This window comes from Streptomyces sp. WMMC1477 (assembly GCF_027460245.1).
In the GTDB taxonomy this organism is placed as follows: domain Bacteria; phylum Actinomycetota; class Actinomycetes; order Streptomycetales; family Streptomycetaceae; genus Streptomyces.
The window spans coordinates 1-113,708 of record NZ_JAPZBD010000003.1; the positions used below are offsets into that span (position 1 = coordinate 1).

The following is a 113,708-nucleotide window of genomic DNA, read 5'->3' on the forward strand; positions in this document are numbered from 1 at the left end:
GTCTCCCGTGGTGGCTGATCGCCGAGAGGGGGCTTGGCTTTCCCGAAGAAGGCTTCCTTGCGCATGCAGTGGAGTGGGTCTCCCCACTGAGGCGGATCGACGGTGACGACAAGGATAGGGATGCTCTATCCGGCCTCGTCGGTTATGTGCACGTAGGTGCAGTCCCAGCGGATCCTGTCGCCCACGAAGTCGGTGATCCACTTGTGGAGCTCGACCCGATCATGCTCAATGACTCCGTGGTAGCCGTCCGGGTCTGCCCCGACGACCAGGTGCCCGTACCCCTCGGCGTCTTGCTCGGCGTCGTCGGGCATCCGGTTCGCGAACCCGATGATGGCGCGCGCCACGTGCGCCCGGCCGTGCTTGTCGGCCTTGTTCTTCGGCTGGAAGTCCAAGGTCGACTTCCACTCCAGCCAATGCTTCTCGTCCGCCGCACTCGCTCTGCGCACCGCCTCGACGAGCGTCTTCTGTGTGGCCGCGTCACGCGCCGCGCGGCGGCTGTCGTAGTCCAGCGCCATGGCACCCTCCTAGCCCCACGCTACGTCAGCGCTCCGACAGCCTCGCGCGTCCGCGACCCGGCGCTCTCCGCCATGCATCCTCCCGCCGGTTAGGTGGACCATGCGGCACGCAGGCATAGATGACCGGCGGGCGGTCAGTGCTCGACTGTGATCACGATGACGATGAAGCGGGCCGCGACCGCTGCGGCGGTTCTGACGCTGCCCTTGGCCGCTCCGGTCTCCGCGACCACGCACCCGGCCGGACAGCCTGGCGCAGCAGCCGGGGGTGTTCCGCTGCGGGAGGCCGTCGCTGCGTTGCCGGTCGCGGCCGAGCAGCGCGAGGGGTATGACCGGGGCCTGTTCCGGCACTGGATCGATGAGGACGGCGACTCGTGCTCGACCAGGGCGGAGGTGCTGCTGGAGCAGGCGGTGGTCGCGCCGGAGCAGGGGGATCGGTGCCGACTGACCGGGAGCCGCTGGTACTCCTACTTTGACGACCGCTATGTGGACGGGTCCCGGGGACTGGACATCGATCTTGGTGCACCTCGCTGAGGCGTTCGATTTCGGGGCCTACGCCTGGACGGCGGAGCGGCGGGAGCGGTGCGCCAACGACCTCGGCGATGAACCCGCTGGGAGCTGACAGTGGACCCGGTGGAGGCCGGACGCGCTGTCCCGGGCTGCGGAGCGGTGTCCGAACCGACCCATTGCCGTGGAGCCTGGCGAGTAGCCAGGCTCGTCTCGCTTCACTGGTGGTGCTGGATCCGTTTTGTGGGGGACGACGCGGAGTCTCAGCACTCCGTCTGTGCCGCCTGTCGCGTAGAGGCGGCTGTCGGGTGCCAGAGCGGCGGCGGTGATGGAGCCCTGATGCTCGCCGGGAAGTACAGCGATCGGGCTCCAGGTGGCGGTGTCCCACAGGCGGATGACGCAACTGCGGTCCCGATCGGTCTTTCGACGTGGCGACGTGCCCGTGGACGGCTACTAGAACGTGTCCCGTCCGAGGAGAAGGTAACGCTGCGCACCTGCTGCCCGTCGCAGCTGAGCGGCTCGTGGATCATCTCCTGGCTGGCGGCGTCCCACAGCTGAAGGTCCGTGCCAGCGGTCACCAGCTCGCGGCCGTCGGGGGTGAAGGCGACCGCGCAGACGGCTCCTTCATGGCCCCGCATCGGGCTCGCCGATCTTCCCAGGAGCCGCAGGGTCCCACAGTTGAGCGGCCCCGGTCGTTGTGACCGGTGAGCAGCAGTCCGGCCGAAGAGATCACCGGGCGGGCGCTGAGGTTCGCGCCCAGGGGCTTGCCGACCCTGCGCGGTGCGGCGGGATCGGTGATGTCCCACAGCCGGAAGGTCTTGCTGACCGTGACCAGCAGGCGCCCGTCTGAGGAGAAGGCCACCTGCCAGGGTGTGCGGGGGTCATTGCCATGGCCGTCGAGCGGCTCGCAAACCAGGTTGCGGGTCGTGAGGTCCCACAGGCGTGCGGTGCCGTCCTCGCTGACGGTGGCCAGCAGCCGACCGTCCGGGGAGAAAGCCACCGCGCGGACGAAGTCGATGTGCCCAAACAAGGGTGGGCCCTGCCGCTGCTGGGTCACGGGTGTCCCACAGTTGTACTGTCCTCGGGCCGTGCGCAGTGGCCAGCTGGGTTCCGTCGGGTGAGAACGCGGCGGCCCCGTACCCCCTGGGTGTCCTTCGCCATCGGGTGCATCGGGATGCCCTCGCCGCGGCGTACCGCGGTCTGGAGTACCTGCGCGGCCAGGGCGCTGCCTTCCTCCGGCCCGGGGCCGGGTGCGGCGCGTCTGGTGATCTTCTGGTCCTGCTGTGCCCGGCGAAGTTGCTGCCAGCACTGCCGCCAGGTGTCCAGGCCAGGGTGCTCACGGGGCGCGATCTTTCCAGTGTCGTAGGTGATCAGGATCCGCACCAGGGCCATGAAGTAGTCGTATCCGGGCAGGGAGAGGCCCCGCAGGGCTGAGCTGACACCGGAGGGCGACAGGCTCCGGTCGCGCGGAGCGCGGGAAGCTATTTGGTCCAGCGTCGGTGAACCGTGCACTGCCTGCAGGGTGCGCAGTTCTGCAGCGGCCTCGCGCAACTGCTCCTCAAATGAGTGCCCCCGCCACACCCCTGATGCCCTGACTCGGCTTCATCATCGGCCCCCTCTCCCCTGAGAGATCCCAGGCTAGAGCCATGTTCTTGCAGTACGTCGCAGAATTTCGAGGTCTCTTGCATAGCAGCGCAGAGCCCTGCAGGAACATTGTCGTGCGGGCGGGTACGGCGTTCTTGTCTCGATACGGCACCTGAGCGGCGCTGTTCCTACCGTGAGGCCCACGGCTTACCGCCAGGCCGGGAGACGCGTCGAGAAGCAGGCCCCCGCAGGGCTTTCATTCCTGACAAGGCGTCCAGCGGTAGGCCAGTCACACATGAACCTCACGGAGGGCTTCCGCATGGACAGCACAACGCTCGCGTCGGCACCCACGGAGCGGCGCCGGAGCGCTTTGGGACCCAGCACCGCTCCAGGCGGGGAGAAGGAAGGTTCCCTGTCGCTCACAGCGGATGCCTGAACGGGAGCCAGCGGCCGGACAGCCGTGTGATGAGCGGCCATGAGCAGCGCTGACACTGCATTGCTTTCCGTGGCCGACGCGGGCATGCCCTGGCCTATCGTTGCGCTCTTGGGCATAGCCACCCTGGCCCTGACCGCACTCAGGACGGTCATCCCGCAGCATTCCCGCGACCGCCTGATCTGGTGGCAAGACCGCCGACGGCACCGGGAACGGCTCCAATCTCTGCAAGACCGCAAAGCGAAGCAGGAGGAGTGACCAGTACGCCCACCGTTTCCCCGGCTTGGCGCACCGGACCCGACGGGCCGAGGCCAACCGCCGTGCAGGAGCGGCTCCTGGCCGCAGATCATGCCAGGCTACCCGCGGGGGCTGGGGCGGCTCAGTGACGCGGCGGGGGGATGCCGCGAGGTCGGGCTGTGGCCTCAGGCGCCGTGGCGGCGAGGCAGGTGAACGCGGGCGGCAGCGCGGCGTGAGCGGGGACGTGCTGCGGCAGGGGACCGGCGGCCCCGGCGGGCGGCAGGCAGGATGCGCGGCGTGGCCACGGCGGGAGGCCGGCGCTCGGGAGAGCCAGGCGACGATATCGGCTTGCACGGAGGAGCCGGCGCGGCGGGTCACCTCGTCGCGGGCGGCTCCGTCGCCCGCCTGTATGCCGCCATCGTGCGCCGCCCCCGGGTGGTCCAGGGAGGCGGGAAGTCGGCGCTGGTGAGGGGCCAGTGAATTTCCGCGGCGTGCTGCTTCTGAGGCATGCGGCGGGCGGAGGGGATGCGGGGGTGGTGGGGGACGGTTGAGGTGGGCGTAGTCGGCAGGTTTCGGCGAAGTCGGTGAGGTTGGTGTAGCCGACGGCTTGGGTGGTGGTGGCTGAACAGGGGCGCTGCGGTGTCTTCCAGCAGGGTCCGCAGGTAGGTGGCGGCTTGGAGGAGGGGGGCGGCCCAGGCGGGGACGGGGTGGGGGTGTCCTGGTGAGCCGGGGTACTCGGGGGTGGGGGAGCGTGAGGGTCGCGGCGTCGCGGGAGAGGCCACGACTGCGGGTGGCGTCGAGCTGGCCGAGCCGGGCGGCGGTGAAGACGGCGGTGGCCAGCTGGGCGGCGAGGTGGGGGTAGGCCGTGGCGGTGTCGAGGCGGTGGGCGACTTCCCCGGCGGTGGCCTCCGGCACGGGGGCGGGCAGGCGGGGGTGCGTGGCGGGGCTGTCGGTCATCAGGGGCAGGAGGTTGGGCAGATTGAGCCAGCGGCCGGACAGCGGGCGCCGTGGGGGTGGGGGTGGCGGTGAGGGGTCCGGGGTGCCGGGGGTGAGAGGCAGGACGGCCTGGGCTTCGGCGAAGCGGTGGGGAACGCCGGCCAGCGCTTGGTGAAGGGATGGGGTGGGGGTGGCGCGGTGGCAGACCAGGCTCAGGCGGATACCGGTGCGCCGGCGCAGCTGGAGGAGGTGTTTGCCAGCCGCGTGGGCCGAGGAGGTGGGCGCGCAGCCAGATCAGGTGGGTGATCTGGTGGGCCAGGAGCCAGGCGGTGGCGATGGCCCAGGGGGTGGTGGTGTCGTGGTGGTGGCGTCCGGGGAGGGGGACGGGTTTGTCGAGGGCGGCGAGGATGTCGTAGGCCGCGGCGAGGGCGGAGTCGGTGGCGGGGGTGGGGTGGATGGTGATCTGTCCGGCGTCGGGGTTGTGGGCCAGCAGGGCGGCGCGGGTGTGGGATGCGTCGTCGCCGGGGTCGGTCACCACGGTGACCGCGGGCGGATGGGGGCAGGTCAGCATCAGGCGCGGGTGCGGGTGGAGAGCTTGCTGTAGGTCCAGCGCAGCAGGTCGTCGCCGACGGTGGTGCGGCCGGTTTCTTTCATGCCGACGGTGAGGTGGTGGGTGATCTTGGCCCAGGCGCGGAAGTTGCCGTGGGCCGCTTCGCGGTCGCAGGTGGCGATCAGTTCGGGGTCGGTGTCCGCCCAGACGGGGTGGAAGGCGGGGATGACGGTGAGGACTTCCTCCATGGGCATGGGGTTGATCTCCTGCCAGGAGTAGACCCGGGATTCGAGCATCGGCTCGCTTTGCAGCATCTCGAAGCAGCCGTTGCCGCCGGTGAAGATGATCGTCAGGTCGGTGTCGGTGTCGGTGTCGTCCCACAGGTAGCGCAGGTACTCGAAGCAGAGTTTGGACAGCCACTGGGCCTCGTCGCACACCAGCACCCGTGGTTCGGTCAGCGCCGCGCGCAGCATGCGGTCGAACTCGATCGCGTGGGCGGGCGGGCGGCCGTGGAGGCCCAGGGCGTGGAAGAGCTCGTGGCGCAGGTCGCGGGTGCTGGGGCGGGCACGGAACTGGATGCGGTGGGTGCGGGTGGGTGCCAGCTCGCGCAGGGACGCGTTGACGGCGAAGGACTTGCCGTGCCCGGTACGGCCGTAGACGCAGATCATCGCTTTGGCCTCGATCGCGGCCCGGATGTCCTCACGCACGCGTAGCAGGGCTTTGGTGCCGACGACCTGGGCGCCGGACAGGCGCATGTAGTGGTCCTCGCGCTCCCTGGGCAGGCGGCCGGTACGGCCCGCGGCAGAAGTCATCCGTCCTCGCTCTCTCGGGCGGCCGGGTCGCCAGCTCCCGTCGCATGCCGGTGCTGTGCCTCGGGCCCGGCGGCCTCGTATGGGGTGGTGTCGGCAGTGGTCGGGCGGCGGGGGCGGGCCCAGGTCGGGGGCGGCTCGCGGGGCGGCACCAGATCCGGCAGCGCCCGGGCAGCCAGGTCATGGGCCCGCGCGTCATCCAGCTCGGATGCAGCCTCTTGGGCGGTCAGCGCGGCGTTGCGCCGAGGGGCGGCGGGGGTGGTGGCGGCGCTGTAGCGGGTACGTCGCAGCCGTTCGGCGGCTTTGAGGTCCGCGCGGCGTGCTCTGGCTGCAGCGTCCCGGGCGGCAGTCAGCGCCTTGCGCTGTTCCTCGGTGGCCTGGTCGGCCAGATACGCGGTGCCCAGATGGCGGCCGGGGTCGGCCGCGTCGAACACCTCGATCTGTACGTCGTCGTGGGGAAGGTGCCGCACCCTCACCCTGGTGCCGACGTGGCCGACCATCCACGGCGCGATGTAGGCGCGGCGGCGCCAGGTGACGCCACTGGTTGAGATCTTTCGCGTCCTACCGTCGTCCTCGAGCGCGAAGTACGCCAGGTGCTGGGCCGGCACGTCCTCGATCGGGGTGGGGTCGGCCTCCCACGCCTGCTGCGGAGTGATCTCGCCTCCCAGTCCCGCAGGGTGATGCTGGGTATTCCACCAGCGCACCCAGTCCAGCAGCACCTCGACGAACGCGGCGAAGGACAGCAGCGGCGTCGAGCCCTCACCCTTGCGGGAGCCGGCCGGGCGTGCGCGGCGGGTGTAGCCGGGAAGGGAGACCAGCAGCATCTCCTCCACCGCGTCGTTCAGCTGCTCGATCGTGCCTTTCAGATGAGGGCTGTAGGGCGGCAGGTCATACACCGGAACAGCGAAGTTCCCCAGAGCCTGGGTGACCGTCTTGCACAGGAATTCCTTACCGCGGTCAACCCGTACCAGCGACGGCAGGCCGCCGAAAGGGAAAGGCTCCACGCGGCTGATCCCAACACGCAACGCGGCCAGGACCGCATCCCGAGACGGCTGGTGGGGCGTGACCGCAACCCCCGTGACCGCTCTCGTCGCACAGTCGATGAACCACGTGATCCACGGGCACTGCGCACCACCCTCGACATCCACCCGCACCGGGGCGCGCTTGTGGTCTCCCTCCCAGCAGGCGTTCCGCCACTGCCGCGGCCGGCGCCCGAACACGTCATACCGCCGCCGCTCCCGCTCCCCTCCCCGCAGCCCAGCCCGCTCCCCCGCCGACAACTCCCGTGCCACCGCCCGCTGCAGCGCACGCAAAGACGGCACGACCGCGCCCGGATCACCCTCCGCCTCAGCCACAAGCTGCCGGTGCACCGCGGCCACATTGCCACCCCACAGTGCCAACAACGCCCTGGTCCTCGGGGTCACCATCACCGACGCCCGCACCCGGGCTGTCAAACGACCCTCCCGCCGCGCCACGGCCACCCAGTTCCACACGGTCCGCTCAGACACCCCCACGGCGCCAGCCACCAGCCGTACATGAGCAGACGTCAACTCACCCCGGCCATCCAGCGCCATCAACCGCGCCACAGCCCCCGACCGCGACACCAGAACCGACATAGCTTCAGCACAGTGGTCCTGACCACCCACCACCCACTCCTTCAGACGACACCCCCCTATGAACCCCGGGGGTCACCACTGACGAGCCCACCCTGTCCACCCCCGCACGACACCAACCCGCACACCAGCCGACAGCACACGAAACAGTGCAAACCGGCAGCACAACGTTTCAGCACGGCATGACTACTGAAATCCCCTCACACCGCCTGCCACCCACATGCTTTCCAACACGACACACAAACTTCAGCGAGAAACGACACCAACCTTCAGCACACCCGCGACACCACCCCACCACCCCGACCAGCACAAACCACCCACCCGACCACTGAAACCAAGTGACACCCGACCACTGACAAACAACTGGCGCCTAACAGGGCGCGGCGTGGGGTGCTGGAGCGGGCTGTGTCCGGTGAAGGCTTCACGGGTCCTTTTCTGCCGGTGTTTGACCTGCTGGTGGTGGATGAGGCGCACCGTACGTCGGGTGATCTGGGGAAGTCGTGGGCGGCGGCGCTGGATCAGCAGCGGGTGCCGACGGCACGCCGGCTGTTCATGACGGCGACGCCGCGGCTGTGGGAGGCGCCGCCGGCGTCCGGCGGGGAGGGCCGTCTGGTGGCCTCGATGGACAACGAGGCGCTGTACGGGCCGATGCTGTTCGAGCTGGAGTTGATGGAAAGTGTCGAGAGGGGGTTGCTGGCGCGGTGGGAGATCGACGTCCTGGAGATCACCGACCCCCAGGCACCCGGCCCGGAGGCAGACGCTGAGGAAGTGCAGGGGCGGCGCCTGGCCGCGCTGCAGGCCGCACTGCTGACCCACCTGGACGACGTCGGCGGCCGGTCCCTGCTCACCTTCCACTCCACAACACTGGCCGCCATGGCCATGGCCCGCTCCCTGCCCGGCACAGCCGCCGAACTCCACGCCGGCGACCCAGCCTCCTACCCAGCCCGAGTGGGGTCGGAGTGGCTGTCCGGAGAACATCCCGCCACCTACCGGCGAGAAGTGCTCGGGCGGTTCGCCGACGGCATCACCGACGACGGATGGGTCGCCGACGCACAGATCCTCGCCTCCTGCCAAGTCCTCGCCGAAGGCGTCGACATCCGCGGCCGCGCCGGCGTCGACGGCGTCGTCCTCGCCGACCCACGCTCCTCCCCCGTCCAGATCGTGCAAATCCTCGGCCGCGCACTGAGACAGGAACCCGGCGAAGGCAAAGTCGCCCGCATCATCGTCCCCATCTACCTCGCGCCCGGCGAGCGGCCCGAGGCGATGATGACCTCCGGGGCGTACCGCCCCCTGGCCCAAATCCTGCAGGGCCTGCGTTCTCATGATGCCCGCATCGCCCAACGACTCATGCTCGCCACCCGCACCGCATCCGGCCAACCCACCAACGTCCTCGAACTCGACCCGCACGCCCCGAAACCCACCAAGGCCAGCCACCACGCGGGCGGGACCGACGACCACGACCAGGAGCAGCCGGACGACGGCCAGGCGCAGCGGGGCGAAGTCGGCCAGGGCGAGGACGGCCCGGAGCAGCCGGGCGACGGCGAGCGGGACGAGGAGCAGCAGGACGAGGGGCGGGGCGCGGCGGCCGGCGAGGGTGCGGAGGTGCCCTTGCTGCGGTTCTCCCAGCCGCGGGACCCGGCCGTCATCGCCCGCTGGCTGCGCACCCGCGTCATCCAGCCCGACAGTGAGATCTGGCTGACCGGCTACGAAGCCCTGCGGGAATGGGTGGACCGGCACGGCGACGCCCACGTGCCGACCGGCGCCGTCATCCACGTGGACGCCGGCGACACCGCGGGCAGAGGTGGGCGCAGGGCGTATCCGGTCGGGCAGTGGGTCAGCGAGCAGCGGCGTGCCTTCTCTGATGGGGTGCTGCGTCCGCACCGGTGGGAGTTGCTGGACGAACTCGGCATGGTCTGGGACGTCGCCGACGCACGATTCCAGCACGGGCTCCTCGCAGCCCGTGCCTATTTCGAGGAATACGGCACGCTGTGCGCACCACGCGACGCAGTAATGGACGGATTCGCCGTCGGGCAATGGCTGGAGAATCTCCGTAAGGGCGTCATGGCGGTGACGGATGAGCGGGACAGAGCGCTGCGGGAAATCGACGAGCACTGGAAACCGGAATGGACGGTCTCCTGGCAACGCCGCTACGCCGCCCTCGCCTACCTCCTCCACGGCGAAGACGGCACCCCGAACGTGCCGCCGGGGGTGCGGGTGAACGGGATCGACGTCGGCACCTGGTTGCAGCGGCAGACTTCACCGGCTGGCTGGGCGCATCTGGTGGCCGGACAACGGGAGCTGCTGGAACGGCTCGGCATCCCCGCCGCCCCCACGCCGACAGCCGGAGCCGCTGACGGCGCAGCGCATGGGGAGGCGCCGGCGCCGGTACCCGGCCTGGAAAAGACATGGACAACTTCGAACGCGGCCTGGCCGCCGCACGCCAATACCTCGCCCGAGAAGGCCACCTGAAGGTGCCGAGGAAGCACGAAGAAGTCCTCCACCCCGCCAACGAGGACGGCACGGAGTCAGAAGACCGGACCCCCGTGGCCGTCCGGTTGGGGGTGTGGACCAGTAACCAGAAGGCACGCCGCGCCCAGCTCGCCTCCGCCCGACGTCAAGCCCTCGCAGACCTCGGGTTCGCATGGGCGCGATGAGTCCCCGTCCCCGGCCCAGCCGCAATGGGCTGCGCTCGCCGGTCCAGGCTGAAGCCTGTGTCCCGAAGGTTTGCTACCGGGGCACGTTGCGCCCATTACCGGATGGGCGGATAGGCCGTTTAGCTCTGCGTGCACGATGTGGGGTGGAAGGAAGCGAGGCTGGGGCGTTCCGATGTCGAGTCGATGGATGTGCTGTTCCAGGCTGCGGACAGGACGACGGTGTGTTCGAGGTGGTCGACGGCCGCCGCTGAGGTGGACTTCGAGCGCTGTCCCCCGTTGAGGCCGTTCCCGATCCGTAGAGGCAAGCGGCTGGCGCCGGGGTGGTGGTGGTCGGCCACCACCGGGCGGCTGGTGCACTACGGGTCCGCAGCAATGCGGCTGCATGTGATGCTGCTCGACCGTGACCCGCGCGTTAGTGGCCTGGCTGCCCGTCCGCTGGAGTTGCGGTGGCGCGAGCGTGGTGAGACGCGCATGCATGCTCCTCAGCTCATGCTTCGCCTGGCTGATGGCGAGGGTGTGCTGGCCGACTGCAGGGCCAGCCAGGAACTTTCGCAGCGCCAGCGCTCCCTCGCGGCGGTGGTGGGGGAGATCTGTGGGGCAGTGGGCTGGCGTTACTGGGTGTTGGGGCCGGTGAATCCGGTTTACCGGCGCAATGTGACCTGGCTGGCCCGATACCGGCACCCGCGATACCACGGTGGACAGCGTCTGGCCGCCGCGCTCGAGGACACGTTCGCCCATCCGGCGCCCCTGTGGGATGGCGTACGCGCAATCGGGGACCCGCTGCTGGTGCTTCCCGCGCTGTTCCATGCCTTGTGGGCGGGACAGCTCGCGGCGGATCTGGCCGCGGCAATGCATGAGCGGATGCTGGTGTGGACGCAGGTGGAGCGGTGAGGGCGGGCAGCGGGGGGCTGAGCGGGCCGGTCGTGGAGCTAGGGGCGCGGGTCCGGTTCGGTGGCCGTATCTGGACGGAGGCTGCCCTTGCTTCCGGTCAGGTGCAGTTGGTCTCCGAGAGCGGTGATGTAGCGGCGCTGTTGCTGTCGCGGCTGTTCGCCGATGCGGAGTTCGAGGTTCTGGATGCGCCAAGCATGTCCAGGGTGCCGCCGCTGGGGCTGATGGAGTCGTTGCCTGACGCAGTACGGGAGCGGGCGCTGGCGTGCGAGCGGCACGTGCGGGAGGTGGAGACGGGGTGGCCGGATGGAGGCGGCGCAGCGGGTGCTCCGCGGGCGGAGTACGACCCTGTGCGGACCTTGGCGCAGCGGGAGGAGGCAAAGGCGGTCGAGTTGTCGGATGCGGGGATGCCGACCAGCGCGGTCACGGTCCGGCGGATGCGGAGCCGTTACCGCCAGCAGGGGGTTTGGGGGCTGGTGGATCGCCGGGCCACCCGGGTGCGGTCCGTCCATGGGCGTGCTGACGAGCGGGTGGTGGCTGCTGTACAGGAGGTGCTGGAGGTCGGTCGGGAACGCTCCGATGGGACGCTGGGGCGGCTTCGGATGTACACCGAGCGGCTGTTGGCCGAGCGGTACGGGAGCGGGGTGGTGAAGCTGCCGTCGAGGGCAGCGTTCAACCGGCTGGTGCACGCTCTGGCTGATGGGCAGGGCCTGCTGGGCAGCGCGCGGCAGCGCCGGTGGCGGTCGGCGCGGCCGGCTCCTCCGTTCGTGCCGACGACGGTGATGGCGCCGGGTGAGCTGGTGATGATGGACAGCACCGTGCTGGATTGCTTCGTGGTGCTGGATGACGGGGTGGTAGAGCGCCCGGAACTCACGATCGCGCTGGATGTGGCCACCCGCAGTATCTGTGCAGCGGTGCTGCGTGCGAAGGGGACCCGCAGTGTGGATGCGGCGCAGTTGCTGGCGCAGATGATGGTGCCGGCGCCGATGCGGCCCGGTTGGCCCGAGGCGCTGGCGATGGAACACTCGGTGGTCCCCTATGAGCGGCTGCTGAGTGTCGACGCCAGGTTGGAAGGTGCCGCGGCGCGGCCGGTGATCACGCCGCAGACGATCGTGGTCGACCAGGGCAATGTGTTCATCTCGTCCTCGTTCATCGCCGCGTGCGAGTCGCTGGGCGTTTCGGTGCAGCCCGCGCCGCCGGGCAATGGGCCGGCCAAGGGGCACGTAGAGCGCACCTTCTCCTCGATCAAGACGCTGTTCGTGCAGCATGTGGCCGCCTACACGGGCTCGCACACCGGCGAGCGCGGAAAGGACGCCGAGGGGGAGGCGGTGTGGACGCTTTCCCAGCTGGCCGAGATGTTCCAGGAGTGGATCATCTGCGGGTGGCAGGAACGTGAGCACGATGGACTGCGGCACCCGATAATGCCTCGCTGTGCGCTGTCGCCGAATGAGATGTGGGCGGCGCTGATCGCAGTGTGCGGCTACGTCCCGGTTCCGCTTGGCCACGAGGACTACATCGAGCTGATGCCCCTGAAGCGACAGAAGATCAACGACTACGGCATCCGCATCGACTATCGCACCTATGACCACAAGGTTCTCAATCCCTACCGTGGCCAGGGCTCGCCGGCAGCGGATGGACTGTGGGAGATCCACTACGACCCGCACGATCCCGTGCAGGTCTGGGTACGCCTGCCGAAGCCCGACCAGCCGCGCGGATATGGGTGGGAGGCGGTGCCGTGGATCCACCACACCCTGGTCAGCGCCCCATTCACCGACTTCACCTGGCAGCACATCAAGCGCACCGTCGCCCGCCGCGCAGACCGCGTCCAGCACGAACACGACCTGGCTCTCGCCCTGCGCGAGCTGCTGGAACGGGTCGCCGCCGGACATGGCACCCGCCGGGAGAGGGTCGTCGTCGCCCGGGCCCGCACCGCCGCGACCGATGGTGCGGTGTGGGCGACCTTGTACGAGCAGTCGGAGGCGGAAGCCGATGAGCCCGGGGAGGACCTCTTTGACGACAACGAGGACGACGAGGAGCCCTTGACCAACGACGGCGCTCTGAGTGTCTGGCCGACTGAACACACACCGCTGAGCGGCGCCCCAACCGGCGCGGGGCAGGAAGCCGGCGTGCCTGCACCGAGGCGTCCCCAGGTCACGGTCTACGACCCCGTCGAGGAATCTCTACGATGGTGAGCCCGCTCTCCCACAAGGCCGTCGGGTTCGCCCCGCTGGCCCCTCCGACCGTATGGGAGGGATGGGATGCCTTCGTCCACCGAGCCCCGGCGCCCGCGCGCGACGCCGCCGACCCCGCCTGGTCCCAGGAGGAGCGCGAGGACTACCACTCCGAACTCGCCGTGATGCGCACCCCTGCCATGGACAGCGTGTTCACTGCCGTACGCCGACTGTTGCTGGTCAACCGCCGCCAGCAGGCCGGCGCCCGGCGCGGTTTGATCATCTCCGGTCCGGCTACGACCGGGAAGACCACCACGATGATGGCGCTCGGGCGTTCCTTCCATCTGGCCGAGGCCCGCCAGCACCCCGGCCAGGACGGCAGAAGACCGGTGCTGTTCATCAGCGTGCCGCCGGCCGCCACCCCGAAGATGCTTGTCAGCGAGTTCGCCCGGTTCCTCGGCATGCCCGTCACCGACCGCCTCAATCAGACCCAGATCACCGGTGCCGTGTGCGACCTGCTGTGCGAACTGGGCACCCAACTGGTCCTCATCGACGACGTCCACCTCCTGGACACCCAGCGGCGCGCCGGTGCCGAAACCTCCGACCAGCTCAAGTACCTCGGCGAACGCATCCCGGCCACCTTCGTGTACTCCGCGATCGACGTCGAGGCCTCCTCACTTCTCAGCGGAGTGCGCGGCGCGCAGATCGCCGGCCGCTTCAAGATCTTCCGCCACCGACCGCTGGCGTATGCCACCGAGCAGGACCGGGCGGTCTGGGACGACCTCGTGCGGGCCGTGGAGGACCTGCTGAGGCTGCGTGCACACCGTCCCGGAACACTTGTCAAGCACGCCGCCTACCTCCACACCCGCACAGCAGGGCGGATCGGCAGCCTCTCTCACCTCCTCCGCGAAGCCGCCCTGGTCGCCATCACCGAAGGCACCGAACGCATCACCAAGCAGCTGCTGAGCGAGGTGGAGCTCGACGCAGCCGCCGAAACCCAGGCCCGGCCGGCCCGGCCCGCACGACGGGAGTAGGAGCATCGCATCCGGCGTGGCACACCAACGCAGCATGACCGCGCACGGCCGCGCGCCGGGGAGCGGGCTTGGGGGACGCAGGCCCGCAGTGTCAGGCGCGGTCGTGCCCACCATCGGCTGCGGCGCAGCAGGACGAGTGGCTCCGCTGCAGGGAGAGCTGACGCTGTCGTTCTTGAACAGACTCGCCGCCCGCTACCACCTCACCATCCGCGATCTCCTCGCCGCCGTCACCGACGTCGGCGGCCTGCAAAACCTCACCGGCATGCTGCACCCGGACAGCGAGATCCACCTCAACGCCCAGGCCCGCAACCGCGTTGCCACGCTGTGCCGTGTTGCGCCGCACGTGCTCGAGCGCGCCCTGCCCGCATGGACACGGGAAGAGCCGTGCGGCAAGTACGGGGACGGCCCGGTCGGGCGGCTGACGCGTGGTGAGGAGGCCGTCGCCGCGTGGGGACCGGCCTGTCCTGCCTGCGCTGCCGCCCGCACCGGGCGCCGCACGCCCGCACGCCGGTATCTGGCGCCAGAGGAGCGCGTGTGTGCGCGCCACCAGTACTGGCTCTTGTACGTTCCCGGCACCAGCGGCCTGCCCGTGCCCCTTGGCCGGTGCCCGGAGGTGATCGAGGCCCAGCAGCGGCATGTCCGGCTGCTGCGCCGCTCCCCGACCGGGGCGCAGGCCTTCGAGGTCGCACGCGCCGTGACCGGCTTCTGGTGGGGGCAGCCCTGGTCGAGCGAGGAAGAGCTGTGGCCGGTCCGTCTTGAGGCCACTCGTGCCGACGGTGCTGACGCAGACCGGTGGAAAGTGGCGGCGCGCGACCTGATCACCTATCCCGAAACCATCGCAATCGCGCGGGTCCTGGCCAGCCCCCACTGGCAGCAACAGACCATCGCAGAGGCGCGCGGGCATCTCCCCTACCGTCTCGGTGAGATGCCCGCGCTGCTGGACGAGCTCGCTCGCCAGCTCCAGCGGCCCTGGGTCGCCCGCCACCTCGCCACCGTCACCCGCGGGCCATTGTTCGTCTGGGCCCACACCTGCGTCCGTACACGCCTCGCCCCGAGATCCACGGCACAGCACTCGCTGTGGCAGGTCCACTCGTCGCACCGGCCCCGCCCCCTCAGCGACCTCCTCGATGCGCGAGGTGACCGCGACAAGGGTGGGCTGCCAGCACCAGAGCCCCTCAAACGGCTACGCGGCCACAGCCTCCATGCCGAGCGCGCCTTCGACAATGGCCTCGCACACGCCCGCCTCTACCACCAACAGCACGGGCACCTGGCGGTCCCCAAGGAAGACGCTTGGGGGGATTACCCGCTGGGCACGTGGCTGTCCAACCTGCGCAACCGCCACACCAAAATGCCCACCCACCAAGTCACCGCCCTGAGCAGCATCTACCCCTGGTGGAACGCACCGTGGAGCACCCTCTGGCAGCGCACCTGGCACCAAGCCCGCGATCACGCCGGGGCCGCTGGCGGGCTCGAGCCCGCCAGCGGCTTTCCCACCACCAGCTACAGCCTGGGCGAATGGCTGTACCTGCAGTGCACCCGCCACCCGTTCCTGCACCCCGAACAACAACGCCTGCTCACCCAGATCGGTATCGACGCTGCCGCGGCGGCCGAAGCCCGGCCCAGACGACGCAACCTCAAGGCCGCCGCCGAAGAAGCCCTCGCCCACGCACGCTCCTACGCCGCCGAACACGGACACCTCGCCCCGGTCAGCGTGACCACCGTGCACCACGGATACCCGCTGGGCCGGTGGCTCGCCGGCCAACGAAGCCGGCAACAACGCAAAGTCCTGTCCCCCGAACGGCAACAGGCTCTCCATGTCATCGACCCTTGGTGGTGCCCGCCCTGGAACCTGCGCTGGCAACGCAACTACTGCCGCGCCCGCGATGCCGCAGCGGGCCGCCTCCTCCAGGCCGAGAACGGCTTCAGGGACCTCGACGACTCTGCCGCCGCCGACTGGCTGTGGCGCCAGTGCGCCACCTACGACGAACTCAGCGAGGAGCAGCGACAACTCCTCGCCGACATCGGCATCACCGCCGAAACAGCCCAGGCCCTGCGCCGGACGCACCCACTCATTGCTCTAACGGCACGATCCGAGACCGCGGGCCAGGGTGTGCACGACAAGCCCGTGCGGCCGGCAGGAAGAAGCCCGGGGAACCGCACACGTCCCCCTGGCCGGCCACACTCCGCCGATCCGCAGCATCCCGTCGAGTCCCACAGCCGACGCGGGCACAGACCCGATACGAGGCCAGGTTTCGACGCGGCCCTGGCTCACGCCCGGTCCTGGCACGCCGAGCACGGCCACCTCGCCGTTCCCCGTGATACACGGCACGACAGCTACCCCCTGGGCGCGTGGCTGTACAGCCAACGCAACCGGGCCAAGCAACGCGCCCGCGCCGGACTCCAGCCCTCGCCCCACCTGGCCGAACTCGCTGCGATCGACCCGTGGTGGAACCCGCCCTGGGACACCGTCTGGCAGCGCAACTACTACCGCGCCCGCGACCACATCGCCGCGGGCGAGCCGTTCGACCCCGTCGCCCGCATCCCCGCGGCGAGCACCGTCCTGGGCAGCTGGGTCACTCGGGCATGCCTGCAGTTCCGCCAGCTCCACCCCGGCCAGCAGCGTCTGCTGAACGCCATCGGCATCACCGCGCACACAGCGAAACGGTGGCCGCCCAGCCCTCGCCCCCGGCCCCACGCAGAAGCCCTCACCCATGCCCGCGCCTGGGCTGCCGAGCACGGCCACCTCTGCCCACCGCTCAAGACCGTCCATGACGGCTTTCCCCTCGGCGAATGGCTCAACCGACAGCGCGAACTCGCGAAGAAACGCAGCCACCCCTCCCCCACCCAGCAAGCACTCGCCACGATCGACCCCTGGTGGAACCCTCCCTGGCCCATCTTGTGGCAGCGCAACTACCACCGCGCACACACCCACGCCCACACCCCCGCCACCCGCGGCTGGCTCGACAGTCAACGACACCGCTGGCCACTCCTCCACCCCCACCAACAACACCTCCTGACCCGCATCTGCATCCATCCGACCGCGTGACCCGCCACGACTGAGCTGCTGCGGCATAGTCCGCAGGTGCGCTGGACCGCGTCGCGTTCCCTACAACCCCGGGCGAGGGGGCTTCGTCCACCTTGGCGAGCGGGCGGTCAGGTGCAGGGCCGGCTAACTGTTGCGACCGCCGGGCCACCGGCAGGGCTACTGTCTGGACTCCAATTCGCCGCCACCGACAAAGCCAGTCAAGTCACCAACATCCGCATAGACGAAAGCGCTGGATGCCACACGCAAGGGTGGTGGGACAGGCTTCAGGTACGTCCTCGCCGCACCGAGACGGCTGCGCGGCTTGTCAGAGGGGCGTGGAAGCATAGGGCTGTGAGCGGCGTAGACACGGTCCGGGGTATTGCGTACCAGCAGGCGCAGGGGGTGCTCCAGGCAGTCGGGGTCCTAGAGGACCCCGACCTGGGCGGTCTTCGGGTCGAGGGCACCGACGACGCTGTCGACATCGAACTGCTCGGACGTGATGGAACCCTGCGCCACGCGATCCAAGTCAAGGTGCGCGCCACCGACTACACGTGGGGCGAGTCAGCGCTGCTCACCGTGCTGAAACGCTGGGCTGTGCTCCCCTCGGCCGCGCATGCATCGTTCGAGTTCCTCACGGATGGACGACTCGGTCCGAGCGGCCAACGTGTGCAGCAGGTCCTCACATCTGCGGCGGAAGGGGATACCGATGCCCTCGCCCGACTGCTCGGTGTAGGCATGGACGACCCTGTCTACATAGCACTGGGCAAAGCGACGATCCGTCAGGACCCGTCCAACACCGGTGCTCTGCTGGCACGTGCCGAGCGTCAAGTCGCCGCGATGCTGCCCTCAGCTCGCACAGACGAGGATCTGCGGGAACAGGCAACAAAGGCTGTCGACCGCTTGTTCCGTGCTCTCTTCGACTTCACCAGCAACCCCGAACCGCACCATCGCGAGATGGATCGCCAGATCATCGCGGCGCTTCTAGGCGTCCCCGCTGAACAGTCTCCTGCACACCGGTGGGCAACTGCACGGGCAAGCTACCTGGAGGCAGCTACACACAGCGTTGTGCAGGACGCGATCGTGCCTTCGGTCGCCGACATGCAAGTGCAAGTCCCCTCTCTCTCCCGACAGCACGAACGGAGAGAAGGAGCCGTTTTCAACCTGCCTGTAGAGGACGGTGCTTGAGGGCCGGGGGCGGTGTCCGAACGTAGAGAAGCTCCTGGTAGACGGGTTGTCGACCAAGACCACCTGTCCGCCCAGGAGCTTCCGCGTGCTTGTCTACCCATCCGGGCTCGATCTGTCCAGCTCCACCCTGCGCTTCCTCGCCGACCAGTTGGCCGCTCGGCGGCGCGAGCAGGGCACCCGCTGGCGCCGGCTCCCGGCTGGACGGCAGGCCCTCCTCGTCCTGGCCCATCCGCGCCGCGGAGACACCTACGCCCAGCTCGCCGACGGATTCGGTGTCGGGACCGCCACGGTCTACCGCTACATCAACGAGGCCGTACAGGTCCTGGCCGCCCTCGCGCCCACCCTGGAGCAGGTGATGCGGGCGGTCCGAGCGAAGGCGTACGTGATCCTCGACGGGACGCTGCTGCCGATCGACCGGATCGCCGCCGACCGGCCCTTCTACAGCGGCAAGCACAAGAAGCACGGGATGAACATCCAGGTCCTCACCGACCCCTTCGGCCGCCTGCTGTGGGCCTCGCCCGCGCTGCCCGGGGCGGTGCACGACATCCGCGCAGCCCGCACTCACGGCCTCCTCGCCGCCCTCACCGAGGCGGACGTGACGTGCTTCGCGGACAAGGGCTATCAGGGTGCCGGCCCTGTGGTTCGGGTGCCCTTCCGCGGTCGGTGGGAGCTCCTCTCGGCCGGCAGCGGGCGGTGAACGTCGCCCACGCCCGGACCCGCGCCGTCGGCGAGCAGGCCATGGCCACCCTCAAGAACTGGCGGCTGCTGCGGAAACTGCGGTGCTCGACCACCCGCATCACCACCCTCGTGCAGGCCATCCTGACCCTGCATCAGGCCAGCTCAGAACGAGGATGAAAAACGCTCACTGCCCGGCAACCGCAACGACTGCAAGGCATGGGACCTGTCCGGCGCGAAAGCCGCCGTCGGCAAGACCACGGTCATCGCCGACGGTGGCTACCGGGGCACCGGCCTGGTCATCCCACACCGCCGCGAACGCGGCCTGACCGAACTCCCGGCCTGGAAAGAGGAACACAACACCTCCCATCGCAAGGTCCGCGCCCGCGTCGAGCACGCCTTCGCCCGCATGAAGGGCTGGAAGATCCTGCGCGACTGCCGCCTCAAAGGCGACGGCGTCCACCACGCCATGCTCGGCATCGCCCGCCTGCACAACCTCGTCCTTGCCGGGTGACGTAGAAACCGGCAAGCCACCAGGCACGTCAGAGATCATTTACGGGACAGCCCTTAGTACTCCAGTGCGGTTTCGTGATCTATCCAGCAGGTTCGTCGGCGGATCGCCGTTGGTAGTGGCTGTGTCGGACTGTCGCCTGGTGTTGTCTGCGCCAGTTGGACCAGTGCAGCAGCCTGGTAGCTGTCACGGGCGGCGGGCCGAGGATGAGAAGGCGAGTTCGCCGGTGGTGCGGTTGCGGCGGATGAGCAGGTGGCGGTGTTCGTCGGTGCCGATGTGGATCCAGGCCCAGTCGTAGTGGCGCGGGCCCTTCGCGCCGGGTCCGGCGCTGTGCCGCTGCCAGGCGGTGGCGGGCAGGCGTTCGGCGACGGTGTCCGCGCGGACGGGGGTGCGGCCGTGGTTGATCCGCACCCGCGTCGAGCAGGCGACCGCGAGGACGTAGCCGGTGGCGTGTGCTTCCAGGGTGGCGCGGAGCCGCGGGTTCTGGCCGTAGGCTTCGTCACCGGTCACCCACGCGGTCTGTATCCCGGCGTCCAGCGCGGCGGCGATCACCTCGCAGGCCAGGCGGGGCTTGGTCGCGAACCGGGCTTCTTCGGGTATGCCGGCCGCCCGGCGACGTTCGGGATTGGCGCACCAGGACTGCTCGGGCAGGTAGAGGCGGCGGTCTATCAGGGCCCGGCCCCGGTTGGTGGCGTAGGCGAGGAAGACGCCGACCTGGGTGTTCTCGATGCGGCCCGGCGGTGCCGGTGTACTGGCGCTGCACTCCCGCCGAGGCGTGGCCCTTCTTCACGAAGCCGGTCTCGTCCACGATCAGCACCGCGTCGTCGGTGCCGAGGTGTTCGACGGCGTAGGCGCGCAGGTCGTCGCGGACGGCGTCGGCGTCCCAGCGGGCATAGCGCAGCAGCCGCTGCATCGGCCCCGGGCGGACGTGTCCGGCCTGTTCGTCCAGCTGCCAGCAGTTCTTCCGCTCCGTCTTCGACAGCAGTCCGAGCAGGTAGGCGCGGGCACTCGCCCTCGGCTCAACCCGGCCGAAACGCCCTGCGATCCGGGCCATGACCTGGTCGAACATCTCCCGCCAGCGGTCAGGGTCTACGCTGTGGTCCGCGGCCACCGCACGATCTTCGTTTGTCCACACACCAACCGATGATCACGCGGTGGCCGTACCCGTTCCCAGCCGGGTCCGCGACAAGATCGCGAAACCAGACTGGAGTACTAGAAGCCGTTTTGACCCGTGGCTATGCGCCCATGCGAGCTGCCCCACACCCCACACCAGTCAACGGCGGGCCGGGCACCGATGGCTATTCCGTAGATGCCGGGGACATCGTGGTCAACTGCCCCCTACTGAGGTTGAACTCGTGATGTTGCATGGTTGCTCAGGTGGGTCTGATGGTCAGGCCGGTCTCGGCGAGGCAGCCGTCTATGAGGTCGCTGCGGTACTGGATGTGCCGTAGGCCGCGTCGGATGCGCTGGACGAGGTGTTCGGGGGTGTGGAAGGCGACGTTGGAGAGCCAGCCGCGCCGCAACAGTGACCAGATCCCTTCGACGGGGTTGAGGTCGGGTGCGTAGGGCGGCAGGTAGTAGATGGTCAGCCAGTCACGGGATGCGGCGAACTCCCGCAGGCCGACGGCCTTGTGAACGTTCAGGTTGTCCCAGATGAGCACGATCGGGCCGCCGAGCTGCTGGTGGGCGGCGATCAGCAGGTCCCGGTAGTCGCGCCAGGAGAAGCTCTTGCGGCCGTCGCGGCGGCCGTCGTCCCGGCGTGGCCGGTAGATCAGCCGGATCTGTGGCCGGGTTTGTAGCAGGTCAGCGCGGCGATGGATATCCGTCTGCGGGACCGGCCGCGGACCCGCACCACCGGGGTCCGGCCGCGCTGTGACCAGGTCTTCGCCTGCGGCGGCGTCATGGAGAATCCGGCCTCGTCCTCGAAGACGAGCCAGGCTCCACGGGCCGCCGCGAGTCTTCCGCGCAGGGCCACACCTCCTTGACCCACCCGGCCACTGCCTCGTCGTCCCGCTCGACCGCGCGGCGGGCCGGGACCTGGCAGGACCAGCCGTTTCGCACCAGCAGCTTGCGCACGCCCTGGATGGTGTAGGTCCGGTGGAAGCGCCGGCCGATCACGGTCTTCACGCGGCTCAGGGTCCACCGCTGGCCTTCCCAGCCGTGCGCGGCCGGGGGCCCTTGGCCAGCTCTGCCTCCAGCTGGGCGAACTGCTTCTCGCTCAGCCTCGGCAGCGACGCCGGCCCCTGCGACCGCAGAGCCCGCGGGCCGCCCTCGTCCCACATCCGCCGCCATCGCTGCACCGAGCGGACGCTGACCCGCAGGTCCTTGGCGATCACCGAGCTCGCCTCGCCCTGGGCGAACCTCTCGGCCGCCTTGAGCCGTAACTCCTCGCGGAACTGCTGCCGTTCGGCGGTCAGCCCGCCCCCTTGTGGATACCGCATGCCCCGGTGATACCGCACGGGCGACGAGCCGTCAGCCTCTACGACTCCACGAGTTCAACTTCAGTAACTGGGACCGCGGCGAGATCCGCCGTCGCCCATAGGCCTACCGGCTTGTCGTCCCCGCCGGCGGCGAAGAAGCGGCTGTCGGGGGAGAAGCCGACGGCGCGGAAGGTGCAGGCGTGGCCGGTGAGAGGTGGGCCAAATGGGCTGCGGGACACCGGGTTCCACAAGCGGATGGTGCGGTCCATGCTGACCGAGACCAGCAGCCGCCCGTCGGGCGAGAACGACAGGCCCCGGACCGCGTTGCCGTGACCGGTGAGCGGATCGCCGACGGGCTCGCCGGCGCACGGGTTCCAGAGGCGGACCGTTCCGTCCCAGTCGCCGGAGGCGAGGAGGCGGCTGTCGGGTGAGAACGCCAGTGCCCGGATCTCGCCGCTGTGGCCGATCAACGGTTCTCCTTTCGGCTCGCCGTCGTCCGCGCGCCACAGCCGTACCGCGGCGTCGGCGCCTCCGGAGGCGAGCAGGCGTCCGTCCGGCGAGAACTGCACGGCTTCGACGCCGCCCGTGTGCCCCGCGAGCGGGGCGCCGACCGGCTTTCGGGTCACCGGATCCCACAGTCGTACGGACCGGTCGCCGCCCCCGGTGGCCAGCAGGCTCCCGTCGGGGGAGAAGGCAAGAGTGCGGAGTGCTCTGCCGTGCTCTGCGAATGGCTCGCCGACGGGCGTACCGGTGCGCGGATCCCACAGCCGCACGGCCCTGTCGCGACCCGCCGTCGCCAGCAGCCGGCCGTCTGGTGAGAACGCCACGCACCTGACCCCCTCCCCATGCCCGGTGAGAGTGGTGCCTACGGGCTCGCCGGTCGCCGCGCGCCACAGCCGCACCAGCGGGGCGTCGTTCACGGTGGCGAGGAGTTTCCCATCGGGTGAGAACGCCAGGGAGCGCGCGCCGCAGCTCTGTTCGCCGAAGATGAGGCGGGCCGCGGATACGTCGGTTGCGGCGGCGCGAGCTGCGGCAAGGGCTGGCACAGCGGCAGGGGCGGGCGAGGTGACGGCAACGAGAGGCGCCGAGGCCAGCGGATCGAAGTCAGGTTTTGGGGCGGCGGGGCGGCGGGCCGTAGGCGGCTGCGCCGTGCGCAGCAGCTCCAGGTCGCGCCAGCGCGTGCGCCAGGTCTCCAGGCGCGGGTCGTCGCGACCGAGCGGATGCGGGCGGCCCTCATGGTCGTGGGCGAGCATTGTCCGCACCAGTGCCATCAGGAAGTCCAGGCGCGGCAGCCGCTTGCCGTTCAGCGTCTCGCTGACCGCCGCGGCCGACAGGGGCCGGTGCCGGGGAGCGCGCCGGGCGATCTCCCGCAGCGGCAGGTTGCCGCGCTCCATGCGCAACGCTTTCAGGTCGGCGGCGAACAGGGCCAGCCGCCGGCCGAAGTCGTTCTCCGGCGCAGCGGTGGTGCCATGCACGACGTTGCGGTCGACCACCCGGCACCTCCTGGCGCGTGCGCACCAGGATAGGGGACAGCCTTGGTATACCGGCGCCGTTCGGCGGCGTTCGGCGCAGTTCGGTTCAGTACGGGTTCGTTCGCCGCATGAGGCCGACGGCGTCCGACTGGGCTGTGCTGGAGGCATGACACCTCTTCCGCTACTGATCGGCCCGCTTCAGCGCGTGCTGCTCGTCGCTCTGCTCGCTCCAGCTCTGCTCATGGCACTCTCCGCCACCGTCCCCGCCCTGGCGGTCCTGACCGACGGCACAGACCGCGCGGACAGCCTCCTGCGGGCGCACACCACGTACCTTCGAGCGCTGCTGACCACGAGCCCGCCCACGCGGTAAAGCCTGCCTCCGTACCCCATACGGCTCAATGATCGACCGCACGCCGTCGCCCCGGTGGCGATCGCCGCGGAGGCGACGTGCACGTCCGTGCCGCGTACTTCCATCCCGGGCAACTGGCTCACTACGGGTGCGGGAAGCTGTGGCTACACCTCGAGGTAGGCGACGACGACCACGGTGCGCAGCGCGGTGACGAAGTACAGGACGCGCACCTGCTCGATGTCGTCAGTGTACTGGCGCAGCTGGGGGCCTGCGGTGTCGCCGGGGATCGGTTCGCCGGCGTCGGGGTCGACGGAGAGGACGACCAGAGCGCGGTCCAGGGCGTGGATCTCCGAGGCGTCGGTGATGTTCTCCAGTTGCTTGGCGGCGGAGTCGGAGAACGCGATCCGGGCGCGGCGCGGGCCGTGGGCGGGGGCCATCAGGCGGCGAGGCGCTGGGCGGTGAGGCGTTCCACCGTCCGGCGGCGAGCGCGTCGGGCGGCCCCGGTGCGCCAGCTCTCGGGCCCGGCGGCGTAGGCGGTCCCGGCCGCGGCGGCCGGGGGCAGCTGGCGGTGGAGCCGCCGAGACCGGCGAAGAGGAAGAGGGGGAGGACTGTGATGGCGAGGGCGCTCGTGCCGCTGGCCCACGCCGCGGTCTTGCCGAGCCGCATAGCACCCCTCCACTGTTCGTCACATTCTGAGGGCAGAGGATAACTAAACGTGTCGGCTGTTCGTTGAGCGGTGGGGCCTGAAGGAGAGGGAGACGCTGGCGATGGTGGAAGCCCACTCGGCTGTGACGGACGTTCCGTCTCCGCCGCCGCTGCCGCCGGTCGCGGTGGTGGGGTGTCACGGCGGGTGCGGGGCGACCACGGTGGCGCGTCTGCTGGCCCCGGCCGGTCGGGAAGTGCAGCGGGATCAGCTGCACACCCTGAGCACGGCGTTGGTGCTGGTGGCCCGGGGCACGGCCTACGGGATGCACTGGGCGACCCGGGGTGTGGCGTGTGCGCACCAGAACTTGGAGACCGGCTGGCTCTCTGCGCCTCCGCTGCTGGTTCTGGTCGCGGACAGCACGCTGCGCGAGCCGCGCACGGTGCGGGAGAGGCTGCGGCCGGTGCAGGACCGCGTCCGGGCCGTCGTCCGCTTTCCCTACGTACCGGCCTGGCGGGACACCGACGACCCGCTCACGGTCCCGCCCACCAAACCACTGACCGAGGCCCTGGCAGCGCTGCGGGCCGCCCTGGCTGTGAGGAGCGCCTGATGCATGTGATGCAGGAAGTTCTGCTGCTGGCAGCGGACATCCCCAACCCTGGCGCGAAGACCCCCACCGGCCTGACCGGGCCACGCTACACCCTGCTGGGCATCTTGAAGTGGGGCGGGTTCGCCATCGCCGCAGGCGAGCTTCATCTACACCGGCATCCGCATGCAGATCGGCTCGCAAGGCGGGCGCGGCGCGACGACCGGCCCGCTCCGCAGCCAGACGGTAGGCCCCGCAGCCACAGCGCGCGACGCCATGGCCATGGTGGTTCAGCACCTACCTGCAGGGTGCGGTCCCGCCTTCATCGGTACCCCTGAGGAACTCGCAGCCCACACAGCAACAACGCAGCAGAACCCCACACCACGACCTGGACGCTCGGGCGGGACGGAGGGTTCAGGCGAGGGCGTACAGGCCGGTGGCGAGGGTGAATCCCATCAGGCCGATGGTCGTCTGCATGACCGTCCACGTCATCAGGGTCGTCTTCACGTCCATCCCCAGGAAGCGGCCTACGAGCCAGAAGCCGGAGTCGTTCACGTGGCTGGCCGTCACCGAGCCGGCTGCCAGGGAGAGCACGATCGCGGTCAGCTCCACGGAGTTGTAGCCGCCGGACAGCACCACGGGTTGCACGAGTCCGGCGGCCGTCGTGAGCGCGACGGTGGCCGAGCCCTGGGCGATGCGCAGCGCGGTGGCGATCAGATAGGCCGCGATGACGACGGGGAGGCCGAGGTCGGACAACGTGTCCGAGAGCGCGTCGCCGATGCCGCTGGCGCGCAGCACGCCGCCGAACATTCCGCCGGCACCGGTGATGAGGATGATGGCGGCGACGGGGCCGAGCGCCGAGTCGGTCAGCTTCTCCACCACGTCGCGGCCGCGTCCGCGCCGGGTGCCGAGAACGTAGCCGGCTACGAACACGGCCACCAGCAGGGCGATCGGCGTGGAGCCCAGGGCCCGCGCAACCTGGTACCAGCCGGCGTCGCCGTCCGCCCAGCCGAGCGCGGACGCGGTGTCGAGCCCGGTGTTGGCGAAGATGATGGCGAGCGGGAGGAGCAGGAGGGCGATCACGGTGCCGGGGGGCGGCGGGTTCTCCTCGTGACCGGCCTGCGGGCCGCCGGTCAGGATGTCGGGGACGGGCAGCACGATGCGCCTGCCGACCCACAGTCCGAAGAGGTAGCTGGTGACGTACCAGGTGGGGATGGCTATGAGGAGGCCGAACAGGACGACGAGGCCGACGTCCGCGCCGAGCAGTTCGGAGGCGGCGACCGGGCCCGGGTGCGGCGGCACGAAGATGTGCATCACGGAGAAGGCGCCGGCCACGGGGAGTCCGAAGCGCAGGATGCCGCCGCCCAGCCGCCGGGCGACGGTGAAGACGATCGGCAGCATGACGACGAGGCCGGCGTCGAAGAAGATGGGGAAGCCGAAGAGCAGCGACGTCACGCCGAGGGCCAGCGGCGCGCGTTGTTCTCCGAAGCGCCGGATGAGGGCATCGGCGAGTGACTGGGCTCCGCCGCTGACCTCGACGAGCCGCCCGAGGACTGCGCCCAGGCCGACGAGCAGGGCGACGCCGCCGAGTGTGCTGCCGAAACCCTGAGTGAGGGTGTCCACCACCTGGTCGGCGGGGATGCCGGTGGCGAAGGCCGTGAGCAGGCTGACCGTCACCAGGGCCAGGAGCGCGTGCACCCGCAGCTTGATGATCAGGAACAGCAGCAGGGCGATGGCGGCGGCGGCGATGCCGAGCAGGGGGCCGGCGCCGAGCGTCTGCGTCCACGCGTCGGTGGTGTCCATGGGAAAAGCTCCGTTGCTTTCGGGGACATGGGTGGAGACGTGAGGGCTGCTGGGGGGGCTGGCCGGACGGAGGGGACCGCCCGTGGGTGGCTTGGGTCAGGCCGCCGGGGTCCGCCCGGGCGGACCCTTGCCGAGACCGAGTGCGGCCAGGGCGGCTTTCGTGATCTCTTCAGGGGTCTGGTCCAGGCCGACGCTCACGCCGTTCTCGTCGGGGGCCAGCGGCTCCAGGTCCGCGAGCTGGGAGTCGAGCAGTGCGGCGGGCATGAAGTGACCGGTGCGCGAGTGGAGTCGGGCGGCGATCAGTTCGGCGGTGCCGTCGAGGTGGACGAAGCGGACGTCGGCGGCGGCCCCGCGCAGCACGTCCCGGTAGCTGCGCTTGAGCGCGGAGCAACTGACCACGGTGGCAGCGCCGGTGGCCGCGCGGGCGGTGATCTCGTCCCGGACGTCCCGCAGCCACGGCAACCTGTCGGCGTCGGTCAGGGGTTGACCGGCCGCCATCTTCTCGATGTTCGCCGGGGGGTGGAACGCGTCGGCCTCGATCATGCCCGCCGCCAGGTGGTCGGCGGCCCGGCGGGCGATCGTGCTCTTGCCCGAGCCCGAGACGCCCATCACCACCAGGACCATCGGTGCCACGCCCACCCCCCTGAAAGGTATGACCAATCATCGAAAGGTAACACCATTGACTCAGGCGGGGAAGGCGTCGGTGCCGGGATACGCTTTCCCCGTGGCCACAGAGAACGGCGAGCACGGCAGCCAGCATGCGGGGAGCACCGCCGAGGTCCTGCACCGTTCCGTTCTCGACACCCTCGGGCTGGAGATCACCGGCGGCGCTCTCACAACCGGGCACGCCCTCACGCTGGACGGCATCCAGGAACGCTTCGACGTCTCCCGCACCGTGGCCCGCGAGACGATGCGCGTCCTGGAGTCGATGGGTCTGGTGGTGTCCCGGCGCAGAGTCGGCATCACCGTCCAGGCGCCTTCCTCGTGGCATGTCTACGATCCACGCGTCATCTGGTGGCGCCTCTCCGGCCCCGGCCGGGATGCACAACTGCGCTCCCTGACCGAACTGCGCATCGCGGTAGAGCCACTCGCCGCCGCGGCGTCGGCCCGCTATGCCTCCCCCGGCCAGCGTGAACGGCTGGTCCACCTCGCACAGGACATGCGCCGCTTCGGCGAGAGCGGACGGCTGGCGCCCTTCATGGACCTCGACGTCCACATGCACGCACTGCTGCTCACCGCCAGCGGCAACGAGATGTTCGCCGCCCTCACCGACGTGGTCGAAGCCGTCCTGCGCGGCCGGACCCAACTCGGTCTCATGCCGCACCGTCCCGTCCCCGAGGCGCTGGACCTCCACGAACGAGTAGCCCACGCCGTGGCGGAAGCGGACCCCACCACGGCAGAACAGGCGATGCGCCACCTGCTGACCGAGGTGCACCACGCCATACCGCCACCCTGAGAATCGGCTGCCGGCCGATCGTGGGAGCCGAAAGCCGTCCGCGCTCCGAGTGCCGGAAGGCCAAGAGGCCGTCGGCGGCGACGCGTGTGACGGTGTGCCGCCCTCCGTCGACCGACCGGTCCGTGCTCCTGACGACCCTCTTCGGCGGCCCTGCGGACCCCGCCAACCGATCTCCCGGCCGACCGGCGCCCCCTTCACGGACGCGTTCCCGACGACCGAAGCGAACCGAAGGCCCTGGGCAGTGGCGAGGGCCTCCTCGAACTCGGCGAGCGCTTCGGCCGCCCGGGCGCGTTCGGCACAGTCGTGCAGCTCGGGAGCCCCGGTGGACAGCACGAGACGCAGGGGGGATGCCGCCGTCTCAGCGGGCCAGCAGATCCCCGATCGCCGCCACGATCTCCTCGGGTGCCTCCTCGGCCATGAAGTGCCCCGCTCGGGTCAGCCGGTGGTCCAGGTCCGGAGCCCACGCCCTCCATACGGCAGCAGCGTCATAGCCCAGCTGCGCGCCCCAGTCCTGCTGGACGACCGTCACGGGCATGGCCAGCTGCGACCCGGCGTCCAGGTCCGCCTGGTCATGCCTGACGTCGATGCCCGCCGAGGCCCGGTAGTCCGCGACGATCGACGTCACCGCCGCGGCACTCGCCCGCAGGTACTCGGTACGGACATCCTCCGGCATCGTGGCCGGGTCGTTGGCCCAGGCGTCGAGGAACGAGCCGAAGAACGCGTCCGCGCTGTTGGCGATCATCGTCTCCGGGAGACCTGGCGGCTGCGCCATGAGGAAGAGGTGGTAGCCGACCGCTGCCGACGCGCCGTGCAGGACGTTCCACATGTCGAGCGTCGGCACGATGTCGAGGATGCCCAGGTGCGTGATGGCCCCGGGGTGGTCCAGCCCAGCCCGGAAAGCGACCAGGGCGCCCCGGTCGTGGCCGACGAGGGCGAAGCGCTCGTGGCCGAGGGACGCCGCCAGGGTCACGACGTCGGCGGCCATGGTGCGCTTGGCGTACACGTCGGAACCGGTGACCGTCGGCTTGCCGCTGGCGCCGTAGCCTCGCAGGTCAGGGCAGATCACCGTGTGTCCGTCGGTGAGCCGCTCGGCGACGTGTCGCCACATCAGGTGGGTCTGGGGAAAACCGTGCAGCAGCACAACCGGACTGCCGCTGCCGCCGACAGCGGCGGCCAGCTCCACACCGTCCGCACCGGGCAGGCGGATGTGATCAAAGCCGGGAATGGTGAGCGTCATGAGAGGCCGTCTTTCGGGCGCGGGTGAACTGACGGGATCAGCCTGGGCGACGGCGATCAGCAGCCGGTCAGTGCGGTGGGGCGCAGTCGATCCCCGGCGCGGATGATGGGGGCATGCGAATCGACGTGCTCGGTGCCGTGCGGGCCTTCCGCGACGACGGCAGTTCGGTTGACCTGGGCGGACCCCGGCATCGCGAGGTACTCGCCCGGCTTGTCGCCGCCGAGGGACGGATGGTCACCACCGACGGTCTCGTCGACGACCTGTGGACCGATCCGCCGGTTCGCGCCGTGGGCGCTCTGCGTACGTTCGTCGCCGCGCTGCGCCGCGCCCTCGAACCCGGCCGGCCGCCCCGCAGACCGCCGCGCGTACTCGTCACCGAAGGCCCCGGCTACGCGCTGCGCCTGCCGCGCGAGGACGTGGACGTCCACCGGTTCCAGGACACCCTGGCCCGGGCCCGGCGCGACCCCGACGCCGTGACCGACCTCGGCACGGTACTCGCGGACTGGCGTGGACCCGCTTACGCCGATGTGACCGGCTCCGCATGGGCGCAGCGCGAGCGGACCCGGCTTGAGGAGCTGAGGCTGGAGGGTGCTGAGCTGCGCGCACGCCTCCTCCTCGATTCAGGGGAAGGCGCCGGTCTCGTCGCCGAACTGGGTGCCCACATCGCCGAACATCCGTGGCGCGAGCCGGCCTGGGGACTGCTCGCCCGTGCGCTCCACCAGGCAGGCCGCCGGGCCGAAGCGCTGGCCACCCTCCGACGCGCCCGCACGATGCTCGTTGACGAACTCGGGCTCGACCCCGGCACCGGCCTCCAACGCCTGGAGACGGACCTCCTCAACGGGGCCGTGCCCCCCGACGGCGCACGTACCGCATGGACCGGTCGTGGTGTCCGTCTCGGCCCGCGCACCACCGTGAATCTGGCCCGCACCCTCGCGCTGGCGGGTGGCGAGGCCCTCGTCCACTCACGGCGCGACCGCCTCGCCGCCGTCCAGACGGCGGAACGCACGGGAGACGCCGCCCTGACGGCCCGGATCATCGGCGCGTACGACGTGCCCGCCATCTGGAGCCGGGCCGACGACCCCGAGCAGTCCCGCGCCGTCGTCGCCGCTGCCGAGCGCACTCTCACCGCGCTCGGCCCCGACGGCCCCGCCGACCTGACCGGCCGCCTCCTGGCCACGGTGGCCGTCGAGAGCCGCAGCGCCGATCTGTCCAGGTCCGAGCTGCAGCGCGCACAGCGGGCAGCACGGCAGGCCGAGGCACTGGCACGAGACCTGGCTGATCCCGCCCTGCTGGCGTTCGCCCTCAACGGGGTGTTCCTGCACTCCTTCACCCGTCCCGGACTCGCCGCGGCGCGGGACCGGATCGGCGCCGGGATCCTCGACCTGGCCACCCGGCACCAGCTGCCGAACTTCGCCGTACTCGGCCGACTCGTCCGCCTGCAATCCGCCTCGGCCCTCGGCGACCTCAGCGCCGCAGCCGCACACGCCGAGGCAGCCGAACAGCTCGCCGACACCACCGAGGCACCCCTTGTCCCCGTCCTCACAGGGTGGTTCCGGGCACGGGCCGCAGCCGCCCGCAGCGCAGAACCCGGCGGACCGACGCCCGCCACAGCGGCAGCCCGGTACCGCGCTGCCGAAGACGCCCTTCAGAGGGCTGGAATGCCGGGGCTGCATCGGGGCCTGTTCCCGCTCGCCCTCCTGGGACTGCGCCTGCTGCACGAACGGCCCGCGCCCACCGACCCGCACCTCGACTGGGGGCCGTACCGGTCCTGGGCGCGCCCCCTCGTGCTGCTCGCCCAGGACCGCGTCGAGGACGCCCGTGCTGCCCTCGACGCGGTGCCCGAACCACCGCCCGACCACGTGCAGGAGGCGCTGTGGTGCCTGACCGCCCGCGCCGCCGCACGCCTCGGAGAGCGCGGAATCGCCGCCCGCGCCGAGGCTGCCCTGCGCAATGCCCGGGCCGAAGACGCCGGTGCCGCCAGCGGAATGCTGACCCTGGGCCCGGTGGCACGCTACCTGGCCGAAGCGAAGGCGTGCGCCGCAGCGGGGTAGGCGATCCGAAACGACGCGAACACCGGGCTCGTGCGCGAGCTGGAAGTGGAGGCACCGGAGTGCGCGTGGGCCAGGGCTCGTCGGCCGGCCACAGCAGCCGTCCGCCGACGGAGCCGTCGCCCGGGCCCGGCCGGCTCGGGCCTCGCGCTGTGCTTCCCCCGTACGCGTGCCGCATCGCCCTCCTACCTGGAACGGCCTCTGATCAGTGGCTCTCCGACACGGCGGACGTCAGTAGCGGTGGCGTGTCATGTGGACCAGTCGTTCGGGTTCCAGGTCCGCCTCCTGGACGGCCTCGGCCGCGCGTACGGCTTCCACGGCCGCGAACAGCGGTTCTCCCAGGGCCGCGCGCAGCGGTGCCGAAGCGCGCAGCCGGTCCAGCGAGTCGGTCAGCGAACCCGGGAGCCGGGATGGTCGGTCCGGCAGCGTGTGGGGGTCGCCGGTGACCGGGGGCGGCAGTGTCAGATGCTCCGCCAGCCCTGCAAGGCCCGCCTCGATGACGGCGCCGACGAGCAGGTAGGGGTTGGCGGCGCCGTCGAAGCACTTCAGTTCGGCGTTGGCGCCGGCGGCGTCGCCGGGGCTGATGAACCGCAGCGCGGCCTCCCGGTTCTCGATGCCCCAGCAGTGGCAGGCCCCCGCCCAGCGGGAGGGCTGCAGCCGCAGGTAGCCGGCGGGGGTGGGCGCGCCCAGCGCCCACCCCCGCCAGGTAGGCGCTCATCTCCAGCAACCGGGCCATGCCGTAGGCGGGTCCGGCACAGGCAGGCCGGTCCGTTCCGTGGTCCCCGGGGAGGGAGACGGTCCACTCCGTCTCAAAGCCCGCCCGCAGGGTCAGTCCCCGCTCGGCGGCCCGCTCCTCTGCTCGGCGGACGAAGGCGCGCTGGCAGGTGGCGGCGGGCTGGCCGGACTGCTCGTGCCGGTCGGCCGGAGCCCAGGCCCATCCGGCGGGGGCGGTGAGTGCCGTCAGCCGCAGCGTAAGTACGACGAACGTGGCGGCCTCGAAGCGGCCCCTCGCCTGGCTCCCGCTCACCGACGTGATCGAGAACGGCCGGCGAGCCCTACCCCGTCGTCGCTGCCTCGGCGAAGCTGCTCACACCCCCGCTGCGCGCTGAGATCGGCAGGGGAAGCCTGCTTGCCTCGGCGCGGAGGGACGGGCTGCCTCAAGGTCGCCGGGGACTCGGCCAGGCCGTGCGTCGGCCGCAGCGGTGATGGACGGCACGACGTCGTCGGTGCCCGGTGCGGTGAGCTCTGCGTGGCGAGCGGGGAGGGCCGGTCGGCCGTTCCGTGCCCCCGCGGCCGGTGACGGCGATGCCCGACCCGCACGCGGCCTCGCCGCGGGTCCCGTGCGGCGGCGTGTCCGCGACCCGGCACGTCGACGGAACGCTGCCGAGCGGCCGGCTCGCCTACGAGCAGCGGGCCGGCGCGAGGGGGTGTCTGCGCAGGCCCGCAAGAGGGCCGCCGGCCTCCCCCGCCACGAATCCCGCCTCCCCGGGCGAGGGCTGAGGGGACGAACGAGGCTCCGCGTCAGCCCCGGCCCAGGACGCAGAACTGGTTGCCCTCCGGGTCCGCCAGGACGATCCAGGAGACGTCGCCCTGACCCACGTCGGCCCGTGTCGCGCCGAGACCTTCGAGCCGGGCGACCTCGGTCAGCTGATCCTCGACCGGACTGGACATCACGTCAAGATGGACGCGGTTCCACACGACTTCGTCCTCCGGGGTGCGCCGGAACTCCAGGTACGGCCCGACGTTCCTGACGGAGCGCAGCAGTGCGCGGTCGTCGGTCAGTTCGTGGACGGTCCAGTCGATCGCCTCGCCCCAGAACCTGACCATGGCCCGTGGGTCAGCGCAGCCGACGACCACGGCGGCTATGGGACCGGTGTCCCGGTAGAGCTCTCGGGGTTCCAGGACGCTGAAGACGTTGCCTTCCGGGTCGGCCATGACCGTCCACGGCACGTCGCCCTGTCCCACGTCGGCAGTGGTCGCCCCGAGTTCCTTCAGACGTGCGACCCACTCTTCCTGATGGGCATCGGACGTGGTGGCGAGCTCGATGTGCACGCGGTACTCCACCGTCTCCGGGTCCGGTACGCGCACGAGGTCGATGCAGACGGCTGACGGGTCCGGCCAGTCGAAGCCCACGGGCTCCAGGTTGGTGACTCCGGGCCCTTCGCTGGACATCCCCCAGCCGAGCGCGTGGGCCCAGAACCGGCCGAGCCCCGACTCGTCACGGGCCTTGAAGTTCACTTGAACGAGTTGCAGCGTCATGCCGCACACCCTAGAGGTTGCCCGATCACTGCTGGTCGAGACCGTGACGATCTCGGCGTGGGCGCAGCGTGGCCATGGCGTCGGATCTGACCGGAGCGGCGCCCGTTCGCCGGGCCGAGCCTCGCGGGTTGGCGGACCACGGTGCGCCACGACGTCACGGACGTGGTACGGCGCGGCGCCCCGTCGAGGTGGCCGGTCAGCGGGAGTTCGGCGTGCCGGCGGCTGCGGGCTCAGCCTCCGGCATCTTGACTCCGGCTGGACCGACCGGTCTACTGCCCGTGTGGACAAGACACCCCACACCGCTGCCGACCGGTTGGTCGCCACCGCCGCGGAGTTGCTGTGCGAACGCGGTTTCCACGGTTCCGGGCTCACCGAGATCCTGAGTACGAGCGCAGTGCCCAAGGGTTCGCTGTACCACCACTTTCCCGGCGGAAAGTCCCAGCTCGCCGCCGAGGCCGTACGACGGTCCGCCGCCGGCTCGGTGGCGGCCCTGGAGCGCTTCGCCGACCGGGCGGGCACCGTTGGCCAGGCGGTGCGCGCGTTCTGTGAGCGCTACGCCGATGACCTGACGGCCAGTGACTTCCGGCGCGGCTGCCCGCTGGCCGCCGTCGCCGCCGAGAGCGGTGCGCTGCCGGAGGACGTGCGCCAGAGCATCGGCGAGGCGATGGACCTGCTCATCGCCACCTTCACACGACGTGTCAGGGCGGAGAGTCCGGCCCACCCCGCGCCCAGGGAGCTGGCCGTGGAGATCGTCGCCGCGATCGAGGGCGCGCTGCTGCTCGCCAAGTCCCTCCGCTCCACCGAGCCGCTGACGATCATCGGCGAGCGGCTCACCGAACGCATGGCCTCCGAACTGCATCCGTGAGGAGAGAGCGCACATGAGCGCCACCACCGAGCCCGTCGAGCTGACGATCCCCGCGCGGGACGGCTACTCCCTGGCCGCCACCCGCTACGGCTCCGGGCCGAACACCGTCGTCATCAATTCGGCGACGGCCGTACCCCGTGGTTACTACCGGTCCTTCGCCACCGCCCTGGCCGAGCGCGGGTACAGCGTCTACACCTACGACTACCGGGGCATCGGCGACTCCCGTCCACCGGCCACGCTGCGCGGTTTCCCGGCCACCGCCACCGACTGGGTGCTCAGTGACATGGCCGGCGTCCTCGACCACGTGACGGAGACCGTCGCGGCGGGACGGCTGCTTCTGATCGGTCACAGTTTCGGCGGGCAGGTGGCCGGGCTCCTCGACAACACCGACGCGGTAGCCGGGATGGTCACCGTCTCCGCCCAGAGCGGCTACTGGCGCTACCAAGCCCGCGGCCAACGCCTCCCGGTCGCCTTCCACACCCGCGTCACGCTGCCGCTGCTGTCCCACGCGGTGGGCTACGTGCCCTGGAGCCGGCTGTCGTCGTCGGCCCTCGACCTGCCCAAGGGGGTGGCGTTGCAGTGGTCCCGCTGGTGCCGCGACCCCAGGTACCTGCTCGCGGACGACACACTCCCCACGGAGCGCTACGAGAAGTTCGACGCTCCCGTCCTCGCCTACTCCGTCGAGGACGACTCCTGGGGCACGGCCCGCTCGGTCGACGCCATGATGAGCGCCTACCCCAACCTGGAGCGTCGCCATCTGGACCCGGCCGATCACCAGCTGCGCAAGCTCGGCCACTTCGGCTTCTTCCGCCGCGGTGCGCAAGCGGTCTGGGCCGATGCCTTCGCCTGGCTCGACGACCGCATGGATTCCGTGGCCGCGTGACGCACCCGGCGGCGGCGTCGGTCAGGGCGCCGTCAGCGGTGTACACCGTCGCGGTGACCAGCCGTACCGGGCCGGGCCCGGGTGGCTCCGCACCCCCACCGGCCCCACGGCCGTGGGGGCTCACGGACGGCGGGGAAGGGGGATCTCCCGGAGCGGGTCACCGCCGTCGACGAAGAGGCGGGCCGTCGGGGTGGTGGCCTGGGCGACGCGCCACAGCACCCGCCGACCCGCTGACGGGTGGCGTCCGTCCAGGGCGCCGACGCGGACGGCGAACACGAGGTCGAACGGCTGCTCCCCGGGATCCAGGGCGAACTCCTCGGCAGCGACCTCGCGGACGCTCATGCGACCCGAGGCGATCTCGCGGGCCGAGGCTCTCTCCGCCCGGGCGATGGCGGCAGCGGATCGGTCGATGGCCAGGATGTGGCCCGTGGTGAGCCGGGCTGCGACGGCGCGCGCGGCAGCTCCGGGTCCGCATCCGATCTCCAGCACGCGCGAGTCTCCCCGGACGGGCAACGCCTCGATGATCGCGGCGAGTCGCGGTGGGACACGGGAGGGCACGTCGTCCAGGCTAGGCGAACCGGGCACGGGGCGTGGGCTTGCCGCGCCGGGGAGCGGTCCAGGGGCCGGGAGGGTCGGCGGCGCACGCCCGGGACCGGCTCGCGCCTGCGGCGCCGCAGGGGGCGCGGGCGCGGCCGGCCATCTCGCCCGGGTGCCTTCGACCTGCTTCAGGAGCCGTCGCGGCAGGCCGGGTGGCCCCAGCCGGCCGGGAGCTTGGTGATCTTCTCCCCCGCTGCGTAGCGCGACTGGCAGTGGCCGCAGCGACCGGGGAACTTGGCCTTGATCACAGCGGTCGCCCCGTCGCGTGGGGCCCGACTCGTCGGTGCCTTGGGCGAGCGGGCCGCACGCGGCCTGTCCTCCGTTTCGGGGCTCGGCTGCGGGAATCCGGTGGTGCCCTGCCCGGTGCCGGCGCTCTCCTGGCGGGTCGCGGCGGTGCTGGCCGCCGCGTCGGCGATGGCGTTGAGGGGGTCGCCGTCGACCCGGTGGGCGAAGACGTGCTTGAACATGACGTCACGGTCGCCGAGCAGGGCATCGATGCGGACGACCAGGTCCTTGTTGGCCACGGGCTTCTTCGACGCGGTCTGCCAGCCGTTGCGCTTCCAGCCGGCGATCCACTTCGTCACCGCGTTCATGGCGTACTGGGAGTCCATCCGGATCTCCAGCGGCACGGCCGGGTCGGTCGACTCCAGCAGCTCGGCGAGCGCGGTGAGCTCGGCCACGTTGTTCGTGGTTCGGCCGAGCGGGCCCGCCTCCCAGCGCTGCGGGGCGCCGGCTGCGTCCGCCAGTACCCAGGCCCACCCCGCGGGTCCGGGATTGGTCTTGGCAGCCCCGTCACAGGCCGCGATCATGCGTTCTGACATCCTCCGATCATGCCAGGCCCGCGCGTGCGCGCGGTCACGGCCGGCGGCCGGGGCACGGGCCAGCCGGGGCAGCCGGGCCTCGGGGGCGGTCCCGTCCTCCTGGCTCCGGGAAGCGGGACGCGCGGAGGGTCAGTCCCGGGCCGTCGTGGACAGCGCGTCCGAGATCAGGCGGGTGGCGAAGTCGGGGTCGTTGGTGAGGCGGTTGATGCGGTCCGCGAGGAGGAACGCGGTGGCTTCCAGGGGCGTCAGTTCGTCCCGGGTCCAGCGCCCGAACTGCCGGCGCCACAGGCTGGGGCTCAGCCCGGTTCCCGCGGCGATGAGAAGGCCGGCCATGGTGGGGATGGTCTCGGGGCCGATACTCCTGGGCATCATGCGCATGGTTTTCCACCAGATCGGGAACCACCTCGGCGATGACGTCCCTGTCGTGGTGCTCGTAGGCTCCGCGCAGCCATTTCATGAACATGTAGATGAGCGTGCACGCTCCGTCCAGCAGGTCGTCGGCGCCTCTGGAGCCCAACGCGGGTACGGGTGCCAGCGATCGTCCCGACCCGCGCAGCCTGCCGGCCTGAGCGCTTGCACCGGAGGGTGACGCCTCGTCAAGCCAGCGAGTGAGTATTCGTCAGTTCGGCTCGCGCTCCAGGGTCCGGCACGACAGTCGGGACCTCCAGCGCACCCCCGGCTACACCTACGACGAGGCCACGATCCAGGCGGGGGAGCAGATCCGCCTGGGAGTCGAACCCGTGCCCGAGCTCCTGCACAGCTACTGCGACCTGACGCGGAAGCTGGGGGTCTCGGAGGACGGCCACTGGCCGCACGTGACGCTCGGTCTGGCCCGCGCGGACGTCCCGACCACGTCCATGGACGACCTGGACATCCCGTCCGGGAGCGGGCCCGCGCGGAGCCCGCATCTGCGGCAGGCGGGCGGCGACTCGGCCTTCAGGGTTCTCGTGCGCCGGGACCTGGCGCAGTCCGTCGCCCGCCGCCGCGCCGGTCGCCCGTCGGGCCGGCGGCGGAAACCGGTTGCGGGGGGCGGGGCGGGGCGGCGACGCTCCCGGCATGCCGATGTTCCTGGACACCGAGCGGCTCGTGCTGCGGCCGTTCACCGACGCCGACGCCGACGACCTGTTCGCGCTGCACGACGACCCCGGCGTCATGCGGTTCATCAACGGCGGCCGGCCGGCGAACCCGGCGGAGGTCCGGGGCCGCGAGCTGCCACGGCTGATGCGGCGTCACCCGGGCTTCGGGCACGGCTATCTGGCCGCCGAGGGGCGGGGCGGAGGCGGCTTCCTGGGCTGGTTCGAGTTCCGTCCGCTCGGCGCGGCCGCCCCGGACGCGGTCGAGCTCGGCTACCGGTTGAACCGGGCCGCCTGGGGCAGGGGTTACGCCACCGAGGGCGCCCGGGCGCTCATCCGTGTGGGGTTCACCGAGCTCGGAACGGAGCGGGTCACGGCGAACACCATGGCGGTCAACGTCCGGTCCCGGCGTGTCATGGCGAAGGCGGGCCTGACGTTCCTGCGGGCGTACCGGGGTGACTGGCCGGAGGCGATCGAGGGTTCCGAGCACGGCGAGGTCGAGTACGTCCTCACCCGGGCGGCCTGGGAGCGGCGGCGGGCGCGGCCGTCTCCCGGTTCGGGGGGATAACCCGGTTGTGGGTCGTCGGCCGCCGTGCCAGAGTCCGCCGCATGTCGATTCGCTATCCACGCCCTCTGCGTCCGGGTGACCGCGTTGGTGTGACCGCCCCGTCTAGTGGGGTGCCGCAGGAGTTGCGCGCCCGGCTCGACGTGGCGGTCCGGGATGTCCGGGCGCGGGGGTACGAGGTCGTGCTCGGGAGTTGTCTCGACGGCTCGGGGCATGTCAGCGCGCCCGCGTCCGAGCGGGCTGCGGAGTTGATGTCGATGCTGACCGATCCCGCGGTCCGGGCCGTCGTTCCGCCGTGGGGCGGGGAGACGGCGATCGACCTGCTGCCGCGGCTGGACTGGGACGCGCTGGGGCGGGCGGAGCCGACCTGGCTGGTGGGGTTCTCCGACATCGCGACGCTCATCACGCCGCTCACCGCGCTGACGGGGACGGCCACGGTGCACGGGAACAACCTCATGGACACCCCGTACGAGGTGCCCGAGGGCATGGTGTCGTGGCTGGATGTGGTCGCCGCGCCGCAGGGCCGGGCCTTCACCCAGGTGCCGGCGGGCCGCTACCGGTCCGGCGGCTTCGACGACTTCGCCGCGTTCCCCGAGGTGCGGGAGTACACGCTCGACGCCGTCGGCGGGTGGACCAGGCTGGACGGCGACGGGCGCGGTGATGTGGAGGCCGAGGGCCGCCTGATCGGAGGCTGCGTCGAGACGCTGTGCAATCTGGCGGGGACCCGCTATCTGGACATGGCCGCGTTCGCCCGGGCGAACGCCCCGGAGGGGCTGATCGTCTACGTGGAGGCGGCCGAGCACAACGCGTTCACGATCTGCCGGAACCTGCACGGGATGCGGCTCGCGGGGTTCTTCGACGCGGCGAACGCCGTCCTCGTGGGCAGGACCTCGGCGCCGGACTGCGGCTCCTTCACCCAGCACGACGCCGTGCGGGACGCGCTCGGCTCGCTCGGCGTGCCGGTCGTCGCCGACGTCGAGTGCGGGCACACTCCCCCGTATCTGCCGATCGTGAACGGGGCGCGGGGCCGGGTCGTGCACACCGCGACGCGCAGCGAGCTGACGCAGACCCTGGACTGAGCACCCGCGGCGCGCCCTTGCCCGGGCCGAAACGGTTCATCCGGGTGCTGGTGGGCGCGGTTCGGTTCCGGCGGGGTCCGGGAGCGGGAAGAGGGTCCTACGTGTCCCAGGTCGTTCCCGAACCCATGGTGAAGTTCGTCCAGCGCCGCAACGAGCCGGTGGTCGTGCAGACGGTGCGTTCCGCCACGGCCGCCACGCTCGCCTACATCGCCGCGCTGTGGTTGCTGGGTTCCCGCCCGCCTCCGCTGCTCGCGCCGCTGACGGCGCTGCTGGTGGTGCAGGTGACGCTGTACGCCACGCTCACCAGCGGGATTCGCCGGGTCAACGCCGTCGTCGCCGGAGTGCTGATCGCGGTCGGGTTCAGCGCGCTGGTGGGGCTGAGCTGGTGGAGTCTGGGTCTGCTGATCATCTCGGCGCTGGTGCTCGGGCACGTGGTCCGCGCGGGCGAGTTCGTGCCGGAGGTCGCGATCTCCGCGATGCTCGTGCTGGGCGTGTCCCATGCGACGGAGCTGGCGCTGAGCCGAGTCCTGGAGACGGTGATCGGTGCCGTCGTGGGCCTGCTGTTCAACATCGTCTTCCTGCCGCCGGTGTGGGTGGAGTCGGCCGGGGAGGAGATCGAGGATCTGGCGGGGCGGATGCGGCGGCTGCTGCTGGACCTCGGGGAGGAGATCAGCGGCCACCATCCCGTGGAGCGGGCGGCTGAGCGGCTGCACGAGGCCAGACGGCTGGATCACGACGTCGTGGAAGTGGACGCGTCACTCGTCCGTGCGGAGGAGAGCGTGCGCTTGAACCCGCGGGTGCGGGAGGGACTGTTGTCCCGGATCGTGCTGCGCACCGGTCTGGACACGCTGGAGATCTGCGCGGTGGTGCTGCGGGTGACGGCGCGCAGTATCACCGATCTGGCCAAGCAGCGTACGGAGGAGACGCTGTTCCCCGACGAGGTGTCCGCGGCGCTGCGGGAGCTCTTCGCCCACATGGCGGGGGCCGTGGAGAGCTACGGAGTGCTGATCACGACGCAGGTCAGCGCGAGTGCGGAGGAGGCGGAGGCCTTCTTGGCGACGGAGCTGTCGGCGGCGCGGACGAGCCGCGACCACGTGGCTCATCTGCTGTTGGCCACGGTGCAGGAGCACCCGCGGCAGTGGCAGCTGCACGGCGCGCTGCTGGCCGACATCGACCGGGTGCTGGACGAGCTGGACACGGAGAAGCGGGCGTTGCGGCTGGCCGAGGAGCTGGACCGCTGTGCGACGGAGCGTCAGGACCGGCATCCGCGGCTCGACCGGTGGCGGCAGGCGGTGCGGAGCCGGGTCCGGGTGCCGCGCGGAGCCGGGGGGTAGGGCCGCCGTCCGGCCCGGGCGCAGGGCGGAGGCGCCGGACGGTCAGCCGGAGGCGGTGCGCACCTCGACGGACAGGTCTCCCGCTCCGGTGTAGGCGAAGCCGGCGGTGGTCCCGGGCCCGGTCCGGACGGGCGGGTAGCGGTAGACGGAACGCTTGTCGGGGACGTCGTCGAGGATGCGGGCGAGACGGACGGGTTCGGCGCCGACCGGGTGGGAGCTCAGCCACAGTTCCCACTCGGTGTGCTCGCGGTCATCCGGCTGTCGGCGGGTCAGTTCGCGCCAGGGCAGTTCGGCGGTGAAGCCGTTGCCGTCGCGGGTGACGGGCACGGTGATCCGCTGGGGGTTGGGGCCGCGGGTGCGCGCTTCCAGCCGGGCCGTGGCGGTGAGGCCGGCGCCGAGGAGCAGCCCCTCGACGGTGCCGACGTCGTCGGTGAGGTGGACGCGTCCGGCTTCGGCGTGCGGCCAGCGCAGCCAGGTGCGCAGGGAGAGGTTGCCGTACTTGGTGGCGTAGGGGACGCAGACGGCACCTCGGGTGTGCCGGGCTCGGGCGGCGTCGTCGGCGAGGGTGCGCAGGTCGTTGACGCCGGGACGCAGCCGGGTTCGGCGGGTGCCGGAGCGGGTGACGTAGACATCCCAGCGGCCTTCGGCCAGGCGGAGCGCGAGGGGCAGGGTGACGGTGCGGGAGCCGTCGGCGGCGGGAGTGAGGGGCAGGCACCGGGTGTCGTCGGGGTCCTCGCCGCGGCGGTGCAGGAGGAGGGTGTCCCAGCCGGGGGCGGCGCTGGAGGCGGGGAGGGTGAGGGTGAGGTCGCCGGCGTGATCGGCGGTGCAGTCGGCCTGCGGCGTGGGCGGGGCGGTGGTGTGGGGCCCCGGCCGGGTGCCGGCGTCGTCGGTGGTGGCGAGCGGGAGGGTCATGCGGCCGGTCCTCGGGTGCGGGCGGGGTGGGCTTTGCGCAGGGCGTCGCGGACGGTGAAGGCGGTGCCCAGGAGGGTTCCGCGGCTGCGGTGGAGGGTGGTGCGCAGGGTGCCCAGGGGGTTGCCGCGGCCTCGGCGGGTGGCCAACTCGGTGAACAGGTCGCTGTAGCGCTCGGCCACGTGGGCGGGGTCGTAGCGGCGGGCGTGTGCGCGGGCGGCGGTGCCCATGCGTCTGCGGCGGTCTTCGTCGTTGATGAGTTCCAGCAGGCCCGTGGCGATCGCGTCGACGTCGTTCATGGTGACGAGCCGGCCGTCGACGCCGTCCTGGATGATCTCGGCGGGGCCGTGGGGGCAGCGCGTGGCGACGACGGGGAGTCCGCAGCGCATCGCTTCGACGATGGTCATGCCGAAGGCTTCGAGACTGGAGGTGGAGGCGGCGATGGAGCCCTTGATCCACTCGGACTCTATGGGGTGGGCGGGGCCCATGAGGAAGGCGTGGTTGTAGAGGCCGAGGGTGTCGATGCAGTCGCGGAGCCGGTCGCGCTGCGGTCCGCCGCCGTAGAGGCGCAGCCGCCAGTCGGGGCGCTCGGCGACGACGTCGGCGAAGGCGCGCAGGAGGAGGTCGTAGCGCTTGGCGGGGGCGAGACGGCCGGCGGCGATGACCCATCGGGCGCTGGGCTCGGCGGGAGCGGTGGTGGGTTCGGGGACGCCGTTGGGGATGGCTTCGACGCGGACGCCGGGCAGCCGCATGCGGCGGCGGTAGTCGGCGGCGTCGGTGCGGGTGACGGTGGTGAGGGCGTCCAGCCGCGGGTAGGCGTCGCGCAGGGTCATGCGCAGGCGGCGGGAGTGGCAGGAGAGGGTGAGGTGTTCCTGCCCGACGAGGACGGGGCCGTGTGGGGCGTGCAGGGCGATCTGGGTGTTGAGGCCGGGGCGGGTGCCCACGATGACGTCGGCGTCGGTGGTACGCAGGAACTCGGTGATGCGGCGATCGGTGAGGTGGCTGTAGCGGGTGTGGTGGCCGTCGGCACGGGGGTAGTGGTGGGCGGGGCGCTGGTGGTCCGCGTGGTTGCCGTCGTACCGGTCGCTGCCGGGGCGCAGGTCGACGAGGTGGCGCAGCCGTACTCCGGGGCCGGGGTCGAAGACGGGGCGGTCGCGGTGGCGGAAGACGGAGACGACTTCGACGTCGTGGTGGGCGGCCAGCGCCTGGGCGGAGTTGAGCGTCGTGCGGATCGTCCCGCCGATGCCGTAGGCGTGGTGGAGGAGGAAGGCGATCTGCATGGGGTGGTGTCCTCACGTCCTGGGGCACGGGGACGTCGGTGGCTGTGCCCTGGCCGGGTCGGTGCCGCTCGGCGGCGGGACACGCGGTGAATATTGCGTTTGTCCTGTTATCAACTCTACGGTTCGGTGCCGTGTGTGACGTGTTGTCTGGTTGGTGTGTCCGCCGGCCGGGGCGGGTCGGCGCGGTGACGGCGGGCCCCGGTGGGCCGTGGAGCGCGGGCGTCAGCCGTCCGCGGCCGCGCGCACGGCCCGCGCGGCCTTGCGGGCGGCCACGAGCACCGGGTCCCACACGGGGCCGAACGGCGGCGCGTAGCCGAGGTCGAGCGCGGTCATCTGCTCGACGGTGAGCCCGGCGGTCAGGGCCACGGCGGCGACGTCGACGCGCTTTCCGGCGCCTTCGCGGCCGACGATCTGCACACCGAGGAGCCGGCCGGTGCCGCGCTCGGCCGTCATCTTCACCCGCATGGGGGCGGCTCCGGGGAAGTAGCCCGCGCGGCTGGTGGCCTCGACGGTCACGGTGACGTAGCGCAGCCCGAGGTCGGCCGCCTGGGCTTCGAGGAGCCCGGTGCGGGCGATCTCCAGGTCGCAGACCTTGCTCACGGCGGTGCCCACGACGCCGGGGAAGGTGGCGTAGCCGCCGCCGATGTTGGCTCCGATGATCTGGCCGTGCTTGTTGGCGTGGGTGCCGAGGGCGGCGTGGCGGGTGCGGCCGGCGACCAGGTCGAGGACCTCCACGCAGTCGCCCCCGGCCCAGATGTCGTGGTGGCCGCGGACGCGCTGGGCGAGGTCGGTGAGCAGCCCCCCTTCGTCGCCCAGGGGCAGTCCGGCCTCCTCGGCCAGTGTGGTCTCGGGGCGCACGCCGAGGCCGAGGACGACGACGTCGGCCGGGTACGCGGTGCCGTCGCCGGTTTCGACGGCTCGCGCGCGGCCGTCGTCACCGAGCCGGACGGAGGCGACCCGCGCCCCCGTGACGGTGGCGATGCCCATGCCCTCCATGGCCTCGTGGACCAGGCGTCCCATGTCGGGGTCGAGGGTGGTCATGGGTTCCCCGGCCTGGTCGAGCACGGTGACATCGTAGCCGCGGCGGATGAGGGCCTCGGCCATCTCCACGCCGATGTAGCCCGCGCCGATGACGACGGCCCGCCGCCGGCCGGAGGGGACCTCCGACTCGGCCCGCTCCAGCGCCCGCAGGAGAGCCCGGCCCTCGTCGAGGGTCTGTACGCCGTGGACGCCGGGGGCGTCGATGCCGGGCAGCGGCGGGCGCAGGGGACGGGCGCCGGTGGCCAGGACGAGGTGGTCGTATCCGAGCCACTCCTCGCGCGGCGCTCCGCCGCCCGCCGGACCGGTGCTGCGCAGGCGGACGCGGCGGGACTCGGCGTCGAGCGCGGTGGCCTCGGTGCGCAGCCGGACGTCCAGGCCGCGCTCGCGGTGCTGGCGTGGGGTGCGGACGACCAGGTCGTCGACGTCCTCGACGTCGCCCGCGATCCAGTACGGGATGCCGCAGGAGGAGTAGGAGGTGAAGTCCCCGCGTTCGAGGACGACGATCTCGAGCTCCTCAGGTGTGCGCAGGCGCCGCGCGTGGGAGGCGGCGGACATTCCCGTGGCGTTTGCGCCGATGACGAGCATGCGGGGCGTCGCGGGCATCGTCAGGGCTCCTTCCGTCGCGTCGCCGTCGTGGGGCCGTTGCGGGGCCGTTGCGGGGCCGTTGCGGGCCGTGCGGGCTGTTGCGGGGCCGTTGCGATGATCTGCCCGCAGTTGTGGACGGCTATGCCCGATGGCCGGCGGTCGGATCTAGAGTCGGGGGTATGAGTGCAGCAGACGAGGGGGCCGTGCGGGTCGACAGCTGGGTGTGGTCCGTCCGGCTGCTCAAGACGCGTTCGATGGTCGCGACCGCGTGCCGCGCGGGGCACATCAAGGTCAACGGGGAGCGCGCCAAGCCCGCGCAGCCGGTGCGCGCGGGCGACGAGGTGCGGGTGTGGCACGCCGGGCGTGAGCGCATCGTGGAGGTCAGGCGGGTTCTGCGCAAGCGGGTGGGGGCGTCCGTGGCCGTGGAGTGCTACGTGGACAACACTCCTGCGCCCCCGCCGCAGGAGGCGTTCGTGGCGACCGTGGCACGGCGGGACCGCGGCGCCGGACGGCCGACCAAGCGGGACCGGCGCGAGCTGGACCGGCTGCGGAGGCTGTGAGGCGGTCCGGGCCGGCGGCGCGGGTCGCGCGGGTGCGGCTCACCGGTGGGGGTTGCGCGCGGGGGTGGGCGCCTCGTCGGCGGATACGGCGGCCGTCTCGGCCTCGACCTCGCGGCGGATGCGCCGGCAGGTGGAGCTGATGAGGCGGGAGACGTGCATCTGCGAGATGCCGACCTCCGCGGCGATGCGGCTCTGTGACATGTCGCAGAAGAACCGCAGGTAGAGGATGCGGCGCTCGCGTTCGGGCAGCCTGCGCAGCCGCGGCTTGACCGACTCCCGGTAGATGACGCGGTCGTAGCCGGCGTCGAAGTCGCCCAGCGTGTCGGCGCGGGTGAAGGCGTCCTCGACGTGCGGATAGGGCGAGTCCAGGGACAGCGTGCGGTAGCTCTCCAGGGCTTCCATGCCCAGCTGCACGTCCTCCTCCGACAGGCCCGAGTGCTCGGCGATCTGGGCGACGGTGGGGCTGCGCCGGTCGAGCGTGAGGCCCAGTTCGCGACGGCTGGCGCGGACCTTGTTGCGCAGCTCCTGCACCCGGCGGGGCACGTGGAGGTCCCAGAGGTTGTCGCGGAAGTGCCGCCGCAGCTCGCCGACGATGGTGGGTACGGCGTAGCTCTCGAAGGCACAGCCGCGGGCCGGGTCGTAGCGGTCGACGGCCTTGACCAGGCCGAGGGCCGCGACCTGTTGCAGGTCCTCCAGGCTCTCGCTGCGGTTGCGATACCGGTAGGCGAGGCGGTAGGCCATCGGCATCCAGGCCCGGACGATGTCCTGCTGGAGGTGCTCCCGCTCGGGACCGTCCGGCAGGGTGGCCAGCCGCTCCAGATCGCCGGCCGTGTCGGGCGCGTCGTCGTGCGGATGACGGGTGCGCTTGGTTCGGGAAACCACAGTGCTCATCTGCTTCGCTCTCCCAGCAACACGCTTGGCGACGATGGTCAGCGGGTGACCGCGGGAGCAGACACGCGCGGGGTCCTTCCCGGACGGGAAACGGGCAGACCGCAAGCCGCCGGTGGCGTGGCGGGCGCCACCCGCCTCGCGGGCCGAGGCGCCTTCGGCGCCGCTTCGCCGGTCCTGAGCGGACCGTGCCGCCGGCCGACTCTCCTTCAACTCTGCGTCCGGGAGGGGACGACTGCAAACGCAGGACGCGCGTCGCCGGGTGAGCCCGGCGGCGATTCCCCCGGTCGGCGGCACGGTCCGCGGAGGTGTCGCTCGCCAGGACGGGCGGCCGGACGCAGCGTCCGGCGCCGAGCGGATCCGCCCCGGCGTTCCGGCCACAGGTCGGCGGAAATTCGACCGCTCAGTGAGGTGTGAGCGGTGGGGTGAGCGGTAAGAAGAAGGGTGCCCGCCCGGTGTGCATCCCCCGTCGCACCGGGCGGGTTCGTGGGTGCGGCGCACGTCCGCCGCTGACGGGGCGCCCGGTCGACTCCCGGCGCGCGGAGCCCCTCAGTGGAGGAGGACGGCCCCGCGGCACAGCAGCGGGGCCGCGTCGAGCGCGGCGACGGCGACGGCCGCCTGGAACGGCGCACCGGGACCCCGGAAGCCGCGCGTCGGGGCTGGCCGGCGGGGCGGAGCGCGCAGACCGATGGTCGGGGCCTGCGGAAACATACCGCCGCGACGTTCACGGGGAAGCGAGCGGCGGGGGCCGCCGGTGTGATCCCATGACACTGCAGACTCGAGGTGTGCGGAGCGCCGCGGCGGCGGTCCGCCGGGAAGGGACGGTGTGTCATGGGGTCGACCGGGCATCCGGAGGGCGTCTCGGACGGGGGACACCGCATCACCGTGGAGCAGGGCACCCAGCGCGTGCGGGTAGAGATCGACGGTCAGGTCCTGGCCGAGAGCGACCGGCCGGTACTGCTGCACGAGGCCGGGTTCCCGGTGCGCTACTACCTGCCGCCGCAGGACGTGCGGATGGACCTGCTGGAGGTGTCCGAGTCCCACACGGTGTGCCCGTTCAAGGGGACGGCCTCGTACTGGTCGCTGCCCGGCGGGCGTGCGGACGTGGCCTGGACCTATCTGGAGCCGTTGCCGCGGGTGGCCCCGGTCAAGGGGCTGCTGTGCTTCTACGACGCGCAGGCCGTGGAGGGCTGAGACACGCCCCCAATCCGCCGGCTGCGGCCGGGGGTTCCCGGCGCTGACCGTGCTGTCGGCGCCAGGGCCCCGGGCCGGGGAGCTCACGGCCGCCGAACGGTCCGTCCGCCGGCCACGGTGAAGGTGCCGGACCGGACCTCGGCGGAGCCGCGCCGGTAGACCTGGTAGACCACGCCCGATCCCGTCGTGCGGACCTCGGCGAGCTCCATGGTGGCCGGGGTGACACCCTCCTCGAACAGTCGCATGCCCGTGCCGAGCACCACCGGAAAGACGTACAGACGGAACTCGTCGACGAGGCCGTGGGACATCAGGGCGCGGGCGAGTGCCGCGCTGCCGTGGATCTGCAGCCGTCCGGTGGCGTGCTCCTGCCTGAGCCCGCGCACCGCCTCGGGCACATCGGGCCCGAGCAGGTGGGAGCCCGCCCAGTCCAGGTGATCGAGGGTGCGGGTGGCCACGTACTTCGGGAGGGTGTTCAGGCGGGTGGCCACGGGGTCGTCGGGGTCGGTGACGTGGGGCCAGTGGGCGGCGAAGAGTTCGTAGGTTCGGCGGCCGAGGAGGAAGCCGTCGGCCTCCTCGAAGGTCTCGGCGACGGTTTGGGCCATGTCCTCGTCGAAGTAGGGCACGGCCCAGCCGCCCTGCTCGAAGCCTCCGGTGCGGTCCTCGTCCGGGGATCCGGGGCCCTGCATCACTCCGTCCAGGGTGAGGAACATCGTCGAACTGATCGTGGTCATCGGTCCTCCTCGGCTGCCGGCACGCGTCCCCGGCGGGGTGGCTCCACTCGGGTTGACGGCCGGGAGTGGTCAAACTCACTGGCTGTCCCATCCTGGGCGTCCGCAGGGGTTTTCCGGCCGACGGCACGCCGCCGCGCCCTGGTCCCTGGTGGGACGGGCCCGGCGCGTCTACCGTGGTCGGGTCGGTACGTCCTCCCTGGACCGAGGAGGGCACGGTGAACTGTACGAATTGCGGGGCTGTGGTGATTCAGGGGCCGGACGGGGGCTGGGCGTGCAACAACTGTGGGGCCAGCGGATGAGCAGCCCGCTGCCCGCGCCGTCGATGCACTGCGCGCACTGCGGCAGCGTCGTGTTCGAGGGACCGAGCGGCGGCTACGTGTGCGGGCAGTGCTACCACACCGTCGAACCGCCACCGCATCCCGACCGGGGCGCGGCGGGTGCCGCCCCGGGCTGAGGACCTGAGGCTCCGGGGCCTGCCGGTCAGCTCCCGGACGCCTGCCGCGGGCGCGTACGCGGCCCGGAGCCCGGCCGGCGCCGGAGGAACGGCACGGCCGAGGCGGCGGTGACCGCCCCGCCGAAGAGCCATCCGGCAAGGACGTCGCTGGGCCAGTGCACGCCCAGGTAGACACGGGTGACGCCGACCCCGAGCACCGAGCAGACGGCCACCGCGGCCACCGCGGCGCGCAGGCGGCGGCCGCCGGGGAGCCCGGCCGCGGGGGCGTGTCGCAGGACGACGACGAGGAGCACGCCGCACACGACGGTCGCGGTCATCGCGTGGCCGGAGGGGAAGGCGTACAGGCGTGCGCTGTCGACGGGGTCGGGCCACTGTGGCCGTTCGCGGGCGGTGAGGGCCTTCAGCCCGTTCTGGACGGCGAAGGCGGTGAGGGTGGCCGTGGCCAGCCAGCCCGCGGTCCGCCAGGCGCGGCGCCGGACCAGTCCCAGGACGGCGAGTGCGGCGAGGAGCCGCAGGGTGACGGGGTCCCAGATCCAGTCCGTCAGCAGCCGGTTGGCCCGCGTCCAGCCCGGACGGCTGACGGCGGTCTCGTGCAGACGGTAGGTCAGTTCCCGGTCGGCGTTCCACAGCGGTGGCCAGCCGAGGAGGACCAGGACGAGGAGGACGGTGCCGGCCGCGGCCAGCGCCCCGGCGGACCACAGGAGGGTGCGCGCACGCATGGATGGCCTCCCCTCGTCACGCGGCGGCGGTTGTCCCCGTCAGTCTTCCCCGCCCGGCGGCCGCACAGTGCGGGCCACACCGTGGTGACGGGGCGCATCCGCCCGGCCGGGGCGGCCGCGCCCCGTGGCCGGGACCGCACCCGGCGGCCCGGGCTGCGCCCGCGGCCGGTCGCGCCCGCCAGGCACGTGCGACGGCGGGCCCGGCAGACCCCTTCTACTCACCGGGCCTCAGCTCTGGGCGGCGCGCATGGCCTCGACGTCCACGCTCACGAGCTCCCAGAGGTGACCGTCGAGGTCCTGGAAGCTGCGCGAGTACATCCAGCCCTCGTCCATCGGCTCCTTGGACGGCGTGGCACCGGCGGCCAGCGCCTTGTCGCACACCTCGTCGACGCGTTCGCGGCTCTCGACCCCGAGCGCCGTGATCACCTCGGTGACCCGGGAGGCGTCGGCGATCTCCTTGCCGGTGAAGTTCTTGAAGAACGGCTCGGTCAGGAGCATCACGTTGATGGCCTCGTCGAGGACGACGCAGGAGGCGTTCTCGTCCGTGAACTCCGCGTTGACGGAGAAGCCGAGCCGGGTGAAGAACTCCTTGGCGGCGTCGAGGTCCTTGACGGGCAGGTTGACGTAGATCTGGGTGGCCATGAGGTGGTCATCTCTCTCGGTGCTGCCGGGCGGTGCCCTGCTGCTTGCTGCTGTCACGGGGGTAGACGGGGGCGCTCGCGGAAACTCATCGCGCCGCCGAGGCCGATGTCGCGGAGTTCTTCCGGGGTACCCCCGACGCGGCGCCGAGACGGCGTGTCGCAGCCCGTATCAGCCATCCGGATCATCCCGTTTTGCCGTGCCGTGCGCGGACGGGGAGGCTGAGGAGCCCCGGCCTGGACTCCCAACCGCCGCCCCTGGAGCTCGTGATGTCCCTGTCCGTCTCAAGCGTCCTCATCCTCGGCATCGTCATCTTCCTGCTCACCCGCAAGGGCGGCCTGAAGCTCTCGCACGCCGCCGTCTGCGCCCTCTTCGGCTTCTACCTCGCCGGCACGACGATGGCGCCCGGGATCGAGGCGGGGGGCAACATGATCGCCTCGCTGGTCTCCGGGCTGAACCTGTGACCTGCCGCCTGCCTCGGCCATCGGGCTGAACGGACGGCCGCGGGTGCGGGCCGGACCGATGAGCGCACGATTCACCCGTGTGTCTGTACCCCGCACTCCGGACCTTCTGTGAAGCTGTTGACACGCATGGTGACCGTTACTGCACACCAGGAGCACCCATGGTCCTGTCGATCTCCGGCGTCCTCCTGTTCGGAGTGATCGGATTCGTGTTCTTCCGCAAGGGGGAGCTCAAGCTCTCGCACGCCGCCGTCTGCGCCCTGTTCGGCTTCTACCTCGCCGGCACGGCCGTCGGCCCGAGCATCCAGGCCGGCAGCGACCGGCTGGCGAATCTCCTGGGCGGGATCACCCTCTAGTGGCGTGGCGCACCCTGGCCCACGGCCGGATCGTGGCCCGGTCCTTCGGGGACGGCGCGGCGGACGTGCTGCACCCGCTGCTCGTGCTGGGCCGCGGCGCCGCACGGCTGACCGCCATGGCCCGGTCGTGGTGGGAGGGCGCCGGCAGGGAGCAGCACGGCCCGGCACTGTTCCTGGCGGCCGCGTGCGGGCTCTTCCTGTGGGTGGTGCCCTACGGCCTGTGGCTGGCCGGGGCGGCGGCGGCGGGGGCCGCCGCCTGGTTCGGTAGGCGGCCCGAGGAGGTGGCGGAGCCGCCGGAGCCCGAGCCGGACCCGGCGGAGCGGGCGGCGCGGCTCCAGGCCCTCTACGAGGCGCTGGTGCCCTGCCTGGCCGTCCCCGAGGACGCCCATCCGGAGCCGCTGTACGCGGCGGACGGATCCTGGGAGCGGGTCTTCACCTCGCACGCGTTCGACGAGGACGGGCGGCTCGCCCGGCTCGTGCTGCGCTATCCGCCCTCCTTCCCGGACGGGGAGGCGGAGGCGCGGATGCGGGTGCAGCGGCTGCTGTGCGCGAAGGCGGGGCGGGCCCGGGAGCTGCGGTTCGACTGGGACGAGGAGGCCAACGAGCTACGGGTCACGGCGCTGGCGCCGCTCCCCCCGGGCATCTGCGTGCAGCGGTTCGTCGTCGCGCCGGGCGAGATGGTGCTGGGCTTCACCGACGGCGAGGCGGTGCAGCGGACGCTGCCGGTGCTGGACGGCGGGGAGTCCCGGGACGTGCCGCCGGTGGTGTGGCGCACGGGGCCGCGGTCCACAGAGCCCCATCTGCTGGCCCTGGGGCAGCCGGGCGCGGGGACGACGTCGCTGCTGCGCTCCGTCGCGCTGCAGGCCCTCCAGCACGGGGACGTGCTCGTCGTCGACGGCTCGGGCGCGGGCGAGTACGCGTGCCTGACCGGACGCCGGGGTGTCCTGTCGGTGGAGACGACGCTGGTGGGCGCGCTGGCCTCGTTGCAGTGGGCCGCGCACGAGACGGAGCGCAGGCTGCTGGCGGCCGTCCACGCCCGCGAGGGAGGACGGCCCCAGGACGAGGTGCGCAGGCCGCTGTGGGTGCTGGTCGACCGTCCCGCGGTGCTCAGCCATCTGGCCAGGGCCGAGGGCCGGGCGGACCCGCAGGAGCTGCTGGAGGTGGTGCTGCGCCACGGCCGGGCGGCCCGGGTGTCGGTGGCCCTGGCCGAGCAGTTCGAGGGTGCCGAGGCGCTGGCGCAGGTGGTGCGGGCGTACACCCGGGCGCGGGTGGTGCTGGGGGCCGCGTCGCCCGAGCAGGTGCGGGCGGTGCTCGGCGAGCCGCCGCAGACGACGCCGGTGCGGGACGGCGTCCCCCCGGGCCGGGGGTACGCCCGGCTGGGCACCGGGCCGGTGCTGCGGCTCCAGGTGCCCGCCGCGCCGGACCCGTACGACGAGCTGGCCGCCGAGGCGCACCGCCAGGCGGTGCTGGCGCTGCTGCCCGAGACGGTCGTGGGTGTCGAGGAGTGTGCCCCGCGGTCCTCGGCGCCCGGGGGCGGGGAGGGCGCGGAAGGCGAGGGCGTGTGCGTGTCCGGGGAACGGGTGGAGGGGTGAGCGGGGCGGTTGTTCAGGCGACGAAGCTGCGGGGAATCTCCGCCGCCGCGTGCGGCAGTCCGGCCACCAGCCGGGCGGCGGCCGCCAGCCGCAAGGCCGCCTCGGTGGCCAGCGGGCCCGCCACGGTGAAGGGCAGCCGGACGTAGCCCTCGAAGGCACCGTCGACCCCGAAGCGCGGGCCGGAGGGGACGCGGACGCCGAGCCCCTCCCCCGCCTCCGCGATCCGGGAGCCGGAGAGTCCGCCCGTGCGTACCCACAGGGTGAGGCCGCCGGGCGGCACGGTGAACTCCCACGCGGGGAGGTGTTCGGCCAGGGCGGTCACGAGGGCGTCGCGGTTGGTGCGGGCCTGCCCGCGGCGAACGGCGACGGAGCGTTCCCAGCCGCCGTCGGTCAGCAGCCGGGTGACGGCGAGCTGTTCCAGGACGGGACTGCCGAGGTCGGCCCAGGCCCGGGCGGCGACCAGGTTGCGGACGACGTCGGGTGCGGCGCGCACCCAGCCGATGCGCAGCCCCGCCCAGACGGCCTTGCTCGCGGAGCCGATGGTGACGACGGTCGAGCCGCCGGGGTCGAAGGCGGCCATGGGGCGCGGCAGGTCGGCGGCGACCGCGTCGTCCAGCGGGAGGTCGGCCATCGTCTCGTCGACGACGAGGGTGGTGCCCGCGGCCCGGGCGGCCGTGACGAGGTCGCGGCGGCGGCCCTCGTCGGCCAGGGCCCCGGTGGGGTTGTGGAAGTCGGCCACGACGTAGGCCATGCGGGGAGCCGCGGCCCGCAGGGTCTGCTGCCATGCGGGCAGTTCCCAGCCGGCCAGGTGGTCGGCCATGGCCACGGGGACGAGGCGGGCGCCCGCGTCCCGCATGAGCTGCAGCACGTTGGCGTAGGAGGGGTGCTCGACGGCGACGCGCTCGCCGCGGGGCACGAGCAGCTTGCAGATCGCGGCGACCGCGCCCATCGCCCCGGTGGTCACCATGATCTGCTCCGGCATGGTGGGCAGGCCGCGCGCGGTGTAACGGTCGGCGAGCGCTTGGCGGAGCGCGGGGAGTCCGGCGGGGTAGTCGCCGTGGGTGCGGGCGTAGGGCGGCAGGTCGTCCAGTGCGGTGCGCAGGGCCTGGCCGAGGTGGGGTTCGGGCGCGGGCAGGGCGGCGCAGGCGAGGTCGATGACGCTGCCGGCGGCTTCGGGGGGCAGGGGTTCGAGGCTGCGCGTGGGCATCGGGTCGCCGGCCGGCACGGCCGTCCAGCTGCCCGCGCCGCGGCGGGAGGCGAGGAAGCCGTCCGTGCGCAGGGCTTCGAAGGCCGCGGCGACGGTGGTGCGGCTGACGCTCAGGGCGGCGGCCAGTTCCCGCTCGGCGGGAAGCCGGGCGCCGACCGGGACGCGGCCCTCGAGGACCAGGAGGCGGACGCCGTCGGCCAGAGCGCGGTAGGCGGGCACCCCGCCGCGTCCGGCGGGCTCGGCCGGGCGTTGGGAGTGCAGCAGGCGCACGAGCTGCTGGGCGCCGACGGCTGAGGTCCACTCGGGCATCGTCCGGTCCACCTTCTTCTGATTGGACATCGAATTGGACTTGTCCGATAGCCAGGATGTCACGCACACGTCGATGGGTGCACAGGGAGGGACTGCTCGGTGAACGTGACAGGGAGAGCGGCGAGCGCGGGAGACGGCGAGGAGTCGGGGCGGGAGCCCGGCTCCGCCGGGGCGGAACCGGGCAGGAGAACGAACGCGGGGACGGGGACGGGAACGGGCAGGGCGGACACGGCGGCGACGGGCACGGGCCGGGTGCCGTGGGCCGCGGGGACGGCCGGGCGCCTGGTGCGGCTCTACGTCGGCCTCGTGTTCTACGGCGCCAGCGCGGCCTGCATGGTGCGGGCGGAGCTGGGCCTCCACCCGTGGGACGTGTTCCACCAGGGGGTGTCCGAGCGCACGGGCCTGACGATGGGCACCGTGTCGGTGCTGACGGGCGCGCTGGTGCTGCTGGCCTGGGTGCCGCTGCGGGAACGGCCAGGGCTCGGGACGGTCTCCAACGTCATCCTGATCGGCGTCTCGCTGGACGCGACGCTGTGGCTCGTGCCGGATCTGGAGTCCCTGGCGGTGCGGTGGCCGATGCTGGCCGTGGGCATCGTGGGCAACGGCGTGGCGACGGGTCTGTACATCTCGGCGCGCTTCGGCCCCGGCCCGCGGGACGGTCTGATGACCGGGCTGAACCGCCGCACGGGCCTGTCCGTACGGGTGGTGCGCACGGGTATCGAGCTGGTGGTGCTGGGCAGCGGCTTCCTGCTCGGCGGTTCGGCGGGCCTGGGCACCGCCCTGTACGCGCTGACGATCGGCCCGCTGGCCCAGCGGTTCCTGCGGGTCTTCGCCCTTCCGGGGCCGGAGCGGAGCGGGGACGCGGCGCACGGGCGGCCGGGGGGTCGGGCGATACTGCGTCGGTGACGACAGCGGCGCACCCCTATTTCGACCATCCCCGCCCCTTCGCCTTCGCCCACCGGGGCGGGACGGCCGGCGGCCTGGAGAACACCGAGCACGCCTTCCGCCGTGCGGTGGACCTCGGCTACCGCTACCTGGAGACCGACGTGCACGCCACGTCCGACGGACGGCTGGTCGCCTTCCACGACGACACCCTCGACCGCGTGACGGACGCCCGCGGCCGGATCGCCGAGCTGCCCTGGGCTGAGGTGTCCCGGGCCCGGGTGGCCGGACGGGAGCCGGTGCCGCTGTTCGAGGACCTGCTGCGCGCGTTCCCCGCCGCCCGGTGGAACGTCGACGTCAAGGCGGAGGGGGCGCTGCGTCCCCTGCTGCGCGTCCTGGACGAGCAGGACGCGTGGGACCGGGTGTGCGTCGGCTCGTTCAGCGAGGGCCGGGTGGCGCGGGCTCGGAGGCTGGCCGGGGCACGGCTGGCGACGTCCCTGGGCACCGGTGGTGTCCTCGCGCTGCGGCTGCGCTCGTGGCGGCTGCCCGCCCGGCTGCGGGGCGGGGCGCTGGCGGCGCAGGTCCCGGTACGCCAGGCGGGCGTCCCCGTCGTGGACCGCGCGTTCGTCCGGTGCGCGCACCGGATCGGGCTCCAGGTGCACGTGTGGACGGTGAACGAGGCCGAGCGGATGCGGGCGCTCCTCGACCTGGGCGTGGATGGCATCATGACCGATCACGTGGAGCTGTTGCGCGAGGTGCTGGAGGAGCGCGGGGCCTGGCCGTCGTAGGCGCCCCGTCGGGTGCGGACGAGCCGCACGCAAGGAGCGAGGGGGCGCAGTGGACGCCAAGGTCGTGATCGAACCCGCCGACGGGCGGGACGACGGGGCGCGGCGCCGCGAGCAGCGCGGCTGGTACTGGTACGACTGGGCCAACTCGGTCTTCCAGACCAGCGTGCTGACCGTTTTCCTCGGGCCGTACCTGACGGAGGTGGCGGAGGCCGCGGCGGATGTCGACGGCTACGTGTACCCGCTGGGCATTCCGGTCCGCGACGGCTCCTACTTCGCCTACGTCATCTCGGCCTCGGTGCTGCTGTCGGTGTTGGTGATGCCGGTGGTGGGCGCGATAGCGGACCGCACCGGGCGCAAGAAGCCGCTGCTGGCGGTGTGCGCGTACATCGGCGCGGCGGCGACCACGGCCCTGTTCTTCCTGGACGGGGACCGCTATCTGCTCGGCGGCCTGCTGCTGATCCTGGCCAACGTGGCCTACGCGGCCTCCGTCGTCGTCTACCACGCGTATCTCCCGCAGATCGCACGCCCGGAGGAGCGGGACGCGGTCTCCTCCCGGGGCTGGGCCTTCGGGTACGGAGCCGGTTCGCTGGTGCTGGTGGCGAACCTGGCCCTGTTCCTCGGGCACGAGTCGTTCGGAATCGACAAGGGCACGGCGGTACGGATCTGCCTGGCCTCGGCGGGGCTGTGGTGGGCGGTGTTCACGCTCGTGCCGCTGCGGCGGCTGCGGGACCGCCCGGGGACGCTGTCCGGGGCGCGGCTGTCGATCGGCGGGGGCTTCAGGCAGCTGGGGCACACCCTGCGGGAGCTGCGCAGCTATCCGCTGACGCTGATGTTCCTGCTCGCCTATCTGCTCTACAACGACGGGGTGCAGACCGTCATCACCCAGGCGTCCGTCTTCGGCTCGAAGGAGCTGGGGATGGAGGAGGAGACACTGATCGGGGCGATCCTGCTGGTCCAGGTGCTGGCGATCTTCGGTGCGCTCGGGCTGGGCCGGCTGGCGGAGCGGTACGGGGCGAAGCGCACGATCCTGGGGTCCCTGGTCGCCTGGACGGGGACGGTGGCGGCGGGGTACTTCCTGCCCGCCGGGGAGCCCTTGTGGTTCTTCGCCCTGGCCGGGGCGATCGGCATGGTGCTCGGCGGCACGCAGGCGCTGTCGCGGTCGCTGTTCGCACAGCTCATCCCGCGGGGCAAGGAGGCGGAGTACTTCTCCCTGTACGAGGTGAGCGACCGCGGAACGAGCTGGCTGGGCCCGCTGGTGTTCGGCCTGACCTACCAGCTCACCGGCAGCTACCGGGACGCGATCATCTCGCTCGTGGTGTTCTTCGTGCTCGGCTTCCTGCTGTTGCTGCGGGTGCCGGTGCACCGGGCCGCCGCGGCGGTGGGCAACACCACGCCCGGCCGGGATTAGTGCCCTCGCGACGTGGGCGGTAGTGTACGCCTTCGGCTCGCCGGAGGGAGCGTTACTGCGCGTCCACCAGGCACGGACGCCGGGTGACATCTCGCCGCAGATGTGACAAAGCGGGCACCGGCGGGTACAACAAGGGGCGGCACGACGGGCGACGCATGTCCCGATACGGGAATCTTCACCGCCGACCGGACGTTGACCGGATGACGACGACAGCGACACCTGTCCTGTGGGCGACAAGCCCGGGAGGCACGATTCATGAGTGAGCGAGCTCTTCGCGGCACGCGACTCGTGGTGACCAGCTACGAGACGGACCGCGGCATCGACCTGGCCCCGCGCCAGGCCGTGGAGTACGCATGCGAGCACGGACATCGATTCGAGATGCCGTTCTCCGTGGAGGCGGAGATCCCGCCGGAGTGGGAGTGCAAGGTATGCGGCTCCCAGGCCCTGCTGGTGGACGGCGAGGGCCCGGAAGAGAAGAAGACGAAGCCGGCGAGGACGCACTGGGACATGCTCATGGAGCGGCGCACCCGTGAGGAGCTTGAGGAGGTGCTGGCCGAGCGGCTGGCCGTCCTGCGCTCCGGCGCCATGAACATCGCCGTGCATCCTCGCGACAGCCGCAAGTCGGCCTAGCCGGCTGACGGCCACGCGAGCCGTACAGCGACGGGCGCGGGAGCCTGGAGCGTCATCACCGATGGCGCTCGGGGCCCTCGCGCCCTTCTTGCTGTGCACGGGACGCCGTCGAACGCCCGCCCGGGCCCGGGCGACGGACCGGACGCGCCGTGCGGTCGGGCCGGGCTGCGTTTCAGCGCGACGGGGTGTCGGGCCCGCCGCCCTCGGTGCGGCGGCCGGGGCCGTCACCGGGGTCCTCGGGGTCGACGACCTCGCCCTGGATCACGGGGCCGTCGGGACGCCGGATGCGCGCCTGCTCACCGGCCCGCCGCGCCTCGTGCAGAGCCTCGCCCAGCGTGCCGGGTGCCGCCCGGCCCGCCTGCCGGGTCAGCCAGCGCTCGGTGCCCCGGCGCAGCAGGCGCGCGGTGGGCGGGAACAGGCACAGCAGCCCGAGGGCGTCGGACAGCAGCCCCGGCACCATGAGCAGCAGCCCGCCGAGCATGGCCAGGGCGTTGCCGCCTCGGCGGCCCGTCTCCGCCGACGGCGCGGCGCCGGGTTGCTGCAGCGTCTCGGCCAGGGCGCTCCACGCCCTGCGTCCCGCTCGCTTGATGGCCAGGGCGCCGAGGAGGAAGCCGGCCACGAGCAGCAGGAACACCGTCCAGCCGCCGGCGGCGTCGCCCACCAGGATCAGCAGCCACAGCTCCAGGACCGTCCACACGGCCGCGGTGAGGGGCAGCAGGACGCCGCGCCGCGAGCGGCGCCGGGGGCGGTCCGAGGGGCTCCGCCCGCCGGGGCCGCGGCGCGGCCGCTCGTAGGGGCTGGGTTCACGCGTGCTCATGGTCTCCAGTGTGCCGGTGCCGGGTGAGCCGGTGCAGCCGCGAGCGCGCGCCCCACGCGGTGACGCGCCACAGCGCCTCGACGACGATGTCCCGGCTCATCTTGCTGTCGCCCAGTTCCCGTTCCACGAAGGTGATGGGCACCTCGACGACGTGGTAGCCGGCCCGCACGGCGCGGTGGGCCAGGTCGACCTGGAAGCAGTAGCCCTGGGAGGCGACCGAGTCGATGCCCAGGCCCCTGAGCGTGTCGGCGCGGAACGCCCGGAAGCCGCCGGTGACGTCGCGGATGGGGATGCCGAGGACCATACGGGAGTAGGTGCTGCCGCCCCGGGAGAGGAACTTGCGGCTCGTCGGCCAGTTCACCACGCGCCCGCCGGGCACCCAGCGGGAGCCGAGCACCAGGTCGGCGTGGCGTAGGGCGGTCAGCAGCCGGGGCAGTTCCTCGGGCTGGTGGGAGCCGTCGGCGTCCATTTCCACCAGCACGTCGAAACCGTGCTCCATGCCCCAGCGGAAGCCCGCGAGGTAGGCGGCGCCCAGACCCTCCTTGCCGCGCCGGTGCAGCACCTGGACGTGGTCGTCCCCGGCGGCGAGCTCGTCGGCGACCTTGCCGGTGCCGTCGGGGCTGTTGTCGTCCGCGACGAGCACGTGGGCGTCGGGGACGGCCGCCCGGGTACGGCTCACGATGGAGCGGATGTTGTCGACCTCGTCGTAGGTCGGGATGATCACGAGGGCGGTGCCGACCGGCTCGAAGCGCCGCGTCTCTTCCTGGTCGCTTTCCCGGTCACTCACGGCGTTGCTCCTTCTCCTCCGCGCGGGTCCGCCGGCCCCGGCGGACGGCGCCCGCCCAGGCGAAGAGGCCCACGATAGCGAGAGTCCACTCCGGCGCCGAGCCTACGCGGTCCGCGAGAGTGAGGTCGTCGCGCAGCGGAAGCCGGGCGGTGAGCACGTCCTGGGTGAACTCCTCGGTGCGCTGCTCGACGGTGCCGTCCGGGGCGACGATCGCGCTGATGCCGCTCGGAGCGGCGGTGACGATGGCCCGCCCGTGCTCGATCGCGCGCAGCTTCGACATGGCGAGCTGCTGTTCGGGCTGGCCGGTGTTGCCGTAGGTGGCGTTGTTGGTCTGGATCACCAGGGCCCGGGCTCCTGCGCGCACGGTGTCGCGCACGATCTCGTCGTAGGCCACCTCGAAACAGATGACGTCGCCGAGGCGGGCCGGGCCCGTCTGGAGCACGCCGGGCTCGTCCCCGGGCCAGAAGTCGCGGGGCACGCGGTCGAGCCGCGAGATGACGGTGCTGAGCTGCTCGCGGAAGGGCACGTACTCGCCGAACGGCACGGGGTGCTGCTTGGTGTAGGAGTCGCCGGGGCCGGTCTGCGGGTCCCAGACGATGCCCTGGTTCTCGACGTAGCCCTCGCGGGTCGGGTGGTCGACCAGGGCCCCGACGAGGATGGGGACGCCGACGGCCTTGGCGGCCCGGTCGATGGCGGCGTAGGCCTGCGGGTGGCGGTGCGGATCGAGGTCGGAGGCGTTCTCCGGCCAGATGACGAGGTCGGGCTGCTCCACCCGGCCGGCGGCCACGTCCTCGGCCAGCTCGACCGTGGGCTCGACGTGGTTCTCCAGAATCATCATGGGGCGGCCGAGGAAGTCCATGCCCGGCTGCTGCACGTTGCCCTGGACGACGGCGATGTCGACGTGGTCGTCCGCGTCCGTCGCGACGGGCACGGCGTACCCGGCCAGCGTGATGGCCACGGCGAGCCCCGCGGCGGCGGCCGCGGGCCGCCGGCCGGGCCGGGACTCCCCCACCGGCGTGCCGGCCCCCCGCCCGGGCCCGGCGTCCTGGGCGGCGCTCCGGCCGTCGTCCCGGGTGCCGTCGGGACCGGTGTCCCGGGCGGCGTCACGGGCGGCCCCGCGGCGGCGGGCCAGGGCCAGCGCGGTGGCGGCGAGCAGGGTGCCGGTCAGGGCGACGGCGAAGGTGACCAGGGGGGCGCCGCCGAGCGCAGCGAGCGGGGTGAACGGTGAGCCGGTGTTGGCGAAGGCGAGGCGGCCCCAGGGGAAGCCGCCGAGCGGCACCCGGTCCCGGGCCCACTCCTCGGCGACCCACAGGCAGGCGCCCCACAGCGGCCACCACCGCAGCCGTGAGGTGACGGCGAGCCCGCTGCCCAGCAGCGCCAGGAAGAGGGCCTGGAGGAGGGACAGGCCGACAACGGCGTCCCAGCCGATGACGCGCAGCCACTGGAGGAGGCCGACGAAGAAGGCCAGGCCGAAGAGGAGGCCAATCAGGGCGCCCTGCCGGGCGGTGCGGCCCCGGGTCAGGAGGCTGAGGGCCGCGACGGCGGCCAGGGAGAGCGGCCAGGCGTCCACGGGCGGGAACGCGGCGGCCAGCGCGAGGCCGGACAGCACGGCGAAGGCGGGGCGGCGGAGCCGCCGCGCCCACGGCGGCCGTCCGCGCACGCCGGCGGGCGGCAGCGCGGTGCCGGAGGCGGCGGCGCCCGCGGAGGAGGCCGCGCCGTCGGAGCCGTCGCCGCCCGGCATCCGGTCGCCGTCCTGGGAGCCGGAGGCGGTGCGTGCGGTCCCGGCGCCGGAGGCTGCGCGGGCGGCCAGCTGGGGAGCCGCTTCGGCGGAGGTGTCGGAGCCCGGTGCCACGATGGCGGCCTTCCTGCAGGTGGGCGGTCTGGTGTGACCGTACAACGGCGGTGGCGGCGGCGGAGCCCCTGGGGTGTGAACTGATCCACGGAACGTGGCGCGCGCTGCAGGCCGACGCGGCCCCGTGCGGCGCACGGGCTTCAGCGGGCCGGGCCCGGCGCCCTTCGGGCCGGCCCCGGACCCGCTGGCTGCGGATCGGCCGAGAGCCGTTGTCTACTGAGCGTCCGGGCCCCACCCGGGTCACACCTGCCGGTCAGACGAAACCTTCCGCCCCCGTGTCGCGGGCGCTGAACCTGGTTCCCAGTGGTGGTGTGCCGGTGCGACGCACCACCCCATGGCCCAGCGGCTCCAGGCAACTAGGTGGGGGAACCCCCGACCGGACGTCCTGTGGTGGACTCCGCCGAACCTACCCGCCTTCGACGGCCGCTTGTCAACAGTCGTTTGACCTGTGTCTCTCCCCCACCGGACGCCGAAGGACCGGGGTGACGCCGGGGATTGGGGGGAGGGCGGGGCCGTGCGCCGCCCGGCTCCGGCGGCACGGCCACGCCCGCGGATCACTCGTTCGGCCGCGCGTGGACCGTGCGTCCCGCCACCACCGTCCGCAGGCACAGGGGAAGTTGACGGCCCGGTGTCAGTTCGGGCAGGCCGGGGGTGCCCGAGCGGGGATCGGTGGACCAGTTGGCCACCCGGGTGTCGGGGGCCTGGACGAGCAGTTCGCCGGCCTGCCAGACGGCGTAGTCGGCCGGGGCTCCGGGCACCAGCACGCCCGCGTCGTCGCGGCCGAGGGCCCGCCAGCCGCCGCGGGTGTGCGCGGTGAACGCGCCGCGGACGGTGATGCGGTGGCCCTCGGTGCGGTGGAACGCGGCGGCCTGGACGGCCGCCCAGGGCCCCAGGGGGGTCACCGGGCTGTCGGAGCCGAAGGCCAGGGGGACACCGGCGCGCAGCAGCGCGGCGAAGGGGTTGAGCGTGTGGGCCCGCTCAGCGCCCAGCCGCTGGGCGTACATACCCTTCGGCCCGCCCCAGGCGGCGTCGAACCCCGGCTGGACGGAGGCGATGAGGCCCAGCTCGACGAAGGCCGCGATGTGCTCGGGGGTGAGCATCTCGGCGTGTTCGACACGGTGGCGCAGGGCCCTGATCCGGGCGGTGCCCAGACGCCGGGCGGCTGCTCGGACCCCCTCGACGACGGCGGTGACGGCGGCGTCGCCGATGGCGTGGAACCCGGCCTGGAGGCCCGCCTCGGTGCAGGCGGACACATGGGCGGCGACGGCGTCGGCGTCCAGGTAGGACCGGCCGGTGTGGGGCGCGTCGGCGTAAGGGGCGTGCAGGTGCGCGGTGTGGGAGCCGAGGGCGCCGTCGGCGAACAGGTCGCCGGCCGCGCCATGGGCGCCCAGCTCCCGGATCCGCTCGGCGTCCTTCGGCCCGGTGACGCGCTCGGCCCAGTAGCCGAAGACGCGCGGTCCCGGTTCGTCGGCGGCGAGGGCGAGCAGGCCGGTGAAGTCGTCCGTGCCGGAGATCTCCGGGCCCGCGCACTCGTGGAGGGAGCCGATGCCCAGCTCCGCGGCGCGGCGCAGGGTGCTGCGCTGGGCCTCGCCGCGCTGGCCGGGGGTGAGCGCGGCGAGGGCGGCGGCGCGCACGGCGTGGTGGGCCTCGGCGGTCAGGGGGCCGTCGGCGGTGAAGCCGGGGAGGTCCCGCAGGCCGGGGACGGCGTCGAGCAGTGCCGTGGTGACGAGCGCGGAGTGGACGTCTACGCGGCTGAGGTAGAGCGGGCGTCCGCCGGTGGCCGCGTCGAGCTCGGCGCGGGAGGGGGGACGCCGCTCGGGCCAGGCGGTGGCGTCCCAGCCGTGGCCGAGGAGGATGCGGTCGCCGGGGCGGGCGGCGGCGTGAGCGCGGACGCGGTCCAGGGCGTCGGCCAGGCCGGCGCTGGAGCCCAGGTCGAGTCCGGTGAGCGCGAGCCCGGTGGCCGTGGCGTGGACGTGTGCGTCGGTGAACGCGGGGGTGACGAGGGCTCCGGCGAGCTGGACGACCTCATCGACGCCGTCGGCGAAGGAGTCCGCGGCGCCCTCGGAGCCGATCCAGGCCACCCGGTCCCCCTCGGTGACCATCGCGGTCGCGAAGGGGTCGGCGGGGCTGTACACCTCCCCGCCGCGCAGGAGGACGGTGCGGGGCTTCTCGCCTGGGATCGTGCGCTCGCTCATGGCTCCCAGTGTCCCGCTCGCGTCGGGGCGCCGGTGCGGGGGCCCGCCGCGGGGGCGGCAGGGCCTTGTGTCACAGCCGCGGGGGGCGGGCCTCGTAGGGGGTGGAGAGGACGACCGTGGTGCGGGTGGAGACACCGGCGAGGCTGCGGATGCGGGCGAGCAGGTGTTCCAGCTCGATCGGGGTGGCGACGCGCACCTTGAGGATGTAGTTCTCATCTCCGGCGACGCTGTGGCAGGCCTCGATCTCCGGCACGTCCGCGAGCCGGTCGGCGATGTCGTCGGGCGCGCTCGGGTCGAAGGGGGCGACCGAGATGAAGGCCGTCATGGACAGGCCGACGGCCTCGGCGTCCACGATGGCCGCGTAGCCCCGGATCACCCCCCGCTGCTCCAGTCGGCGCACACGCTGGTGCACGGCCGAGGTGGACAGGCCCGTGGCCCTGCCCAGGTCGGTGTAGCTCATCCGCCCGTCCTTGACGAGCAACTGCACGATGTGCCGGTCCAGCTCCTCCACAGCAGATCAACTTACTGTGCCGGGCGCCTCCCGGCACAGTGAGGGCGCCCAAGAGGCGCGCATCACAACCCAGATGTGATGAAGCCCACAGCCGCGCTCCTTCGCTCCCGGGAGTGGCGGCGCATATTCGCGGGTTGGGACGGGAAATGCTTGCTGTGGCCGGGACCAGTTAGTGCTGAGACGTCCGGCCGGCCCATTCCAAGGGGGATAAGAGATGCGCAACACGCAGTCCCTTCGCTCCGACGTCCCGGCCATGCGGGACGCGGAGAGCGCCGAGGACACCGTGGAGTCCGACGAACATCTCGACGCGTGGGAGATCTACCGCGTGCGGTGCCCGCGGTGCGCGCAGCCCATCGCGCTGCTGGCCGGTGAGGAGGAGCTGCCCGAGCACGCCCTGTGCGCCTCGCCGTGGAATCCGTTCGGCCTGACGGTGTGCGAGGGCTCGGGGCTGCCCGCCGCCTCGGCCGGTGCCGTGGGCGACGGCGAGCCGCAGGAGCGGGACGCCGCGGCGCTGCTGACGCTTCCGGCGGGCCTGGACTGGCGGACCCAGCCCTTCTCGCACGCGGGCGCCCCGAACTCCCGGCCGCTGCGCCCGGCGTCCGTCCGGCGCGGCTAGCGGACGCGCGGCGTCAGGCGTCTTCGGCCTCGTCCACAGGCTGTCACCGGCTTTCGGGGCCGAGGAGTTGACGGGCGATCACCATGCGCTGGATCTGGTTGGTGCCCTCGACGATCTGGAGCATCTTCGCCTCCCGCAGATTGCGCTCGACGGGGAAGTCGGCGGTGTAGCCGTAGCCACCGAGCACCTGGACGGCGTCCGTGGTCACCTGCATGGCCGTGTCGGTGCAGCTCAGTTTGGCCATGGCCGCCTGCCGGGTGAAGGACGCGCCCTCGTCGCGGCGGCGCGCCGCGGCCAGGTACAGGCCGCGGCCGGCCTCGATCCGTGTGGCCATGTCGGCGACGAGGAAGCGCAGCCCCTGGAAGTCGGCGATGGGACGGCCGAACTGCCGTCGCTCCCGGGCGTAGCCGAGGGCCGTGTCCAGGGCGGCCTGGGCCAGACCGACGGCGCAGGCCGCGATGCCCAGCCGGCCGGAGTCGAGGGCGTCCAGCGCGATGGCGAAGCCCTGGCCCTGCGCGCCGAGGCGCCGGGCATCGGGTACCCGGACGCCGTCCAGGTGGACCTGGGCGGTGGGTGAGCCCTTCATGCCCATCTTGCGTTCGGGCGCGGCGGCGCCGAGCCCGGGTGCGTCGCCGGGGACGAGGAACGCGGTGATACCGCGCGGGCCTGCGGCTCCGGTCCGGGCGAACACGGTGTAGAAGTCGGCGATGCCGCCGTGGGTGATCCAGGCCTTCGTGCCGTCGAGCACCCAAGCGTCCCCGACGCGGACGGCACGGGTGCGCAGGGCGGCGGCGTCGGAGCCGGAAGAGGGCTCGGAGAGGCAGTAGGCCCCCAGGAGCCCACCGCCGAGCATGTCGGGCAGGTGGGTGCCGCGCTGCTCGTCGGTGCCGTACGAGGCGAGCGCGTGGCAGGACAGACCGTGCACGCTGACGCCCAGGCCGACGGTGAGCCGGGCGGCGGCCAGTTCCTCGAGGACCTGGAGGTAGACCTCGTAGGGCTGGTCGCCTCCGCCGTACGCGCCGGGGTAGGGCAGCCCGAGCAGGCCGGAGCGCGAGAGGAGGGCGAAGGTCGCCCGCGGGAAGCGGCCGGCGGCCTCCTCCTCCGCGGCGACCGGTGCGATCTCCCGCTGGGCCAGATCCCGCACCAGGGTGAGCAGGTCCCGGGCTTCCTCGGTGGGCAGGCGGCGCTCCACGGGTCTGGGGCCGTAGTCGGGCATCGCGGCGCTCTCCTCGCTGTCGGGCGCTGCGGCGACGGCGGACGGGGCCGGGCGTCGCCGGAGGGTGGGGGCGGGTCTGGTCCCGCCGATGCTGCCCGCCGCGGCCGCGCGGAGCGCTGACCGGTGGAGGTGGCGGCCGGGACTCCGCCCGATCGGCGGCGGGCAGGGGCGTTAGGGACACCGGATCCGCGGGAACCGTCAGCAGCGCCCGGCGACGCCGCGGTCCGCGGCCGCCGGGCCGACGTCCGGACGCCGCGCCCCGCTGGAGAGACCGATGCAGGCTGTGACCGTCACACCGCGGCGGCGGGACTCGCTGCGGGTGGAGACCCTGCCGGACCCGTCCCCGGGCCCGGACGACCTTCTGGTCGAGGGCCTGGCGGTCGGGGTGTGCGGCACCGACCGGGAGATCGCGTCCGGGTCCTACGGGTGGGCGCCGCCGGACCGGGAGCGGCTGGTCGTCGGGCACGAGTCGCTGGGGCGGGTGGTGCGGGCACCGTCGGGCAGCGGCTTCGCCGAGGGCGATCTGGTGGCCGGGATCGTGCGTCGTCCCGACCCCGTGCCGTGCGGGGCGTGTGCCCGCGGCCAGTACGACATGTGCCGCAACGGCCGCTACACCGAACGGGGCATCAAGGAGCGCGACGGTTACGCCGCGACGCTGTGGACGGTGGAGACCGGCTACGCCGTGCGGGTGGATGCGTCCCTTGAGCGCGTGGGGGCGCTGATGGAGCCCACCACGATCGTCGCGAAGGCGTGGGAGCAGATCGAGCGGACCGGGGGGCGGGCGTGGTTCGAGCCGCGCTCGGTCCTCGTCACGGGTGCCGGGCCCATCGGGCTGCTGGCAGCCCTGCTCGGCCGGCAGCGCGGCCTGGAGGTGCACGTGCTGGACCGGGTGGAGCGCGGGCCCAAACCGGAGCTGGTGCGGCTGCTGGGCGGGGAGTTCCACACCGGGGACGCGGAGGAGGTGCTGCGCCGGGTGCGCCCGGAGGTGGTGATCGAGGCGACGGGCTCGCCCGGAGTCGCGTTCGCGGCCATGCTGGGCCTGAGGGCGTACGGCGTGCTGTGCCTGACGGGCGTGTCCCCCTCGGGGCGCACCCTGCGGGTGGACGCCGGCGCCATCAACCGGGAGCTGGTGCTGGAGAACTCCGTGGTGGTGGGGTCGGTGAACGCGAACCGTGGCCACTTCACCGCGGCGGCGCGCGCCCTGGCCGCCGCGGACGCGTCCTGGCTGGACCGGATGGTGACCCGCCGGGTGCCGCTCAGCGGGTTCGCGGAGGCCTTCGAGGCCGACGGCGGGGGCGTGAAGACGGTGCTGGAGCTGCGGAGTTAGCCCGGTGGTGGGCCTGGGCACGGTCACCGCTCCCCGTGGTGCCTGAGCCGCCGGGCCGCGGCCGTGGCTCCGGCGGCCGTCACCGCGGTGGTCGCGGCGAGGGCGGAGCGGGTCGCGGCGCGCGACGGCGGCCGGGGGCGGTCGGCGTGCGGGGCCGGGTCGGCGCGCAGTCCGGCGGCGAGGACCTCCGCGAGGTGGAGCGGGGTGCGGCCGGTGTCGGACTGCTCGATCTGGGTGCGGCAGCTGAAGCCGTCGGCCAGGACGAGTGTCCCGGCGTCGAGCGCGCGCAGCGCCGGGAAGAGCGCGTACTCCGCGCAGTCCTGGGAGAGCTCGTAGTGCCCGCGCTCGAAGCCGAAGTTCCCGGCCAGCCCGCAGCACCCGGCGTCCAGGACGTCCGCCGTGAGCCCGGTGCGCCGCATGAGCCGTTCGTCCGCGTCGAAGCCGGTGATGGCGTACTGGTGGCAGTGGCGCTGCACGACGGCCTCGGCGAGGACGGTGGGGGGCTGCCAGTCGGGGGCCCGCCGGCCGAGGAGTTCGGCGAAGGTCGTGGTGCGTTCCCGCAGCCTCCGGACGTCCGCGTCCTCGGGCAGGAGGTCGGGGGCGTCAGAGCGGAAGACGGCGGTGCAACTGGGTTCGAGCCCGACGACGGGGATGCCGCCGCGGAGGTCGTCGCGCAGTGTCGCGACGGTGTGGCGCAGGACACGCCGGGCGATGCCGAGTTGCCCGGTGGTCATCCAGGTGAGCCCGCAGCACACGGGCCGGGTGGGGACCTTGACGTGGAATCCGGCCGCTTCCAGCACCTCCACGGCGGCCCGGCCGACGGCGGGCTGGAAGGTGTTGGTGAAGGTGTCGGGCCACAGGAGGACCGGGCCGCGGGAGCCGCCGCCCCGGGGGCCGCCGCGGGCGCGCCACCAGTCGGTGAAGCGCTGGGCGGCGAAGAGGGGCAGGGTCCGCTCGGGGGCCACTCCGGCGGCGGACTTGGCGAGGCGGCCGAGGCCGGGGGCCTGGGTCAGGGTGTTGGTGAGGCGTGGGACGCGCCCGGCCGCCCGGGCGAGAAGGGGCAGCCAGCCGAGCGAGTAGTGGGCGGCCGGGCGGAGCCGTCCGGCGTAGTGGTGGTGGAGGAATTCCGCCTTGTAGGTCGCCATGTCGACGTTGACGGGGCAGTCGGTCTTGCAGCCCTTGCAGGCCAGGCACAGGTCGAGGGCGTCGCGCACCTCGGTGGAACGCCAGCCGTCGTCGACGGGGCCCTGCCCGGACACCATCTCGAACAGCAGCCGGGCGCGGCCGCGGGTGGAGTGTTCCTCCTCGCGGGTGACCCGGTAGCTCGGGCACATCACGCCGTCCTCCAGGGAGCGGCACCTGCCGATGCCGACGCAGCGCTGCGTGGCCCGGGCGAAGGAGCCGGAGTCCTCGGGGTAGGCGAAGGCCGTGTCCGGCTCCCGGGGGCGGAAGCCGGGGCCGAGCCGCAGGTCCCGGTCCAGCCGGCGGGCGGCGACGACCTTGCCGGGGTTCATGCGGTCGCGTGGGTCGAAGACGGCCTTGAGCCGGGCGAACGCCTCCATCAGCTCGGGCCCGAACATCCGCTCCAGCAGTTCGCCGCGGGCCTGTCCGTCGCCGTGCTCCCCGGACAGGGACCCGCCGTAGGAGGACACCAGGTCGGCGGCGCTCTCCACGAAGCGGCGCATCGTCGCGACGCCGTCGGCGGTGGTGACGTCGAAGGGCATGCGGCAGTGCACGCAGCCCTGGCCGAAGTGGCCGTAGAGGGACGGTCGCAGGTAGCCGAACGCGTCGATCAGGCCGAGCAGGTCGCGCAGGTACGCGCCGAGCCGGTGGGGTGGGACGGCCGAGTCCTCCCAGCCGGGGTAGGACTCGGGCAGGCCCGGGGGGTGGGCGGTGGCGCCGAGTCCGGCCTCCCGGACGGCCCACAGCCTCGCCGCGAGGCCGGGGTCGTCGTAGCGGGCGGTCGCGGTGGTCCCGGGGGCGGACCGGATCAGCTCGCGAGCCCGGGCGTCGGCCTCCTCCCTGCTGTCGGCGGCGAACTCGACCAGTAGGAAGGCGCGTCCGTCGGGCAGCGCGTCGATGCCCTCGCGGTTGGCGCCCTGGGCCCGTTCGAAGGCGACGAGCCGGTGGTCGACGCCCTCCAGGGCGTGCGGACGGTGCTCGAGGACGGCGGGGACGTGGTCCGCGGCGGCGGTGACGTCCGGGTAGCCGAGGACGACCAGGGCCGAGGCGGCGGGGACGGGAACGAGGTCGAGCTCCGCGCGCAGCACGGTGGCCAGGGTGGACTCGGAGCCGACGAGCAGGGCGGCGACGTCGAAGCCGCGCTCGGGCAGCAGCGCGTCCAGGTTGTAGCCGGAGACGCGGCGGGGGATGTCGGGGAATCCGGTGCGGAGCTGTTCCAGGTAGCGGTCGCGCAGGGCGAGAAGGGAGCGGAACAGCTCTCCCTCGGCGCCGGGTGCGGCGCACCGGCGGGCGAGCTCGTCGGCGTCCGTCCGGCCCACCCACAGCCGGGTGCCGCCGTAGGTGAGGACCTCCAGGCGGCGGATGTTGTCGGCGACCTTGCCGTAGGCCTGGGCGGTGGAGCCGCAGGAGTTGTTGCCGATCATGCCGCCGAGCGTGCAGTTCGGGTGGGTCGCCGGGCGGGGCCCGTACTGGAGGCCGTGCGGCGCGAGCCGCCGGTTGAGTTCGTCCAGGACGATGCCCGGCTGGACGACGCAGGTGCGGGCCTCGGTGTCCACGGACTCCAGTCGGTGGCCGTACTTGCTCCAGTCCAGGACGACGCCCTCGTTGCAGCACTGGCCCGCCAGGCTCGTGCCGCCGCCGCGGGAGAGGACGGGCGCGTCGTGCCGGCGGCACACCGCGACGGCGGCCTCGGCGGCCTCCGGGGAGCGGGGCAGGACGACGCCGAGCGGGAGCTGACGGTAGTTCGAGGCGTCCGTGGCGTAGACCGCCCGGCTGCCGTCGTCGAAGCGGACCTCCCCGTGGACCGCCCGGCGGAGCTCGCGTTCGAGGGCCCGGAGGGCGGGGCGGGAGCGGTCCACGCCGGTCACCGGGTCCGGAAGCTCGTCGGCTGCCATGGCGGGCTCCTTCCGTGTCGAGGCGGGTGAGGGCGGGTCAGGCGGCGTCCGCGAGCCGCACCGCGTTCTCCAGGAGCAGGGCGTGGACGAAGGCCTGGGGCAGGTTGCCGCGCAGCTGCCGCTGGGCGACGTCGTACTCCTCGGCGTACAGCCCCGGAGAACCGCACGCGGAGCGGGTGCGTTCGAACCACCGCCCGGCGGCGGCCGTGCGCCCCTCGGCGAGGCAGGCGGCGGTCATGAAGTGGCCGCACAGGAGGAAGGCCCCCTCGTGCCGGCCGAGCGGGTCGTCGCCGTGGCGGAAGCGGTAGACGTAGCCCTGGTCGGAGAGTTCGCGTTCGACGGCCTCCCGGGTGGCGGGCAGGCCGGGGTCGGCCGCCAGGCGGGGGTCGAGGGCGAGGGGGCGCAGGAGGGCGCCGTCCGGGCCCGGGTCCGTCGGGGAGCGCTGCCATCGGCCGGTGGGGTGGCGGCAGGTGCGCTCGGTCTCCCGCCCGATGGCTTCGGCGAGGCTGGTCCAGCGGTCGGCCGCGGGGCCGGGCAGGGCCTTCGCGGCCGCGCGCAGCCCGGTGACGGCGGCGAGCCGCGAGTGCGTCCACCGGTCGGGCTCGATCTCCCACAGGCCCGCGTCGGGGCGCCGCCAGTTCTCCTCCACGGCGCGGGCGGCGATGCCCGCGGCGCGGACGGTGTCGGCGTCGGCTCGTCCGGCGCGGGCCGCGGCGGCCAGCAGGGTCAGGGCCTCACCGAAGACGTCGAGCTGGAACTGGTGGCCGGCCCGGTTGCCGACGCGGTCGCTGCCACCGGGGTACCCGGGCAGTCCGAGCGGGCGCTCCGGGGGGACGGCTCCGCCGTCCACCCGGTAGGCGGGGCGCAGCGCGGGGCCGTCCTCGGTGAGGCGCGCGGTGACGAAGCGGACGGCGGTGTCCGTGAGGCGGTGCGGGCCGTGGGTGGCGACGGCGGTGCCCGCGAAGCACTGGTCACGGAGCCATGCGTAGCGGTAGTCGTAGTCGCGTCCCGCGGCCGCCCGTTCGGGCAGCGAGGTGGTGGCGGCCGCCACCATGCCGCCGGAGCGGCTGGTCAGCCCGGTGAGCACGGCGTAGGCCTGGCGTACGTCGCCAGCGGCCGGCAGGGCGTGGCAGCCGGGGACGGCCTCGGCCCACGCCGCCTCGGTGCGCCGCCACAGGTACTCGGGGTCGAGCGGCCCCTCCCGGGGCCGTTCGGCCAGTTCCAGGACGAGGTCGTGGGTGCCGCCGTCGGGGACGGAGAGCAGCGCGGTGAGGGTGCCGTCCTCGGGGTCCGGGGCGGCGTGGGCGAGGCCGTCAAGCCGCAGGTGGAGGGGGCCGCTGCGGGCGTGCCAGACACCGTCCGCGCGGTGGAGACCGGTGGTGCGGTGGGTGCCGAACCCGGCGCGCACGCGCAGGCGGACCCGGGTGACCGCCGGGCCCCGCACGGCACGGACCCGGCGGAGCAGCACCGCACGGGTGGTGTCGGCGGGCAGGGCGAGCGCGTCGCGGCACTCGGTGATCCCCTCGCTGAGCGTCCACCGGCTCACCCGGATGAGGGTGCCGTCCTCGTAGCGGCCGTCCCCCACGTGCCAGGGGTCGTCGGGGCAGACGGTGAAGTCCCCGGCGCCGCCGACGAGGGCGGAGAAGACGGCGTCGTCGTGCCAGCGGGGGGCGCACATCCACGCCACGGCGCCGTGCGGGTCGACGAGGGCTCCGCGTTCGCCGTCGGCGAGGAGGGCGTACTCCCGCAGCGCCCAGGGCACCGGGGACGGCGGTCCGGGACGGCCGGTGCTCTCCGGCGGCGCACGGCCCGGCCCGGCGCTGTCACCCATGGCCGCGGCCCGGGAGCTTCCCGGCGAACTCGGTGAGCTTCTGCCGCACGCCCCGGACGGCGATGCCGGTGTTCCCGGGGTCGTGGACCATGGCCCTGGCGGCCTTCTTGCCCTGGTCGAGCATGATGTGCGGGGGGATCGGCGCGATCTCGGCGTCCACCGTGAACTCCAGGACGACGGGGACGGGGCTGCGCAGCGCCGCGTCCCAGGCCGCGCCGACCCGCTTGGGCTCCACGCAGCGGATGCCCCCGAGCCCGAGCAGTTCGGCGTAGGCGGCGTACGGCACGTCGGGGATGTCCTGCGAGCCGGGGTACTTGGGGTCGCCGCCCATCGCCCGCTGCTCCCAGGTGACCTGGTTGAGGTCCTGGTTGTTGAGCACGCAGAAGACGAGCGGCGGGCCGCCGCGCAGCCGGTCGAGGTAGCGCTTGACGGTGATCATCTCGTTCATGCCGTTCATCTGGAACGCGCCGTCGCCGATGAAGGCGACCACGGGGCGGTCCGGGTAGGCGAACCGGGCGGCGATGGCGTAGGGCACGGCGGGCCCCATGGTGGCGAGGGTGCCGGAGAGGGACGCCCGCATGCCCTCGCGGAGCTGGAGGTGGCGGGCCCACCAGTTGGTGCCGGAGCCCGAGTCGGCGGTGACGATGGCGCCGTCGGGCAGCCGGGAGGACAGCTCGCTGGCCACCGCCTGCGGGTTGATGGTGCCGCCGAAGTGCTGCTCCGCCCGGCGTTCGCAGACGCGGTGCCACTCCCGGACGTCCTTCTCGATCCGCTCGCGCCAGCCGCGGTCCTCCTTGCGCCGCAGCAGCGGGACGAGGGCGCGCAGGGTCTCCCTGGCGTCACCGACGAGGTGGGCGTCCATCGGGTAGCGCATGCCGATCATGCGGCCGTCGATGTCGATCTCGACGCCGCGGGCCTGGCCCTCGTCGGGCAGCCACTCGGCGTAGGGGAAGCTGGTGCCGACCATGAGCAGCGTGTCGCAGTGGCGCATCATCTCGTCGCTGGCCTTGGAGCCGAGCAGCCCGATCGGGCCGGTGACGTAGGGCAGCGCGTCGGGGAGGACCTCGCGGCCGAGCAGCGCCTTCGCGACTCCGGCTCCGAGCAGTTCGGCGACCTCCTTGACCTCGGCCTCGGCCTCGGCCGCTCCCTGCCCGATGAGCATGGCGACCTTCTCCCCCTCGTTGAGCACGCCCGCGGCCCGGCGCAGCTCCTGCTCGTCGGGGAGCATGCGCGGGCGGCTCCAGCCGACACTCGAGTAGACCGAGCCGTGGGTCTTGGGCGGGGACGGCTCGGCCCGCTCCTCCTGGACGTCCTCCGGAACGATGACGGTGGCCACGCCGCTGCGGGTGAGCGCCGTCTTGTAGGCGCGGTCGATGACGTGCCGCGCCTGGGCCGGATGCGTGACCATCTGGCAGAACTCGGAGACGTCGGCGAAGAGGTTCTCCAGCGCGATCTCCTGCTGGTAGTGCGAGCCCAGGCAGAGCCGCTTCTGCTGGCCCACGACGGCGACCACGGGCTGGTGGTCGAGTTTGGCGTCGTAGAGCCCGTTGAGCAGGTGGATCGCGCCCGGCCCCGACGTGGCCACGCAGCAGCCGGCCTCCCCGGTGAACTTGGCGTGGCCGCAGGCCATGAAGGCGGCCATCTCCTCGTGCCGCGCCTGGATGAACTCGGGGTCGCCCTTCGCGCGGTCGAAGGCTCCCAGGAGGCCGTTGATGCCGTCTCCGGGGTATCCGTAGACGCGGTGGGTGCCCCAGGCCTTCAGGCGTTGCAGTACGTAGTCGGCGACCAGGTTCACGGCGGTACTCCCCTTCTCGGGCCCTTCTCGGCCTGTCTCGCCGGCCCGTCCCGGCCCGCCCGCGGCTTCGGGCGGATGGCGCTTCGGGTTACCGGTACGGCCACCGGTAAACGGGTGCGGGCGAGGTCCCGGCCCGCGCCGTGCCCAGGCCGCGCCGCTGCGTACACGGTTGCGGACGCCCTCTCGCCCGGTGTGTCGAAGCGGGTCCCGCGGCCTCGGGTGGACGAAGGTTTGAAGCAGCGCCGGGCCGGTGAGCCCCGCACCGCCCGGCCGGTCGCGACCCGGTGGGCGCTGCGAGGAGTGTGGTGATGGCCCAGCAGAATCGAGCGGCTCCCGTGGGCCCGGGGCCCGGGAGCCCCGAGGCCGACGGCGGGGACGATCGGCCGCGGCGGATCGGCCCCCTGGTGGTCGGATGGCTGCGGACCACGGATCACAAGGTCATCGGCAACCTGTACATGGTGACCGCGTTCGGCTTCTTCCTGGCGGGCGGGCTCCTCGCCCTGCTCATGCGCACGGAGCTGGCGGCGCCCGGGCTCCATATCGCCACCCCCGACCAGTACAACCAGTGGGTCACGATCCACGGCACGATCATGATGCTGCTGTTCGCGACACCGATGTTCGCCGGTTTCGCCAACGCCGTGATGCCGCTTCAGATCGGCGCGCCCGACGTGGCCTTCCCCCGGCTCAACGCCTTCACGTACTGGGTGTTCCTCTTCGGGGGGCTCACCGTCGTCTCCGGCTTCCTCACCCCGGGCGGGGCGGCCTCGTTCGGCTGGTTCGCCTACGCCCCGCTGAACGGCGCGGCCTTCTCCCCCGGCGTCGGCGCGGACCTGTGGACGATGGGCCTGGTGGTGGCGGGGACGAGCACGATCCTCGGGTCGGTCAACTTCATCACGACGATCATCTGCCTGCGGGCGCCGGGCATGACCATGTTCCGGATGCCGCTGTTCACCTGGAACGTGCTCTTCACCTCGATCCTGGCACTGCTGGCGTTCCCGGTCCTCACGGCGGCTCTGCTCGCGCTCGCCTCGGACCGCACGTTCGGCTCCCACATCTTCGATCCGGCGAACGGCGGGGCGATCCTGTGGCAGCACCTGTTCTGGTTCTTCGGCCACCCCGAGGTCTACATCGTGGCCCTGCCGTTCTTCGGCATCATCACCGAGATCATCCCCGTGTTCAGCCGCAAGCCCGTCTTCGGCTATCTCGGCCTCGTCGGGGCGACCATCACGATCACCATGCTCTCGGCCGTGGTGTGGGCCCATCACATGTTCGCCACGGGCGCGGTGCTGCTGCCCTTCTTCTCGCTGATGTCGTTCCTCATCGCCGTTCCGACGGGGGTGAAGTTCTTCAACTGGATCGGCACGATGTGGCGCGGCTCGCTCAGCTTCGAGACGCCGATGCTCTGGGCCGTGGGCTTTCTCATCACCTTCCTCCTCGGCGGGCTGACGGGGGTGCTGGTGGCCTCGCCGCCCCTGGACTTCCACCTGACGGACAGCTACTTCGTCGTCGCCCATCTGCACTACGTGCTCTTCGGCACCGTGGTGTTCGCGATGTTCGGGGGCTTCTACTTCTGGTGGCCGAAGTTCACCGGGCGCATGCTCGACGAACGGATCGGCAGGGTGCACTTCTGGCTCACGCTGGTCGGTTTCCAGGTCACCTTCCTGGTCCAGCACTGGCTGGGCGAGGGCGGGATGCCGCGGCGGTACGCGGACTACCTGGAGGCCGACGGGTTCACGGCGCTCAACGCCGTCTCGACGACGGGCGCGTTCCTGCTGGGCGTCTCCACGCTGGTGTTCCTCTACAACGTGTGGCACACCAGCCGGTACGGGACCCGGGTGCGGGAGAACGACCCGTGGGGTTTCGGCAGATCGCTCGAGTGGGCGACGTCCTGTCCCCCGCCGCGGCACAACTTCGTCTCGCTGCCCCGCATCCGCTCCAACGACCCGGCCTTCGCCCTGCACCATCCCCAGATCACCCTGTACGAGCAGGAGCGCGCCCGTGAGCTGGGGCGCGCGTGAAGGCCGAGGCGCTGTACTTCACCGGGGTAACGGGGTTCTTCGCGGCGGTGTCCGTCCCCTACCTGGCCTACGGGGACGATCCCGCCGGCGGGGCGGTCCTGGTCGTCTGCGCTCTGATGGCGGCTCTCGTCGCGCTCTTCCTGTGGGTCCAGTACCTGCGGCTGGGGCGCCGCCCGGAGGACCGCGGCGACGGTGAGATCGCCGAGCGGGCCGGCCCGCTGGACTTCTTCCCCGCGCACAGCACGGCGCCGGTCGTCACCGCCGTAGGTCTGGCACTGCTGGGGCTGGGGGTCGTGTTCGGGCTGTGGCTGTTCCTGATCGGCCTCGCGGTGCTCGCCGGCGGGGTGTTCGGCTTCGTCTTCCAGTACGCCCGGGGCGGCTGAGCACGGATCAGCGCCCGGTGCGTCCCGCGCGCTCGGGCGGGGCGGTGCGCACGGCGATCTCGTCCCGCTCGGCGGCCGTCACCGGCAGATCCACCCGCTTGCCGTAGTACCAGCGGCTCAGGGCGAGGCGCAGCCGGCCAAGCCGTCGTCCGCGGGCTCCCGGCTCCTCCTCCGTCGCCTCAGGAGCCTCCAGGGGCAGCGGCATGTCCCGCACGAGGAGCCGGTAGCGCTCCTCGGCGGACACGGGGCTGTGCCCGGCGCCGAAGCCGCCGGCCACCGACTGGGCCACCTGGCCGGTCTCCTCCCCCTCCGACAGCCGGTCGCGGTCCCTCCCCTGGAGGGCGAGGCAGACGCGCTGGGTGACGAGGAACGCGAGGACGGGGCCCAGCAGCACGGCCACCCGGAAGGTCCACACGACCCGTTCGACGGAGAGGTCGAAGAGGTAGGCGATCAGGTCCTGACCGCCCGCCATGAGCAGCACGGCGTAGAACGTCGTGCCGGCGACGCCGAGTCCGGTGCGGGTGGGGCGGTTGCGCGGCCTGTCGCACAGGTGGTGCTCACCGCGGTCCCCGGTGAGCCACCGCTCGAAGAACGGGTAGAGGTAGAGGACGGTGAACAGCGCGCCGGGCAGCAGGACGGCCGGTACCAGCACGTTGAGCATGAGGGTGTGGCCCCACAGGGTGATCTCCCAGCCCGGCATCAGCCGCAGCGAGCCCTCCAGGAATCCGACGTACCAGTCCGGTTGGGAGAAGGTGGAGACCTGGTCGGCCCGGTAGGGCCCGTAGGCCCACACGGGGTTGATCTGGGCCACGGCGCCGAGGACGGCGAGCACCCCGAACACGGTGAGGAACAGCCCGCCCGACTTGGCGGCGAACACCGGGATCATCGGGTCGCCGACGACGTTGCGGTTGGTGTGCCCCCGCCTGGCCCACTGGGTGTGCCTGAGGTGGAAGACCAGCAGGATGTGCAGCGTGACCAGCGCGAGCAGCAGACCCGGCACGAGCAGGACGTGCGTCACGTAGAGCCGGGGGATGACGAGCTCGCCGGGGTACTCGCCGCCGAAGACCAGGAAGCTGACGTACGTGCCGACGACGGGGATGGAGAGCATGATGCCCTGGGTGATGCGCAGGCCGGTTCCGGAGAGCAGGTCGTCGGGCAGCGAGTAGCCGCAGAAGCCCTCCACCATCGCCAGCATGAACAGCGTGACGCCGACGACCCAGTTCAGCTCACGGGGTTTGCGGAAGGCCCCGGTGAAGAAGACCCGCAGCAGGTGGACGGTGATGGCCGCGATGAACAGCAGCGCGGCCCAGTGGTGGATCTGGCGGATCAGCAGCCCGCCGCGGACGTCGAAGCTGATGTCGAGCGTCGACGCGTACGCCTCGGACATCAGCACGCCGCGCAGGGGCTCGTACGAGCCCTCGTAGACGACCTGTCCGTGGGCGGGCTCGAAGAAGAACGTGAGGAACACGCCCGTCAGCAGCAGGACGACGAAGCTGTAGAGCGCCATCTCGCCCAGGAGGAAGGACCAGTGGCTGGGAAAGGCCTTGCGCAGCGTCCCCTTGCCGACCTCGGCGACGGGCAGCCGCGCGTCGAGGGCGTCGAACGTGCGCAGGCCCGCCTGCCGGGCCCCTCGGCCGACGCCGGCTGTCCTGCGGGACGGCAACACGCGTTCCTGCTCCCTCCGGGACGGATGGCGGACGTGGGTCCCGGTTGTCCCGGCGCGGATGCGTGAAACGTGCCGTCACCTCGCTGCCCCCTCCCCCGGCACGGACGGGCTAGCGGCGGGTCAGGCGGCGTACGGCCACGCCCGTGAGCACCGCCCCGGCGAGGGCGGCAGCGGCGGTGGTGCCGTGGTGGCGGGAGAGAGGGGCCTGGGCGCTGCGCCCGTGGGCCGTCCCGCTGAAGCGGCCCCGGGTGCCGTGGTCCCGCCCGCCGGGACCGTCGGCCGGGTCCCAGAGGTTGGCCGGGGCGGCCGGGTCGGCGGGCTCGTCGGTCTGCTGGGACGCGTAGCCGGTGCGGGCCAGGTAGCGGTCGAGGAGACCGGGGGCGATCCGGTTCGCGAGGAGAGTCCCGACCGTGGAGCCGCCCACCCAGTACTGGCGGCGGCGCGGCCGGGCGGCGGCGTGGACGATGCTTCGGGCCACGGTCTCGGGCTCGTAGACGGGCGGCACGGGCCGGGGCCTGCGGGGCAGCCGGGAGAGCACCCAGTCGAACTGCGGGGTGTTCACGGCGGGCGGATGCACCATCGTGACGCGCACCGGGCTGCGCTCGTGCAGCAGTTCGCAGCGCAGCGACTCGGTGAAGCCCTGCACCGCGTGCTTGGCCGCGCAGTACGCCGACTGCAGCGGCAGCCCGCGGTAGGACAGCGCGGAACCGACCTGAACGATGGTGCCTTTCCCCCGGGCCCGCATGTGCTCCAGCGCCACCTGGGTACCGTGGACGTAGCCGAGGTAGGTGACCTCCGTGACCCGGCGGAACTCCTCGGGGCGGATCTCGGTGACCGGGGCGAGGACTCCGACGAAGGCGCAGTTCACCCAGACGTCGATGGGCCCGAGCTCCGCCTCGACGCGCCGGGCCGCCGCCGCCAGCGCTCCGTGGTCGCTGACGTCCACCGGGATCGGCAGCGCCGTTCCGCCGGCGGCCTCGATCTCCCGCAGCGCTCCCTGAAGGCCGCGGGTGCCCCGGGCCAGGAGTGCCACCTTCGCGCCCCGCGCGCCGAACGCCCGCGCTGCGGCGCGGCCCAATCCGGCGCTGGCCCCCGTCACGACGACGACCTGCTCTCTGCTCCGCACGGCCCGACCTTCCCTTCCCGGCGCGTCCGCCGGGGTCCGCGGCGCCCCGGCACGTGGCGGGGTACCCGCCGCGGGCCGGGGCACACCAGGCGCAGCTCCGGGCTGGTCCGCACGGGTGCGGACGGGCGCGGGGCAGGGCCGGGCCGGGCCGGCCGCCGTCAGCGGATGCCGACGGAGGCCAGGGCGCGGCGCTGGACCGCGCTGGGACGGGCCGGGAAGTAGAGGTAGCAGACGCCGCCGGTGCCGCTCCTGACCTTGCCCTTGGCGTCGTAGCGCTTCGTCCTCAGCCAGATGTTCTCGAACTGCCTGCGGCGGTAGACGCGGCGCACCTCGGCGTTGCTGTCGGAGGCCGGGTCGTTGGCGATGACGTCGCCGTCCCGGGTGAAGCCGACGACGGTCATCAGATGGCCAGCGGTGCCGTAACCGGCGCCGTCCAGCTCCTCTTCCAGGAAGGACTGGGAGGTGATGAGAGGGATGCCCGCCCGGACGAGCCGTTCGGCGTCGTGCAGGGTGTCCAGCCGGGTGACCACGCCCTGGAGGTCGTCGTAGGTGGCGGCGTAGGCGGCGTTGAACGGCCAGTTGCCGCAGCCCTCGTAGCGGTAGTCGTAGGTGTACCGGGCGGCGTGGCACACCTGGGGGTCGTCGTACTCCGGGTTGACCCAGGCGTAGTCCTCCGGGTCGGGCAGGCGCCCCCAGGACTCGATGATCATCTGGGAGGAGGTGGGGCTGCACCACGCCTCTCCGCCGTTGTCGTACTCCGGGTAGCGGCCCTCGTGGATGTTCTGGGAGTAGGACGGGACGGGGAGCTCGACGCCGGCGGCCTCGCCGGGGGCGGTCGGCGGGACCTCGAAGCGGTCGGGGACGTCGGAGGTCATCGCGCCCAGCCGCCAGAGCGTGGGGGTGGCGTGGACGCCGGGGGCGCGGAGCAGGGTGGCCCGCAGCCGGAAGGCGGTGATCCGGGTGCCGTCCTCGGTGACGGCGAGGGTGTCGGTCCACACGGTGCTGCGGCCGTCGCCCTGGTCGTCCACGGAGGTGCGGCGGGGTACGTCGGGACCGTCGCCGGAGGTCCAGACGCCGAGCGTGTACCAGGGCGACTCGGTGCCGTCGGAATACGTGCCCTGGGCCTCGACGCGGAGCCAGGTGCCCTCCGGTGTGCGGGCGTTCCAGGAGGCGATCAGCTGCCGGGCCGGGTGCCGCAGCGCCCGGCGCGGTGAGGTCCAGGTCGCGTACTCCCACCGCTCGGTGGTGGTGCCGCCGTGCGGGTCGCGGTAGGGGAGCGTCCCGGCGGGGGTGCCGATGGCGAGGCCTGGGCGGCGCCCGTGGTCGACACGGGTGCCCCGGCCGAGGCCGCCGTGCCAGTCCGCCGCCGAGGTCCAGGAGGCGTAGGCGACGCTCGACCCGCCACCGCCGTGCGAACCGCCCTCGGGTGCGGCCCGTCCGGCGCCGTGGGCGGCGGAGGGCAGCGCGGTGGCGGCGGCCGTGGCGGCGACGGCGACGGAGGCGGCCAGCAGGGTGCGGCGGGTCGTCACGGGTCGGCTCATGCGGGTGGTCCCCCTAGTCACTGGACGGTGGGTGCCGTGCCGGGTGGCGGCTGCGTCAACTATCCCCGGGCGGCGCTGGCCGGGCCAGGGGCCGCGCCAGCACGGGCCCCACCGTTATCGGTCTGGACCTCTGGAGCAGTGGGGGCCGTAGGCTGGGCGGGTGACGCAGCAGCGGCCGGCCGAGGAGCGCGCGGCGGTCCGCTCTCCGGGGGCCGCCCGCTCCCCCGTGCTGGGTGGTCTCGCGGCGCGGCTGCGGGAGCTGCCGCCGTCGTGCGGTCCGGTGCGGCTCGTCGCGGTCGACGGGCACGCGGGTTCCGGCAAGAGCACCCTCACCCGGCGGCTGGCCGAGGAGCTCGGCGGAGCGCCCGTGCTGCACCTGGACGATCTGGCCTGCCACGCGGGGTTCTTCGACTGGACGGAGCGGCTGGCCGACGGGGTGGTGGCGCCCCTCGGGCGTGGCACGTCGGCACGCTTCCTCGGGTACGACTGGGAGCGCCGGAGTTTCAGCCGTCCGCTGTCGCTGCCCCCCGATCCGGTGGTGCTGGTGGAGGGCGTGGGCGCGGGGCGCGCGGCGGTGCGTCCGGTGCTGTCGGCACTGCTGTGGCTCGACGTCTCCCCCGCGACGGCCTGGGAGCGCGGGCGGCGGCGGGACGGCCCGGGGCTGGCCGCGTTCTGGGACGACTGGACGGCGGCCGAGCGGGCCCACTTCGCGGCCGACCCCACCCGGCCGTTCGCGGATCTGCTGGTGCGGCAGGCACCGGAGGGGTATGCGTTACTGCCGGGGCCCGGGGGCGCTCGCACAGCGCGGCGATCTCACTTTGGGTAGTGGGCCCGGGCCGGAGTGCACCCGACCCCGGGCGCCCGGATGATCGCTCACGGCGATTGCTTGACCTGCGACGCAGTGACGGATTACGTTCGCAGCACACGGCCTTCACCGGCCGTTCGAGAGCGCGAAGCCCCTGGTTGTTCCCCCGTGACCGGGGGCTTCGTCTTGTCCGTGACGTCCGGTTCGCCCGTCCCGTCCGTCACCGTGGGTGAGGTTCACCGCCCGACCTGGCCGGATGCGCGGGTACGGTTCTGTGCCGCGCACTTCGACGCAGCGTGCCGCGCGGGTACGATGCGACCGTTGCGCGGCGCCGGGCGATCCCCGACCATGATCTACAACCGCCGTCCGTGGTACGGCAGTTGACCAGGCGGGGCAGGCGCCTGGCAGGACCCGACGGGATCGGCCCAGGGGGACGGGATGGACTTCGGCACGCGGGGTACCGGGGTGCCGCGCGCACCCGCCGACCTCGCCTGGCTGCGTGGCGTGGACTCCTACACCATGGGCGACTACCCGCAGGCCGAGGAGGAGTTCAGGACGGCGGTGCGGCTGGACGTGGGGATGGCCGACGCCTGGCTGGGGCTGCACGCCCTGCGCGTCGACGCCACGACGGCGCTGCTGCGGATGTTCGAGTACCGCGACCGCTTCGGCGAACAGCGCTCGCGCCACGGGCTGAGCCTCAACTCCTGGTACTGGCTCGGGTGGTGGGTGCAGCCGGTGCTGGAGAGCGGCCGGGACCTGCTGCTCGCGCACGCATCGCACTGGCTGGACGGCCGGCACGTCGCCGAGCTGGACCGGGCGCTGGCCGGCTGCCCGCCGCCGGACGCCGATCCGCAGGTGCGCTTCCTGCACGCGTGCCGCGCCTACCTCGCCAAGGACTGGGAAGGGCTCGTCGTCCACACCGAGTCCCTGGTCGAGGACCCGCTGCTCGGCGTCGAGGCGGGGCTGTTCGCCGGGATGGCCCGGGTGCGGCTGGAGATGTACGGGCAGGCCGAGCCACTGCTGTCCACGGCCCTCATGCGCTGCCGCAGCGAGCAACCGCAGCGCAAGGAGCTGCGGTACTGGCTGGCCAGGGCCCGGGAGGGCACCGGGCGCAGCGCCGCCGCGCTGCCGCTGTACCGGGCGGTGCACCGGGTGGACCCGGCGTTCATGGACACCGCCGCCCGGCTCACCGCCATCACGGAGTCGGACGGCATGGCGGACTCCCTGGCCTCCTCCTGGGCGGCCCCGCTGCGGACGGCGGCGGGGGCGGGCCCCGAGGGGCCGGCCCGGGAGCCGGGTGGCGAGGGCGATCCCGCCGGGCCGGACGGCGCGGATCCGGCGGACCCGGTGCTGGAGGACCTGTGGCCACTGGACGCGGAGCCGGTGGGCGGCCCCGGTGCGGGCGCCGGCGTGGACGCGGGCGAGCCGCGGGGGCGGGACGGCGGGGCGCCGCAGGGCCGGTGGCCGGGCGGGCCGGCCGACCCGGAACTCCTGGCGGAGGCGCTGGCGGAGCTGGAGCGCATGGTGGGGCTGGAGCCCGTCAAGCGGCAGGTGCGGGCGCTGTCCGCCCAGTTGCACATGGCCAGGCTGCGGGCCGGGCAGGGCTTGCCCGTGCAGCCGCCCAAGCGGCACTTCGTGTTCTCCGGTCCCTCGGGCACCGGGAAAACGACGGTGGCGCGCATACTCGGCCGGGTGTTCTACGCGCTCGGGCTACTGGGCGGGGACCATCTGGTGGAGGCCCAGCGCTCGGACTTCGTGGGCGAGTTCCTGGGCCAGACGGCGGTCAAGGCCAACGAGCTCATCGACAGCTCGCTGGGCGGGGTGCTGTTCGTGGACGAGGCGTACAGCCTGTCGAACTCGGGCTACGCCAAGGGGGACGCGTACGGCGACGAGGCGCTGCAGGTGCTGCTCAAGCGGGCCGAGGACAACCGGGACCGGCTCGTGGTGATCCTGGCCGGCTATCCCGAGGGCATGGAGCGGCTCCTGGCCGTGAACCCGGGGCTGGGCTCGCGGTTCACGACGCGGATCGACTTCCCGAGTTACCGCCCGCTGGAGCTGACGGCCATCGGCGAGGTGCTGGCGGCCGAGAACGGCGACCGGTGGGACGAGGAGTCGCTGGAGGAGCTGCGCAGCATCAGCGGCCACGTGGTGGCGCAGGGCTGGGTCGACGAGCTGGGCAACGGGCGGTTTCTGCGCACCCTGTACGAGAAGAGCTGCGCCTACCGCGACCTGCGGCTGTCGGACTGGTCGGGGACGCCCTCGCGGGAGGATCTGGCGACGCTGCGGCTGCCCGATCTGATGCAGGCCTACGGTGAGGTGCTGTCCGGGCGGGGCCCGGCGGGCCCGCGCCCGGAGCCGCCGGGCTGAGGGCAGCCGGCGTGAGCGCTCCTGGCTGAGGGCTCCGGGCCCAGGGGCAGCCGGGCGCGTCAGTCCACGCCCGGGCGGCCCGTGCCGTGCTCCTGGGCCAGGGCGCGCAGGGCGGTGGCGTCCCGCACGGCCTGGGCCCGGGAGATGCCGGGCTGGATGCCCATGGCGGGCAGGCTGGTGCCGTCCGCGAGGTCGAGGGAGACCCACGGGTCGCCGGAGCGCAGGTTGACGGCGAGGATCTCCGCCCACTCCAGCCGCCGGCTGCGGGTGAGGTTGACGACGGTCACGCCGTCGGCGTCGGCCGTGACGTGCGGCCGGGCCAGCAGGGCGAGCACCGCGAGGAGGAGCGCGCCGGTGAGGACGAAGCTGACCCGCTCCGCCGCCGTGAGGCTCTCCAGGAGCACCGCGACGACGGTCAGGGTGGCCAGGGTCGCGACGCCGACGCCGATCAGCACGACGCGGGTGCGGGTCGGCCGGAAGGTCACCGGCAGCGGGGGTACGGCGGCGGGCATGGGCGGTTCTTCCTCGCGGTGGTGCGGCCGGCGGCGACGGGTGCGGGGCCTACAGCCGGCAGGCGTGGATGTTGGTGGTGAGGATCGCGCGGGCGCCGAGCTCGTAGAGGTCGTCCATGATCCGCTGGGCCTTCTGGGCGGGCACCATCGAGCGCACGGCGACCCAGCCCTTGTCGTGCAGCGGGGAGACGGTCGGCGACTCCAGGCCGGGCGTCAGCTCGACGGCCTTCTCGACGTACTCGGCGCGGATGTCGTAGTCCATCATCACGTACTCACGGGCGACGAGGACGCCCTGCATGCGGCGCAGGAACTGCTGGACCTTGGGGTCCTCGGTGTCGGTGCCCTTGCCGCGGACCACGACGGCCTCGGAGACGAGGATCGGCTCGCTGATGATCTCCAGCCCTGCGTTGCGCAGCGTGGTGCCCGTCTCGACGACGTCGGCGATGACCTGGGCGACGCCGAGCTTGATGGCCGTCTCGACCGCGCCGTCGAGCCGGACGACGGAGGCGTCCACGCCGTGCTCCTCCAGGTGCCGGGTGACCAGGCCGGGGAAGGAGGTGGCGACGGTCATGCCGCCGAACTCGTTCACGTGCGCGGCGGTGCCCGGCAGGGTGGCGTAGCGGAAGGTGGAGCCGGCGAAGCCGAGCTGGAGGATCTCCTCGGCCTCGGCGCCGGAGTCGAGCAGGAGGTCGCGGCCGGTGATGCCGATGTCCAGCCGCCCGGAGCCGACGTAGACCGCGATGTCGCGCGGGCGCAGGAAGAAGAACTCCACGTCGTTCGCCGCGTCGACGAGCACGAGTTCACGGCGGTCCTTGCGCTGGCGGTAGCCGGCCTCATGGAGCATCGCCGACGCAGGCTCGGACAGTGAACCCTTGTTGGGGACGGCGATGCGCAGCATGGTGCCTGGTTCCTTCACTCGTGAGGGGGATGCGGGGCGGGACGGGGACGCGGGGTGCGTCAGAGGTGAGCGTATACGTCGTCGAGGGAGATGCCGCGCGCCACCATCATCACCTGCAGGTGGTAGAGGAGCTGCGAGATCTCCTCGGCGGTGCGCTCGGTGCCCTCGTGTTCGGCGGCCATCCAGACCTCGGCCGCCTCTTCGACGACCTTCTTGCCGATGGCGTGGACGCCGCCGGCCACCAGCTCGGCGGTGCGGGAGGTGGCGGGGTCGCCGGTGGCGGCCTTGTGCTGGAGCTCCGCGAAGAGCTCGTCGAATGTCTTGTTCGCCATGGTGCTGTTCACCCTACGGGGTGCGCCCGCGTGTGGGCGCACCCCGTCCGGGTTGTGGATGCTCGCGTGGACGGGGCCGCGGGGTTCCGCGCCCCTCAGCGCCAGGGTTCGGCGACGGTGCGCAGGGTGGCGGCGGTGGCGACGGCGGCGGTGACGGCCTCGTGGCCCTTGTCCTCGCTGGAGCCGGGCAGGCCGGCGCGGTCCAGGGCCTGATCCTCGGTGTCGCAGGTCAGGACGCCGAAGCCGACGGGCACGCCGGTCTCGACGGAGACCTGGGTGAGGCCGTTCGTCACGCCCTGGCAGACGTAGTCGAAGTGCGGGGTGCCGCCGCGGACGACGACGCCGAGGGCCACGACGGCGTCGTAGCCGCGGGAGGCCAGCACCTTGGCGACGACGGGCAGTTCGAAGCTGCCGGGCACGCGCAGCAGGGTCGGCTCGTCGATGCCGAGCTCGTGCAGGGCGCGCAGGGCCCCGTCGACGAGGCCGCCCATGACCTGGTCGTGCCACTGGGCGGCCACGACGGCGACCCGCAGGTCCTGGCAGTTCTTGACGGTCAGCTCGGGTGCGCCCTTGCCGCTCACGTGGTGCTCCTCGGTTGGTCGGTGACGCGGGTGCGTCGTGTCGGGCCGGTGGTGGGTGGGGTGTGCGCCGTGTGCGCGGTCACTGCGTGGTGCAGACGGAGATGTGGGCGTCCTCCAGCCAGGGCAGGTCGTGGCCCATGCGGTCGCGCTTGGTGCGCAGGTAGCGGATGTTGTGCTCGCCGGCCTGGACGGGCATGGGTTCCCGCCCCGCGACGGCGACCCCGTGCCGGGCCAGGGCGTCGCTCTTGGCCGGGTTGTTGGTCAGGAGCCGGACGGAGCGGACGCCGAGGTCGGCGAGCATCTGCGCGCCGGCGGCGTAGTCGCGGGCGTCGGCGGGCAGGCCGAGTTCCAGGTTGGCGTCGAGGGTGTCGCGGCCGCGTTCCTGGAGTTCGTAGGCGCGCAGCTTGGAGAGCAGGCCGATGCCGCGCCCCTCGTGGCCGCGCAGGTAGATCACCACGCCGCGGCCCTCCTCCTGCACCCGCTGGAGGGAGGCGCGCAGCTGGGGGCCGCAGTCGCAGCGCTGGGAGCCGAAGATGTCACCGGTCAGGCACTCGGAGTGCATCCGCACGAGGACGTCCTCGCCGTCGCCGAGGTCGCCCGCGACGAGGGCGATGTGCTCCACGCCGTCCAGCGTGGAGCGGTAGCCGTGGGCGCGGAACGCGCCGTGGGCGGTGGGGAGCCGGGTGACGGCCTCCCGGGTGACGGCGGGGCTGGGGGCCGTGGGCGGCGTTCCCTCGGCCAGCCCCCGCCGGTAGGCGATGAGGTGCTCGATGGAGATGATCGACAGTCCGTGCTTGCGGGCGAAGGGCACCAGCTCGGGCAGCCGCAGCATCGTGCCGTCCTCGCCCGCGATCTCCACGATGGCCGCGGCCGGGCGCAGCCCGGCGAGCCGGGCGAGGTCGACGCCGGCCTCGGTGTGTCCGGGGCGGGTCAGGACGCCGCCGGAGCGGGCGCGCAGCGGGAAGACGTGTCCGGGGCGCACGAAGTCCTCGGCCTGGTGGGCCGGGTCGGCGAGCATGCGGATGGTCGTGGCGCGGTCGGCGGCACTGATGCCGGTGGTGACGCCGTGCCGGGGCGCGGCGTCGACCGAGACCGTGAACGCCGTGCCCATGGACTCGGTGTTCTGGGCGACCATCTGCGGGAGTTCGAGCCGGTCGAGCTCGGACTCCTCCATCGGCACGCAGATCAGGCCGCGGCACTCGTTCATCATGAAGGCGACGATCTCGGGGGTGACCTTCTCGGCCGCGACGACGAGGTCGCCCTCGTTCTCCCGGTCCTCGTCGTCGACGACGACCACGGGGCGGCCCGCCGCGAGGTCGGCGATCGCCTGCTCGACCGGGTCCAGGGTGAGGGCGTCGTCGAGGGCCGTGCCCGGGCCCGCGGCGTCGTACCAGCTCTGCGTTGCGGTCATACGGCCACTCCTTCCGTGTCCCGCGCCGGCGCGGCGGCCGGGGCGGTGTGGGTGCGGGAGCGCAGCCACCAGGCGCGCAGACCCCACAGAACCAGGACGAGATAGATGAGGTAGACGAGGCCGGAGAAGGCCAGCCCGCTGGCGAAGGCGAGGGGGACGCCGACGAGGTCGACGAGCAGCCACGCGAACCAGAACTCGACCAGCCCCCTGGCCTGGGCGTACATGGCGGCGAGGGTACCGACGAAGATGTAGGCGTCCGGCCAGGGGTTCCAGGACAGCTCGGGGACCGCGGTGAACAGGGCGCCGACGGCGAGGGTGCCCAGCGCCGTTCCGGCGGCGAGCAGGAGCCGCTCGCGGCCGGTCGCGAAGCGGACGGCGATGTGGCCGTCGTCCGCGTCCCGGCGGCCGTCCCTCCACTTCTGCCAGCCCCACAGGCCGACCACGACGACGAGCATCTGCTTGCCGACGCCGCCGGCCAGGGAGGCCGAGAGGTAGGCGGCGATGAGGACGAGGCCGGCCAGCACCTGCACGGGCCAGCTCAGGACCGAGCGGCGCCAGCCGAGCGCGAGCGCGGCCAGGCCGAGGAGGTTGCCCGTCATGTCGGACCAGATGACCCTCTGGCCGAGGACGGTGAAGGCGGTGTCGTCGAGGAGGCCCACCGCGTCGCCGAGGCTCACCGCGGCTCCCCCGCCGGGATCTGACCGGCGCTCAGCAGCCGCTCGACGTACTTGGCGAGGACGTCCACTTCGAGGTTGACCGGGTCGCCGGGCTGCTTGACGCCCAGCGTGGTCAGGTCGAGGGTCGTGGGGATGAGGCTGATGGTGAACCAGTCGTCCCCGGCCTCGACGACGGTGAGGCTCACGCCGTCCACGGTGATGGAGCCCTTCTCGACGACGTAGCGCGCGAGGGCGGCGGGCAGCGTCACCCTGACGATTTCCCAGTGCTCGCCGGGGGTGCGGGCGGCGATGGTGCCGGTGCCGTCGACGTGGCCCTGGACGAGGTGGCCGCCGAGCCGTCCGCCGAGGGCCATGGGCCGCTCCAGGTTGACGCGGGAGCCGACGGTGAGCGCGCCGAGGCTGGAGCGCTGGAGCGTCTCGGCCATGACGTCCGCGGTGAACTCCCCGTCGACGACGGTGACCACCGTCAGGCAGACGCCGTTGACGGCGATCGAGTCGCCGTGGGCGGCGTCCTTGGTGACGAGCGGGCCGTGCAGGGTCAGCCGGGAGGAGTCACCGAGGTGCTCGATGGCGGTGACCTCACCCAGTTCTTCGACGATTCCGGTGAACACTCAGCGCTCCTCGGTGCGGGGTGTGGCGGCGGCGGTGTGGGGGACGGTGGCGGTGACGCGCAGGTCGGGGCCGAGCGGTACGGCCTCGGTGAGGCTGAGCCGCAGGGCCTGGGCGATCGTCGTGATGCCCGCGTCGGTCAGCACCTGCGGCCCGGCGCCCAGCAGGGCGGGGGCGAGGTAGCCGGTGACCTTGTCCAGGAGCCCGGCGGCGACGAAGGCGCCGGCCAGGGTGGCCCCGCCCTCCAGCAGGACCGAGCGGACGTCGCGGGCGTGGAGGGCGGACAGCAGGGCGGCGAGGTCGAGGCCGCCGCCCGGTGCGGACCGCGGCAGCCGGACGAGGTCGGCGAGCGGTTCGAGGGCGGTGGTGTCGGCGTCCTCGGCGACGGCGATCAGGGTGGGAGCCGCGTCGTCCAGCACCCGGGCACCGGGGCGTACGGCGCGGGCCTCGGTGTCCACGACGACGCGCAGCGGCTGGACGGCGCCGGACACGCCGCGCACGGCGAGGTGGGGGTCGTCGGCGCGGGCGGTGCCGGAGCCGACGAGGACCGCGTCGCTCTCGGCGCGCAGCCGGTGCACGTCCGCCCGGGACTCGGGGGAACTGATCCAGCGGCTGGTGCCGTCCGCGGCGGCGGTGCGGCCGTCGAGCGTGGCCGCGTACTTCCAGTGCACGTACGGGCGGCCGAGGCGCACGGAGGTGAGCCAGGCGGCGTTGACCTGGGCGGCCTGCTCCTCCAGCAGCCCCGCGGCCACCTCGACCCCGGCGGCGGCGAGGGCGGCGGCGCCGCCCTGGGCCTCGGGGGTGGGGTCGGCGACGGCGTACACCACGCGGGCGACGCCTGCGGCGAGGAGGGCCTTGACGCAGGGGCCGGTGCGGCCGGTGTGGTTGCAGGGTTCCAGGGTGACGAGGGCGGTACCGCCCCGGGCGTCGTCGCCGGCCTCGGCCAGCGCGTGGACCTCGGCGTGCGGGCCGCCGGCCCGCTTGTGCCAGCCCTCCCCGACGACGCGTCCGGCGGCGTCGAGGACGACGCAGCCGACGACGGGGTTGGGGCTGGTGAAGCCGAGTCCGCGGGCCGAGAGCTCGACTGCGCGGCGCATCGCGTCGCGCTCGGCGCGCATGGCTGCTGCGGTGGCCACCGGGTCCCTCCTGCCTCATCGGGCACGGACTCCGGGGCATGGCGGGACGGAGCGGACCTCGGTGCGCCAACGGGTGCGCGCGACTCCCCACGACCCCTGGCCGGGGCGGGCGGGGTACGCCGGAGCGCACACTGCACCACTGCCCGCCGCGCACTGCCTCCCATCCGGACTTTCACCGTCGGTCCAGGAGTTTCACCTGGTCAACCGGCCGCTGGCGGCGGACGGGTCGCGGACTGTAACCGCCGGTTCGGAATTACACCGACCCCGGAGTGCGCTGACGTCACTTCTACGCGTCCAGTCTGCCACGGCTCACTCGACCGTACGCGGGGAGCGGCCTGTGGAGTGGCTCACGTCCGGCTCGAAGCGCGCGACCTGCGCCGATGCCCCGGCAGGGCAAGGCCGCACGTCTGCCCCGGGCCGACGGCCACTCGCGGCCGGGCGGCTCGCACCGCCGTACGGGAGGACGCCGAACCCAACTCCACTTTGGTCCAGACCTATTGACGCAGTGGTCTAGTCCTCCTACGCTCACGGCACCTCCGAGGAGTGGGTCCGGGGTGTGCGCACGCCCCGGACCAGGCACCACCGACCCCCACCGTCCCTTCCGCCTGACCTCACCAGGAGGACTTCCCGTGCTGCCCAGAACCCGCGCGAGAGCCAGTCTCGCGGCGGCCGCCACGGCCGTCGCCGGACTTCTCTTCGGCGCGCTGACGGCCCCACCGGCTCAGGCCCAGGACCACCAGTCCTGCCGTCCCGACGGCCTCTACGCCACGCCCGGCGTCGACGTCCCGTACTGCACGGTCTACGACACCGCCGGACGCGAGCAGATGGGCGCCGACCACCAGCGGCGCGTCATCGGCTACTTCACCAGCTGGCGCACCGGCAAGAACGGCCGCGACGCCTACCTGGCCCCCGACATCCCGTGGGACAAGGTCACCCACCTGAACTACGCCTTCGCCCACGTCGACGAGGCGAACCAGCTGTCGGTGGGCCCCGACGGCCCCGAGAACCCGGCCACCGGCATGACCTGGCCGGGCGTCGAAGGCGCCGAGATGGATCCGGAGTTCCCCTACAAGGGCCACTTCAACCTGCTCAACAAGTTCAAGAAGCAGCACCCCGAGGTCAAGACGATGGTGTCGGTCGGCGGCTGGGCCGAGACCGGCGGCTACTTCGCACCCGACGGCACCCGCGTGGACTCCGGCGGCTTCTACACCATGGCGACCAACGCCGACGGCTCCGTCAACCACGCGGGCATCGACACCTTCGCCGACTCGGCCGTCGAGTTCATCCGGACCTACGGCTTCGACGGCGTCGACATCGACTACGAGTACGCCACGTCGATGAAGGACGCCGGGAACCCGCTGGACTGGCCCATCGCCAACCCGCGCCGGGCAGGGCTCAACGCGGGCTACGCGGAGCTGATGAAGACCCTGCGGGAGAAGCTGGACCGCGCCGGGGCGGCCGACGGGCAGCACTACCTGCTCACCGTGGCCGCTCCCTCCTCGGGCTATCTGCTGCGCGGCATGGAGACGTACCAGACCGCCAAGTACCTGGACTACGTCAACATCATGTCCTACGACCTGCACGGAGCCTGGAACGAGTACGTGGGCCCGAACGCCGCGCTCTTCGACGACGGACGCGACGCCGAGCTGGCCGCCGCAGGCATCTACACCACCGGCCAGTACGGCGGCATCGGCTACCTCAACGCCGACTGGGCGTACCACTACTTCCGCGGCGCCATGCCCGCCGGGCGCATCAACATCGGCCTGCCCTACTACACCCGGGGCTGGAAGAACGTCACCGGCGGCACGGACGGGCTGTGGGGCAAGGCCCCGAGCAGCGACTGCCCCGCCGGGGCCGGGCTGACCAAGTGCGGCGACGGCGCCTCGGGCATCGACAACCTCTGGCACGACCTGGACACCGAGGGCAAGGAGTCCCCCGCCGGGTCGAACCCGATGTGGCACGCCAAGAACCTGGAGAAGGGCATCGTCGGGGACTACGTGACGCAGTACGGCTTCCCCGCCGACGTCCAGCTCACCGGCGACTACGCGCGCAAGTACGACTCCACCCTCGTCGCCCCGTGGCTGTGGAACGCCGACACGAAGGTCTTCCTGTCCACCGAGGACGAGGAGTCGGTGCGCGCGAAGGCGCAGTACGTCGTCGACCAGGGCATCGGCGGCACCATGATGTGGGAACTGGCCGGCGACTACGGCTGGAACGCCGCCAAGGGCCAGTACGAGCAGGGCGACACGCTCACGACGGTGATGTACGAGGCGTTCAAGGCGGCCTCGCCCTACGGCGCCCAGCGGGCGACGAGCGACCTGCCGACGCAGACGATCGACGTGGACGTCGACTTCACCGACTTCCCGCTCGGCGACTCCAACTACCCGATCAGCCCCAAGCTGCGCATCACCAACAACTCCGACGTCACCCTGCCGGGCGGCACGGAGTTCCAGTTCGACTACGCGACCTCGGCGCCCGGGAACGCCAAGGACCAGTCCGGGTTCGGGACGTCGATCGTGCGCAGCGACCACACCCGCCAGGGCAACGTGGGCGGGCTCGACGGCGACTACCACCGCGTGTCGCTCACGCTGCCCTCCTGGCAGTCGGTGGCACCCGGGGCGACGGTCACCGTGGACTTCGTCTACTACCTGCCCGTCTCGACGCCGTCCAACTGGACGGTGACCCTCGACGGCACCGCGTACGCCATCCCCGGCGACCTCGCCCGCGGTACCACCCCGGGCGACCCGGGCGGCGGCACCGGCGGCGGCGACTCCGGTGGCGGCGGCCAGTGCACCGACCCGGCCTGGGACTCCGCGGCGGTCTACAACGGCGGCGACACCGTCTCCTGGAACGACCGCACCTGGCGCGCCAAGTGGTGGACGCAGGGCGACGAGCCCGGCACCACCGGCGAGTGGGGCGTCTGGGAGGACCTCGGCGCCTGCTGACGCCCCTCCCGGTGAACGGCCGGGTGCGTTCCCGCGGTCCCCGACCCCTCCGCGCGAACGCACCCGGCGGGCGCGGCCACCCCGGTGGCCGCGCCCACCCGTGCGCGGACCGCTCGACGGAATCCGCGCCGTCCGGGAACCTGCTGCGTATGACGGGAGCTGACGGCGTGCGGGGGACGCACCCACCGACGGACCGCGACGTACCGGAGCCGGGCCCGCGGCGGCCGCACCGGGCCCGCTGGGCGGTGGCCGCCGTCTTCGCCGTGCACGGTGCCGTGACCGGCAGCTTCGCGACCCGCGTCCCCTGGATCCAGGACCACGCGGGGCTGAGCGCCGGGCAGTTGGGCCTCGCCCTGGCCTTCCCCGCCCTCGGCGCCTCGGCCGCCATGCCGCTGGCCGGGCGGGTCAGCCACCGCTTCGGTTCGCGGGCGGCGCTGCGCGGCATGCTGGCGCTGTGGACGTCCTGTCTGCTCCTCCCCGCGCTCGCGCCGGACCTCCCCAGTCTGTGCGCCGCCCTCTTCCTGTTCGGTGCGACGGCGGGCCTGGCCGACGTGGCCATGAACGCCCTCGGGGTGGAGGTCGAGCAGCGGCTCGGCCGCTCGGTCATGTCCGGGCTGCACGGCATGTGGAGCACGGGGGCGCTGCTGGGCTCGGCTGCGGGCACCGTGGCCGCCCACCTCGGAACGGACGCCCGGGCCCACCTGGGTCTGGCGGCCCTCCTGCTCACCGCCGTGGGCGCCGGGGTCTGCCGGGGCGTCCCGGACCTGCGCGGGGCGCCCGGTGCGCATCCCCCGCCGCACTTCGCCCTGCCGCCGCGCGCCGCGCTGCTCATCGGCGCCGTGGGGTTCTGCGCGGTGTTCGCCGAGGCCGCCAGCCTGGACTGGTCGGCCCTCTACCTGCGTGACGTCCTCGGGACCTCGGCCGGGGCCGCCGCGGCCTCCACCACCGCCTTCGCCTGCACGATGGCGGTGGCCCGGTTCGCCGGGGACACGGTGGTGGAGCGGTACGGCGCGGTGCGGACCGTGCGGTGCGGCGGCGTGCTGGCCGCGCTGGGCGGGGTGCTCGTCGTCACCGCCGCCGCCCCCGCGGTGGCCATGGCCGGCTTCGCGCTGCTCGGGCTGGGCATCGCCGTCGTCGTCCCGCTGGCCTTCGCGGCGGCCGGGCGCAGCGGCCCGGCGCCGAGCCAGTCGATCGCGGGGGTGGCGACGATCACCTACACCTCGGGGCTCATCGCTCCCTCGGCCATCGGTTCCGTCGCCGAGCTCGCCTCGCTGACGGCCTCCTTCGGCCTCGTCACGGCCCTGGCGCTGGGGCTCGTGCTCGGTGCCGGGGTGCTGCGGCCCGCGTCGGCGCGGCCGGCGGGCGCCGCGGAGGGCGCCCACCGGCCCCAGGCCGTGCGGGAGTAGGGATCAGTCCTCCGGCAGCTCGACCGGGGCGATGGCGTCGTAGAGGTCTCCGGGCCCGGGGTTGCCCGGGTCCGTCGCACCGCCGAACTGGTGCATGACGCCCCACACCGCGTTGAGCGCCGTCTGCACCGCGCCCTCGGCCCAGCCGGCCGTCCACGAGATGTCGTCGCCGGCGAGGAACAGGCCGCGCTTGTCCTCGGGCAGCCGGTCCTGCATGAAGTGGGTGAACAGCCGCCGCTGGTAGCGGTAGTGGCCGGGGAGGTTGGCCTTGAACGCGCCCATGAAGTAGGGCTCGTTCTCCCAGGATACGGTCAGCGGGCTGCCGGTGATGTGCTTGCGGATGTCGACTTTGGGGTAGATCTCGCCGAGCGACTTGAGCATGACGTCCATGCGCTCGTTCGCGTCCAGCGGGAGCCACTTCAGGCTGTCGTCGCACCAAGTGTAGGACAGGCAGATGACGGCGGGGCGGTCCGGGCCGTTGTCCAGCAGGTAGGTGCCGCGGGTCATGCGGTCGGTGAGCGTCATGCTCATCACGTCGCGACCGGTCGGCTCTCCCTCGTCGTTGACGGCACTGTCCAGCCAGAACGGCCGGTCCACGGGCACGAAGAGCTTGGAGGACTCCATGTAGTGGGTACGCTCGACGGCCGTCCAGTGGTCGATCGGCAGCAGCGCGTCGTCGCAGTCGATCTTGGAGAGCATCATCCACGACTGCGCCGTGAAGACGACCGCGGGGTAGGTGCGGATCTCCCCGTCGGCGTCGGTGACGGTGACGCGGTTGCCCGCGGTGCGGTGCAGCCGGGTGACGGCCGGGCGGGGCGCACCGTCGTGCAGCGAGGCCAGCGAGGTGCCCTTCGGCCAGTGGACGAGCTTGGCGGGCTCGCGCTCCCACAGCCGCAGCGGGAGCTGCTGGCTGCCGCCGACGATGCCGCGGTGGTCGTCGTCGGCGCCCGTGTAGACGACGCGCAGGATCTCCAGGATCGAGTTGGGGAAGTCGGTGTCCCAGCCGCCGGTGCCGAAGCCGACCTGGCCGAAGATCTCCCGGTGCCGGAAGGAGCGGAACGACTCCGCGTCGCACAGGAAGCCGTAGAAGGTCTGGTTGTCGAGCTTCTCCACGAGCCGGGCCCAGATCTCACGGATGCGCGGGACGTCGCGCTCGCGGATGGCGCGCTGCATGTCGGAGAAGTCGGCGCCCTCCTCCAGGCAGGCGTTCCAGGCGTCCATGACCTGGTGGTAGACCTCGGGCAGGTCGTCCAGGGTGCGCGCGTAGTGGCTCTCGCCCTTGAGGTCGACGACGGTCGAGGGCGTGTCGGGGGCCAGCGGGTTGGGGAAGGGCTTCGTCTCCAGGCCGACGAGGTCGACGTAGTGCTGGAACGCCGTCGAGGACGGCGGGAAGCGCATGGCGCCCATCTCCGCGTTGAGCGGCTTGCCGGTGCCGTCGTCCGAGCGCGCGAAGTCCGTCGTGCGCAGCCGGCCGCCGATCTCGTCGGCCTCGTAGACGACGGGCCTGAGCCCCATCTTCATCAGCTCGTAGGCGGCGACGACGCCGGACAGGCCGCCGCCGACCACGGCCACCTCGGTGCCGTGCTCGGTGGCCGGGATCTGGCCGAGGCCGGCCGGGTGGGCCAGGAAGTCGTCGTAGGCGAAGGGGAAGTCCGGGCCGAACATGGTGATGGGCGGCGTGGACTGGGCCTCTGCGTGCTGCTCGTCGTGGACGGCGGCGGGCACGGTGGAGGTCATCGGCGCGGTTCTCCTTGCGGGGACAGGGACGTGTACAGCTCGGGTCGGCGGTCGGCGAGGTAGGTGTTCTCCGCGCGCGAGGCCGCGAAGGCGGCGGTGTCGACGTCGGCGACGACCAGGTCCTCGCCGCCGCCCGCTCGGGCGCGGACGGTGCCGTCGGGGGCCGCCAGGCAGCTCATTCCGGCGAAGACGTGCTCGCCCTCGTCGCCGTGGCGGTTGGTGTAGGCGATGTAGAGCTGGCTCTCCCAGGCCCGCACGGGCACGACGGACCGGGGCACGATCTCGTACGGGCGCATCAGCGCGGTGGGGACCAGCAGCAGCTCCGTCCCGGCCAGGGCGTGCGCCCGCACGGCCTCCGGGAACTCGACGTCGTAGCAGACCAGCAGGCCGAGGCGGACGCCGTCGAGCTCGGCCTGGACGACCGGTTCGGCGCCGGGCGTGAACTGGGCCGTCTCGTAGGGGCCGAACAGGTGGGTCTTGCGGTAGGCGGCGAGGCGGGTGCCGTCGGGGCCCATGAGCTGCGCGGCGTTGTACACGGCGGAGCCGTCGCGCTCGGGGTAGCCGTAGTGGATCGCGAGGCCGTGTTCGGCGGCGATCCGGCCGACGGCCCGCGCGGAGGGCCCGTCGGCGTGTTCGGCCAGCTCGGCGACGGCGTCGCCGAGGGCGTATCCGGTCAGCGACAGCTCGGGCGTCACCAGCAGCCGGGCCCCGGCCGCCGCGGCCCGGCGGGCCGCCCGCGCGAACGCGGCAAGGCTCTCACCGGGGGCGGGGACGCCACCGGGGCCTTGGTACAGCGCGATGCGCAGGGACGTCATGGAACCTCACGGGATGTCGGTCGCGGACCAGGGTGGATGTTTCGACGGTACGTTCGGGCCTCCGGGGCGGACAAGGCGACTCCCTTGCGCATCCACGGTGTTTTCGTTGCGTCTCCCTGGCATTGCGTGGCGATTCGTTGCGCCCGCCATCAACCCGAAGGCCGATCGCGAGTCCCCCACGGGGCGTGTTCGGGATTCCGGGGGGGGGCGCGACGCGCGGCGTACGGACGGTTGGCCCCACAGCGCGACGCGCCGCGCGACGCCCGGCGGCAGGTTGGACGGCGTCATGAAATCCCGCTCTCGACAAGGGTGTCGACTCAGCGGAAGGGGGCCCCGTCACGGGCGTCGCCTCCTGGCCGCGTATCCGCCCCCGCACCCGGGCGGCCGCCGCCGGGCTCCGCGCCTACGGCACGGGGCGGACCGACCGCGTGGTCTCCGGCGGGCCGGTGGCCACGCTCACCGGCGTGATCACCGACTCCGGCCCGGAGGGTCTGGAGGGCAGGCAGGTCGGCTTCACCGTGGTGCCCTGGCAGCCGGAACTCCGACCCCTTCGTGGAGGCGCCGCTCAGGCCGGGGAACCGGCCGTGTAACGGCGCAGCAGCGGCGAGAGCACCAGGACGGACTTGGTGCGCTCGACGAAGTGCTCCCCCGCGATCCGCTCCAGCACGCGCTCGAAGTGGCGCATGTCGGAGGCGAAGATCTGGACGATGGCGTCCGCGTCGCCGGTGACCGTCGAGGCGGACGCCACCTCCGGGTAGCGCGACAGACCCCGCCGGATGTCCTCGGGTGAGGTGTTGTGCCGGCAGTACATCTCGATGAACCCCTCCGTCTCCCAGCCCAGGGCCGCCGGGTCCACCCGCACGGTGAATCCGGTGATGGCGCCGTCGGCCCGCAGGCGGTCCACCCGCCGCTTGACGGCCGGGGCGGAGAGCCCGACCTCCGCGCCGATGTCGGCGTAGGAGCGGCGGGCGTCCTCCGCGAGGGCGTGCACGATGCGTTCGTCGAGTTCGTTCAGTCGCACTGCGGGTGGGTCACTTCTCTGCGGTCACGGGAAGGTCGGCGGGCTCGTTCGCCAGACGGGAGCGGCGCTGCCCGTACAGGAAGTAGAACACGAGACCGGCGGCCATCCAGGCACCGAAGACCAGCCAGGTGACGGCGGGGAGGTTGAGCATGTTGTAGACGCAGAAGCCGAGGCCGAGCAGCGGCAGGACCGGGGAGAGCGGCACCCGGAAGGTGCGCGGCATGTCGGGCCGGGTGCGGCGCAGCACCAGGACGGCGACGTTGACCAGACCGAAGGCGAAGAGCGTGCCGATGCTGGTGGCGTTGGCCAGCTCGCCCAGCGGGATCGCTGCGGCCAGCACCCCGCAGAAGACGGAGACGAGGAGCGTGTTGGCCCGCGGGGTGCCCGTGCGGGGGTGCACCTTGGAGAACACCTTCGGCACCAGGCCGTCGCGGGACATGGCGAACAGGATGCGGGTCTGGCCGTAGAGGACGGCCAGGACGACGCTGGCGATCGCGATGACGGCGCCGCCGGCCAGGATCGTGGCCCAGAACTGGTGCCCGGTGACGTCGCTGAGGACGCCGGCGAGCGCGGCCTCGGAACCCTCGAAGCCCTCCCACGGCACGGCGCCGACGGCGACGGCTGCGACCATCACGTACAGGGCCGTGACGATGAGCAGCGAGAGCATGATCGCGCGGGGCAGGTCGCGCTGCGGGTTGCGCGCCTCCTCACCGGCGGTGGAGGCGGCGTCGAAGCCGATGTAGGAGAAGAACAGCGAGGCGCCGGCGGCGCTGACGCCCGCGAGGCCCAGCGGCATGAACGGGGCGTAGTTGCCGGCCTTGATGCCGGTGAACGCGACGGCGCAGAAGAGCAGCAGGGCGCCGATCTTCACGAACACCATGATCGCGTTGACCCGGGCGCTCTCCTTGGCGCCGCCCATCAGGAAGGCCATGGCCAGCAGGACGACGATCAGGGCGGGCAGGTTGAAGAAGCCGCCGTCACCCGGAGGGCTGGAGAGGGCGGCGGGGATGGTGACGCCGATGGTGCCCTCGAGCAGCTCGTTGAGGTACTGGCCCCAGCCGACGGCGACGGCGGCCACGGAGACGCCGTACTCCAGGATCAGGCAGAGCCCGCAGATCCAGGCGACGAGCTCGCCCATGGTGGCGTAGGAGTAGGAGTAGGACGAGCCGGAGGCGGGGATCGTGCCGGCCAGCTCGGCGTAGGAGAGCGCGGAGAACAGCGCGGTCAGGCCGGCTATCACGAAGGAGATGGTGACGGCGGGCCCGGCCTCGGGGACGGCTTCGCCGAGGACGACGAAGATACCGGTGCCCAGCGTGGCACCGATGCTGATCATGGTGAGCTGCCACATGGACAGCGTGCGCCGCAGGCTGCCCCCGCTCCCGTGCCCGGCCTCCGAGACCAGTCGTTCGACGGGCTTGCGCCGCATGAACCGGGCGAACCCGGCGGGCGGCACGGCGGACACGGTCTTCTGGTCCAGCACGGAGTGGCTCCTTGGCGTTGCTGCGGGTCTGTGGCGGGGACCGGACGGCTCTGGCCGCCTACCGGCCGGGTTCACACCACGCAGCGACTGAGACCGTCGAGCAGGCGGTCTCCGCCACTCCTCGTACAGCGCCCGACTCTAGGACCCGGACATGTCGGCACGTAATGCGTGATCCTTGCGCACCCCAGGCGATTCGTTGCGCAGATCCAGCGTACCTCGTACGTTCGTTTACTTCCGCCATGCAGTTCTTTGTGATAAAGGGGCCGTGGGTGCGCCCGCACCCACGGCCCCTCACCGGTCCGCGTCCGCCGCGCACCGCGCGGCCCCGGTCAGCTCCAGCTCGCGTGCAGCGGCTTGCCCTCGGCGTAGCCGGCGGCGCTCTGCACCCCGACGACGGCCCGCTCGGCGAACTCCTCCAGGGAGCCCGCGCCCGCGTAGGTGCAGGACGAGCGCACTCCGGCGATGATCGAGTCGATCAGGTCCTCCACGCCGGGCCGGGCCGGGTCGAGGAACATCCGGGAGTGGGAGATGCCCTCCTCGAACAGCCCCTTGCGGGCCCGGTCGTAGGCGGACTCCTCGGCGGTGCGGTTCCGCACGGCGCGGGCGGAGGCCATGCCGAAGGACTCCTTGTACGGCCGGCCGTCGGCGGTCTGCTGGAGGTCGCCGGGGGACTCGTACGTCCCGGCGAACCAGGAGCCGATCATCACGTTCGAGGCACCCGCGGCGAGGGCCATGGCCACGTCACGGGGGTGTCGGACGCCGCCGTCGGCCCACACGTGCTTGCCGAGCCTGCGGGCCTCCGCGGCGCACTCCAGGACCGCCGAGAACTGCGGCCGTCCCACGCCGGTCATCATCCGGGTGGTGCACATGGCACCGGGGCCGACGCCGACCTTGACGATGTCGGCACCCGCCGCGACCAGGTCCCGCACGCCCTCGGCGGCGACGACGTTGCCGGCGACGACGGGAACCCGCGGGTCGAGGGCGCGGACGGCCTTGAGGGCGTCGAGCATGCCCTCCTGGTGGCCGTGGGCGGTGTCCACGACGAGCGTGTCCACCCCGGCGTCGAGCAGAGCCCGGGCGCGCCCCGCGACGTCGCCGTTGATGCCGACGGCGGCGGCGACGCGCAGCCTTCCGGCGGCGTCGGTGGCGGGGGTGTAGAGCGTGGCGCGCAGGGCGCCCTTGCGACTGAGCAGGCCCACGAGCTTCCCGTCGGCGTCCACCGCGGGGGCCAGCCTGCGGTGGGCGGCGTCCAGCCGGTTGAACGCGTCCCGGGGGTCGGTGTCGGCGTCCAGGACCAGCAGGTCCCTGGACATGACCTGGCCCAGCTGGGTGAAACGATCCACCCCGGCCAGGTCGGACTCGGTCACGACGCCGACCGGCCGCCCGTCGTCGACGACCACACCGGCGCCGTGGGCGCGCTTGGGCAGCAGCGACAGGGCGTCGGCGACGGTCGCGTTGGGTGCCAGGACGATGGGCGTGTCGAGGACGAGGTGCCGCTGCTTCACCCAGAAGATGACCTCGGTGACGACGTCGAGCGGAATGTCCTGCGGGATGACGACGAGGCCGCCGCGCCGGGCCACCGTCTCGGCCATCCGGCGTCCGGCGATGGCCGTCATGTTGGCGACGACGAGCGGGATGGTGGTACCCGTCCCGTCCGGGCTGGAGAGGTCCACACCCTGCCGGGAACCGACCGCCGAGCGGCTCGGGACCATGAAGACGTCGTCGTACGTCAGGTCGTACGGGGGCCGCTGGTCGTTGAGGAATCGCACGTGCTGTACACCCAGTCCGTCGGAGAAGATCCCCGGCCTCGTCCGGCCGGGGAAAACGCACGTACTTCATTCTCCCACGGGTGCCCGCCGCAGCCCCCACGGAGAATCAGCCACATCACCGGCGAGGCCCTGGTGAGAACCTACGAACGCTCGGCCCGCACCTCGGCGGCCTCGGCCCCGCGGGCTATCGGCGAGGGCCCGTCCGGGCGGCTCGCCCGGCGGCCCCGGCGCTCGCGCAGGGCGCGCACGGCAGGCTCGGTCCAGCGGGCGGTGAGCGGGCCCGCGACGACGAGCAGGAGCACGTAGGCCGTCGCCACGGGACGCAGCCCGGGCTGGGTGCCGGCCGCGAGCCCCGCGATGACGATGGAGAACTCGCCGCGGGCGACGAGCGCCCCACCGGCCCGCAGCCGCCCCCGGGGCCCGATCGCGGCCCGGCGGGCGGCGTACCAGCCGGTGAGGATCTTCGTCACGATGGTGACGGCGGCCAGCACCAGCGCCGGGAGCAGCACGGGCGGGATGTCCGCGGGGACGGTCGACAGGCCGAAGAAGACGAAGAACACCGCGGCGAACAGGTCCCTCAGCGGGGTCAGCAGGGCGCGCGCGCTGTGCGCGACCTCCCCGGAGATGGCGATGCCGACGAGGAAGGCGCCGACGGCGGCCGAGACCTGCAGGCTCTGGGCGACTCCGGCCACCAGCAGGGTGAGGCCGAAGACGACGAGCAGGAGCATCTCGGGGTTCTCGGAGGAGACGGCGCGGCTGATGATCCGCCCGTGCCGGAGCGCGAGGTAGAGCACGAGCCCCGCCGTGACGACGGCGATCGCCAGGGTCAGGCCGCCCGCCAGCAGCCCGACGCCGGCCACCAGCGTCGTCAGCAGCGGCAGATACAGGGCCATGGCCAGGTCTTCCATGACCAGCACGCCGAGGATCACCGGGGTCTCGCGGTTGCCCAGGCGGCCGAGATCGGCGAGGACCTTGGCGATGACGCCCGAGGACGAGATCCAGGTGATGCCGGCCAGCGCGATGATGCCGACCGGCCCCCAGCCGAGGCCCCAGCCGACGACGGCGCCGGGGGTGGCGTTCAGGAGGAAGTCGACGATGCCGGAGGGGTACTGGGTGCGCAGGGAGGTGACGAGGTCGGACGCGCTGTACTCCAGGCCCAGCATGAGCAGCAGCAGGACGACGCCGATCTCGGCGCCGGCCTGGATGAACTCCTCGCTGGTGGCCAGCGGCAGCAGGCCCCCGTGGCCGAAGGCCAGCCCTGCGAGCAGATAGAGCGGGATCGGCGACATGCCGACCCGCCCGGCGAACCGGGCGAGGATACCCAGCCCGAGGATGACCGCCCCGAGCTCGATGAGCAGGACCGTGGTGTGGTGCACGCTCAGTCCTCGTCCCCGTCATCCGCGAGGGTGCCGGCGATGATCGCCTCCACGGCGTCCACGCCCTGCCGGGTGCCGACGACGAGCAGTTCGTCACCGGCCTCCAGGCGGAAGTCGGGGCCGGGCGAGGGCAGTGCCCCGGTGCGGCGCAGGATCGCCACGACCGAAGCTCCGGTGCGGGTGCGGGCCCTGGTCTCGCCGAGGAGCCGCCCCCGGAACGGGGAGTACGCGTCCACCGTGACGCGCTCGCTGACCAGGTCGAGTTCGATGTCACCGTGCTGGAGGGTGGTGGAGGCCGCCTCCTCGGGCGAGATGAGTTCGGCCAGGGTCCCGGCCTCCTCGGGTTCGAGGGGGATGGTCGCCTGGCAGGCGTCGGGGTCGTCGGGGCGGTAGAAGCCCAGGAAGCGGCGGCCGTCCTGGTGGACGACGACGGACAGGTGCCGCCCGTCCCGCGTGCTCAGGTCGTACTGGACGCCGACGCCGGGGAGCGTGGTACGTCGTGTGGTCATGGCTGGCTCCGTTCCCGGGGTCAGGACTCGTCGGGGTCGGCGCGGTCCAGCGCGGGGCGCAGGACCGCTCGGCGGTCCTCCAGCAGCGCGTCGGCCGCGGCCGTGTCCGTCACCAGGCTGGTCACCAGCCCGGAGCGCAGGACGGCGCCGATGGCGGCGGCCTTGCGGCGCCCGCCGGCGATGGCCACCACCTCGGGCACCCGGCGCAGCCGGGCGGCCTCGACGGTGATGCAGCGCTCGCCCAGATCCCGCCCGATGCGGCGCCCGTCCGCGTCGAAGAGGTGCGCCGACATCTCCGCGGCGACGCCGAGTGAGGCGTAGTGGGCCCGCTCCCGCTCCGACAACATGTCGTGCACGGTAGAGATTCCCGGTTCCCAGGAGCCGATCGAGACGGCGGCGACGGTGACCTTGTCGAAGTACTCGAAGGCGGCGGCGATCCCGGTCTGGTGCCGCAGGGCCGCCGCCGTGGCCGGGTCCGGGAGGAGCATGGGGGCGTAGATCGGATGGGCCTCTCCCCCGGCCACCTCGGCCGCCCGGCGCACGGCCTCCACCGAGCCGCGGTCGGCGGTGCCGGCGTCGTAGACCCCGGTGAGCTGGACGACGGTGCACGGCGGGAGCCGCCGCAGGGCGGTGGCCATGTGGATGGTGGAGCGGCCCCAGGCCAGGCCCAGGACGTCCCCCTCGGTGACCAGCTCGCCCAGCAGGTCGGCGGCGACCTCGCCCAGGTTCTCCGGGTCGGCCACGTTCTCCACGGTCTCGGTGGCGTCGGCCGGGGACTCGGCGACGACGGCGTGGCGCAGGCCGTAGCGGGCACGCAGCGCGTCGGACCGCTCGGCGTCCAGCTCCGCCGGCACCCGGATCTCGATGCGGACCAGGTCGTGCTCGAGGGCCGTCTCCAGCACGCGGGCCACCTTGAAGCGGCTGACGCCGAACTCGTCGGCGATCTGGATCTTGGACTTGCCCTCCAGGTAGAAGCGGCGCGCCATCGCCGCCGCCTGCATCAGCTCGGCGGGCCCCATTCTCGCCGCTGCCCGACCCGTCGACACCGCAACTCACCTCACTGTCAGCCTCGTCACCTTCACGCCGCGGGTTCATCCTCGCAGATCGAGCGACGCCTTCGATCCGCCGCGTGCGGGCGCACCACCCACGCGGGGGTGCGCACCGGCACGCGGTAGGGCCGTCAGTGCGCGCAGCCGCGCGCCGTCGCCTCCTGCACCCGGCGGCGCAGCGCCCGCACCGCGGCGGCCGGGTCCTCGGCGCCGTAGACGGCCGAGCCCGCGACGAAGACGTCCGCTCCCGCCTCGGCGCAGCGCTCGATCGTCGAGGCCGACACACCGCCGTCGACCTGGAGCCACAGCTGCAGGCCGTGCTTGTCGATGAGCTGCCGGGTGCGGCGGATCTTGGGCAGCATGAGGTCCAGGAACGCCTGCCCGCCGAAGCCGGGCTCGACCGTCATGACGAGCAGCATGTCCAACTCGGGCAGCAGGTCCTCGTACGGCTCGATCGGCGTGGCGGGCTTGAGCGCCATCGCGGCGCGGGCCCCCTTCGCACGGATCTCCCGGGCCAGCCGCACCGGGGCGGCGGCGGCCTCGGCGTGGAAGGTGACCGAGCCCGCGCCCGCCTCCACGTACTGCGGTGCCCAGCGGTCCGGGTCCTCGATCATGAGGTGGCAGTCCAGCGGCGTGCCGGTGGCCTTGCTCAGCGACTCGACGACCGGGACGCCGAGGGTCAGGTTGGGGACGAAATGGCCGTCCATGACGTCCACGTGGAGCCAGTCGGCGCCCTGGACGGCCGCGGCCTCGTCGGCAAGCCGCGCGAAGTCGGCGGACAGGATGCTGGGGTTGATCTGAGCCATGGCCCCAGTATGGCGCTCGGTGTGCGACGGTGATCAGCCAGCCGTGCGCAGCAGGGCGAGGTACATCGCGTCCGTGCCGTGCCGGTGCGGCCACAGCTGGACGTCGGGCCCCTCCCCCAGCGCCGGGACGCCGGGCAGCAGCGGGCGGGCGTCGATCCACTCGACGCCCTCGCCCTGCGGGCCGCGCAGGACGTCCTCGACGACCGCCCGCGTCTCGGCGGGGTGCGGAGAGCAGGTCGCGTACCCGACGACGCCGCCGGGGCGGGCGGCGGCCAGCGCCTCGCGGAGCAGTGCGCGCTGGAGCGGGGCGAAGCCCTCCACGTCCTCGGGGCGGCGGCGCCAGCGGGCCTCGGGCCGGCGGCGCAGCGCACCGAGCCCGGTGCAGGGGACGTCCACCAGGACGCGGTCGAAGCTGCCGGGCCGCCAGGGCGGGCGGGTGCCGTCGGCGGTGACCACCTGGTACGGGCCCGGGTTGCCGTGCAGCGCGCGGGCCACCAGACGGGCCCGGTGCTGCTGCTTCTCGGCGGCGACCAGCGCGGCGCCGCGCTCGGCGGCCAGCGCGCCGAGGAGCGCAGCCTTGCCGCCCGGCCCGGCGCAGCCGTCCAGCCAGCGCGCGTCGCTCCCGGCCAGCGGTGCGCCTGCCAGGGCCAGGGCGACGAGCTGGCTGCCCTCGTCCTGCACCCCTGCCCGGCCCTCCCGGACGGGCTCCAGCGCGCCGGGCTCCCCGCCCTCGGTGAGCCGCACGGCATAGGGCGACCAGCGGCCGGGCTCGGCCCCCGCACCCTCCGGTCCTCCCTCGCCGAGCAGCTCCCCGACGGTGGCCCGGCCCGGGCGGGCGACGAGGGTGACCTCGGGGCGCTCGTTGTCCGCCGCCAGCAGCTTTGCGAGTTCGGCGAGCTCGCCGCGCCCGGCGTCCGGGCCGCCCAGGGCGTCCCACAGGGCGGAGACGATCCACCGGGGGTGGGAGTGGACGAGGGACAGGTGCTCGACCGGGTCCTCGTCCAGCGGCGGGGCGATCCGCTCCAGCCAGCCGTCCAGGTCGTGGGCGGCGACCCGGCGCAGCACCGCGTTCACGAAGCGGGCCCGCCCGTCGCCCACCACGTGGCGGGCGAGTTCCACGCTGGCGCTGACGGCGGCGTGCGGCGGGGTCCGGGTGCCCAGGAGCTGGTGGGCGCCGAGGGAGAGGACGTCCAGCACCGGCGGGTCGACGTCCCGCAGCGGCCGGTCCACGCAGGCGGCGATGACGGCGTCGTAGGTGCCCTGGCGGCGCAGGGTGCCGTAGACGAGCTCGGTGGCGAAGGCGGCGTCCCGCGCATCGAAGTCACCGGCGGCGCGGGCCTTGCGCAGCAGCGGCGGCAGCACCAGGTTGGCGTAGGCGTCCCGCTCGTCCACCGCGCGCAGCGCCTCGAAGGCCAGGGCCCGCACCGGGTCCCTGCGCGGACGGCGCTGCTGTTGCGGACGCGGACGACGACGGCGGGACGGGTCACTCACGTGGGGTGTGCTCCGGGAGGCTGGACGGCTCGGGACAACGCGGAAAACGGCTCGGTCGGCGAAGGCCCAGCCTACGCGCCCGCCCCGGGCCCCCGTCCGCCCCGGGGGCCGCGTGCGGACCCGGGTCCGGGACGTCCGTCAGACGTCCGGCCCGAGCCCTTCGGCCGTCCGGACATCAGCTGTCCAGACGCTCTGCGGGAGCGACGCGGACGCCGCGCGCCCAGTCGGCGGCGCGCATCGGCTTCTTGCCCTGAGGCTGCACCCAGACCAGCTCCACGGCGTGCGATCCGGTGCCCACGTGCACGCTTTTCTTCCCCGCCCGTACCTCGCCCGGGGCCAGGTCGCCGACCTCCGGGGCGGGGGCCGCCTGCACGAGCTTGAGCCGCTCCCCGCGGAAGAGGGTCCAGGCTCCCGGCGCGGGGGCGCAGCCGCGCACCACGCGGTCCACCCGCAGGGCGGGCGCCGTCCAGTCGATCCGGGCGTCCGTCACGCTGATCTTGGGGGCGCGGCTGACGCCCTCGGCGGGCTGCGGCACGGCGTGCAGGCTGCCGTCCTCGATGCCGTCCATCGTCGCGACGAGCAGCCCGGCCCCGGCCAGCGCGAGCCGGGTGAGCAGGTCGCCGCTGGTGTCGGTGGGGCGGATCTCCTCGGTGACGACGCCGAAGACCGGTCCGGAGTCGAGGCCCTCCTCGATCCGGAAGGTACTGGCCCCGGTCAGTTCGTCGCCCGCGAGCACGGCGTGCTGGACGGGGGCGGCGCCGCGCCAGGCGGGGAGCAGCGAGAAGTGCAGGTTCACCCAGCCGTGCGCCGGGATGTCGAGCGCCGGCCTGGGCAGCAGCGCGCCGTAGGCCACGACGGGGCAGCAGTCGGGAGCGATCTCCCGCAGCCGCTCCTGGAACTCCGGGTCGCGGGGGTGGGCGGGCCGCAGGATCTCGATGCCCTCCTCCTCGGCCCGCTCGGCCACGGGGCTCGCGGCCAGGCGCCGCCCGCGCCCGGCCGGTGCGTCCGGCCGGGTGACGACGGCGGCGACCTCGTGGCGCTCGGCGGCGAGCAGGGCGTCCAGGGCGGGCACGGCGACCTCGGGGGTGCCGGCGAAGACGAGCTTCATCGGGTGCGGACTACCTCTCCGGGCTGCGCCCTGACGGACCTGACGCGCTCCAGCGCGTCCTCGAACGGCGCCTCAGTCTACGGCCGGTGACGGACCGTGGCCCGGCGGGGCGTGCCCGCGGGGTGCGCGCCCCGCGGTGTCCTCGGCACGCCCCGCCCGTGACCACAGCCCCGGTACGGCGTTGGTCAAGGCGATGTGACCGTAGGGGGCGCTGGACGGCCGGTCGTTCAGCGGTCCCTTCCACGCCGGTTCGAGAGGCTTGTCCATGGCCGACCACGCCACCCACGACGCCCAGGCACGCGCCAGTCTGCACCTCCTGGTACGGGACATCGAGCGGGTCCGCCGGCAGGTGGACGCGCTGCGTACCCTCACCGCCCAGCTCGGGAACGTCTACCGCCCGCGCCGCACCGGCCCGTCGGCCGGTTTCGTCGTCTACGGGCGGGCGCCGGCCCCCACGGTGCGGCTGGCCCAGGAGCTGCGCGAGAGCGTGGAGAGCCTGGTGACGGCGGCCGTCGAGTTCGACCGCTCGCTGGGCTTCTCCTGGGACGCGGTGGGTTCGGCGCTCGGTGTGACCAAGCAGGCGGTGCACCGCCGCTACGGGGGCTCGCGGCGGGCGGCCGAGGGTGCGGCGGCCGCGGCCGCCGGTGACCGCGGCGCCGCGGCCGTCACGGCGGGGACCGAGGTCGTCGGCCCGGGCGGTGAGGGCGGCGCCGGGGTGACGCCCTCCGTTCCGGCGGCCCGCGGCGTGCCGGCCGCGGCGCCGCGGCCCGGCGTCTTCCCGGGCCCGCGCAACGGCTGAGCCCGGCGCCGGGCCGCGGGGTGCCCCCAGGGCGGCTCAGCCGAGGTCGGCGGGGTCGACGAGGATGCGCACCGGGGGCCCTTCCCGGCGGCTGAGCCGGGCGGCCTGGGCCTGCTTGAGGGCGGCGGCCAGCTCCGCGCCCCGGCCCGGGGGCACCCGCACCAGGGCCCGCTCCCACGCCTCGCCCGGCGGGGCGTCACCGGTGCGGCGGGGCATCCCCGGATCGCGGCGGGGCAGCGGCACCGGGCCGAGGACCTCGGCGTCGGCGGGCAGCGGTGCGCTCGCGAGGAGCGCGGCGACGCCGTCGGGCAGGCCGGTGACCGAGGCCATCCGGGAGACGGGCGGATAGCCCAGTTCGGCGCGGTCGGCCAGCTCGCGTGCGGCCTGGCCCTCCGGATCCCACCGCACGAGCGCCTGCACCGGCCGCAGCGTGGGCTCGGCGACGGCGACGACGGTGCCACCCTCGCGCTGCGGGCGCACGAGCGCGGCGGCGGCGAGCCAGCGGCGCAGCGCCTCCTCGTCCGCGCGCAGGTCGGCGCGGCCCAGGAGCGCCCAGCCGTCCAGCAGGAGCGCGGCGGCGTAGCCGGGCCCCTCGGCGACGGGTTCGGCTCCCGGCGTGCTGACGACCAGCGCGGGGCTGTCCGGCACGGTGTCGATCACGTGGTCCCGCCCGGAGGTCCGTACGGGCAGCCCCTGGAAGGCCCGGCCCAGTTCCTCGGCCGTGCGCCGCGCCCCGACCACGCTGGCCCGCAGCCGGGCACCGCCGCAGGCGGGGCAGCGCCAGTGCGGGGCGCCCCGGCCACACCAGGCGCAGCGCAGGTCCACGGCCGCTCCGGGAGCCGTCACGGGACCCTGGCAGTGCGGGCAGCGCGCCGGCTCACGGCAGCGTTCGCAGGCCAGCCGTGGCACGTATCCCCGGCGCGGGACCTGGACGAGGACGGGTCCGCGGCGCAGGGCCTCCCGTGCGGTGCGCCAGGCGAGGCTGGGGAGGCGGGCGGTGCGGGCACCGGCGTCCTCGGCCTCGTCGAACTCGCCGACCGTGCGGATCAGCGGGGCCGCCGCGCGCACGGTGTCGCGACGCGCGGCCAGCGGGCGGGCCCAGCCGGTGTCGACGAGGCGCTCGGCCTCGACCGTCCGGGTGTGGCCGCCCACCAGCAGCGCCGCGCGCTCGTGGACGGCGCGCAGCATCAGCACGTCGCGGGCGTGCGGCTGGGGTGCGCGCTCGTCCCGCAGGGCCTGGTCGCCGTCGTCCCACACGGCGACCAGGCCCAGGTCGTGGACGGGGGCGAACATCGCGGCCCGGGTGCCGACGACGATGCGGGCGTGGCCCCGGCTGACGGCGAGCCAGCGGCGGTAGCGGGCCTCCGGCCCGGCCTCGGCGGTGAGCAGGACGTGCGGGACGGGCCCCGCCGCTGCGGGGCCCGCGGCCCGGCCGAGGGCCGTCAGGGCGCCGTCGACGCGGGCGGCGGCGCGGCCGTCGGGCAGGACGGCGAGGGCGCCGCGGCCCGAGGCGGCGGTGGCCAGGAGGGCGCGGGCGAGCTCGCCGGGCCAGGCGGGACCCGGCAGCGCCGTCCACACCGTCCGGGGCGTGCCGCCGTGGGCGAGGGCGCGCAGGAAGGCGGGGCCGTCGGGGTAACGGGCCCAGGTGTCCGGCTCGGGGGGCTCGGGGCGGGGCGGTGGACCGGCCGGCGGGGGCGGGGCCGAGCGCTCGGCCTGGGCCCGGCGGGGCGGGACGGCGAGCTGGACGACGTCCGCGAGGGCCCCGGCGTAGCGGTCGGCCACGGAGCGGCACAGCGCCAGCAGGGCGGGGGTGAGCACCGGTTCCGGAGAGAGCACCTGCGCGATGGGGGCCAGCGTGCCGGGGTAGTCGCTGTCGGCGAGGCGTTCCACGATGAAGCCGTTCAGCAGCTTGCCGCCCTCGCGGCGGCCTTCCCGCTCCCCGGCGCCGAAGCGGACCCGCACCCGCACGCCGGGCCGCGCCTCGGCGTCCATGGCGGCGGGGACGGCGTAGTCGAAGTACCGGTCGAGGTGGACGAGCCCCTTGTCGACGAGGACGCGGGCGACGGGCAGCCGCTCGGCGAGGGCCGCGCCCCGCCAGGTGCGGGGGCGTGCCCGGGGCGGCCCCTGCTTCCGTACCGTCTCGCGGATGAGGGCGAGCTGCTCGGCGGGCGGCCGGCCCGGGCCGCCGTCCGCCTCCCTGTCCTCGTCGCCGCTGCTCACGCCCCCAGTCGTAGCAGACGGCGCGGACAGCCCCCGGTCCGCGTGCGGCGGCCGCGGGACCCGCGCGGCGAGGGCAACGCCGCAGGCCCGGACCGCTCCGTGGCGGTCCGGGCCTGCGGCGTCTCGCGTGGTGTGTGACGCGCGGTGCGCGCGTCAGCGGCCGACGGCCTTGCGCAGCTCCTCGACGCGGTCGGTGCGCTCCCAGGTGAAGGCGTCCTCGTCGCGGCCGAAGTGGCCGTAGGCCGCCGTCTGGGCGTAGATCGGCCGCAGCAGGTCGAGGTCGCGGATGATGGCGGCCGGACGGAGGTCGAAGACCTCGGAGATGGCCTCCTCGATCCGGGCGACGTCCACCGTGGCGGTGCCGAAGGTCTCCACGAACAGGCCGACCGGCTCCGCCTTGCCGATCGCGTAGGCGACCTGGACCTCGCAGCGGGCGGCCAGCCCCGCGGCGACGACGTTCTTGGCGACCCAGCGCGTCGCGTAGGCGGCCGAGCGGTCCACCTTGGACGGGTCCTTGCCGGAGAAGGCACCGCCGCCGTGCCGGGCCATGCCACCGTAGGTGTCGATGATGATCTTCCGGCCGGTCAGCCCGGCGTCGCCCATCGGGCCGCCGATCTCGAACCGCCCCGTCGGGTTGACGAGCAGCCGGTAGCCCTCGGTGTCCAGCTTGATGCCCTCGTCGACGAGCTGGCCGAGGACGTGGTCGACGACGAACTCGCGGATGTCGGGAGCGAGCAGCGAGTCCAGGTCGATGTCGGAGGCGTGCTGGCTGGAGACGACGATCGTGTCCAGGCGCACGGGCTTGTCGCCGTCGTACTCGACGGTGACCTGCGTCTTGCCGTCGGGCCGCAGGTAGGGGATGGTGCCGTTCTTGCGGACCTCGGTCAGCCGCCGGGAGAGCCGGTGGGCGAGCGTGATCGGCAGCGGCATCAGCTCCGGGGTCTCGTCGGAGGCGTAGCCGAACATCAGGCCCTGGTCGCCGGCGCCCTGTCGGTCCAGTTCGTCCCCCTTGTCACCTCCGGCGGCACCCTCCACCCGGCTCTCGTAGGCGGTGTCGACACCCTGCGCGATGTCCGGGGACTGCGCGCCGATGGACACCGAGACGCCGCAGGAGGCGCCGTCGAAGCCCTTCTTGGAGGAGTCGTAGCCGATCTCCAGGATCTTCTCCCGCACGAGGGAGGCGATCGGGGCGTAGGCCTTGGTGGTGACCTCTCCGGCGACGTGCACCTGGCCGGTGGTGATGAGCGTCTCGACGGCCACGCGGGAGGTGGGGTCCTCCTTCAGGAGCGCGTCGAGGATGGTGTCGCTGATCTGGTCAGCGATCTTGTCAGGGTGGCCCTCGGTCACGGACTCCGAGGTGAACAGGCGGCGGGACACATCGCTCCCTGGGGTTGCAGCGGCTGCTGGCTGATCGTTGGCGGACCGATCGGGGAGCTGCGCCCTGAAGGGTCCGCCGACAGTTTATCCGCAGGTCCCGGTGGAGTGGTCAAGGTGTCTCACCCACTGAGTTGCCCGCATCACGCGGCGAAAGGGCCCGGAAGCTCACGCTCCGGCCGCGCCGAGACGCGGCGCGACCAGGTCCCAGACGGTGTGGGCCAGGGCTTCCTTGGGCCCGTACGGCACCGGTACGGGCTCGCCGTCCGTGCTGAGGATCACCGCCTCGTTGTCCGGTGAGCCGAAGGTCTTCTCCTCGCCGACCTCGTTGACGACGAGCAGGTCGCAGCCCTTCCTGGCCAGCTTGGCCCGGCCCGCGGCCAGGACGTCGTCCGTCTCGGCGGCGAACCCGACGACCGTCTGGCCGGGGCGCGGGCGCTCGGCGGACAGCTCGGCGAGGATGTCCGGGTTGCGTACGAGCGCGACCGGCTCGGGCTCCTGACCCTCACGCTTCTTGATCTTGCCGGTCGCGTACGCGGCGGGCCGGAAGTCCGCGACGGCGGCGGCCATGACGACGGCGTCGGCGTCGGAGGCGGCCTTGAGGACGGCCTCGCGGAGCTGGAGGGCCGTCCCGGCCCGCACGACGGTGACGCCGGCCGGGTCCGGCAGCGCGGTGTTGGCGGCGACGAGGGTGACGCGGGCCCCGCGGGCGGCGGCCGTCGCGGCCAGGGCGTACCCCTGGCGGCCCGAGGAGCGGTTGCCGAGGAAGCGGACGGGGTCGAGGGGCTCGCGGGTGCCTCCGGCGCTGACGACGACGTGCCGTCCGGCGAGGTCCGGCTTCCGCACGCCGCGCGCGAGCACCTCGCGGCAGACGGCGAAGACGTCCTCGGGCTCGGGCAGCCGCCCCTTGCCCGTGTCGGCCCCGGTGAGCCGGCCGACGGCGGGCTCGATCACGACGGCCCCGCGGCGGCGGAGGGTGGCCACGTTCTCCTGGGTCGCCGGGTGCTCCCACATCTCGGTGTGCATCGCGGGCGCGAAGACGACGGGGCAGCGGGCGGTGAGCAGGGTGTTGGTCAGCAGATCGCCCGCGAGCCCGTGGGCGGCCTTGGCGAGGGTGTCGGCGGTCGCGGGGGCGACGACGACGAGGTCGGCCTCCCGGCCGATGCGCACGTGCGGCACCTCGTGGACGCTCTCCCACACCTCGGTGGCGACGGGGCGGCCGGAGAGGGCCGCCCAGGTGGCCTCGCCGACGAAGTGCAGGGCGGAGGCGGTGGGCACGACCTGGACGTCGTGTCCCGACTCGGTGAACCGCCGCAGCAGCTCGCAGGCCTTGTAGGCGGCGATCCCCCCGCTCACGCCGAGGACCACCGTGGGCTTGTCCGTCATCTCCGCCGTTCCGCCTCTGCTCGGGAAGGATGTGTTCGGCACGGTGTGCCGGGAAGGGTCAGGGCCCGTCGACGCACCTCAGGCCCGGCAGCCGTGCTGCCGGGCCTGAGGCCTCGCGTTCACCGGGCCGGGGTCAGCTCGCGGACTCCACGGCCTCGGAGGTCAGCAGACCGGCGTTGATCTCGCGGAGTGCGATCGACAGCGGCTTCTCGTGGACGTGGGTGTCCACGAGGGGGCCGACGTACTCCAGGAGGCCCTCACCGAGCTGCGAGTAGTACGCGTTGATCTGGCGGGCACGCTTGGCCGCGTAGATCACCAGGCTGTACTTCGAGTCAGTGGCCTCGAGCAGCTCGTCAATCGGCGGATTGATGATGCCCTCGGGCGTCGCGATGGAAGAGGACACGCTCTGCCTTCCGGAGTGGATGAGACGTTCGTCGATCGGGCGGCCCGGGGACCGGGCGGTGCCTGATCAGGGCGGATGATCGGGGCGGACCGAGACGGTGGCCGTTCGGCGATCCCGGCGATCCCGGCGGGTCTGCCGAGCCCGACGGGCCGACCGGGCCCGCCGCGTACCGCCCCAGGTCATCAGAGCAAGGCTAGCAGTTCCGCGGCCACGTCCTCGACGGAGGTGTTGACCAGCGTCACGTCGAACTCCGGCTCGGCCGCCAGTTCGGTGCGGGCCGCGGCCAGCCGGCGCTCGATCACCTCGGGCGCCTCCGTACCCCGGCCCGTCAGCCGTCGCACCAGCTCGTCCCAGCTCGGCGGAGCCAGGAAGACGAGCTGGGCCTCGGGCATCGACGAGCGCACCAGCCGGGCGCCCTGGAGATCGATCTCCAGGAGCACCGGCTCGCCGGCCTCCAGCTTCTCCAGCACCGCGCGGCGCG

97 protein-coding genes, 6 pseudogenes and 1 riboswitch (1 of these 104 running past the window's edge) are annotated in these 113,708 nt (G+C 73.0%); of the genes and pseudogenes, 40 read left to right on the forward strand and 63 right to left on the reverse strand.

Going from position 1 to position 113,708, the window contains the following annotated elements; all coding sequences use genetic code 11:
* Window positions 1-125: 125 nt before the first annotated feature.
* Complete coding sequence (locus tag O7609_RS00410) at window positions 126-515, reverse strand: hypothetical protein (protein WP_269742885.1); 390 nt, start codon at window positions 513-515, stop codon at window positions 126-128.
* Between the two features lie 156 nt (window positions 516-671).
* Between O7609_RS00410 and O7609_RS00415 the strand changes: the two genes are divergently transcribed.
* Window positions 672-1,046: a hypothetical protein gene (locus tag O7609_RS00415; protein ID WP_269742886.1), complete on the forward strand. Its 375-nt coding sequence runs from the start codon at window positions 672-674 to the stop codon at window positions 1,044-1,046.
* A gap of 236 nt (window positions 1,047-1,282) precedes the next feature.
* On the opposite strand, the gene O7609_RS24660 is transcribed toward O7609_RS00415, so the two are convergent.
* The 3 genes from O7609_RS24660 to O7609_RS00425 are packed head-to-tail and all read right to left on the reverse strand — an operon-like array spanning window position 1,283 to window position 2,531.
* The gene (locus tag O7609_RS24660; RefSeq protein ID WP_443071973.1) at window positions 1,283-1,657 is read right to left on the reverse strand and encodes a WD40 repeat domain-containing protein; all 375 of its coding nucleotides are present in this window, start codon (window positions 1,655-1,657) and stop codon (window positions 1,283-1,285) included.
* Entirely contained in the window at window positions 1,594-2,076 is a 483-nt protein-coding gene (locus tag O7609_RS00420; RefSeq protein WP_269742898.1) for a WD40 repeat domain-containing protein, read from the reverse strand. The genes O7609_RS24660 and O7609_RS00420 overlap by 64 nt, the downstream gene beginning before the upstream one ends.
* Window positions 2,073-2,531 carry a hypothetical protein gene (locus tag O7609_RS00425; RefSeq protein ID WP_269742899.1) on the reverse strand — a complete coding sequence of 153 codons (459 nt, stop codon included), beginning with the start codon at window positions 2,529-2,531 and terminating at the stop codon, window positions 2,073-2,075. Before O7609_RS00425 ends, O7609_RS00420 begins: the two co-directional genes overlap by 4 nt.
* A gap of 547 nt (window positions 2,532-3,078) precedes the next feature.
* On the opposite strand from O7609_RS00425, the gene O7609_RS00430 reads away from it, so the two are divergent.
* Window positions 3,079-3,294 (forward strand): hypothetical protein, encoded by a 216-nt coding sequence (locus O7609_RS00430; protein ID WP_269742888.1) that lies wholly within the window; start codon window positions 3,079-3,081, stop codon window positions 3,292-3,294.
* Between the two features lie 1,485 nt (window positions 3,295-4,779).
* On the opposite strand, the gene O7609_RS00435 is transcribed toward O7609_RS00430, so the two are convergent.
* Together O7609_RS00435 and O7609_RS00440 are read right to left on the reverse strand one after the other, a co-directional pair.
* Window positions 4,780-5,571: an ATP-binding protein gene (locus O7609_RS00435; protein ID WP_269742890.1), complete on the reverse strand. Its 792-nt coding sequence runs from the start codon at window positions 5,569-5,571 to the stop codon at window positions 4,780-4,782.
* Entirely contained in the window at window positions 5,568-6,572 is a 1,005-nt protein-coding gene (locus O7609_RS00440; RefSeq protein WP_269742891.1) for a Mu transposase C-terminal domain-containing protein, read from the reverse strand. Before O7609_RS00440 ends, O7609_RS00435 begins: the two co-directional genes overlap by 4 nt.
* A gap of 1,050 nt (window positions 6,573-7,622) precedes the next feature.
* On the opposite strand from O7609_RS00440, the gene O7609_RS00445 reads away from it, so the two are divergent.
* The 9 genes and pseudogenes from O7609_RS00445 to O7609_RS00485 form a co-directional block, all read left to right on the forward strand.
* On the forward strand, window positions 7,623-9,650 hold the full coding sequence (locus O7609_RS00445) for a DEAD/DEAH box helicase (protein WP_269742892.1): 2,028 nt from the start codon (window positions 7,623-7,625) through the stop codon (window positions 9,648-9,650).
* Window positions 9,587-9,835, forward strand: a complete 249-nt coding sequence (locus O7609_RS00450) for a helicase associated domain-containing protein (RefSeq protein ID WP_269742893.1) — start codon at window positions 9,587-9,589, stop codon at window positions 9,833-9,835. Before O7609_RS00445 ends, O7609_RS00450 begins: the two co-directional genes overlap by 64 nt.
* Before the next feature lie 183 nt (window positions 9,836-10,018).
* A complete protein-coding gene (locus O7609_RS00455) occupies window positions 10,019-10,726 on the forward strand; it encodes a TnsA-like heteromeric transposase endonuclease subunit (RefSeq protein ID WP_269742894.1) in 708 nt (235 codons plus the stop codon).
* A gap of 101 nt (window positions 10,727-10,827) precedes the next feature.
* Complete coding sequence (locus O7609_RS00460) at window positions 10,828-12,915, forward strand: Mu transposase C-terminal domain-containing protein (protein WP_269742895.1); 2,088 nt, start codon at window positions 10,828-10,830, stop codon at window positions 12,913-12,915.
* The gene (locus O7609_RS00465; RefSeq protein WP_269742896.1) at window positions 12,909-13,928 is read left to right on the forward strand and encodes an ATP-binding protein; all 1,020 of its coding nucleotides are present in this window, start codon (window positions 12,909-12,911) and stop codon (window positions 13,926-13,928) included. Before O7609_RS00460 ends, O7609_RS00465 begins: the two co-directional genes overlap by 7 nt.
* 136 nt (window positions 13,929-14,064) lie before the next feature.
* On the forward strand, window positions 14,065-16,974 hold the full coding sequence (locus tag O7609_RS00470) for a helicase associated domain-containing protein (RefSeq protein ID WP_269742897.1): 2,910 nt from the start codon (window positions 14,065-14,067) through the stop codon (window positions 16,972-16,974).
* A 330-nt stretch (window positions 16,975-17,304) separates the two neighbouring features.
* Complete coding sequence (locus tag O7609_RS00475; RefSeq protein ID WP_269742900.1) at window positions 17,305-18,138, forward strand: hypothetical protein; 834 nt, start codon at window positions 17,305-17,307, stop codon at window positions 18,136-18,138.
* An 85-nt stretch (window positions 18,139-18,223) separates the two neighbouring features.
* A pseudogene (locus O7609_RS00480) lies at window positions 18,224-18,993 on the forward strand (transposase family protein).
* Window positions 18,994-18,997: 4 nt separating this feature from the next.
* Window positions 18,998-19,327 (forward strand): annotated as a pseudogene (locus tag O7609_RS00485) (transposase); the annotation flags it as partial.
* 207 nt (window positions 19,328-19,534) lie between these two features.
* Here the strand turns inward: O7609_RS00485 and O7609_RS24665 are convergent.
* From O7609_RS24665 to O7609_RS00510, 3 genes and pseudogenes are all read right to left on the reverse strand, one after another.
* A pseudogene (locus O7609_RS24665) lies at window positions 19,535-20,378 on the reverse strand (IS701 family transposase); the annotation flags it as partial.
* Between the two features lie 319 nt (window positions 20,379-20,697).
* Window positions 20,698-21,765 (reverse strand): annotated as a pseudogene (locus O7609_RS24670) (IS630 family transposase).
* A 38-nt stretch (window positions 21,766-21,803) separates the two neighbouring features.
* Window positions 21,804-23,237: a WD40 repeat domain-containing protein gene (locus O7609_RS00510; RefSeq protein WP_269742901.1), complete on the reverse strand. Its 1,434-nt coding sequence runs from the start codon at window positions 23,235-23,237 to the stop codon at window positions 21,804-21,806.
* Window positions 23,238-23,382: 145 nt separating this feature from the next.
* Between O7609_RS00510 and O7609_RS00515 the strand changes: the two genes are divergently transcribed.
* Complete coding sequence (locus O7609_RS00515; protein WP_269742902.1) at window positions 23,383-23,586, forward strand: hypothetical protein; 204 nt, start codon at window positions 23,383-23,385, stop codon at window positions 23,584-23,586.
* A 143-nt stretch (window positions 23,587-23,729) separates the two neighbouring features.
* Here O7609_RS00515 and O7609_RS00520 read toward each other — a convergent pair whose 3' ends face one another.
* Entirely contained in the window at window positions 23,730-24,002 is a 273-nt protein-coding gene (locus O7609_RS00520; RefSeq protein WP_269742903.1) for a hypothetical protein, read from the reverse strand.
* 462 nt (window positions 24,003-24,464) lie between these two features.
* On the opposite strand from O7609_RS00520, the gene O7609_RS00525 reads away from it, so the two are divergent.
* Window positions 24,465-24,818: a hypothetical protein gene (locus O7609_RS00525; RefSeq protein ID WP_269742904.1), complete on the forward strand. Its 354-nt coding sequence runs from the start codon at window positions 24,465-24,467 to the stop codon at window positions 24,816-24,818.
* 162 nt (window positions 24,819-24,980) lie between these two features.
* Window positions 24,981-25,115, forward strand: a pseudogene (locus tag O7609_RS00530) (DUF6193 family natural product biosynthesis protein); the annotation flags it as partial.
* A 93-nt stretch (window positions 25,116-25,208) separates the two neighbouring features.
* On the opposite strand, the gene O7609_RS00535 reads toward O7609_RS00530, so the two are convergent.
* Window positions 25,209-26,597: a GntP family permease gene (locus O7609_RS00535; RefSeq protein ID WP_269732942.1), complete on the reverse strand. Its 1,389-nt coding sequence runs from the start codon at window positions 26,595-26,597 to the stop codon at window positions 25,209-25,211.
* A gap of 96 nt (window positions 26,598-26,693) precedes the next feature.
* The gene (locus O7609_RS00540; RefSeq protein ID WP_269736950.1) at window positions 26,694-27,221 is read right to left on the reverse strand and encodes a gluconokinase; all 528 of its coding nucleotides are present in this window, start codon (window positions 27,219-27,221) and stop codon (window positions 26,694-26,696) included.
* Between the two features lie 100 nt (window positions 27,222-27,321).
* On the opposite strand from O7609_RS00540, the gene O7609_RS00545 reads away from it, so the two are divergent.
* Complete coding sequence (locus O7609_RS00545) at window positions 27,322-28,053, forward strand: FadR/GntR family transcriptional regulator (RefSeq protein ID WP_269732943.1); 732 nt, start codon at window positions 27,322-27,324, stop codon at window positions 28,051-28,053.
* A 358-nt stretch (window positions 28,054-28,411) separates the two neighbouring features.
* Here O7609_RS00545 and O7609_RS00550 read toward each other — a convergent pair whose 3' ends face one another.
* The gene (locus O7609_RS00550; protein ID WP_269732944.1) at window positions 28,412-29,290 is read right to left on the reverse strand and encodes an alpha/beta fold hydrolase; all 879 of its coding nucleotides are present in this window, start codon (window positions 29,288-29,290) and stop codon (window positions 28,412-28,414) included.
* Window positions 29,291-29,403: 113 nt separating this feature from the next.
* Between O7609_RS00550 and O7609_RS00555 the strand changes: the two genes are divergently transcribed.
* Entirely contained in the window at window positions 29,404-31,341 is a 1,938-nt protein-coding gene (locus O7609_RS00555) for an AfsR/SARP family transcriptional regulator (RefSeq protein ID WP_269742905.1), read from the forward strand.
* Between the two features lie 228 nt (window positions 31,342-31,569).
* On the opposite strand, the gene O7609_RS24535 is transcribed toward O7609_RS00555, so the two are convergent.
* On the reverse strand, window positions 31,570-32,028 hold the full coding sequence (locus O7609_RS24535; RefSeq protein ID WP_332330059.1) for a hypothetical protein: 459 nt from the start codon (window positions 32,026-32,028) through the stop codon (window positions 31,570-31,572).
* 831 nt (window positions 32,029-32,859) lie between these two features.
* Window positions 32,860-33,597, reverse strand: coding sequence for a VOC family protein (locus tag O7609_RS00565; protein ID WP_269732946.1), 738 nt, complete (start codon window positions 33,595-33,597; stop codon window positions 32,860-32,862).
* 280 nt (window positions 33,598-33,877) lie between these two features.
* On the opposite strand from O7609_RS00565, the gene O7609_RS00570 reads away from it, so the two are divergent.
* A complete protein-coding gene (locus O7609_RS00570) occupies window positions 33,878-34,462 on the forward strand; it encodes a TetR/AcrR family transcriptional regulator (protein ID WP_269732947.1) in 585 nt (194 codons plus the stop codon).
* 13 nt (window positions 34,463-34,475) lie between these two features.
* On the forward strand, window positions 34,476-35,345 hold the full coding sequence (locus tag O7609_RS00575; RefSeq protein ID WP_269732948.1) for an alpha/beta hydrolase family protein: 870 nt from the start codon (window positions 34,476-34,478) through the stop codon (window positions 35,343-35,345).
* Window positions 35,346-35,465: 120 nt separating this feature from the next.
* On the opposite strand, the gene O7609_RS00580 is transcribed toward O7609_RS00575, so the two are convergent.
* From O7609_RS00580 to O7609_RS00590, 3 genes and pseudogenes are all read right to left on the reverse strand, one after another.
* Entirely contained in the window at window positions 35,466-35,903 is a 438-nt protein-coding gene (locus tag O7609_RS00580; RefSeq protein WP_269732949.1) for a methyltransferase domain-containing protein, read from the reverse strand.
* A gap of 167 nt (window positions 35,904-36,070) precedes the next feature.
* On the reverse strand, window positions 36,071-36,763 hold the full coding sequence (locus O7609_RS00585) for a ribonuclease H family protein (protein ID WP_269732950.1): 693 nt from the start codon (window positions 36,761-36,763) through the stop codon (window positions 36,071-36,073).
* A 129-nt stretch (window positions 36,764-36,892) separates the two neighbouring features.
* Window positions 36,893-37,319 (reverse strand): annotated as a pseudogene (locus tag O7609_RS00590) (hypothetical protein).
* A 500-nt stretch (window positions 37,320-37,819) separates the two neighbouring features.
* Here O7609_RS00590 and O7609_RS00595 point away from each other — a divergent pair.
* The 3 genes from O7609_RS00595 (at window position 37,820) to O7609_RS00605 (ending at window position 40,814) form a co-directional block, all read left to right on the forward strand.
* Window positions 37,820-38,404, forward strand: coding sequence for a GNAT family N-acetyltransferase (locus O7609_RS00595; RefSeq protein ID WP_269732951.1), 585 nt, complete (start codon window positions 37,820-37,822; stop codon window positions 38,402-38,404).
* Window positions 38,405-38,445: 41 nt separating this feature from the next.
* On the forward strand, window positions 38,446-39,480 hold the full coding sequence (locus O7609_RS00600; protein ID WP_269742906.1) for a S66 family peptidase: 1,035 nt from the start codon (window positions 38,446-38,448) through the stop codon (window positions 39,478-39,480).
* Window positions 39,481-39,605: 125 nt separating this feature from the next.
* Window positions 39,606-40,814 carry an FUSC family protein gene (locus O7609_RS00605; protein ID WP_269736951.1) on the forward strand — a complete coding sequence of 403 codons (1,209 nt, stop codon included), beginning with the start codon at window positions 39,606-39,608 and terminating at the stop codon, window positions 40,812-40,814.
* A 42-nt stretch (window positions 40,815-40,856) separates the two neighbouring features.
* Here the strand turns inward: O7609_RS00605 and O7609_RS00610 are convergent, their stop codons facing one another.
* The 3 genes from O7609_RS00610 to O7609_RS00620 all read right to left on the reverse strand — a co-directional run bounded on the left by O7609_RS00610 (window position 40,857) and on the right by O7609_RS00620 (window position 44,647).
* Window positions 40,857-41,726: a hypothetical protein gene (locus tag O7609_RS00610; RefSeq protein WP_269742907.1), complete on the reverse strand. Its 870-nt coding sequence runs from the start codon at window positions 41,724-41,726 to the stop codon at window positions 40,857-40,859.
* The gene (locus O7609_RS00615) at window positions 41,723-43,003 is read right to left on the reverse strand and encodes a glycosyltransferase family 4 protein (protein ID WP_269742908.1); all 1,281 of its coding nucleotides are present in this window, start codon (window positions 43,001-43,003) and stop codon (window positions 41,723-41,725) included. Before O7609_RS00615 ends, O7609_RS00610 begins: the two co-directional genes overlap by 4 nt.
* Window positions 43,004-43,225: 222 nt before the next feature.
* Window positions 43,226-44,647 (reverse strand): FAD-dependent oxidoreductase, encoded by a 1,422-nt coding sequence (locus tag O7609_RS00620; protein ID WP_269742909.1) that lies wholly within the window; start codon window positions 44,645-44,647, stop codon window positions 43,226-43,228.
* A gap of 161 nt (window positions 44,648-44,808) precedes the next feature.
* Between O7609_RS00620 and O7609_RS00625 the strand changes: the two genes are divergently transcribed.
* A complete protein-coding gene (locus O7609_RS00625; protein ID WP_269742910.1) occupies window positions 44,809-45,189 on the forward strand; it encodes an RNA-binding S4 domain-containing protein in 381 nt (126 codons plus the stop codon).
* A gap of 39 nt (window positions 45,190-45,228) precedes the next feature.
* Here O7609_RS00625 and O7609_RS00630 read toward each other — a convergent pair whose 3' ends face one another.
* On the reverse strand, window positions 45,229-46,080 hold the full coding sequence (locus O7609_RS00630) for a SigB/SigF/SigG family RNA polymerase sigma factor (RefSeq protein ID WP_269732957.1): 852 nt from the start codon (window positions 46,078-46,080) through the stop codon (window positions 45,229-45,231).
* 546 nt (window positions 46,081-46,626) lie between these two features.
* Complete coding sequence (locus tag O7609_RS00635; protein ID WP_269742911.1) at window positions 46,627-46,788, reverse strand: hypothetical protein; 162 nt, start codon at window positions 46,786-46,788, stop codon at window positions 46,627-46,629.
* A 120-nt stretch (window positions 46,789-46,908) separates the two neighbouring features.
* Here O7609_RS00635 and O7609_RS00640 point away from each other — a divergent pair, with 120 nt between their 5' ends.
* The gene (locus tag O7609_RS00640) at window positions 46,909-47,271 is read left to right on the forward strand and encodes a DUF427 domain-containing protein (protein WP_269732959.1); all 363 of its coding nucleotides are present in this window, start codon (window positions 46,909-46,911) and stop codon (window positions 47,269-47,271) included.
* Window positions 47,272-47,354: 83 nt separating this feature from the next.
* Here the strand turns inward: O7609_RS00640 and O7609_RS00645 are convergent, their stop codons facing one another.
* Window positions 47,355-48,002, reverse strand: a complete 648-nt coding sequence (locus O7609_RS00645; RefSeq protein WP_269732960.1) for a dihydrofolate reductase family protein — start codon at window positions 48,000-48,002, stop codon at window positions 47,355-47,357.
* A gap of 295 nt (window positions 48,003-48,297) precedes the next feature.
* On the opposite strand from O7609_RS00645, the gene O7609_RS00650 reads away from it, so the two are divergent.
* Window positions 48,298-48,456: a hypothetical protein gene (locus O7609_RS00650; RefSeq protein WP_269732961.1), complete on the forward strand. Its 159-nt coding sequence runs from the start codon at window positions 48,298-48,300 to the stop codon at window positions 48,454-48,456.
* A gap of 26 nt (window positions 48,457-48,482) precedes the next feature.
* Here the strand turns inward: O7609_RS00650 and O7609_RS00655 are convergent, their stop codons facing one another.
* Together O7609_RS00655 and O7609_RS00660 are read right to left on the reverse strand one after the other, a co-directional pair.
* A complete protein-coding gene (locus O7609_RS00655; protein ID WP_269732962.1) occupies window positions 48,483-49,175 on the reverse strand; it encodes a phosphatase PAP2 family protein in 693 nt (230 codons plus the stop codon).
* Window positions 49,176-49,403: 228 nt separating this feature from the next.
* Window positions 49,404-49,817 carry a VOC family protein gene (locus O7609_RS00660; protein ID WP_269732963.1) on the reverse strand — a complete coding sequence of 138 codons (414 nt, stop codon included), beginning with the start codon at window positions 49,815-49,817 and terminating at the stop codon, window positions 49,404-49,406.
* A gap of 266 nt (window positions 49,818-50,083) precedes the next feature.
* Between O7609_RS00660 and O7609_RS00665 the strand changes: the two genes are divergently transcribed.
* The 3 genes from O7609_RS00665 (at window position 50,084) to O7609_RS00675 (ending at window position 52,223) form a co-directional block, all read left to right on the forward strand.
* Complete coding sequence (locus O7609_RS00665; RefSeq protein ID WP_219092690.1) at window positions 50,084-50,278, forward strand: hypothetical protein; 195 nt, start codon at window positions 50,084-50,086, stop codon at window positions 50,276-50,278.
* 158 nt (window positions 50,279-50,436) lie between these two features.
* Window positions 50,437-50,631: a hypothetical protein gene (locus tag O7609_RS00670; RefSeq protein WP_269732964.1), complete on the forward strand. Its 195-nt coding sequence runs from the start codon at window positions 50,437-50,439 to the stop codon at window positions 50,629-50,631.
* Window positions 50,631-52,223, forward strand: coding sequence for a hypothetical protein (locus O7609_RS00675; RefSeq protein ID WP_269732965.1), 1,593 nt, complete (start codon window positions 50,631-50,633; stop codon window positions 52,221-52,223). Before O7609_RS00670 ends, O7609_RS00675 begins: the two co-directional genes overlap by 1 nt.
* 13 nt (window positions 52,224-52,236) lie before the next feature.
* Here the strand turns inward: O7609_RS00675 and yczR are convergent, their stop codons facing one another.
* Window positions 52,237-53,739, reverse strand: coding sequence for a MocR-like transcription factor YczR (yczR, locus tag O7609_RS00680; protein ID WP_269744292.1), 1,503 nt, complete (start codon window positions 53,737-53,739; stop codon window positions 52,237-52,239).
* A gap of 252 nt (window positions 53,740-53,991) precedes the next feature.
* Here yczR and yczE point away from each other — a divergent pair, with 252 nt between their 5' ends.
* The 4 genes from yczE to O7609_RS00700 all read left to right on the forward strand — a co-directional run bounded on the left by yczE (window position 53,992) and on the right by O7609_RS00700 (window position 57,447).
* Complete coding sequence (gene yczE / locus O7609_RS00685; RefSeq protein WP_269736953.1) at window positions 53,992-54,645, forward strand: membrane protein YczE; 654 nt, start codon at window positions 53,992-53,994, stop codon at window positions 54,643-54,645.
* Window positions 54,642-55,409: a glycerophosphodiester phosphodiesterase gene (locus O7609_RS00690; RefSeq protein WP_269732966.1), complete on the forward strand. Its 768-nt coding sequence runs from the start codon at window positions 54,642-54,644 to the stop codon at window positions 55,407-55,409. The genes yczE and O7609_RS00690 overlap by 4 nt, the downstream gene beginning before the upstream one ends.
* A 49-nt stretch (window positions 55,410-55,458) precedes the next feature.
* Window positions 55,459-56,817 (forward strand): MFS transporter, encoded by a 1,359-nt coding sequence (locus tag O7609_RS00695; RefSeq protein WP_269732967.1) that lies wholly within the window; start codon window positions 55,459-55,461, stop codon window positions 56,815-56,817.
* Between the two features lie 255 nt (window positions 56,818-57,072).
* The gene (locus O7609_RS00700) at window positions 57,073-57,447 is read left to right on the forward strand and encodes an RNA polymerase-binding protein RbpA (RefSeq protein WP_219092685.1); all 375 of its coding nucleotides are present in this window, start codon (window positions 57,073-57,075) and stop codon (window positions 57,445-57,447) included.
* A 172-nt stretch (window positions 57,448-57,619) separates the two neighbouring features.
* On the opposite strand, the gene fxsA is transcribed toward O7609_RS00700, so the two are convergent.
* From fxsA to O7609_RS00725, 5 genes are all read right to left on the reverse strand, one after another.
* Window positions 57,620-58,264, reverse strand: coding sequence for an FxsA family membrane protein (fxsA, locus tag O7609_RS00705; protein WP_269732968.1), 645 nt, complete (start codon window positions 58,262-58,264; stop codon window positions 57,620-57,622).
* Complete coding sequence (locus tag O7609_RS00710; RefSeq protein WP_269732969.1) at window positions 58,251-59,051, reverse strand: polyprenol monophosphomannose synthase; 801 nt, start codon at window positions 59,049-59,051, stop codon at window positions 58,251-58,253. Before O7609_RS00710 ends, fxsA begins: the two co-directional genes overlap by 14 nt.
* The gene (gene lnt / locus O7609_RS00715; RefSeq protein WP_269736954.1) at window positions 59,044-60,792 is read right to left on the reverse strand and encodes an apolipoprotein N-acyltransferase; all 1,749 of its coding nucleotides are present in this window, start codon (window positions 60,790-60,792) and stop codon (window positions 59,044-59,046) included. The genes O7609_RS00710 and lnt overlap by 8 nt, the downstream gene beginning before the upstream one ends.
* Before the next feature lie 665 nt (window positions 60,793-61,457).
* Window positions 61,458-63,098 carry an amidohydrolase gene (locus O7609_RS00720; RefSeq protein ID WP_269742912.1) on the reverse strand — a complete coding sequence of 547 codons (1,641 nt, stop codon included), beginning with the start codon at window positions 63,096-63,098 and terminating at the stop codon, window positions 61,458-61,460.
* Between the two features lie 70 nt (window positions 63,099-63,168).
* Window positions 63,169-63,609, reverse strand: a complete 441-nt coding sequence (locus tag O7609_RS00725; RefSeq protein WP_269732971.1) for an Lrp/AsnC family transcriptional regulator — start codon at window positions 63,607-63,609, stop codon at window positions 63,169-63,171.
* 253 nt (window positions 63,610-63,862) lie between these two features.
* On the opposite strand from O7609_RS00725, the gene O7609_RS00730 reads away from it, so the two are divergent.
* The gene (locus O7609_RS00730) at window positions 63,863-64,225 is read left to right on the forward strand and encodes a hypothetical protein (protein ID WP_269744293.1); all 363 of its coding nucleotides are present in this window, start codon (window positions 63,863-63,865) and stop codon (window positions 64,223-64,225) included.
* Window positions 64,226-64,268: 43 nt separating this feature from the next.
* Here the strand turns inward: O7609_RS00730 and O7609_RS00735 are convergent, their stop codons facing one another.
* Window positions 64,269-65,441, reverse strand: coding sequence for an acyl-CoA dehydrogenase family protein (locus O7609_RS00735; RefSeq protein WP_269742913.1), 1,173 nt, complete (start codon window positions 65,439-65,441; stop codon window positions 64,269-64,271).
* Window positions 65,442-65,715: 274 nt separating this feature from the next.
* On the opposite strand from O7609_RS00735, the gene O7609_RS00740 reads away from it, so the two are divergent.
* On the forward strand, window positions 65,716-66,768 hold the full coding sequence (locus O7609_RS00740; RefSeq protein ID WP_269742914.1) for a glucose 1-dehydrogenase: 1,053 nt from the start codon (window positions 65,716-65,718) through the stop codon (window positions 66,766-66,768).
* A 23-nt stretch (window positions 66,769-66,791) separates the two neighbouring features.
* Here the strand turns inward: O7609_RS00740 and O7609_RS00745 are convergent, their stop codons facing one another.
* The 3 genes from O7609_RS00745 to O7609_RS00755 are packed head-to-tail and all read right to left on the reverse strand — an operon-like array spanning window position 66,792 to window position 73,471.
* Window positions 66,792-69,845 (reverse strand): FAD-binding and (Fe-S)-binding domain-containing protein, encoded by a 3,054-nt coding sequence (locus O7609_RS00745; protein WP_269742915.1) that lies wholly within the window; start codon window positions 69,843-69,845, stop codon window positions 66,792-66,794.
* 37 nt (window positions 69,846-69,882) lie between these two features.
* Window positions 69,883-71,676 (reverse strand): glycoside hydrolase family 15 protein, encoded by a 1,794-nt coding sequence (locus O7609_RS00750; RefSeq protein WP_269732974.1) that lies wholly within the window; start codon window positions 71,674-71,676, stop codon window positions 69,883-69,885.
* Window positions 71,669-73,471 carry a thiamine pyrophosphate-requiring protein gene (locus tag O7609_RS00755; protein WP_269742916.1) on the reverse strand — a complete coding sequence of 601 codons (1,803 nt, stop codon included), beginning with the start codon at window positions 73,469-73,471 and terminating at the stop codon, window positions 71,669-71,671. The genes O7609_RS00750 and O7609_RS00755 overlap by 8 nt, the downstream gene beginning before the upstream one ends.
* 308 nt (window positions 73,472-73,779) lie before the next feature.
* Here O7609_RS00755 and ctaD point away from each other — a divergent pair, with 308 nt between their 5' ends.
* A complete protein-coding gene (ctaD, locus tag O7609_RS00760; RefSeq protein ID WP_269732976.1) occupies window positions 73,780-75,489 on the forward strand; it encodes an aa3-type cytochrome oxidase subunit I in 1,710 nt (569 codons plus the stop codon).
* The gene (gene ctaF, locus O7609_RS00765) at window positions 75,486-75,872 is read left to right on the forward strand and encodes an aa3-type cytochrome oxidase subunit IV (protein ID WP_269732977.1); all 387 of its coding nucleotides are present in this window, start codon (window positions 75,486-75,488) and stop codon (window positions 75,870-75,872) included. Before ctaD ends, ctaF begins: the two co-directional genes overlap by 4 nt.
* Window positions 75,873-75,879: 7 nt before the next feature.
* Here ctaF and qcrB read toward each other — a convergent pair whose 3' ends face one another.
* The 3 genes from qcrB to O7609_RS00780 all read right to left on the reverse strand — a co-directional run bounded on the left by qcrB (window position 75,880) and on the right by O7609_RS00780 (window position 80,205).
* Window positions 75,880-77,538: a cytochrome bc1 complex cytochrome b subunit gene (gene qcrB / locus O7609_RS00770; RefSeq protein ID WP_443071978.1), complete on the reverse strand. Its 1,659-nt coding sequence runs from the start codon at window positions 77,536-77,538 to the stop codon at window positions 75,880-75,882.
* A 109-nt stretch (window positions 77,539-77,647) separates the two neighbouring features.
* Entirely contained in the window at window positions 77,648-78,664 is a 1,017-nt protein-coding gene (locus tag O7609_RS00775; protein ID WP_269732978.1) for an SDR family oxidoreductase, read from the reverse strand.
* A 158-nt stretch (window positions 78,665-78,822) separates the two neighbouring features.
* Complete coding sequence (locus O7609_RS00780) at window positions 78,823-80,205, reverse strand: peptidase C39 family protein (RefSeq protein ID WP_269742917.1); 1,383 nt, start codon at window positions 80,203-80,205, stop codon at window positions 78,823-78,825.
* Window positions 80,206-80,431: 226 nt separating this feature from the next.
* On the opposite strand from O7609_RS00780, the gene O7609_RS00785 reads away from it, so the two are divergent.
* A complete protein-coding gene (locus tag O7609_RS00785; RefSeq protein ID WP_269744294.1) occupies window positions 80,432-81,031 on the forward strand; it encodes a uridine kinase family protein in 600 nt (199 codons plus the stop codon).
* A 417-nt stretch (window positions 81,032-81,448) separates the two neighbouring features.
* On the forward strand, window positions 81,449-83,377 hold the full coding sequence (locus O7609_RS00790; RefSeq protein ID WP_269732980.1) for an AAA family ATPase: 1,929 nt from the start codon (window positions 81,449-81,451) through the stop codon (window positions 83,375-83,377).
* A gap of 59 nt (window positions 83,378-83,436) precedes the next feature.
* On the opposite strand, the gene O7609_RS00795 is transcribed toward O7609_RS00790, so the two are convergent.
* The 8 genes from O7609_RS00795 to ribD all read right to left on the reverse strand — a co-directional run bounded on the left by O7609_RS00795 (window position 83,437) and on the right by ribD (window position 89,533).
* Window positions 83,437-83,889 (reverse strand): PH domain-containing protein, encoded by a 453-nt coding sequence (locus O7609_RS00795; RefSeq protein WP_269732981.1) that lies wholly within the window; start codon window positions 83,887-83,889, stop codon window positions 83,437-83,439.
* A gap of 49 nt (window positions 83,890-83,938) precedes the next feature.
* Window positions 83,939-84,787: an ATP phosphoribosyltransferase gene (hisG, locus tag O7609_RS00800; RefSeq protein ID WP_269732982.1), complete on the reverse strand. Its 849-nt coding sequence runs from the start codon at window positions 84,785-84,787 to the stop codon at window positions 83,939-83,941.
* A 59-nt stretch (window positions 84,788-84,846) separates the two neighbouring features.
* Window positions 84,847-85,119: a phosphoribosyl-ATP diphosphatase gene (locus O7609_RS00805; protein WP_219090063.1), complete on the reverse strand. Its 273-nt coding sequence runs from the start codon at window positions 85,117-85,119 to the stop codon at window positions 84,847-84,849.
* Between the two features lie 95 nt (window positions 85,120-85,214).
* Window positions 85,215-85,700, reverse strand: coding sequence for a 6,7-dimethyl-8-ribityllumazine synthase (ribH, locus tag O7609_RS00810; RefSeq protein WP_269742918.1), 486 nt, complete (start codon window positions 85,698-85,700; stop codon window positions 85,215-85,217).
* Window positions 85,701-85,779: 79 nt separating this feature from the next.
* A complete protein-coding gene (locus O7609_RS00815) occupies window positions 85,780-87,111 on the reverse strand; it encodes a bifunctional 3,4-dihydroxy-2-butanone-4-phosphate synthase/GTP cyclohydrolase II (protein ID WP_269742919.1) in 1,332 nt (443 codons plus the stop codon).
* Complete coding sequence (locus O7609_RS00820; RefSeq protein WP_443072219.1) at window positions 87,108-87,710, reverse strand: nicotinamide mononucleotide transporter family protein; 603 nt, start codon at window positions 87,708-87,710, stop codon at window positions 87,108-87,110. Before O7609_RS00820 ends, O7609_RS00815 begins: the two co-directional genes overlap by 4 nt.
* 74 nt (window positions 87,711-87,784) lie before the next feature.
* Entirely contained in the window at window positions 87,785-88,399 is a 615-nt protein-coding gene (locus tag O7609_RS00825) for a riboflavin synthase (RefSeq protein WP_269732986.1), read from the reverse strand.
* Window positions 88,400-89,533 (reverse strand): bifunctional diaminohydroxyphosphoribosylaminopyrimidine deaminase/5-amino-6-(5-phosphoribosylamino)uracil reductase RibD, encoded by a 1,134-nt coding sequence (ribD, locus tag O7609_RS00830; RefSeq protein WP_443071979.1) that lies wholly within the window; start codon window positions 89,531-89,533, stop codon window positions 88,400-88,402.
* 146 nt (window positions 89,534-89,679) lie between these two features.
* A riboswitch (FMN riboswitch) is annotated at window positions 89,680-89,810 on the reverse strand.
* A gap of 352 nt (window positions 89,811-90,162) precedes the next feature.
* On the opposite strand from ribD, the gene O7609_RS00835 reads away from it, so the two are divergent.
* Window positions 90,163-92,478 carry a chitinase C-terminal domain-containing protein gene (locus tag O7609_RS00835; RefSeq protein WP_269742921.1) on the forward strand — a complete coding sequence of 772 codons (2,316 nt, stop codon included), beginning with the start codon at window positions 90,163-90,165 and terminating at the stop codon, window positions 92,476-92,478.
* A 149-nt stretch (window positions 92,479-92,627) separates the two neighbouring features.
* Window positions 92,628-93,884 (forward strand): MFS transporter, encoded by a 1,257-nt coding sequence (locus tag O7609_RS00840; RefSeq protein WP_269732988.1) that lies wholly within the window; start codon window positions 92,628-92,630, stop codon window positions 93,882-93,884.
* A gap of 3 nt (window positions 93,885-93,887) precedes the next feature.
* On the opposite strand, the gene O7609_RS00845 is transcribed toward O7609_RS00840, so the two are convergent.
* The 11 genes from O7609_RS00845 to fmt form a co-directional block, all read right to left on the reverse strand.
* On the reverse strand, window positions 93,888-95,621 hold the full coding sequence (locus O7609_RS00845) for a flavin monoamine oxidase family protein (RefSeq protein ID WP_269732989.1): 1,734 nt from the start codon (window positions 95,619-95,621) through the stop codon (window positions 93,888-93,890).
* A complete protein-coding gene (locus O7609_RS00850; protein ID WP_269742922.1) occupies window positions 95,618-96,436 on the reverse strand; it encodes a carbon-nitrogen hydrolase family protein in 819 nt (272 codons plus the stop codon). Before O7609_RS00850 ends, O7609_RS00845 begins: the two co-directional genes overlap by 4 nt.
* Before the next feature lie 565 nt (window positions 96,437-97,001).
* Window positions 97,002-97,457, reverse strand: coding sequence for an Lrp/AsnC family transcriptional regulator (locus O7609_RS00855; RefSeq protein ID WP_219090054.1), 456 nt, complete (start codon window positions 97,455-97,457; stop codon window positions 97,002-97,004).
* A gap of 10 nt (window positions 97,458-97,467) precedes the next feature.
* On the reverse strand, window positions 97,468-98,883 hold the full coding sequence (locus tag O7609_RS00860) for an amino acid permease (RefSeq protein ID WP_269736959.1): 1,416 nt from the start codon (window positions 98,881-98,883) through the stop codon (window positions 97,468-97,470).
* A 383-nt stretch (window positions 98,884-99,266) separates the two neighbouring features.
* Window positions 99,267-100,706 carry a GuaB1 family IMP dehydrogenase-related protein gene (locus tag O7609_RS00865; RefSeq protein ID WP_269732991.1) on the reverse strand — a complete coding sequence of 480 codons (1,440 nt, stop codon included), beginning with the start codon at window positions 100,704-100,706 and terminating at the stop codon, window positions 99,267-99,269.
* A 140-nt stretch (window positions 100,707-100,846) separates the two neighbouring features.
* Entirely contained in the window at window positions 100,847-102,082 is a 1,236-nt protein-coding gene (locus tag O7609_RS00870; protein ID WP_269732992.1) for a cation:proton antiporter, read from the reverse strand.
* A 2-nt stretch (window positions 102,083-102,084) separates the two neighbouring features.
* The gene (locus O7609_RS00875) at window positions 102,085-102,591 is read right to left on the reverse strand and encodes a cation:proton antiporter regulatory subunit (protein WP_269732993.1); all 507 of its coding nucleotides are present in this window, start codon (window positions 102,589-102,591) and stop codon (window positions 102,085-102,087) included.
* A 20-nt stretch (window positions 102,592-102,611) separates the two neighbouring features.
* Window positions 102,612-103,637: a sugar-binding transcriptional regulator gene (locus O7609_RS00880; RefSeq protein ID WP_443071981.1), complete on the reverse strand. Its 1,026-nt coding sequence runs from the start codon at window positions 103,635-103,637 to the stop codon at window positions 102,612-102,614.
* 134 nt (window positions 103,638-103,771) lie between these two features.
* Window positions 103,772-104,446 carry a ribulose-phosphate 3-epimerase gene (rpe, locus tag O7609_RS00885; protein ID WP_269742923.1) on the reverse strand — a complete coding sequence of 225 codons (675 nt, stop codon included), beginning with the start codon at window positions 104,444-104,446 and terminating at the stop codon, window positions 103,772-103,774.
* 33 nt (window positions 104,447-104,479) lie between these two features.
* Window positions 104,480-105,937: an RsmB/NOP family class I SAM-dependent RNA methyltransferase gene (locus tag O7609_RS00890; RefSeq protein ID WP_269732995.1), complete on the reverse strand. Its 1,458-nt coding sequence runs from the start codon at window positions 105,935-105,937 to the stop codon at window positions 104,480-104,482.
* A 175-nt stretch (window positions 105,938-106,112) separates the two neighbouring features.
* Window positions 106,113-107,045, reverse strand: coding sequence for a methionyl-tRNA formyltransferase (fmt, locus tag O7609_RS00895; RefSeq protein WP_269742924.1), 933 nt, complete (start codon window positions 107,043-107,045; stop codon window positions 106,113-106,115).
* A gap of 265 nt (window positions 107,046-107,310) precedes the next feature.
* Here fmt and O7609_RS00900 point away from each other — a divergent pair, with 265 nt between their 5' ends.
* Window positions 107,311-107,844, forward strand: coding sequence for a hypothetical protein (locus O7609_RS00900; protein WP_269732997.1), 534 nt, complete (start codon window positions 107,311-107,313; stop codon window positions 107,842-107,844).
* A 36-nt stretch (window positions 107,845-107,880) separates the two neighbouring features.
* Here O7609_RS00900 and O7609_RS00905 read toward each other — a convergent pair whose 3' ends face one another.
* From O7609_RS00905 to gmk, 5 genes are all read right to left on the reverse strand, one after another.
* Window positions 107,881-110,064 (reverse strand): primosomal protein N', encoded by a 2,184-nt coding sequence (locus tag O7609_RS00905; RefSeq protein ID WP_269742925.1) that lies wholly within the window; start codon window positions 110,062-110,064, stop codon window positions 107,881-107,883.
* 153 nt (window positions 110,065-110,217) lie between these two features.
* Window positions 110,218-111,441 (reverse strand): methionine adenosyltransferase, encoded by a 1,224-nt coding sequence (gene metK / locus O7609_RS00910; protein WP_269742926.1) that lies wholly within the window; start codon window positions 111,439-111,441, stop codon window positions 110,218-110,220.
* 165 nt (window positions 111,442-111,606) lie between these two features.
* Window positions 111,607-112,824, reverse strand: a complete 1,218-nt coding sequence (gene coaBC, locus O7609_RS00915) for a bifunctional phosphopantothenoylcysteine decarboxylase/phosphopantothenate--cysteine ligase CoaBC (RefSeq protein WP_269733000.1) — start codon at window positions 112,822-112,824, stop codon at window positions 111,607-111,609.
* 133 nt (window positions 112,825-112,957) lie between these two features.
* Window positions 112,958-113,227, reverse strand: a complete 270-nt coding sequence (rpoZ, locus tag O7609_RS00920) for a DNA-directed RNA polymerase subunit omega (protein ID WP_219090042.1) — start codon at window positions 113,225-113,227, stop codon at window positions 112,958-112,960.
* A gap of 182 nt (window positions 113,228-113,409) precedes the next feature.
* Window positions 113,410-113,708, reverse strand: the 3' portion of a protein-coding gene (gene gmk / locus O7609_RS00925) for a guanylate kinase (protein ID WP_269733001.1). Its footprint extends 289 nt past the window's final position; the window shows 299 of its 588 coding nt (coding positions 290-588); its start codon lies off the right edge, out of view — the gene reads right to left on this strand; it ends in the stop codon at window positions 113,410-113,412.

Excerpts from the sequence above, each read along its gene's own strand:
- O7609_RS00410 (WP_269742885.1), bottom strand. The coding sequence starts at position 515 with ATGGCGCTGGACTACGACAGCCGCCGCGCGGCGCGTGACGCGGCCACA.
- O7609_RS00415 (WP_269742886.1), top strand. The coding sequence starts at position 672 with ATGACGATGAAGCGGGCCGCGACCGCTGCGGCGGTTCTGACGCTGCCC.
- O7609_RS24660 (WP_443071973.1), bottom strand. The coding sequence starts at position 1,657 with ATGCGGGGCCATGAAGGAGCCGTCTGCGCGGTCGCCTTCACCCCCGAC.
- O7609_RS00430 (WP_269742888.1), top strand. The coding sequence starts at position 3,079 with ATGAGCAGCGCTGACACTGCATTGCTTTCCGTGGCCGACGCGGGCATG.
- O7609_RS00435 (WP_269742890.1), bottom strand. The coding sequence starts at position 5,571 with ATGACTTCTGCCGCGGGCCGTACCGGCCGCCTGCCCAGGGAGCGCGAG.
- O7609_RS00450 (WP_269742893.1), top strand. The coding sequence starts at position 9,587 with ATGGACAACTTCGAACGCGGCCTGGCCGCCGCACGCCAATACCTCGCC.
- O7609_RS00455 (WP_269742894.1), top strand. The coding sequence starts at position 10,019 with ATGGATGTGCTGTTCCAGGCTGCGGACAGGACGACGGTGTGTTCGAGG.
- O7609_RS00465 (WP_269742896.1), top strand. The coding sequence starts at position 12,909 with ATGGTGAGCCCGCTCTCCCACAAGGCCGTCGGGTTCGCCCCGCTGGCC.
- O7609_RS00515 (WP_269742902.1), top strand. The coding sequence starts at position 23,383 with ATGACACCTCTTCCGCTACTGATCGGCCCGCTTCAGCGCGTGCTGCTC.
- O7609_RS00520 (WP_269742903.1), bottom strand. The coding sequence starts at position 24,002 with ATGGCCCCCGCCCACGGCCCGCGCCGCGCCCGGATCGCGTTCTCCGAC.
- O7609_RS00535 (WP_269732942.1), bottom strand. The coding sequence starts at position 26,597 with ATGGACACCACCGACGCGTGGACGCAGACGCTCGGCGCCGGCCCCCTG.
- O7609_RS00540 (WP_269736950.1), bottom strand. The coding sequence starts at position 27,221 with ATGGTCCTGGTGGTGATGGGCGTCTCGGGCTCGGGCAAGAGCACGATC.
- O7609_RS00550 (WP_269732944.1), bottom strand. The coding sequence starts at position 29,290 with ATGACGCTCACCATTCCCGGCTTTGATCACATCCGCCTGCCCGGTGCG.
- O7609_RS00555 (WP_269742905.1), top strand. The coding sequence starts at position 29,404 with ATGCGAATCGACGTGCTCGGTGCCGTGCGGGCCTTCCGCGACGACGGC.
- O7609_RS00565 (WP_269732946.1), bottom strand. The coding sequence starts at position 33,597 with ATGACGCTGCAACTCGTTCAAGTGAACTTCAAGGCCCGTGACGAGTCG.
- O7609_RS00575 (WP_269732948.1), top strand. The coding sequence starts at position 34,476 with ATGAGCGCCACCACCGAGCCCGTCGAGCTGACGATCCCCGCGCGGGAC.
- O7609_RS00585 (WP_269732950.1), bottom strand. The coding sequence starts at position 36,763 with ATGTCAGAACGCATGATCGCGGCCTGTGACGGGGCTGCCAAGACCAAT.
- O7609_RS00595 (WP_269732951.1), top strand. The coding sequence starts at position 37,820 with ATGCCGATGTTCCTGGACACCGAGCGGCTCGTGCTGCGGCCGTTCACC.
- O7609_RS00600 (WP_269742906.1), top strand. The coding sequence starts at position 38,446 with ATGTCGATTCGCTATCCACGCCCTCTGCGTCCGGGTGACCGCGTTGGT.
- O7609_RS00605 (WP_269736951.1), top strand. The coding sequence starts at position 39,606 with ATGGTGAAGTTCGTCCAGCGCCGCAACGAGCCGGTGGTCGTGCAGACG.
- O7609_RS00610 (WP_269742907.1), bottom strand. The coding sequence starts at position 41,726 with ATGACCCTCCCGCTCGCCACCACCGACGACGCCGGCACCCGGCCGGGG.
- O7609_RS00615 (WP_269742908.1), bottom strand. The coding sequence starts at position 43,003 with ATGCAGATCGCCTTCCTCCTCCACCACGCCTACGGCATCGGCGGGACG.
- O7609_RS00620 (WP_269742909.1), bottom strand. The coding sequence starts at position 44,647 with ATGCCCGCGACGCCCCGCATGCTCGTCATCGGCGCAAACGCCACGGGA.
- O7609_RS00625 (WP_269742910.1), top strand. The coding sequence starts at position 44,809 with ATGAGTGCAGCAGACGAGGGGGCCGTGCGGGTCGACAGCTGGGTGTGG.
- O7609_RS00630 (WP_269732957.1), bottom strand. The coding sequence starts at position 46,080 with ATGAGCACTGTGGTTTCCCGAACCAAGCGCACCCGTCATCCGCACGAC.
- O7609_RS00635 (WP_269742911.1), bottom strand. The coding sequence starts at position 46,788 with ATGTTTCCGCAGGCCCCGACCATCGGTCTGCGCGCTCCGCCCCGCCGG.
- O7609_RS00640 (WP_269732959.1), top strand. The coding sequence starts at position 46,909 with ATGGGGTCGACCGGGCATCCGGAGGGCGTCTCGGACGGGGGACACCGC.
- O7609_RS00645 (WP_269732960.1), bottom strand. The coding sequence starts at position 48,002 with ATGACCACGATCAGTTCGACGATGTTCCTCACCCTGGACGGAGTGATG.
- O7609_RS00650 (WP_269732961.1), top strand. The coding sequence starts at position 48,298 with ATGAGCAGCCCGCTGCCCGCGCCGTCGATGCACTGCGCGCACTGCGGC.
- O7609_RS00655 (WP_269732962.1), bottom strand. The coding sequence starts at position 49,175 with ATGCGTGCGCGCACCCTCCTGTGGTCCGCCGGGGCGCTGGCCGCGGCC.
- O7609_RS00660 (WP_269732963.1), bottom strand. The coding sequence starts at position 49,817 with ATGGCCACCCAGATCTACGTCAACCTGCCCGTCAAGGACCTCGACGCC.
- O7609_RS00665 (WP_219092690.1), top strand. The coding sequence starts at position 50,084 with ATGTCCCTGTCCGTCTCAAGCGTCCTCATCCTCGGCATCGTCATCTTC.
- O7609_RS00670 (WP_269732964.1), top strand. The coding sequence starts at position 50,437 with ATGGTCCTGTCGATCTCCGGCGTCCTCCTGTTCGGAGTGATCGGATTC.
- yczR (WP_269744292.1), bottom strand. The coding sequence starts at position 53,739 with ATGCCCGAGTGGACCTCAGCCGTCGGCGCCCAGCAGCTCGTGCGCCTG.
- O7609_RS00700 (WP_219092685.1), top strand. The coding sequence starts at position 57,073 with ATGAGTGAGCGAGCTCTTCGCGGCACGCGACTCGTGGTGACCAGCTAC.
- fxsA (WP_269732968.1), bottom strand. The coding sequence starts at position 58,264 with ATGAGCACGCGTGAACCCAGCCCCTACGAGCGGCCGCGCCGCGGCCCC.
- lnt (WP_269736954.1), bottom strand. The coding sequence starts at position 60,792 with ATGCCGGGCGGCGACGGCTCCGACGGCGCGGCCTCCTCCGCGGGCGCC.
- O7609_RS00720 (WP_269742912.1), bottom strand. The coding sequence starts at position 63,098 with ATGAGCGAGCGCACGATCCCAGGCGAGAAGCCCCGCACCGTCCTCCTG.
- O7609_RS00730 (WP_269744293.1), top strand. The coding sequence starts at position 63,863 with ATGCGGGACGCGGAGAGCGCCGAGGACACCGTGGAGTCCGACGAACAT.
- O7609_RS00735 (WP_269742913.1), bottom strand. The coding sequence starts at position 65,441 with ATGCCCGACTACGGCCCCAGACCCGTGGAGCGCCGCCTGCCCACCGAG.
- O7609_RS00740 (WP_269742914.1), top strand. The coding sequence starts at position 65,716 with ATGCAGGCTGTGACCGTCACACCGCGGCGGCGGGACTCGCTGCGGGTG.
- O7609_RS00745 (WP_269742915.1), bottom strand. The coding sequence starts at position 69,845 with ATGGCAGCCGACGAGCTTCCGGACCCGGTGACCGGCGTGGACCGCTCC.
- O7609_RS00750 (WP_269732974.1), bottom strand. The coding sequence starts at position 71,676 with ATGGGTGACAGCGCCGGGCCGGGCCGTGCGCCGCCGGAGAGCACCGGC.
- ctaD (WP_269732976.1), top strand. The coding sequence starts at position 73,780 with ATGGCCCAGCAGAATCGAGCGGCTCCCGTGGGCCCGGGGCCCGGGAGC.
- O7609_RS00780 (WP_269742917.1), bottom strand. The coding sequence starts at position 80,205 with ATGAGCCGACCCGTGACGACCCGCCGCACCCTGCTGGCCGCCTCCGTC.
- O7609_RS00790 (WP_269732980.1), top strand. The coding sequence starts at position 81,449 with ATGGACTTCGGCACGCGGGGTACCGGGGTGCCGCGCGCACCCGCCGAC.
- O7609_RS00795 (WP_269732981.1), bottom strand. The coding sequence starts at position 83,889 with ATGCCCGCCGCCGTACCCCCGCTGCCGGTGACCTTCCGGCCGACCCGC.
- hisG (WP_269732982.1), bottom strand. The coding sequence starts at position 84,787 with ATGCTGCGCATCGCCGTCCCCAACAAGGGTTCACTGTCCGAGCCTGCG.
- O7609_RS00805 (WP_219090063.1), bottom strand. The coding sequence starts at position 85,119 with ATGGCGAACAAGACATTCGACGAGCTCTTCGCGGAGCTCCAGCACAAG.
- O7609_RS00815 (WP_269742919.1), bottom strand. The coding sequence starts at position 87,111 with ATGACCGCAACGCAGAGCTGGTACGACGCCGCGGGCCCGGGCACGGCC.
- O7609_RS00820 (WP_443072219.1), bottom strand. The coding sequence starts at position 87,710 with ATGACGGGCAACCTCCTCGGCCTGGCCGCGCTCGCGCTCGGCTGGCGC.
- O7609_RS00840 (WP_269732988.1), top strand. The coding sequence starts at position 92,628 with ATGACGGGAGCTGACGGCGTGCGGGGGACGCACCCACCGACGGACCGC.
- O7609_RS00845 (WP_269732989.1), bottom strand. The coding sequence starts at position 95,621 with ATGACCTCCACCGTGCCCGCCGCCGTCCACGACGAGCAGCACGCAGAG.
- O7609_RS00850 (WP_269742922.1), bottom strand. The coding sequence starts at position 96,436 with ATGACGTCCCTGCGCATCGCGCTGTACCAAGGCCCCGGTGGCGTCCCC.
- O7609_RS00860 (WP_269736959.1), bottom strand. The coding sequence starts at position 98,883 with ATGCGGCGCAAGCCCGTCGAACGACTGGTCTCGGAGGCCGGGCACGGG.
- O7609_RS00875 (WP_269732993.1), bottom strand. The coding sequence starts at position 102,591 with ATGACCACACGACGTACCACGCTCCCCGGCGTCGGCGTCCAGTACGAC.
- rpe (WP_269742923.1), bottom strand. The coding sequence starts at position 104,446 with ATGGCTCAGATCAACCCCAGCATCCTGTCCGCCGACTTCGCGCGGCTT.
- fmt (WP_269742924.1), bottom strand. The coding sequence starts at position 107,045 with ATGAAGCTCGTCTTCGCCGGCACCCCCGAGGTCGCCGTGCCCGCCCTG.
- O7609_RS00900 (WP_269732997.1), top strand. The coding sequence starts at position 107,311 with ATGGCCGACCACGCCACCCACGACGCCCAGGCACGCGCCAGTCTGCAC.
- coaBC (WP_269733000.1), bottom strand. The coding sequence starts at position 112,824 with ATGACGGACAAGCCCACGGTGGTCCTCGGCGTGAGCGGGGGGATCGCC.